This is a genomic window from Stenotrophomonas sp. 21LCFQ19, assembly GCF_056861425.1.
In genome coordinates, this window is record NZ_JBSPUF010000015.1 from 26,479 (window position 1) to 121,217 (window position 94,739).

Sequence of the window (94,739 nt, forward strand, 5' to 3'; positions counted from 1 at the left end):
TGCCGAGCCATGCTCGGCAGAGGCGTTCCCGGTAATGCCTCGTGCCGAGCATGGCTCGGCACTACAAACGGCGCATCAGCGCTCGACGATGGCGACCACGCCCATGCCGCCGGCGGTGCAGATCGACACCAGTGCACGACCGCCGCCGCGGGCAGCCAGCTCCTTGGCCACGGTGCCGATGATGCGGGCGCCGGTGGCGGCGAACGGGTGGCCGGTGGCCAGCGACGAGCCCAGCGGGTTGATCTTGGCCGGGTCGATGCGGCCCAGCGCTGCATCCAGGCCCAGGCGGTTGCGGCAGTAGTCCTCGCTTTCCCAGGCGCTCAGCGTGCACAGCACCTGCGCGGCAAAGGCTTCGTGGATTTCATAGATATCGAAATCCTGCAGGGTCAGGCCATTGCGCTTGAGCATTTCCGGCACGGCGGTGGTCGGCGCCATCAGCAGGCCTTCGCCATGCACGAAGTCCACCGCCGAAACCTGCGAGTCACGCAGGTAGGCCAGCGGCTCGTGGCCGTGTGCACGTGCCCACTCCTCGCTGGCCAGCAGCACCGCCGCGGCGCCATCGGTCAACGGGGTGGAGTTGGCAGCGGTCAGGGTGCCGCGGCCAGAGGCCTTGTCGAAGGCCGGCTTCAAGGTGGCCAGCTTTTCCAGCGAGGTATCCGGGCGCAGGATATTGTCGCGCTCGACGCCGCGGAACGGTGCGATCAGGTCACTGAAGAAACCGCGCTCGTAAGCAGCAGCCAGCTTCTTGTGCGAAGACACCGCCCATTCGTCCTGCGCTTCACGCGAGATGTTCCATTCCTTGGCCATATCCTCGCAGTGGTCGCCCATGCTCTTGCCGGTACGCGGCTCGGCCACGCCCGGGAACTCGGGCTTGAGCTCGGAGAACTTGAAACCCTTGAGCAGGGTGCGGATCTTGTCACCAGTGCTCTTGGCGCGGTTGGCCGCCAGCAGGCGCGCGCGCAGCTTCTTGCCGTAGACGATCGGCACGTCGGAGGTGGTGTCGGAACCACCGCCGATGCCGGATTCGATCTGCCCCAGGGCGATCTTGTTGGCGACGGTGATGATGCTGTCCAGCGAAGTACCACAGGCACGTTGCAGGGTGATGCCCGGGGTCAGCGGCGACAGGCCGGACGACAGCGCGGCCTCGCGGCCGAGGTTCCAGTCGCTGGGATGCTTGATCACCGCGCCCATCGCTACTTCGCCCAACTGCTGGCCGTGCAGGCCGAACCGTTCAACAAGCGCCCCAAGCGTACGGACCGACATGCCAAGGTTGCCAACGTCCGAATAAGCGGTGTTCTGACGGCAGAACGGGATGCGGACACCACCGAGGATGGCGACGGGTCGAGCGCTGGGCATGCGGGTACCTGACATGGGAAAGAGTGTTCAAAGTGGCCTGCACGCGATAGCAGGCATAATGGTGTTGAGTGTAGCTTCGAGGCCGTGATGGGCCAACCGCGAATCATGAGCAATTCAAACCCCGACGTGAACGCCCTTGGCGTAGTGGCATTGGAACTGGCTGGCGGCGAGCAGCCCGGCAAGGCAGCCTTGGGCTCCGAGCAGGCAGGTGAGCTGGCTGCGCTGATCGGCCGTGACCTGACCAAGCTGGTACCGCAGGTCAGCGAACTGGACCTGGTATTCGCCGCCGCGCATTTCGACCCGGCCGAAGTCCTGCGTCCCGGCCTGCCCATTCATCGGCGCCTGGAAGAGCTGCAGATGCGCGCCCCCGGCCGCAATCATGGTGCTCGCCTGCTGGCGTTTGGTGCCGATGCCAATGGCGAGATCCCGCTACCGCTGCAGGCCGATCCCGCACTGACCGGCGGTGCGCTGCGACTGCTGCCGTTCGTGCTGGCTGGCGGTGAAGCGGCCGTGCGCCATGACGTGCGCGATGCGCTGGAAGACGTGCTGCTGGCCAATGGCATGGCACAACCGGACACCGCGCTGCTGGCACAGAACAGCTTTGCCGCACAGATCGAACACGCGCGCTATTTCACCGTCAACGACCTGGCCGCGATGATGGCCATGCAATATGACAACCAGGGCTTGGCCGATTTGTGGCCAATACTGGAGACAGCGATGTTCGCGCCGAACGAAGAACAATGGCTGGAGGCCTCACCCGAGCCGTTGCTGCGTTACGTCGGCGGCGAAGTGCGGATGGCCTTGTTCGATCCGGCCGGCTGGTGCGCGCATTACGCGCAGGACAAGAACGACTGCGATCGCCTGCAGCGCGTGTACGAGCAGTACATGATGCGCCAGCGGCAGATGGCCGCCGTGTTGGAAGCGCATGGCATCGATGTGCTGTATGTGCACGTGAATGCCGGGCAGGATGCGAAGGCCCTGCTGGCGCATTGAGTGCGCTCTGGTGAAAGCTGAAAAGGCCGCGTAAGCGGCCTTTTCTGTTTTGAAGCAGGGCGAAGCAGAGGCAGCAGCAACAGCACCCCTCCCCAACCCTCCCCTTCGCTGCGCGAAAGGGAGGGAGTCAATCACTGCACCTTGGTGATGACCGCGCACGCCAGGCGTGCACCTGCATTACCGGTCGGCTGGGTCTTGTAGTCGTCCGGGTCGGCGTGGACGATCAGGCCGCGGCCGACGATGTCGAAGCCATCGCCAACACCGACGTTGACGTTGCTCGCCACCGGGCCATCGATATGCGCGTTGCCCTGCGCGTCGGCCTTGATGTTGGGCATGTCGCCACCGTGATGCATGGCGGTGCTGATGCTGCCGTGCTCGCTGCTGCCCGGGTTGAAGTGGCCGCCTGCGCTGGTGCCATCCGGTGCACTGCAATCGCCCTTCTCGTGGATGTGGAAGCCGTGCTCGCTGTCCGGCTTCAAGCCGGTGATGTCGCCGCTGGCGCGCAGCTGGCCGTCGACCAGGCTGAAGTTGATGGTGCCGGCGACCGTGCTGTCCTTGGTCGGCTGCAACTGTGCGGTGGCGATCGGCTTGGCCATTTCCGGCGGTGCGGCCGGGTCGGCAACTGGCGTGGTGGCCGCTTCAGCGGCGACGGTCTCAGCCGGTGCGGCATCGGGCTCTGCGCCCTTGTTGCAGGCGGTGAGGGCCAGGGCGCTGGCGAGGAACAGGCTGGTGTGGATCAGTCGCATTGGTTGACTCCCTTGCTGGTCTGGATCGAATCCGGATTGGAATTGCAGGTGGCGCTCAACGCACCACACGAATCACCGCACAGGCGACACGCGCACCTGCATTGCCGGCCGGTTGGCTGCGGTAATCATCGGCTGACGCATGTACCACCAGTGCGCGCCCAGCGACATCGTTTGCAGCACCACCGCCGAGGGTAACGCCGCGAAGATGAACGTCCACGTTCGCCACGCCTTTGGCATCGGCCTGCAGGTTGTCCATGTCGCCGGCATGATGCGCGCCGCCAGCGGCGCGGCCGTGCTGCTGCATGCCCGGGTTGAAGTGGCCGCCGGCGCTGCTGGCATCCACCGCGCTGCAATCGCCTTTCTCATGCACATGGAAGGCGGCCTGCTGGCCGCGCGGCAAGCCACCGATCACACCGGTGATATGCACGCCGCCCGCTTCCGGCACCAGTGCGAGACGGCCACTGACCAGACTGGCCGAGGCCGGTGCGAGATTCGCTTCGGCCATCCTGGCGGTGCTGACCGTTGCCACCGGCGGCGGCGCCTCCGGCTTGGGTGCGGGCGTCGATCCGCAGGCGCTGAGCAGCAGCGCTGCAGCGACGGCGGCGGTAATGGGTAGCAGGATGCGCATCGATATCTCCTTGCAACAGATCAGGCGGGCCGGTGCCATGTTCAACTGCCGCGACGGCGGCCAGGCCCAAGTTTGCGGGTAACGGTGTTACGGCCAAGTCCGAGCCGGGTCGCGGCATCGGCACGGTGGCCATCGGTGAAATCCAGTGCCACTTCCAGCAGCACGTTGTCCAGGCGCTCACGCGCCTCGGCATGCAGGCCACTGGCGCCTTCGGCCAAACGCTGCCTGGCCCATGCCGCCAAGGCCTTGTCCCAGTGCTGCGGCGCCACCGCGGCAGTGCTGCCGTTGGCACGCCCGCCGCGATTCAAGGCGGCCTGTACATCATCGGCCGATACCGTATCGGCGACAGCCAATGCCGCCAGGCGCCAGCAGACGTTCTCCAGCTCGCGGACGTTGCCCGGCCAGTGGTGCTCGCGCAGCGCTTTCACCGCAGCAACCGACAGACGCTTGGGCGGCATGTCGAGTCGCCGCGCGGCATTGGCCAGGAAGTTCTCGGCCAGCTGCGGCACATCGCCCAGACGCTCACGGAGTGGCGGCAGCAGCAACCGCACCATGTCCAGCCGGTGCAGCAGGTCGGCACGGAAGCGCCCTTGTTCGACCAGCGTTTCCAGGTCCTGGTGGGTGGCTGCAACCACGCGTACGTCGACGCGGATCAGCTCGCGGCCACCAACGCGGAAGAACTCGCCTTCGGCCAGCACGCGCAGCAATCGCGTCTGCAGCGCCAGCGGCATGTCGCCGATTTCATCGAGGAACAGGGTGCCGCCGTCGGCCTGCTCGAAGCGGCCGATGTGGCGCTTGGTCGCGCCGGTGAAGGCGCCTGCTTCGTGACCGAACAGTTCGCTTTCCAGCAGCTCGGCCGGGATCGCAGCGGTGTTCAACGCTACGAACGGGCCTTTTGCGCGCGGTGACTCGCGATGCAGGGCGTTGGCCACCAACTCCTTGCCGGTGCCGGTCTCGCCATTGATCAGCACCGACAGCGGTGCCTGCGCGAGACGGCCGATGGCGCGGAACAGCGCGCGCATGGCGGGTGTGTCACCGATCAGCTGCGGTGGGCCTTCTTCCTTCTGCGCTGTCGCAGGCGGCAGTGCCACCGGCTGCGGCAGCTCTTCGGCTTCGGGCAGCGCGCGCCGCGCCAGCTCCACCGCATCGTCCAGGTCGAAGGGCTTGGACAGGAATTCATGCGCACCACCACGGAACGCGCCAGCGGTGCTCGCCACGTCGGTATAGGCCGACATCACGATTACCGGCAGCTGCGGATGCGCCGCCTTGAGCTTGTCCAGCAATACCAGTCCATCGTCACCGGGCATGCGTACATCGGTGAACAGCAGATCCGGCACCGGTTGCCGCGCCATCGCGCCCAATGCGGCGGCAGCACTGTCGAAACCTTCCACCGTGTAGCCGGCATCGCGCAAGGCGGTGGTCAGGACGAAACGCACCGAGCGATCGTCATCGACGACCCAGACGGTCGCGGCCTGCGTGGACTTAGGCATCTGCCACCTCCGGCGCTTCCTCGGCGGCTGGCAATGGCAGCAGCACGGTGAACACGGTGTGGCCGGGACGCGAGCGGTAACTCAAGGTGCCGCGGTGTTCGCGTGCGACCTGCTGGGCCAGTGCCAGTCCGAGACCGGTACCTTCGGCGCGGCCGCTGACCAGCGGCAGGAACAGGTGCTCGGCCAGTTCTTCCGGCACGCCACGGCCGTCATCGGCCACTTCCAGCCGCAGGGCAAGCGCATAGGGCTGCTCGGCGATGCGCAGGCCGTGCTCGACGCGGGTGCGCAGGGTGACGCTGGTGGCGCCAGCCTGGATCGCGTTGCGTACCAGGTTCAACAAAGCCTGGGTGAGGCGGTCGCCATCACCGGGGAACTCGGGAATGCTGGGATCGTAATCACGCAGCAGGCGCACCGACCAGCCAGCTTCGTTCTCGACCAGGCGCAGCACGCGTTCCAGCGCGGCATGGATGTTCAGCGGCGCATGCGGGCGCTGTGGTGCCGGCGACAGCAGTTGCTCCAGCAGGGTATTGAGCCGTTCGATCTCGGCGCCGATCAATTCGATCAGTTCGCGCTCGTCGGCATCGCGCCCGCTCGCACGCCTCGCCAGCAGCTGCGCCGCGCCTTTCAGGCCGGCCAGCGGATTGCGCAGCTCATGGGCCAGGCCCTTCAAGGCCGCACTGAACGCGCCGGGCAAGACCTGCGCCGGGTCCGTACCCTGGAACTCGTCCACCGGGTGCGCTTCCAGCAGCCAACCGCCCTGCTCCACGCCGCTCAGCCAGCCATCGGCGAAACGCGGTGTCTCTCCCGGCAGGGCCAGGGTCAGCCGTGGCAGGCGGCTCATGTCGGTGGTTGGATTGGCCAGGCGCTGTGCCAGCACCTCGCCCTGCGCTTCCAGCGACACCAGCGGCTGGCCCAGAAGGCGCCGCACACTGACCCCCAGCCACCGGCAGAAGGCCGGATTGGCACCCTGGATGCGGCCGTCCGCGCCACACCAGACCAGTGGCGTGGCCAGCAACTCCGGAGTGGGCGAGAAATCGGCGTCGGTCATTGCACCAATATAGTGCAAAGCGAGCCGATCACTGCTTCTGCTGCAGCAGGGAATACAGGATGCGGGCGTCCTCGGCGTCCAGCTCGGCCGGCAGGCTGTCGCTGCCACGGAAACGACGGTGGAAGGCACGCGCAGCGGCAGCGCGGTTGTCCAGCGCGTAACCGAAGGCCTGCATCGCCATCCAGCTGTCAAAACCGGCCGGCGCCGGGCCGTGCTTCGGGTCTGGCCACAGGCCGAAACCGGCTTCGGCCAGCTGCTGCCACGGGAAGTAACGGCTGGGATCGGCCTTGCGGGTCGGGGCCAGGTCGGCGTGGCCGATGATCTGGCTGCGCGGGATGTTGTAGCGCTTGCAGAGGTCGTCGAGCAGGCGCAGCAGGCTGGCGATCTGCGGCTGGGTGAACGGGCTGTCGCCGTTGTTGTCGATCTCGATGCCGATCGACGTCGAGTTGAGGTCGGTGAAGCCGCCCCAGCGGCCACCACCGGCATGCCAGGCGCGTTCGCCATCGGCCACCAGCTGGTAGAGCTCACCATCGCTGCCGACCAGGTAGTGCGAGCTGACCTTGCCGCCGCTGTTGGCGCTGCGCAGCGTGTCCAGGCTCTCCTGCACCGAGTCCTGCTCGGTATGGTGCAGCACGATCAACACCGGCTGGCGATCGTTGTAGTTCGGTGACGGCACCCAGTGCGCGAGCGGATTGCGCTCGGGCGTGGAGGTACAGGCAGTCAGCGTGGCCAACAGGGCGAGCGGCAACAGCAGTTTGGTCTTCATATGGGCCATTGCACGTTGCCGGGCGTTGCTTTGCAAGTGCGCTCGGGCATGGAACGACAACTGGGCCGATGACGGCGGCGATGTGGCTTGCTTGCATTGGAGGGCCTGCTCAGGGAGTTGGGGAGCCGACGTGATGCCGGCATGGAACATGCGTTGCATGTTCAAAACGCTTTCCGCTGGGGATGGCTGGCCGATGTGGCTAGGCTATGCAGATGGATGGTTCGTCGATCTGCTGGAGCGGCAATGCGTGATTCACTGAAACAGAAAATTGTTGCGGTCTGCGATGCAAAGGTTGCGGCGAAGGGGCCGACGGTTGGGTTGTCGTTCTATGCGTTTTTTGCGAATCGGAATGATGATCCGGAACTGCTGATGGAAGCGGCTACGTGGTGGATCAAGATCCATCGCCTGGATCACTTTGAGAAGGCTGAGAAGGTGAAGGCGTTGGTGCTGGCAGAGGGATGACGCACACTGGGTTTCTTCGGTTTGATGCCGGCTGTGCGGTGATGCTGCTTCGCCGCACCCTCTCCCCAACCCCTCTCCCGGAGGGAGAGGGGCTCTCTGTATTGCCGAGCCATGCTCGGCAGGGGCTTTCCCGGTGATGCCTCAAATGCTGCCCTCACCCCAACCCCTCTCCCGCAGGCGGGAGAGGGGCTTTGGTTTTCTGCAGGATCGGGGTTAACGCGGTCAGGCCTCGTAGGCCGATTCGCCGTGGGTGGTGACGTCCAGGCCGGTGCGCTCGGCTTCTTCGCTGACGCGCAGGCCAACCAGGGCACGAACCACCAGCAGGATGACGGCGGTGACCACGGCCGACCACAGCACGGTGAAGCCGACGCTGACCACCTGCACCCAGACCTGATGGGCGATATCCAGATCGACCTTGGTGCCACCCAGCGACTGCGCGCTGAACACGCCGGTGAGGATGGCGCCGACAATGCCGCCCACGCCATGCACGCCGAACACGTCGGCGGTGTCATCGGCCTTCAGCAGGCGCTTCAAGCCGGTAACACCCCAGACGCAGATGATGCCGGTGACAAACCCAATCACGATGGCGCCCATTGGACCAACCGTGCCGCAGGCCGGCGTTACACCGACCAGACCAGCCACCGCGCCCGAGGCTGCGCCAAGCGCCGACGGATGGCCCTTGGTGACGGCTTCGACCAGCGTCCAGCCCAACACGGCGGCGGCGGTTGCCAGCACGGTGTTGATGAAGGCCAGCGAGGCGACGGTGTCGGCAGCGGCGGCCGAGCCGGCGTTGAAGCCGAACCAGCCCACCCACAGCAGCATCGCACCGATCCAGGTCAGCGGCAGGTTGTGCGGCTTCAACGCGGTCTGGCCATAACCCAGGCGCTTGCCGACGAACCATGCGGCAACCAGGCCGGCGACACCGGCATTGATGTGCACCACGGTGCCGCCGGCAAAATCGATTGCGCCCATCTCACCGAGATAGCCGCCGCCCCAGACGATGTGCGCCATCGGGATGTAGCTCAGGGTGAACCACAGCGCCGAGAACAGCAGCACCGCGCGGAACTTGATGCGCTCGGCGAAGGCACCGACGATCAGCGCGGTGGTGATGCCGGCGAAGGTCGACTGGAAGGCCACGAACAGGAAGTCCGGCAGGCCGGCGATCGGCGTATTGCCCACCGAGTCCGGGGTGAAGCCCTTGAGGAAGGCGAACTCGGTGAAGGAACCAAAGAACTGGTTGCCCGCACTGAATACCGCGCTGTAGCCGTAAGCCACCCACAGGATCAGCACCAGCGAGAACACCACCAGCACCTGGCTGAGCACCGACAGCACGTTCTTGGCCCGCACCAGCCCGCCATAGAACAGCGCAAGGCCGGGCACCACCATCATCAGCACCAGCAAGGTGGCGGTGAGCATCCACGCCACGTCGCCCTTGTCGAAGCTGGGTGCAGCTTCTGCTTCAGCAGCAGGTGCGGCTGCAGCCTCTGCCGGCGCGGCCGCCACTTCAGTGGCAGCTGCAGGTGGCGCCTGCGTGTCCTGTGCCCAGGCACTGCTGGTAAACATGCCCAGCAGCATTGCGGTGAGCATGAAAGACAGGCACAGGCCTCCGAGCCGGGCTTTCAACCCGGTGAAAAATTCCGTTCGCATTGTCGACTCCGGTTGTGGGGGTGGAACCTGCCAGCGACCTGTTGTCACCTGGCGGTCGCTGCCGCCGGAGGACGGGTCGGTAGCGGGCTCTTAAAGCGCGTCGGCGCCTGTTTCGCCGGTGCGGATACGCACCACTTGTTCAAGCGCGGTAACGAAGATCTTGCCGTCACCGATCTTGCCGGTGCCAGCTGCGCCCTGCAGGGCTTCGATCACCGCCTCGACGTTGTCGTCGGTGACGGCGGTTTCGATGCGGATCTTGGGGAGGAAATCGACGACGTATTCGGCGCCACGGTACAGCTCGGTGTGGCCTTTCTGCCGTCCAAAGCCCTTGACCTCGGTGACGGTGATGCCGGAAACGCCTGCGGCGCCCAAGGCTTCACGCACTTCGTCGAGCTTGAATGGACGGATGATCGCGGAGATTAATTTCATGCGCATGTCCCGATGTGGAGGAGACCGGCCTGCGGCTGCGGGCCGGCATCGTGTCTTCCACCGGCCGTTGTGCGGCCGCTGGCTGTTGCGCCGAACGCATCATGGGCCTGGCTGTTGCCGCCGGCATCGCTGCCGGCGACCGCAACCACGCGGGAGGGAGGAGTGGCCCATGCCGCGCGCTCGGATTCTCTTGCCCCTGCAGGTGTGTTGCTGGCTGTTGCTTCGCCTGTGTGCTCCCCAGCAACAAAGGCGGCGGCGATGGACGCAGATGGGAGGGGGAGGGTCCACGCCACCGCCGCCTAAAAACAGCTAGTAACTACACCTGGTGTTGCCGGCGGCCAGCGCGATGCGAGGGCCGCCGTTACATCAGTTTGTTGACTCAGCTTGCGTAGTACAGCTGGTATTCGAGCGGGTGGGTCGCTGCGCGGAACGCGGTGACTTCCTTCATCTTCAACGCGATGTAAGCGTCGATGAAGTCGTCGCTCATCACGCCGCCGGCCTTGAGGAACTCGCGGTCCTTGTCCAGCGCCTCCAGTGCCTGGTCCAGCGAGGAACAGACCTGCGGGATCAGCTTCTCTTCTTCCGGCGGCAGGTCGTACAGATCCTTGTCGCTCGGTGCGCCCGGGTCGATCTGGTTCTTGATGCCGTCCAGGCCGGCCATCATCAGCGCGGTGAAGGTCAGGTAGCCGGACTGGATCGGATCCGGGAAACGCATTTCGATGCGGCGTGCCTTCGGGTTGGACACCCACGGAATGCGGCACGACGCCGAACGGTTGCGCGCCGAGTAGGCCAGCATCACCGGTGCCTCGAAGCCCGGGACCAGGCGCTTGTAGCTGTTGGTGCCGGAGTTGGCGAAGGCATTGATGGCACGGGCGTGCTTGAAGATGCCGCCGATGTACCACAGCGCCATCTGGCTCAGGCCGCCGTAACCGTCACCGGAGAACAGGTTGTTGCCACCCTTGGCCAGCGACTGGTGCACGTGCATGCCGCTGCCGTTGTCGCCGACCAGCGGCTTGGGCATGAAGGTGACGGTCTTGCCGTTGCGATGGGCAACGTTCTTGATGACGTGCTTCATGCGCTGCAGTTCGTCGGCCTTGGTCACCAGCGTGTTGAACTTGGCGCCGATCTCGCACTGGCCGGCATTGGCCACTTCGTGGTGGTGCACTTCGACTTCGATGCCGACCTTTTCCAGCACCTTGCACATCTCGGCGCGGATATCGTGCAGCGAATCGGTCGGCGGCACCGGGAAGTAACCGCCCTTCACCGCAGGACGGTAGCCGGTGTTGGTGCCGTCGTAGCTCTTGCCGGTGTTCCAGGAGCCTTCCTCGGAGTTGATCTTGAAGAAGGTGTGGCCCATGTCGTTGGCGAACTGGACCGAATCGAAGATGAAGAATTCCGGTTCCGGGCCGAAGAAGGCCAGGTCGGCGATGCCCGAGGACTTCAGGTACGACTCGGCGCGCTTGGCGATGCCGCGCGGGCAGCGGCCGTAGCCCTGCATGGTGGCCGGGTCGAGCACGTCACAGGTCAGCACCAGGGTCGGGTCGGCGTAGAACGGGTCAACGTAGGCGCTGGCCGGGTCCGGCATCAGCACCATGTCCGACTCGGCGATGCCCTTCCAACCGGCGATCGAGCTGCCATCGAACATCTTGCCTTCTTCAAACAGCGACGGCTCGATGATCGATGCCGGGAAGGTCACGTGCTGCTCGATGCCACGCATGTCGACGAAACGCAGGTCGATGAACTCGATCTGGTTGTCCTTGATCAGCTTCTCAACGTTTTCCAGGGACATCGGGTGAAACCTCGGATGGATGAAGAATGTGTGTATTAAAGCAAACGCCGTGCCAACTTTTGAAACGGCGTAAGTAATTGTTTTAACTAGTCAATGGTTGCACTTGCACCTTTATGGTCGCACCGCATTGGTGCTATGTATACGTCATGCACCGTTCTGGTGCGAAAAGCGCAATGGACTATGCTGTGCCCGACTCCCCTCAATCCGCTTCCATGTCCGACCTGCTCTCCGCCCTGCTCCTTGGCATCCTCGAAGGCCTCACCGAATTCCTCCCGATCTCCAGCACCGGCCACCTGCTGATCGCCCAGCATTGGCTGGGTGAGCGCTCGGATTTCTTCAACATCGTCATCCAGGCCGGCGCCATCATCGCCGTCACCCTGGTGCTCCGGCAGCGGCTGTGGTCGCTGGCCACCGGCTTGAACCAGCGCGAGAACCGCGACTACGTGATGAAGCTGGGCGTGGCCTTCCTGGTCACCGCGCTGGTCGGCCTGCCGGTGCGCCTGGCTGGCTGGGAACTGCCCGAAACCGTTACCCCGGTGGCCTGGGCGCTGGTCATCGGCGGCGTCTGGATGCTGGTCGCCGAGCGTTTTGCCGCACGCATGCCCGACAACGAAACGGTGACCTGGAAGGTAGCCATCGCGGTCGGCCTGGCGCAGGTGGTGGCGGGCGTGTTCCCCGGTACCTCGCGTTCTGCCGCGGCCATATTCCTGGCCATGTTGCTGGGCCTGAGCCGGCGCTCGGCGGCAACCGAGTTCGTCTTCCTGGTCGGCATCCCGACCATGTTCGCCGCCAGCGCCTATGCGTTCCTGGAACTGGCCAAGGACGGCAAGCTTGGCAGCGAGAACTGGACCGATGTCGGCGTGGCCTTCGCCGCCGCCGTGGTCACCGGTTTCATTGTGGTCAAATGGCTGTTGAGCTATATCAAGCGTCATTCCTTCAGCGGCTTCGCCCTGTATCGGATCGCCTTGGGCATCGGCCTGCTGTTGTTTTTGCCTGCTGGAAACTGAATGCGTCACTGCGGAGTTGACCCCGGCGCCCACGCCGGGCCGTTTATCGCCCTGAATCTTTCCACGCTCCCAAGGAGTTCCAAATGAAGCGCATCCTCCTGTTGGCCCTGCCGTTCGCCCTGATGACCGCCTGCAGCAACCCGCCTGCCGCCAAGGACGCCACCGATCCGGCTGCCCCCGCTGCGACCGCAGCTGTCGCGACGCCTGCCGCTGCAACGGCGAACATCGACGCCAGCCAGCTCAGCGCCAACCACTGGCTGCTGGACAACGCCGTGGACGCCAGCGGAAAGCGCATCGACGGTCTGTTCGTGCAGGCTGACAAGCCGCTGACCCTGGACTTCAAGGACAACCGCCTGTCGGTCAGCAACGCCTGCAACAACATCGGCGGCGGTTACACGCTGGAAGCCGGTGCACTGACCGTCGGCAACCTGATGTCCACCAACAAGGCCTGCCAGGGCCCGCTGATGGCGGTTGACGGCCTGATCAGCGAGCGCCTGCAGGGCAAGCTGACCGTGCGCGCACTGGATGCTTCGGCACTGACCTTGGTGACCGCTTCCGGCGATGTGCTGAGCTTCCGCGCCGAGCCGACCGCCGAAACCCGCTACGGTGGCCCGGGCGAGACGGTGTTCATGGAAGTGGAGCCGCAGACCAAGCCCTGCCCGCACCCGCTGATGAAGGACGCCACCTGCCTGCAGGTGCGTGAGGTGAAGTACAACGAGCAGGGCCTGGAGCAGGGCAAGCGCGGTGAGTTCACCAACTTCTACGGCAACATCGAGGGTTACACCCACGAGCCAGGCGTGCGCAACGTACTGCGCCTGAAGCGTTACGAGATCAAGAACCCGCCGGCCGACGCCCCGTCGCAGGCCTATGTGCTGGACATGGTGGTGATGTCGGAAATGGCGAAGTAAGCCCGAAGGGCTTACGCAAACAGCAAGGGCGCCTGACGGCGCCCTTGCTGTTTTGTAGAGCCGAGCCATGCTCGGCTGGGGCATTACCGACAAAGCTTCACCTGTAGAGCCGAGCCATGCTCGGCTGGGGCAGTAACGGGAAAGCCTCTGCCGAGCATGGCTCGGCACTACCGATCTAGGCCAGCGCTTTGTTCAACGTATACGTGCCATGCACCGATGCCTCAGCCAACACATGGCCCTGCATGGCGCGGTACACATCGGCGGCGGTGAATGCACCGTCGACCGGCAGTCGCTCGACGTCCAGCGCGAACAACCGGAAGAAATAGCGGTGCAGGCGTTCGTCATTGAACGGCGGGTACGGGCCATCGTAGCCGTAGTAGGTACCACTCATCTGCGCATTGCCGGCAAACCAGCCGGTGTAATCGTTGATGCCCTGCCGCGCACCGGCCGGGCCAGCCGGCTGCGTCTTGCCGTGCGCGGTGAAGCCATCACTGCAGCTGCCGGCAGCGATTTCGCGCAGGTCCGCGGGAACATCCACCATCACCCAATGCACGAAGTCGGCACGCGGCTGGTCCAACGGAATGCTGACGTCCTCACGGCCAACCAGCTCGGCCACCGTCGGCACATCCGGGTCCACGCAGATCAGCGCGAACGAACGCGTGCCAGACGGCACATCGCTCCACGCCAACTGCGGGTTACGGTTGCCTGCGAAGCCATTGGCATCACCAGCGGCAAACTCGGCCGCAATCGCTTGCCCATTCTTAAAACTCTGACTATCCAGTTTCATCTTTGCTCCTTGATCATGCTTCGGGATAGCCCAGGCGCACGGCGACCGGGGTAAGCGCCGCAAATTCCGATGCCAGTGCCTGTGCGTAATGACGCCAATGGCCGGCGTCGATGGTGCTTGGACCCAGGCTGCGTACCGGCGGGAAACGCAGGCCAAAGGCCTGCTCCAACAATGCACCCATCGCCGCCGGATCATTCACCGCCTCGTCGGTATGAATGATCATGTGGGTATACAGATTCTGCTCATGCAACAACGCAACCTGCGCCAATGCACGCGCCAGCCACTGTGCGGCCTCGCTGGACGAGGTCACCGCCAACGGTGCCGGAGCACCCAATGCCAGCCATTCCACCAGCATGTCGCGCGGATCGCGCAGGGCAATGACCAGACGGCCTTCCGGCAGCTGCGGGCGCAGCGCCCACAGCAGCGCGTTGTCCCACCACAACAGCCAGTCGATCACGTTGCCGTCTTCGATGCCGCGTGCCGGCAGCGCTGCGCGCCACTGCTGCACCAGCTGTTCTGGTGTCAGCGCGTCGGTGGCCAGACGCTGCAGGGTCAGGAAGTTCTGGAACGCGTCATCGGGCGGCGCCGGTCCGAAACGATCATCGCGCAGTACTCGACTACCCGCCGCCATCACCGCTGCCACCCGCTCCACGCCCGAACCCGGTGCGCCCCACAGGAACATCGGTCGCATCGGATTGTCGCCAGCCACCTCACCCATCGGCGGCCACTCGGCCGGTGCACGGGCCTGCTGCGGCAGCGGCAGGCGGTTGGGTGCCAGTTCTTCGTGCAAGCTCAACCAAGTGGCAACTGCACCAGCACGATCACCCGCCCGGTCTTGGACAACGCCCAACCAAGTCTGTACAGAAGCACGCGCCTGCTTCGGCGCGTTGTCCACCAGTCCCTGCACATGCGCGATCGCCGCGCTCGGCTCGCGCTGCAACAGCGCTTCGACAATACGCTGTTCGCCACTGATCCGGCCCGGCTCCAGTGCGATGATGCGTTGGGCCACGGCTTCGGCCTCTTCGGCCTGTCCGTTCATATCGTGCAGGCTCATCCGCGCCTCCAGTGCCGGCAGATGCTCCGGCATCGCTGCCAGCCAACGCTCGACGACGTCTACCGCCTCTTCGCTGCCAACCCGGGCCACGGCCAAGCGTGCCATCCACAGATCATGCAACTGCGGGTGTGCCTGCACGGCCGCTTCCAGTTCGCTGCGGGCCTCTTCCTCGCGGCCCAGACGCTGCCACGCCATCAACAGCATCTGCAGCGTGGGGCGGTCACCCGGCACCTGCTGCAGCAACGGGCGCAGGTGCTCCAGCGCCTGCAATGGTTGTCCCGAGGCCAGCTCCAGTTCACCGGCCAGACGGCGCATGCCCGGGGTGTCACCCTGCGGCGTGGCCAATACTTCGCGCATCATTTCCGCCGCGTTGTCCAGGTGCCCCTGGCGCAGGGCCAGCTGCACCACCAACCCGCGCAGTGCGTGGTTGCCAGGGTTCAGTTCGATCACGCGACGGAACGCCTGTTCGGCGAAGGCGACCATGTCCTTGCCCAGATAGGCAAAGCCCAGCGCGTACAGCACGCGGACGTCGCCCGGCAGCTTGATGCTGGCAGCCGACAGAATCGCCAGCGCGCGATCAGCGTCGCCACGACGCAGGGCGACCATGCCTTCAATCGCGCCCAGCTCAGGGCTGTCCGGGTCAACACGCGCAGCCATGCGACCGAGGCGATCTGCTTCGTCGATATCGTCTCGGCCCAGCGCCAGATGCGCCTGCATCAGATAGGCGGAAAACTCGTTGGGATTCAGCGTGGTGCTGCGTTCCAACGCCTGCCCGGCGGCGTCGATCTGGCGCTGCGCCAACAGCAGGCCGGCGTGCTGCAGATGCAGTGCGGCGTCATCTGGTGCCAGCGCAAGCGCCTGATCCAGGCTGGCCTGGGACGACTCCAGCTGGCCTTGCTGCTGCAGTGCCAACGCCAACCAGCGATGGGCCTTGGCCTGCTGTGGTTCTGCGCCAACCCATGCCTGGGCCAGGCTCACGGCCTCGTCGGTGGCATTACGGCGCAGGGCTTCAATGATCTTGTCTTGCATGGCGGTCCAGCGTTAGCGCAAACCCGCATTGTAGCGGGCGCAGCCGCGCCCGCCGGGTTCAGGCGACGGCGGCGGCCAGATGCTGCGCCACCCAGCGCTCGGAGAAACCATCACCACGCAGGTTCTCGATGAAGCCGCAGTGGCCACCCCAGCGCGCGATCTCCAGATGCGCATCGGCCGGCAGCTGCCAGTGATCGAAGGTGGTGAAGGGGATCACCGGGTCGTCGGCGGCCATCAGGATGTGGGCCGGCACCTGCAACGCGGCCAGCTTGTTGCCGGCAATGGAGTAACCGTCGAAGTACTCCTGCAGCGAGCCGAAATCGGTATGGCGGTCGACCAGCCAACCGGTCAGTGCGCGGATATCCAGCTTCAACACGCTGTCGTCGCAGTCGGCCAGCTCGGGGAACAGCGCGCGCTTGCGGCGCAACGAACCGGTCCATTTGCGGCGGAAATACCAGTCGTACATCACCGGTCCGCGCTCGATGCTGTCCATGGTGATGGCCGGATCCAGCACCGGGCATACCGATGCCACGTGCAGCAGCGGCACGCCGGCGGCAGGCGCGTGCAGGGCCAGCCGCAGCACGAAGTTGCCGCCCAGCGAATAGCCCGCGGCGACCATCGGCAGGCCGGCAAAACGCTGCGCGACATCCGCGGCGGCGTTGACCACTTCGCCGATGCGGCAGGAGTGGAAGATGCCCGGATTGAGATGATGGGTATTGCCGTGGTCGCGGAAGTTCAACCGCACCACGTCAAAACCCTGCTCCAGCAGGCGTGCAGTGGTCATGCGCATGTAGCTGGATTCCGCGCTGCCCTCCCAGCCATGCAGCAGCAACGCCAGCGCCTTGGGCGGAGCGCCCTGGGGACGACTGTGCCAGGCCTGCAGGCGCACCCCTTCACCACCATCCAGGATCAGTTCCTGGGTCTGCGCCCCGCTGGCGGCCAACAGCTGTTGCCCACGTCGCAGCCGCAGCCGGCTCGATGCCAGCATCGACTGCAGGTGCGGATTACGCAGCCAGCGCGGCGGCTGGTAGTTGCAGGCGCTCAGCATGACCGACCCGGTTGGCGTTGACTGCCCAACACAGCGCTGGCCGTGATCCACACCTTACGGTCCTTCCATCACCGCCACGATGCGCGCACGCGAGGTCTCGGCGATACGCCGGCGGCCTTCCAGATCCTGGATGGCGATGGGCTCGAGGAAATGCACCTCGCCACGCCGTGCCGGCTCACCCAGCAGACGCAGGAAGTTGCCGGCGAAGCTCTCGCCCGGCCCGAACGCCACCGTGGTCTGCGCGTCGCCGCGCACGCCGTAACGCAGTGCGATCGGCTGCACCGGCACCCCGGCCTCGACCGCCGCCTGGAAGATACGTGCGTGGAACGGGCCGACTTCGCGGCCGCCGCGGGTGCGCCCTTCCGGGAACACCGCCACCGGCCGTTGTTCCTGCAGCCGCTTGACCATTTCCTCCATCACCCCGCCCAGCGATTCGGTGTTGCCACGCTGGTGGAAGATGGTGTGGCCACGGCTGGCGACCCAGCCAACCACCGGCCAGCTGGCGATCTCGCGCTTGGCGACGAAGCCGACCATCTTCTGGCTGTGGATCACGCAGATATCGACCCAACCCACATGGTTGGCGACGAACAGCACTGCACCGGGCAGGGGTTGGCCGACCCGCTGCAGGCGGAAGCCGAAGATCCACATCAGGCCCCCCGACCACCAGCGCACCACCCGCTCTTCCAGCGGGTTGCTGGCGGGGCCGATACGCCCCAACGGCTGCGTCATCAGCAGCAGGATCAGCGGCAGGAACAGGACAATGTGAACCAGTAGCAGCGGGGCGCGGTACAAGTAGCGGAACACGCGGGCCACACCGCCCTGGCGGGCGGGACGGGGGGAAGTCATCCGCGCACGATACCGGATGCGGTCCAGCTTCCGCCAGCACGGGGACCATGCCCCCTTGGCATTCACACGGACGCCGCCAAAGGGTGCGCCGTGCCACACTATCGACAGGAAGTACCGGTCGGCCCGGGTTTTCAGGGTACGCCGGCAACATTCCCGGCATGAAGTGTGTACAACAACACTATCGTTCAGGGGGACGGCATGATGGACCGGCAGCTGCTGTCATCGACAGAAGACATGCTGCATTTGTTCTCGGCGGCATTGGAGCAGATCGGCAATGGCGTGATTCTGTTCGACGACGCCAACACCATTCTGTATGTCAACCATGCCATGGAAGACATTTCCGGCTGGTCACGCGCTGAACTGCAGGGCAAGAATCTGGGCACACTGGCCCCGGCCAGCATGCGCGAGCGCTACAACACCCGCCTGTATCCGGGTACCAGCAACCGTGTGGAGGAGCTGGTGGCCGACCCGCACGACATCCAGATGATCCGCAAGGACCAGAGCACCTGCTGGATCAGCGTCACCCTGTCGCAGGTTGCCGACGGTGAGCGCAACATCCGCATGGTGCTGGTCAGCGACGTCACTGCGCGCCGCCAGGCACAGGCACGCGAGCGCCTGCTGTCGCTGGGCTTCGATGAAACCCAAAGCGCGGTGCTGATCACCGATGCCGAAGGCCGCATCGTGCATCTGAACAAGGGCTTCCGGCGCCTGTTCGGCTTTCTTGATGCCGAGGCGATGGGACAGTACGTGCCGACACTGCTGGCACTGGACAGCTTTTCGCCCGAGCAGTTGAGCGCCTATACCGCGCGATTGCTGGCAGGACAGCCAATCCGCGCCGACGAGCGGCTTTACCGCAAGAACGGACAGCCCCTGTGGTGTTCGGTCAGCACCAATCCCATCTTCGATGACTACGGCACCCTGGTGAACCTGGTCATCGTGCTGATGGACATCACCCGCACCAAGGTGCACGAAGTCCTGCAGCACAAGATGCTCGATGCGATGGTGCGCGAGGTCCCCACCGCCGAAGTGATGCAGATGATGTGCCTGGAGGTGGAGAAGATCGCCCCGCAGGTACTGTGCTCGGTGCTGCGGGTCGAAGACGGGCGGTTGCGTCACCTGGCCGCCCCCAGCCTGCCCGAGCCCTACATCCGGCTGGTGGACGGCGTGCCGGTGGGCCCCAAGATCGGCGCCTGCGGCACCGCCGCTCACAGCGGCCAGACCGTGGTCAGCCGCGACATCGCCACCGACCCGAACTGGGAAGGCTTTAGACACCTGGCCCTGCAACACGGCCTGGCGGCCTGCTGGTCCACCCCGATCAAGGCCAACGATGGCCGCGTGCTCGGCACCTTCGCCTTCTACTACCGGCAACCACACGACCCTGACAGCTTCCACCATCGCCTGGTCGAGGTGATCGTGCACCTGTGCGCGCTGGCACTGGAGCGCGAGGAGGCGCGCAACCGGATCCGCCGGTTGGCGTTCTACGACGATCTCACCGGCCTGCCCAACCGCAGCTTGCTGCATGCACAGGCCGACCAGGCCATCATCGCCGCCAGCCATCACGGGCAGACAATGGCGGTGATGTTCATCGATCTGGATCGCTTCAAGCAGATCAACGACTCCTTCGGACATCCAGGTGGCGACGAACTGCTGCGTACGGTGGCACGCCGCCTGCAGGAAGAAACCGGACCGATGGACATCGTCGGCCGGCTCTCTGGCGACGAGTTCGTGGTGATCCTCAACCGCTGCGACATACCCACGGCCAGTGAGCGCAGCGAACGCATCCTGCGTACGCTGGGTCTGCCATTGGCGCTGGGCGACCTGGAAATCCGGCCCTCGGCCAGCATCGGCATCAGCATCTTTCCGCACGATGGCAACAACATGGATTCGCTGCTGCACCACGCCGATGTCGCCATGTACCAGGCAAAACACAACGGCCGCAACCGGGTGCGGTTCTACAGCAGCGAGATGGACGAGTGCGCGCAGGAGCGCATGGCGCTGGAAGCGGCCCTGCGCGAAGCGCTTGAACAAGGCCAACTGCAGCTGCACTACCAGCCGCAGATCGAAATCCACAGCGGCCAGCTGCACAGCGTCGAGGCGCTGGCACGCTGGCAGCATCCGCGCCTGGGCAGCGTGCCGCCAATACGCTTCATCCCCTTGGCCGAAGAGGCTGGGCTGATCGGCGACCTCGGCCAATGGGCATTGCGCGAAGCCTGCCGGCAACTGGGCCGCTGGCGTCGGGACGGCCTGGATGTGCCGTCGGTGTCGGTGAACCTGTCGCCCACCAATTTCCACAGCGCGGCCTTGCCGGACTGCATCAGCCAGATCCTGCAGCTGGAATCACTGCATGCCAGCGACCTGATCCTGGAGATCACCGAGGACGTATTGCTTGATGGTGACCCGATCACCCTGCAGACACTGCGACAGGTGCATGCACTTGGCGTGCGGCTGTCGATGGACGACTTCGGCACCGGCTATTCCAGCCTCAGCTACCTGCGCCAGCTGCCGATCAGCGAGCTCAAGCTGGACCGCAGCTTCGTGCGCGGCATCGAGGGCGACAAGGTGGCCAGCGCGCTGACCCAGGCCATCGCCCATATCGGCCAGAGCCTGCAGCTGAAGGTGGTGGCCGAAGGTGTCGAAAGCCTGGAGCAACTGAAGCTGCTGGGGGCGCAGGGTTACGAGGTCGCGCAGGGTTTTCATTTCACCCCGGCCTTGCCGGCCCCCGCATTGGAGGAATGGGTGCGCGAGCATCTGCCGGTGGCGGTGCTGGTTTAGCTGAAGGTTGCTGTGGTGCGGGTGCGGGTGCGGAAGCAACAGCAAGAGCTACCCCTCCCCGGCCCTCCCCTTCGCTACGCGAAAGGGAGGGGGTAACGCTGCGCCCCCTCCCTTTGCCGCAGGCAAGGGGAGGGTTGGGGAGGGGTGCTTTCAAGCTCTTCGCTTGAAGCCCCAACCACCAACCACTCACCCAACCGCCACAACCGCCAACGTCAGCCGCGAAATACACACCGGCTTGCCGGCCCCGTCCTCGATGCGGATCTCCCACACCTGGGTTGTGCGGCCAACATGCAGCGCGCGCGCAGTGCCGGTGACCACGCCGCTGCGGGCAGCACGCAAATGGTTGGCATTGATCTCCAGGCCGACACATACCTGCTGGGTCGGGTCCACGCAGAGGTTGCCGGCGCTGCTGCCCAGCGTCTCCGCCAGCACCACCGAGGCACCGCCATGCAGCAGGCCGTAGGGCTGCTTGGTGCGCGCATCCACCGGCATCGTTGCCTGCAGCCAATCTTCACCGGCGGCAGTGAAGACGATGCCCAGGTGATCAATCAACGTGTTGCGGCTCAGCGCGTTGACCAGCGTCAGGTCAACCGGCGCGCGGAATACTTGGCTCATTGCAGCTACCTGTTGGGGAATGGAAGGCTCAGAGAATGGGGACCAGTCCCGCGCCGAACGCGGTCAGCATGCGCACCAGCACCCACTTGGGGCCGACATTCACTTCCGGGAAGTCGCCCACCGCGGTGTAGCAGCTGTGGAAACGCGGGTCCTGCCGGATCAGCGGCTGCGGGCAGTCCGGGCCCGGCTTGAAGGCGTAGTCGGTGGCATAGCGCCAGGGCCAGAAATCCAGGATCGGCAAGGCTTCGGAGGCCTTGCCAATGCTGTAGTTCAGGCCGGACAGCACCGGCGGCTTCTCGCGCGGCGCCACCACCCAGGAGTTGTCCGGATGCACGTCGCGCAGGATGCTCTGCGCCAGCTGCTCGGCAAAGGCCGAATCTTCGATGATCACCGCGCCTTCGGTGTTGTAGTTCTCACTGCGCGGATCGAAGTTGTGGGTGCCGATCACGCCGATGCGGCGGTCCACCACCAGCGACTTGGCGTGCAAGCCCATGCGCGCACCGCGGCGGGTCACCGGCAGTGGCCGGTTGACCGCACGCGTGCCCAGGAACGATGGTCGGGTTTCGGTACGCAGCACCTCACGCTCGACCTCGCTGCCGCCGGCGTTCAACCGGCGCCCCGAGCCACTACCACGCACATTGCTGCCAGCCGCGCTGCCACCGATCACCCGACTGCGTGCTGGCGCCGGCGCAGGCGGCTCGCCGTCCATCGGCGCCGGCAACAGCTGCGCATAGTCGATCGGCGCATCCAGCGGGAACGGCTTGTATTCGTAGATGTTGAAGCCCAGCTCGCGCATGTTGCGGCGCTTGTACTTGTAGGACAGCGCATAGACGATGGGGTTGTCGGTGGCCGCCAGGCTGTTGGTCGACACCACAATGCGTGGCGGCGCTTCGCGCTTGCGCAGGTTCTTGAACAGCGCCTGCGCGGGCTTGGACAGCACCAGGTAGGGCGTCTGCAACAACACCTCGGTCTGTGCCTGCGAGATCAACGCGTCCAGCCGTGGCTCGGTCACATGCTGACCATTGAGCGGCTGTGCCTCTCGTTCACGACGGTGCTTGCGCGGCAGGTCGGCGACATAGCTGACCGCACTCACCGGCAGCGCGGTGTCAACAAACGCCTGTTCGATGAACTCCGGGTCCGATGCCTCGGCATTCACCCGCGCAATCCGTTCCGGGCGCCGGAATGCAGCCTCCGGCAAGGCTGGCACGCCCTCGTTCAACAAGGTCTTGCCGACGTCGTTCAAGCGCTCGGCCGGGACGCTGCGACGCGCCACCCAGAAGGCCTGGAAATTGGCCGCCATCTCGCGCGCCTCCGGTCCGGCCACCACCACGTCGCGGTCGCGGAAGTTGTACTCGCTGTCCCAGTCGTAATAGTCGTCCTGGTAGTTGCGGCCACCGACCACACCGATCACATCGTCGATCACCAGCAGTTTGTTGTGCATGCGCTGGTTGAAGCGGCGGAAGCAGCACAGCACGCTGCCGGCATAGTCGAAGTAATTGAGCTTGGCCTTGCCGAACGCCGGGTTGTAGACGCGCAGTTCGAAATTGGCGTGCGCACCGGACAAGGCCCCGAGCATCTGCAGGTCGGAGATCGCCGAAAGCTGGTCGATCAGCACCCGTACCTTGACCCCACGGCGGGCAGCGGCCAGCAGCTCGTCGATCACCAGCCGTGCGCTGTCGTCGGTGTCGAAGATGTAAGTCTGCAGGTCCACGCTGCGGGTGGCGCTGCGGATCAGGTTCAGCCGCGCTATCAGCGACAGTTCGCCCTCATCGAGGATGGTGGCGTAGTGGCGGGGTGCCTCCACCGTCGATTCGGCGATGGCTTTGCCGCCAAGCGCACGCAGGGGCGAATCCAGCGCACAGCGGTCGGGCTGGTCGCAGTCCACCACGGTGGAACGCGCGGCCACGGCAATGCCTTCGGCACGCTCACGCTGCTGATTGGACAGCGAAGCACAACCGCTGGCCAGCAGCAGCGCCAGCACCGGCAGGATACGAAGGACAGCTTTCACTTTTTGGGGGCGCCAACCAGGCGTGTACGCAGTACGAATATCACTCGATCACTCAGGGCCATCTGCCAGCTATCCATGCCATATCGGCCGCGCAGGATGGTACCGCGGCTGACGAGGTCGCAATCATAGCCGGGCCGCGCGCATTCAGGCTTTGCCAGGCGCATCACTTCGGGCCGGCTGATGCCACGGATCGACAAGCGCCCCTGCACGTCGCCGCCGGTTTCGGTCAATCGCGGGTCATAGGGATCGGAGTCGAACTCCACCACCGGGTAGCGCGCCGCATCAAAGAAGTCCTCGCCACGCATCCAGCCGGTATAGCGGGGCTTGTCGGGGATCTCCACATATTCGCTGTACATGCGCAGCCGCACCTGGTGGCGGCCATCGGGCAGCACCGTGATCCAGCCCTCGAAGCGCGGAAAGACACCCTCTACCTTCTGCCCGAAGCGGGTGCGTATTTCAAAACCAAACCGGGAGTGCGCCGTGTCGAAATGCAATGGCTCGGCCGCAAGGGCCGAGCCAGCGAGCATCAACAGGATCAGCAGCAGCCCATACCGCGCCACCGCCATGGGCTCAGGGCCACCAGAATTCAGTCAGCCGGGCAATGCCAGGCTCTATCGCCGCCTCCATCGGCAGTGACAGCACCGCCACCGATGCCGGCGGCATGCCACGGTAATCGCCGGACTGGCCGCTGTGCATCAATGCCACCAGCTGCTCCAGCCCCGGGTTGTGGCCGACCACCAGCAGGCGCTCGACTTCCTTGTGTTCGTCCAGCAGGGCCGCGAGGGTGCCGGGTACGGCATCATAGATCCGCTCTTCCAGACGCTGTTCGACGTAGCCGGTACGCTCCAGCACTGCTTCCAGGGTTTCGCGGGTGCGCCGCGCCGGCGAGCACAGCACCCGGTCCGGCACCAGTTTGTGTTCCTGTAACCAACGGCCGGCCGCCTCGGCCTCGGCCAGGCCATGCGGTGAGAGGGGCCGGTCGAGATCGGCTTGGCCATTGGCCGCCGGTTCGGCATGGGCATGTCGCAGCAGGATCAATTCACGCATGGTCGGTTAATACTCCTGATCAGACCTTGTTCAACCACTTGAGCAGCGGCTCCCAGTCCTGCTGGTGCTCGCGTACCTGTGCAGAGTGATAGTCGAACAGGCTGCGCCCAAGCCCGACCATCACCACATAACTCTGGCTGTCGCGCAGCTGCGCGACCACCTCATACGGCCATTCGGCCAGCATCTGCCGGGCCTGTTGCGAGGTCTGCGTCCACGGCTTGGTGCGGTTGAGCACCAGGCCCACCGGCAGCGCCCGCGAATGGATGCGCTTGATCCTGGACAGGCTGTTGAGGAAGCCGACGATGGCCTCGATGTCCAGCGCCGAGGGCAGCACCGGCACCACCACCGCATCGGCGATGTCGATGAAGCGTTCCAGATCCTCGCCATAGGCACCGGCCGGGGCATCGATGATGACCTGCTCGGCGCCATCGGGAATCAGCTTTTCCCAGTTCTTCTTGCGGTGCACGTCCACCGGCAGCACCGCGCTCTCCAGGCTGGAGCGGCGTTGCGCCCAGCGGGTGCTGGAACCCTGCGGGTCGGCATCGGCGATCACCGTTGCCTGGCCGGACAAGGCCGAGTGTGCGGCCAGATGGGTAGCGATGGTGGTCTTGCCGACACCGCCTTTGGAGCCGGCTACCAGAATCGTCTTCATGCACGCCTCGTTTTCGCGGGACTTGCCCGCAGCGTACACCGGCCTGCGTTACCAAAGGTAGTCATCCGGTGAGGACGCCGCCCCGGCAAGGCCTGCGGCTTTGTTATCGTGTCGCCCCCGGCATTGGAACCACCATGAGCGAGCTGCAGGACCTGACCGCACTGATCCGCGCCAACACGCCGCTGATCGTCATCGAAACGCAGGACGAGACCCGCATCGTGGGCCTGTTCCGCGAAGCCTTGATGCACGTGTGGCGGTCCCTGTACCGCTGGTCGATCACCGAGGGCCTGCGCCGCATCGACATGGACCGCGAGGACGAGGCGGTCGGCCCGCCTGATGCCAGCGCGGCCCTGCGCATGATCCAGGAGGCCGACCAGCGCGGCATCTACCTGCTGCTCGATTTCCACCCCTACCTGGGCTACGCCAGCCACCAACGGCTGCTGCGCGACATCATCCAGCGCCGCCACAGCCAGCCCCATGTAGTGGTGCTGGTCGGCGCCAAGGTCGAGCTGCCAGCCGAGCTGGAAGCGCTGGCGACCCGCTTCAACCCACGCCTGCCCGATGCCAACGCACTGCTGAAGATGCTGCGCGAGGAAGCGGCCAGCTATGCCCAGGAGAACGGCGGGCGACGGGTCGAGGTGGACCAGGAGGCGGTGCAGCAGATCCTGCGCAACCTGCGCGGGCTGAGCATGACTGACGCCCGCCGCATCGCCCGCCAGCTGATCTTCGCCGATGGCGCGCTGAAAGCCGATGACCTGCCGCAGCTGGCCAAGCTCAAGTTCGAGCTGCTCAACCGCAGCGGCCACCTGCATTACGAATACGACTCTGCCCGTTTCAGCGACGTGGCCGGCGCGCGCCGGCTCAAGCGCTGGATCGAGCAGCGCCGCGCGGTCTTCGTCTCCGGCAACGCCCCGCCCGGGCTGGACCCGCCCAAGGGCATGCTGCTGCTCGGCGTGCAGGGCTGCGGCAAGTCGATGCTGGCCAAGGCCACCGCCGCCGGCTTCGGCGTACCGCTGCTGCGGCTGGATTTCGGCACGCTGTACAACAAGTATCACGGCGAGACCGAGAAGAACCTGCGTGACGCGCTGGCCTCGGCCGAGCAGCTGGCGCCCTGCGTGCTGTGGATAGACGAGGTTGAGAAGGGGCTAGCCAGCAGTGGCGAAGACGGCGGCGTGTCGCGCCGCGTGCTTGGCTATCTGCTGACCTGGATGGCCGAGCGCAAGGCGCCGGTGTTCATCGTCGCCACCGCCAACCAGGTGCAGGAGCTGCCGGCTGAGCTGCTGCGCAAGGGCCGCTTCGACGAGATCTTCTTCGTCGACCTGCCCTCGCCCGACACCCGCGTCGAACTGCTGCACCTGCATCTGGCACACCGCCAGCTGCAGCCGGACCTGTTCGCCCTGCCCGCCTTGGCCGCAGCCAGCGACGGCTTCTCCGGTGCCGAGATCGAGCAGGCGGTAGTCGCAGGACTGTACGCCGCCCATGCCGAGCAGAAGCCGCTGGACACCGAGCTGCTGATGGCCGAGATCCGCAATACGCGACCGCTGTCGGTGCTGATGGCCGAACAGGTGCAGTCACTGCGCGACTGGGCGCGCGAACGCACTGTGCCGGCGGATTGAAGTCCCCAGAACCCTTCGAGCAAAGCAAGAAGCGCTTGTACTCCAGCAGTTTGGGCAATCGCAGCCGAGAGCAAGCCATCCAGCCGACAGAAACAGTACACCACCGTTCGCTAGCGGTACGCAGGGTGCTTTCAACGCCATGAAGCACGGGCGCGCAACCGGCTCCCGTGGACACTACGCTTGCCCCGGCTACGGAGATGCATGTCCTGCAGAGCCGACTTGTTGGCGGGGTGCGCAGAACATCGTGCTTACTTCAGTCACCGCCGGGACGACTGCCAGTCCGCGGGCGGCTGGGCCGCCACGCCCTGCGCAGCCAACAATCGGCGCATAGCAGGTAGCTCACCGGTTTCGCTTATCCAGCGCAGATAGTCATGTGGGTCCACCGGCGCTGGGGTCGCCTCCTCCCCCTGCAATGCGATCGCGTTCTCGATAACCCAGTCCAGTTGGCGTTTACGTTCCTGCCAGCGCTTCCGCTCCGCCTCTTCCTGCGCATAGCTTTCCATCTTGCTGATGCCCACGCTACTGATCAGTGGTGAAGTGCTGTCCGCCATCAACGCGGCCAGTTGCGCGCAGCCATGCTTCGGTTCGGTGCCCTTCTTTGCCGGACACTCTCTATGGACAGGTACCAGCGAGGGTATCCAGAACGCCGCCAGGCTGTACACCACTGTGAAACGCAAAGTTTCAGAATCCCTCCCTGGCTCCGCCAACTCCAACGGTGGCTGTATGCCACCGGTCATCCTGTCCAGCAATCCTACGACTTCCGCAAACTCGTCCACAACGCGGCTCGACTGTACGACACGCCCCCAAGCAGCCGCGGCAGCACCTGCGTCCTCCCGTGCCACTGCCATCCGCCAAAGCAATAGCTGGGCGACCGCTTCGTCGCCCTCCCGCGTCTGCAAGGTGTTGATCGCGATCGGGATGTCGCACTGCCCAGTAACGATGCAACGGTTCGCCGCCGCACGGGCAATCATCGGCTTGTCGCTCCCGAGGGCGATAGCCTCGGCCAGCCAGGCATCGCTCTGTGTGGGCGCAGCTGGGGAGCGTGCCAATGCCGACAGCTCTGCTGGCAAAGCCAACCGCGAAGCAATGAGCAACTCCAGCGGTTTCCCCGTGGCTGCCAAGTGGTTCGCTCGTCGCAGGAGCGCGGCGGGGAAATCGGCCGCATCCGATTCAACCGTGGGTGTGGTGGCGTCCGTTGCCCTGACCATATCCGGGGCCCACAACAGTGTTCCAAACAACAGAGCGGATATCGTGGTGTTCTTCATCAGCCAACTCCTTCCTGGAAATAGGCGAGGCCAATGCCCCCTTCAATAGCTTGTATCAGGATATCCGGTCCAACACCCACACCCAGGCCGGCAGCGTGATCAACGACAGCACAATGCCATATCCCACCATCGCCGCCGCCAAACGCGGCGCCAACCGATGTGAAATGGCCAGCGCGGCAGCGGTGATCATCGTCGGCATGGCGGTTTCCAGCACATTGACCCGCAGCATTTCGCCTTGCAGGCCGAACGCCCAGGACAACGGCAACGCAACGGCCGGCAGCACGACCAGCTTGAGCAGCAGGCCCACGCCCAAGGGGGCCAGTTCAGCGCGCGACAAGCGCAGCTGGATGGTCAGGCCCACCGCCAGCATCACCAGCGGCAGCATCGCGTCGGATACGTTCTTCAGTGCCCCCGCGATCCAGGCCGGCGGCGCCGCCGGCATCACCAGCAGGGCAAAAACCAGTGCCCACAAGGGCGGAAACCTGGCGATGCGCAGCAGGATCTGGCTGGTGCTGGGCGGGGTATCGCCGCTGTAGCGGGCCAGCACATACAGGCCGAAGGTCGACAGCAGCACGAAGGTACCGAACTGGTCGTAGACCACCGCATACGGCAAGGCGTGGTCACCCAGCAGCGCGCGCACCATCGGATAGCCGATGAAGCTGGAGTTGCACAGCGCCACGCACAGCAGCAGCACCGCATGCACCTGCCGCTCGAAACCGAATACGCGCGTGGCCAGGCTTACCAGGGCCAGCGTCAGCAGCATCAGCAGCCACGGCGTGAGCATGATGCCGATCAACGAGGCATCCAGCTGCAGGCGCGGTACATAAGTGAGCACCGCTGCCGGCAGGCAGATGTACAGCACCACCTTGTTGAGCACGTCGGCGGCGTTGTCCGGGAATACCCGGAAGCGTGCGAATACCATGCCCAGCGCGAGCATGGTCAGGATCAGTGCGAAAGCGTCGAATGCCATGGTGCAAGCATGCGCCGGACTGCCCCGCAGGGGGAATCAGCGCCGGCTCAAAGTCTCCTGTTACGGCATCCGCAGTGGCGCGGAGGCCTCTTACGGGTGCCGCATTACGGCCACGCCGGCGGATTGGCCGCCCACGCCTGCTGTACCTGGGCCAGCTGCGTCCGTTCGGCGTCATTCCAGGACGGCAGCAGCTGCGCATACGCCGCGGTATCGCTCCATTGCCCCGGCTCGGTGCGCACGGCTGCCGCATACCAGGCCACGGCTTCGTCCTTGCGCTCCAGTTTCCATAGCACCAACGCCAGCGTGGTCGGCAGCCACGAGGGGTTGCCACGGGTGCTTTCGGCGGCCTTGCTCCACAGGTTCAGCGCGTCCTGCGCATCGCCGCGGCGGTACAGATCCCAGCCGTGGTTCCAACGCAGGCTGCGTGCCTGCACGGAGGTGTCCGCCACGGCGCCCATGGCCTCGTCATACAGCTTGCCACCCAGCTCGGCACGTCCATCGCGGTAGGCGATGCTGGCCAACTGCGCGGTAGCTTCCACGCCCTTGCGGCCGCGCTCGCGCAGCTTCATCAGCTGATCGACCGCATCTGCCTGTTCAGGCGGCACGACATGGAACGGCTTGGCCGCCACATCGTCATCGAAATAGAACTCGTTGATCTTCGGCAGGCTCTGTGCCTGAACATTTGCAACAAACAAGCCCGCCAGCAGCAGCGCGCCAGCGACCATGCGCTTTGTAACCCCCATGACTGCAATCCCCATCAAACAGTTATCCCCCACCTGACCCCGATCCTAACCGCTCCGGGCGCTACGCGCGACGGGTTACAGGGTGATGAAAGCCCCGCTGCTACAATCCGCGGCTGCCACCGGTCCGTCGGTCGGCACCTGCCAGCCGTTTCCGCAATGGGCCAGCCATGACCAGTACCGCCGAACTTACCTCGCCTGCCTCCGCCAACGATCCGCTGATCGGCGTGCGTGACTCCGATTACACCCTGGATCACAAATACACGCGCACCGATGGCCGCATCTACCTGAGCGGCGTGCAGGCCTTGGTACGCCTGCCCTTGATGCAGCAGCAGCGCGACGCCGCGGCCGGGCTGAATACCGGCGGCTTCGTCAGTGGTTACCGCGGCTCGCCGCTGGGCGGCTTCGACCTGGAGCTGTGGCGCGCGCGCAAGCACCTGGAAGCGGCCAAGGTGAAGTTCGTGCCCGGCTTGAACGAAGATCTGGGCGCGACCATGGTCTGGGGTACGCAGCAGACCAACCTGTTCCCCGGTGCCAAGGTCGATGGCGTGTTCGGCATGTGGTACGGCAAGGGCCCGGGCGTGGACCGCTGCGGTGACGTGTTCAAGCACGCCAACGCAGCCGGCGCCTCGAAGCATGGCGGCGTGCTGGCGCTAGCCGCCGACGACCACGCCTGCCGCAGCTCCACCCTGCCCCACGGCAGTGAGGAGGAATTCGTCAGCGCGATGATGCCGGTACTGAACCCGGCCGGCGTGCAGGACATCCTCGACATGGGCCTGGTCGGCTGGGCGATGAGCCGCTACACCGGTCGCTGGATCGGCTTCAAGACGATTGCCGAGACGGTGGAGTCCTCGGCCTCGGTGGACGTCAACCCGTTCGCCCGCCAGATCATCCTGCCGGAAGATTTCGACATGCCCGCCGCCGGCCTCAACATCCGCTGGCCGGACCCGCCGATGGAGCAGGAAATGCGCCTGCACCGTTATGCGGTCAAGGCAGCGCAAGCCTTCGCCCGCGCCAACGGCATCGACAAGGTGGTGATGGACTCGCCGCAGGCGCGGCTGGGCATCGTCACCACCGGCAAGAGCTACCTGGACGTACTGCAGGCGCTGGAATACCTGGGCCTGGACGAGAAGGCCTGCGCCGACATCGGCATCCGCGTCTACAAGGTCGGCATGACCTGGCCGCTGGAGCCGCAGGGCATCGGTGAGTTCTCCCGCGGCCTGCAAGACATCGTCGTGGTGGAGGAGAAGAAGGCCTTCATCGAGCGGCAGATGAAGGAATACTTCTACAACTGGCCGGCCAACTGGGGCGCGCGCCCGTCCATCGTCGGCAAGTACGACGAACAGGGCGAGTGGATCCTGCCGTCCACCGGCGAGCTGACCCCGGCGACGATTGCCGGCGTGATCGGCCGACGCATCCAACGGTTCTTCAATACCGAGTCGATTGAAGAACGCCTGCGCTGGATGGACGTCAAGGAAGCCGAGATGGCCTTGCCGCGCGCGCAGTTCCCCCGCGTGCCGCATTACTGCTCCGGCTGCCCGCACAACACCTCGACCAAGGTACCGGAAGGCTCGCGTGCACTGGCCGGCATCGGCTGCCACTACATGGTGACGTGGATGGACCGCGACACCGACACCTTCACCCACATGGGCGGCGAAGGTGTCACCTGGGCCGGCCAAGCCGCGTTCACCGACACCGAGCATGTGTTCCAGAACCTCGGCGACGGCACCTATTTCCACAGCGGCTCGCTGGCGATCCGCCAGGCCATCGCCGCTGGCGTCAACATCACCTACAAGATCCTCTACAACGATGCGGTGGCGATGACCGGCGGCCAGCCGGTGGACGGCACCCTGACCGTGCCGCAGATCGCCCACCAGATGCGTTCGGAAGGTGTGCACACCATCGTGCTGCTGTCCGACGACATCCAGAAGTGGAAGTCGCGCCGCCACGAATTCCCCAGCGATGTGGAGTACCACGACCGCGCCGAGCTCGACGCCGTGCAGCAGCAGCTGCGCACGGTGAAGGGCACCAGCATCCTGATCTACGAACAGACCTGCGCCACCGAGAAGCGCCGCCGCCGCAAGCGCGGCAAGATCGTCGACCCGGCCAAGCGCACCATGATCAATTCGCTGGTCTGCGAGGGCTGCGGTGACTGCGGCGAGAAGAGCTTCTGCGTGTCGGTGCTGCCGAAGGAAACCGAATTCGGGCGCAAGCGCGACATCGACCAGTCCAACTGCAACAAGGATTTCACCTGCACGACGGGCTTCTGCCCGAGCTTCGTCACCGTGCACGGCGGCCAGCTGCGCAAGGGCAGCAAGAGCAGCGCGGCCAGCCTGTTCGACAACCTGCCGGCGCCCACCTTCCGCACTGACTTCTCGCAGCCCTGGAACATCCTGATCACCGGCGTCGGTGGCACCGGCGTGGTGACCATCGGCGCACTGCTCGGCATGGCCGGCCATCTCGAAGGCAAGGGCGCCAGCGTGCTCGACCAGACCGGCCTCGCGCAGAAGGGCGGCGCGGTCACCACCCATATCCGCATCGCCAACCGCCCGGCCGACATCCACGCCGTGCGCATCGCCGCCGGTGAGGCCGACCTGGTGCTGGGCTGCGACATGGTGGTGGTCAACGACTACTGGGCACTGTCCAAGGTGCGCGGCGAGCGCTCGCAGGTGGTATTGAACACCTACGAAGCGATGCCCGGTACCTTCACCACGCATCCGGACATGCAGTTCCCAGCCGCCGACATCATTGCCGGGGTGAAGCTGGCGCTCGGCGGTCGCGACCCGATCCTGCTCGACGCCACCCAGCTGGCCACCGCCCTGCTCGGCGACGCGATTGCCTCCAACCTGTTCATCCTCGGCTTCGCCTGGCAGCAGGGCCTGGTGCCACTGTCACTGGAATCGCTGATGCGCGCGGTGGAGCTCAACGGCGCCGCCGTGAGCATGAACCAGACCGCATTCGCCTGGGGCCGCCTGGCCGCGATCGATCCGCAAGCCGTGCAGCAGGCCGCTGGCCTGGTCCGCAACGCGCCGACCGATGCCGAGCGCAAGCCGGCCGCGCTGCGTGAACTGCCGCCGGGCGAATGGGAAGGCAACGAGGCCGGCGCACCGTCGGCACCGCGCAACCCGGGCAACGAGCCGGACGTGCGTGGCCTGCCCGCCGCCAGCCGGACCAGCGGTGAAGCCGCGTTCGCATCGCTGGACGATGCGCATCTATCGCGTTCGCTGGATGAGTTGATCGCCCGCCGCAGCAGCTTCCTCACCGATTACCAGGACGCTGCTTACGCCAATCGCTATCGCACGCTGATCGATGCCGTGCGCAAAGCCGAGCAACAAGCAATCCCCGGCAGCACCGCATTGAGCGAAGCCGCCGCGCGCTACTTCTTCAAGCTGATGGCCTACAAGGACGAATACGAAGTGGCCCGCCTGTACACCAGCGGCGACTTCGCCAAGCGCGTGGCAGAGAAGTTCGAAGGCGACTACCAGGTGCGTTTCCATCTGGCCCCGCCACTGTTCGCCAAGCGCGACGAACAGGGCCAGCTGCAGAAGAAGGAATACGGCCCGTGGATGTTCAAGGCCTTCGGCCTGCTGGCCAGGTTCAAGGGCCTGCGCGGCGGCCGCTTCGACGTATTCGGTTACACCGAGGAGCGTCGCGGCGAGCGTCAGTTGATCAGTGACTACGAGAAGACCCTGCAGGAACTGATCAGCGGCCTGGATGCGCGTCGTCTCGCACTGGCGGTGGATATCGCCAGCATCCCCGAGCACATCCGCGGCTACGGCCACGTCAAGGAAGCGCACCTGCACGAAGCCAAGGCACGCGAAGCGACGCTGCTGGCAACGTGGCGCAACCCGAAGGCGCTGCATATCGTGCAGGCGGCCTGAGCAGGCAACGGATACGTTGCCTATGCGCCATGCAACCTGCGTGTTGCATGGCGCGGCCTGTGCTTCAGCGCCGAGGTTGAAGCTGCAGGTCGTTACCGACTGAGTTTGCGTCAGCGGATCTCGAAGTCCATGGACACAAGCGAGGGCCGCCCTTGCCCGCCAAGCTGTGCCGGCGTCCATTGAACAGAAAGAATCATCTGCTTCTCCTGATCGGTCAGCCCCAATCGGGAGGGATAGGAAACGATGGCGTCCTGCGGCTTGCCCGTTTCGTCCAGGACAACCACGACGCAGGTCAGGCTGCTGCCGGAGCGCATCCAGATACCGCGCGGAAACTGCGGAAGCTTCTCTACCGGCTTCGGCTCCACATCCGCGGTTTCACCGATCACGTGGTCGGGAAGCAGCTTCTGGATTTCTGCCAGAAGCGGCGCTTTTTCGCACGAGCGGATCGGGCGGTCGCGGGCCAGGAGCGGACATGCCCCCGGATGATGCCCGGCTTCAAACCGGAGCGATTCAAAACTCCGTCTACACAAATATCTGCACACGCGTCGTGCTCAATTCCCCTCATCCCCGTGCAGCCTGCTCGCCAAAGGCCAACCGTAGAGCTTCGGTGTCGCCGCTCAGAGCTGCACGCATGCGACCTTCGTCCAACGGGCGCACCACCCAATCGACATCCCATTGGAAGCCATTACGTCTTGAAATCGGAATGGCCAGATACCAACTTGGCCCTGGCCCCACGCAGTACCAGAATGCATCGTCTGAGGCCTGCGCCATCCAGCGCGGCCCCGGTTGTTGCATACCATCGAACCGTCCGTGCACCTGTTTCACCACCTGTACCTGAGCACCGGTGAAGGCAGCACCATCGCGCGACGGAAACCGCAGTCGCTCGAATGTTTCCTGGCGGGCAGCCCGCAAGCGCTGCGGGCCGTTGAGTTGCGCAGCTGCCGCCATCACCACCCCCATTCCCAGCAATATCACCAATACGCTCTTCATTACGCCCTGCCCGTAGTACTACCGAAACCGTCAATGATAACGATCAGCTGCAGCAGGACGCTGCACTACGGCTCCGGCAGGAAAGCGCCGAGTAAGCGACCAGAGCTGGAAAGCTGTAGCTGGATTGACCCCTGCCTTGGCGACTCAACGTGAATCGCCAAGTTCTTCCTAGACAGCGTAGGTCTGCTTTGGGTCAGATGACGCCTTGCGGCCAGGAGTAACCGCTCGCAACAGACACTCAGGTCGGGCCGCAAAGCGACTTCGGCTCAAATGAGTATCTAGGGGGTAGCTTTGGGCCATTTTGAGAGAGCGCCGACAAGCTTGACGCGCTCCAGGAACGTCCCGGCTGGCTTCTTTGGAACGAACACTCGGATGCTGCTGTGAGGGTTTGCGTCAAGGAACAGTTCTGCTTGGTAGTCACGGTCCGAACCCTGCTCATACCACCTTACGGGCTGCCCAAAGGCAATGCCGACTTCCGCTCGGGTCAGGTCCACGCCCACCAGAGGTGGCGTGTTGCCTCGAAAGAGCGTGAATGCAGAAGTGCCATCTGCCTCCACGGCGTGACACACAACCTCATCACCCGGCCCATAGTGGCCCGACCAGTGGACTCGCGCACCTGGCGGCAACTCCGGGCATCGCAGCTCCGCGGCAGCCGTGATCGGGAACAGCGCAATCGCAAAGAGAACAGAGATATTCATGTGCGCCCCCAACGCTTTAACCAAGTCGCGCCGCGAAGCGACGTAGGCTTGAATGAAATGCCAGCGATCAACCCGGCACCAGAATGCCAAAGAGTGCCTGCCAATGTCGACTGAGTCCCAATCAAGGGACTCATGGATTGGGGTCGCCGTTCCGGCGCGAAGACCTTGAGCAGTTGGGGCGTGATGCCGTTGAAGTGCTGCGTCTGCGCTGCCCGGAGCTGGTTGCCGAGCATGAGCGGCGTGGTTGGCCGCTGCCTTCGGTCATTGATCGGGTTTACGACAATGCCGCTATCCGGTGGGCGTTGGGTTGGGAGCCTGCGTTTGGCTTCGGTGAAGTGTTGGCCCGAGTGGATCGGCGTAGTTTGGAGGTGTTGCCTTATACGCGCGGTTTCGTTGATAGGACTGTGGATTGATTCGGTTGCATTAGTTAGTAGGTCTGCAGGGGGTGCTTGCTTCGCGGCTTACGCCGCTCTTACAAAAGAAGGAGCCTCCCGCTGCTGATGCGGATGTGCAGGCAGGGCACCTTCTTCAGCGCCCTGCGTGTTTGCCTTCGCTGTCTGTCCCGGCGGCGCGACTCTTTGCGAACTCCGGGAAGGTCGCTTCCAGGCTGTCCTTGTCCGGCAGGATGTAGAACAGGCCGCCGCGCTCGAATGTCGGACTGACGATCTGCTCGTAGAAGTCCGGCGCGATGTTGATGCAGCCGTGGGTGACACGGTTGTCGTCCGGCGTTGGCGATGCGAGGCGCTCTGCGCGGCGCTCGGCAGGTACGCCGGTAGCGGTGGGATGGATGGAGACTGCGGAATCGTAGTCCACCCACAGCACGCGGCCCGCATCGAGCGAGGGGCCGAAGCCGCCGATGAAACGACCCGCAGGCGTGGTGCGGTCGCGGCCCGGAATCTCGCGCAGCGCAAGTCCGGCGACGCCGGGAGCTACGTGATCGCCGGTTGCCGAGCCAAACAGTCCGGGCGTGGCGCCGCGCAGTCGGCCGTCACCGCTGAACACCAGGATCTGTGCAGCGGCCTTGTCCATGATCGCGAAGGGATAGCCCTGGTTGTCCTTGCTTGCGACAACCCAGCCGGCGAGTTCAATCACCGTGTCGGACACCTTCTGGTCGGGCGGAAGCTGATCGACGGCGCTTGCCGTTTGTTGCACGGTGGCGTCCTTGGCGCTGGCTTCGTCGATGCTTGCGAACGCCAACACGCCAAAGGCGGCGAGGATTACAGGGTAGGTATGCGTACGGATGGGGCGGTTCCTTGCAATGAAGACTGATCGAGGGGAGGAAGCCAGTGGCCGGTCAAGGCCACCGGATCCTGAATTCAGATATTCATCATGAATCGAACGGAGCGATCAGCCGCGCGGTGTGCGGCGTGGTGCTCTTTCGAGTTGCTGGACGCGACCTTCAATTTGATCCAGCCGTTGGTTGGCCTGCTGTGCGGATTGGTTGGCGGACTCGGCGCTCTGTGCTGCGCCCTGCACCCTCGTGTCGAGTTGGTCGAGGCGTGAGTTGATCCCTGCGAACTCTTCTTTATAGGTTGCACAGGACGCCAGGCTCATGACGACGACTGCCACGCCGAGCGTACGCGCCATCACCATTTTCTGCTTGGTCATGAACATTCCACTTCCTCCTACGTTTGGGGGATCTCGAATATAGCTACGTTTTCGCAGAGCAGCGTGATGCACTTTCAGCTGACGTTTGCACAGATAAATGAACTGTGAAGGTGCTTGAATGAGCAGCGTTGCGGCTTGAATTCAGCAAGCTCAAGGAATGCCGTTGAATTTGATGGACCAATGCGTGGTGCTCGCAGTCATCTATGCAGATATGAGGTGAAAATTTGTCGGCAAACAGGTGTTCGCTTCCGCACTGATTGGCATGCAGTGATGTCTTCGACTTGCCAATTCATCGGTATGAATTGGCATCGTGGTCGGCTGCGAGGCGTGCACGAAGTGGGTGTTATCTCTGCATGCAACACGCAGCTGTTGCGTCGCGCGGTGTGGTTGCTTTGAGTCACGCTGTTTATCAGGACGTTCGGCGCAATGATCACGTTCTGCGCGTTTGCTGATCAGTTCGTTCGCTGCCAGCAGGTATCGTTGAATGCACGAACCGTGCAGACGTTTGGTTTTGGTGGCTTCGCGGCTTACGCCGCTCCCACAACCTCCACGACCGCCGCAGCGTCCACAACACTGTGTTGGCTACTTCAGCTGCGAGGGTGATGTGCCGTAGTGGCGCTTGAACGCGGCACTGAAGCTGCTGGTGTGCGCATAGCCGGCGATGGTGGCAGCGACATCCACGGGAACGCGCTGGCGCAGCAGTGCATGGCGGGCGCGTTCCAGCCGTAGCTCGCGCTGGTAGTTGGCAATGCTTTGCCCATGGCAATACTGGAAGCCACGCTGCAGGTCCACCGCATTGGTGCCGAGCTGGCGCGCCATCTGCGCGATGCTCAGTGTGTCGGCCTCTCCACTTTGCAACCACTGCTGCAGGCGAGTGACGCAGCGCTGCAGGCGCGCACCCAAAGGCTTCTCGCTGCCTTCGCTGGCCAGTGTCTGCAGCACGTCCGCCGCCAGTTCCAGGGCAAAGCTCTCCTGCTGCAGGCGGCGCAGCAACGGCAGCGAACCGGTCTTGTTCTCCAGCAGTTGCGTCGCCCGCTGCAACAACGGCGCCGGCGGCCGCCATGCATGGTTGTCGGCATGGCCACTACAAACGCGTGCCAATCGGGCACTGCCACGGGAATCGGCCTGCAACTGCCGCTGCAACCAGTCACCGCTGAGGTGCAGGCTGACCTTGCCTTCCTCTCGTCCAGCCTGCCAATGGCGCTGGAAGCTGTCTTCCTCACGCAGGTGGACCAGCATGGTCGGCATGCGCCGATGATTGCCCTCCAGCCGCAAGCGATGCGTGCCGATGGCAACGTCGGCCTCGCCATCCACCAGAAAGCCGGCAGTGATGCCCGCTGCCAGACGGTTGTGGCTGCAGCCGCCCACCATGTCGCGGCTGCGGCTCAGGTAGAGCGACACGCCATCGTCCAGCGCGTGCACCTGCTGCCAGCCGGCCAACACCGGCGTGGCGTCGGCCATGCCAGCATCGAAATCAACCTGCCCGCCCAGCGCGTGGGCTGCGGTCATCAGTTCGGCGCAGGTGAAAACCTGCATGCAGGGCATCCCGGAATGTGGTCCTGCCTAAATTTTCCTTCGCTGCGCCTAAACTTTCAATGGTATTGATAACTATTCTTATTTGAGGGGTCGCGTATGGACGGCCCTGCCCCGTATTCAGTGAAGGTCAGTGGCAATGGGTTTGACGATCAAGCAGGCGGCCGTGGTCCGCGCCGTCTTCCACGATGAAGTCAGCGCGGACGAGATCCGCCACTGGTTGCAGCGTGTGGAAGCATTGATCATGGCCGCCACGCCGTTCTACTTCATCGCCAGCACCGTACCCGGTGCCAGCTTCAGTGACGATTACCGCGCCATCCAGGCGGTCTGGTACAAGCAGCACAAACCCGCCTTCCGTGTTTACTGCAAGGGCCTGGTGCGCATCGCCAGCAGCGCCGCCGAGCAGCAGCGGCTGGATACGCCGGCCCTGCATGCGGCCTGGGGCGTGCCCTACTACGTCACCACTGACGACGCCGACGGCATGCGCTGGGTCGGCCAACAGCTGGAGCAGGCCGATGCGCACTGAGCATGGCGCTGCCTCGCGTTTCGGCCTGGGCGTGATCGTGGTGCTGTACATGGCCCATGCGCTGCCGCTGTATTTCTACAACGTGGCGGTACCCGCCATCCTGCGCAGCCAGGGCGTGGACCTGCGCTGGATCGGCATGTTGTCGCTGCTGTACCTGCCGTGGGCGTTCAAGTTCATGTGGGCGCCGCTGGTGGACCGCTGGCACCTGCCTGCCCTGGGCCGTCGCCGCAGCTGGTTGTGGCTGACCCAGCTGCTGTTGCTGGTCGGCATCCTGGTGTTGGCCTTCACCGGTCTGGACCATGGCCTGACCGTGTTCGTGCTGGTCGGCATGTGGATCTCCACCATTGCCGCCACCCAGGACATCGCCATCGATGGCTATACGGTGGAAGCATTGGCACCGGCCGAGCACCGCCTCGGCAGCATGGCGCAGAGCGTGGGCGTGGCGCTGGGCAGCATGGTCGGCGGTGCAGGCGTGCTGTGGCTGTACGAAACCCGCGGCTGGAACGCGGCCCTGCTGAGCCTGGCGGCGATGAGTGCCTTGACCCTGTTCGCCGTGCAGCAGATCAACGAGATGCCACGGCCGGCGGCCAGCCAGCGGCCGAGCGTGCTGCGTGCGCTGCGCAGGCCCGAGCTGCGCTGGGCGCTGCTGCTGATCGTCCTGTATCGCATGGTGGAGGCACCGGCGATGGCGATGGTCAATCCGCTGCTGGTCGACCAGAAGTGGAGCCTGACCGAGATCGGCCTGCTGATCTCGGTGGGCGGTGCCGGCGTTGGCATGTTGGCTGCGGTGGGCGCGGCTTGGCTGCTCAAGCAGCGCAGCGCCGAACAGCTGCTGATGCACGCCGGTTGGTGGCGCACGCTGCTGTATGTACTGCTGGCCGCCTTGCTGTACAGCGGTGTGCTTGCCTCCTCGCAGTTTGGGCTGGGCGCGCTGGTGATCGCCCTGCTGGCCCTGCGCTATGTCGCCATGACCAGCCTGTATGCCTTGTTCATGCGGCTCAGCTCGCGCGAGCAGGCCGGCACCGACTTCACCCTGCTGGTGTGCTTCGAACTGCTGATCTATTTCATCGGTGGTGCCTTGTCCGGCTTCCTCGCCAAGGGCCTGGGTTACCCCGCTTATTACGTGGCGCTGGCGATCGTCTCCGCGCTTGGGTTGCTGTTGTGCCGGCCGCTGCTGCGCCGCTTCGCGCCCTCTCCTTCTTCTCCCTGATACGTTCCGAGGACACCATGCGGCATACCGCAGCAACGCTTCCGCTCGCCCTGCTGAGCCTGGCCATCAGTGGCCAGCTGGCAGCACAGGCCAACACCACCAGCGGCACCCGCCAGCTGGATGCCGTCAGCGTCACCGCCGTGCGCGGCGCACGCAGCGTGGCCGAGATCGCCGGCACCGTGTACGCCATCGAGCGCGAGCAGATCGCCCAACAAACCGCTGCCGGTCGCAGCACCGCCGACATCCTCGGCCAGCTGGTGCCGTCGCTGGCACCGGCCAGTGGCACTACCAGCAACTACGGCATGACCATGCGTGGCCGTAGCGTGCAGGTGATGATCGATGGCGTGCCGCTGACTGGCGCACGCGATGGCTCACGCCAGCTCAACAGCATCTCGCCGACGATGATCGAGCGCATCGAGGTGATCTCCGGTGCCACCGCGCTGTACGGCGCCGGTGCCAGCGGCGGCATCATCAACATCATCACCCTGCAGCCGGGCGACGCGCCGGTGCAGCTGGCCAGCCAGCTCGGCCTGCGCACGCCCTCCGATGTATCCAGCGACAACCTGGCCTGGAACGCCGCGCAGACCATGACCGTGCGTGGTGACAGCTTCAGCGGTGCATTTGGTATCGCCTATGGCCGCCAGGGCGCATCGCTGGATGCGCATGGCCGCCGCATCGGCCCGGAGATCGCCCAGACCGACCGCCAGGACACCGAGACCAAGGAACTCAACGCGCGCCTTGAATGGGCGCTTAGCCCGGCCCAGCAGCTCAGCGTGGGCGTGCGTTGGTATGACGACCAGCAGGACAGCGACTACGGCCCGGATTACGGCCCGCGCCTGGCGATGCTGTTCAATCCCGCCTACCAGCCCAGCCACAACGCCGTCGATGGCCTGCAGTTGAACCCACAGCCGCGCACCCGCCACCAGGGCGTCAATGCGCAATACCGCAACCGCGACGTGTTCGGCGGCCAGGAGCTGAGCGTGGAAGCCTATTACCGCAATGAACAGGGCCGCTGGTTCCCGTCGGTATCGACGCTGGTGCATCCGGCGCTGCCGGGCGGCTATGCCTATGTGGCCATGCAGTCCAATACCGACATCGACGTCTGGGGCCTGCGCAGCGCCCTGCACAAGGGCTTCGATATCGGCGGGCGCAGCCTGCAGCTGTCCTATGGCGTGGACCATGAGCGCGAAGAGGACAGCCAGCGCGGGCAGATGTACGACATCAACCGCTTCATCGCCAGCAACGGCCTGAACTACGTGCCGACTGCACAGTACGCGATGGGCCCGGATGTGCGCGTGGACACCACTGGCCTGTTCCTGCAGGCCGACCATGCGCTGAGCGAACGTTTCAGCGTGCAGGCCGGCGTGCGCCACCAGATCCTGCGCAACAACGTGGACGATTCGCTGCCCTACACCGAGGCGATCACCGCCGACGCGGTGGCCGGCTATCAGCCGCAGCTGCTGGCCGGTGGCCGCGTGCGCCATTCGCAGACGCTGTTCAATGCCGGCGTGGTCTACAAGTTCAGCGATGCGCAGCAGTTGTTCGCCAACTTCTCGCAGGGCTTCAGCCTGCCCGATACGCAGCGCATGCTGCGTGACGTGCCAGCCAACTTCGTCATCGACAGCCGCAACATCGGCCCGATCAAGGTCGACAACTACGAGCTGGGCTGGCGCTTGAACAACACGCAGCTGCAGAGTGCGGTGACCGCGTTCTACAACCGCTCGGACAAGACCGTGCAGTTCAACCGCAACTACAGCGTGTCAGTGGCCGATACCGACGAGCGCGTCTACGGCGTGGAGGCCAACCTGCGCTATACGCCTAGCGCGCAGCTGGAACTGGGTGCCAGCGTGGCCAGCACCCGCGGCCAGTACCGTGATGCGGCCGGCCAGTGGCGCGAGCTCAATGCGTTTCGTGTCTCGCCGTTGAAGGCAGGCGTGCATGGTCAGTGGCGCTTTGCCAACGATAGCCTGCTGCGTCTGCAGGGCCAGGCCGTCGGCGGCACTGATGATGCGTGGCGTGACGCGCAGCTGGCTTCGGTCAGCCCGACCATCCGCGCGACGCCGGCGGCGAAGATCCGTGGCTATGCGGTGTTCGACCTGATTGGCGAGCTGCCGCTGGCGGGTGGGCGTTTCAGCGTGGGTGTCTACAACCTGGCTGATCGTGACTACAAGACGGTCTATGGCCAGCAGGCGGAAGCGACCTACGGCAAGATTTCCAGCGTGCCGGCGCAGGGGCGGACGTTTGGGGTTGGGTATCGGATCGAATACTGAGGCTGTTGCTTTCGCTTGAAGCCCCTCTCCTACGGGAGAGGGGTTGGGGTGAGGGTTGGGGCGAAGCCCGCGCGATACTTTTCACGAGGCTTCGCTCTTACCCTCATCCGCCCCGTTGGGGCACCTTCTCCCGTCGGGAGAAGGAGGTGGCTCGTTACCTCCGCGCCGCCAGAATCCGCGTCAACAGGTCCGCAGCCCCATCAATCCGCCGCAGATGCGGATACCGCAGACCTTCGCGATAGTCGATACGCACGGTACGGAAGCTGTCCGCCTGGCGCACGATCAACTCGATCGGTGTGCCGTTCTGCTTGCCATCAATCAGCGCCTGCTTGATCCGGCCGCCGCTGTACGCCAGGCCGTTCACCGCAATAACCGTCACATCCTTGGCCAAGCCCGCATTGAACGCGGGGCTGTCCCAGCCCACGGCCTGCAGCACGCCATCATTGCCGATCTTCAAACCCAAGGAGTACTGCAGGTCGGTAGCGCCATCGGCCTCGCCATCGGCAACCACAAGATTCGGCTGGTCATCGAAGTACAGCTCCCAGCCCGCAGCGCTCAAACCATCCGGCGCCTTGCCATCACGCGCATCCAGGCGGCTACCGATGAAGGTATCCCAGTCGCCGGGCTGCACTGCTTCCAGGCCCTGCATCACGTCAGCGCGATCGTACAGGCGGATCTCGCCCTGCTTGCCGCCCTGGTGGAAGCGCTTGGCGAAGTCGTCCAGCGTGACTTTGCCTTTCGACAAGCTGCGCAGGCGTGCATCCACGCCCAGCCATAGCAGCGTGCTCTCGTTATAGAACTCGAACGCACGCTGCCAGTCGGCCCATGCCTGCGGCTTGGAATTGAAGTCGAGGATGCCCTGGTGCACGGTGTCGTGCAGGTCGCGCCATTGCCGGCCCGGCTGTGTTGCGTAGTTGGCCTGCAGCTGTGCCAGCATCGCCATCGCATAGTCCGGCTTCCACAGCCCTGAACGTGCTGCCAACACCACCGCCCAATACTGGGTCTGGCCCTCGTACATCCACAACTCGTCGTTGTGCATCGGTGCGTTGTAATGCGGTACCCAGGTCGGGCGTGGACGCCAAGCCTTGCCTACCCATGCATGCGCATATTCGTGCGGCAGCAGGTCGTTGTCGAGGAAGGGCCGCTCGCCACGCAGGTAGCCGTCGTGCATGCCGTTCTCGCTGCTCTGCGCATGCTCAAGACCGATGCCACTGAACACGTCCGATACCGCCAGCAGGAAGTTGTAACGCGTGTACGGACGCGAACCGAATACTGCATCGGCCTCGCGCACCAGCGCGCGATGCGCATCCAGCACCTTGGCATCGGCCTGCAGGCCCTGCGGGTTTTCGCCGACTACGTCCAGCCACACCGGTTGTTTGGATGTCCCGTCCAGCGCGAAGCGCTTAAAGTACTGGCCGGCGAATACCGGCGAATCAATCAAAGTCATCAGCGACACCGGCGCGTACTGTTCGTTGCCGCCGCTGCGCTGTGCAACATCCAGCGCGGTGCCGCTCTGCCAGCCGTCGGGCAGGCGCAGGCTGGGTTTGATCTGGATGCCGCGTGCGTCATAGCCGGCCGGGTACAGCAGCACGCGATGCCATTGCAGGTCGAGCATGTTCGGCGTCATCGCCACCCGGCCCTGGTCGCTGGCAGTCGGTGACAGGTACTGGAACTCGATATCCAGCACGCCGACGCCTTCCGGCACCTGCAGCTTGAAGGCATACATGTCGCCGGAATCGCGCGCCCATTGCAGCACCTGGCCGTTGCCGCGGATGACCAGCCCGGCCATTTGGTTGATCGGGCCAGTTGGCGCGTGATTGCCTGGTATCCACTGCGGGTACCACAGGGTCAGCGCACCGGCCGATACCGGAATGCGCTGGTACACACGCTGGATGCGGCGCTGGATGTCGCTGGCATCCACCTCCAGCTCGATCACGCCCGGGTAGCTTGCCTGCACCTGCATCGCCGCTGCCCGCGCATCCAACGGCTGCGCCTGCAGGCCCGCCAGCGGAACAAGGCCCAGCACCATCGCCACCAACCACTTACGTCCCTGCATCACGCCCCGCCCCTTGCCTGAAGTCTTCGCATCCTAGCCCGCCCGGCTTCAAACGCGCATCCGTCGCCATACCAGGCAACGGTTGTTGGCCGGCATCGCCACGTCCTCTTGCAGCTCCAGCTGCTGCGCGCGTGCCAAGGCATCAACCGCCTCGAAATCGCGGATGCCAGAGCGCGGGTCCCGCGCCTTCAGCCAGCCGTCGAAGTTGCGGTTGCTGTCGCTGGTGAAGGCGCCGCTATAGTTGAACGGACCATAGGCGATGAACAACGCATCTGGCGCCATCAGCGACGGCAGCCCGGCAAACAGCGCCTGCATCTGCTCCCAGCCCATGATGTGCAGGGTGTTGGCGCTGAACACGGCGTCGAAGCCGGCCACGCTGTCATGCACCGGCAGCGGCGGCAAGGGCTGCAGGCCTTCGCCAATCACTGCCTGCAGTTCCAGCGGCACAGGCGTATTCGGCACCGCCGCCTCGTCCAGCCATTGGCGTATCCCGGGCAGGTAGTCGCAGTGATCGCTGGCCTGCCAACGCAGCCATGGCATCGCAGCGGCAAAGTGCACGGCATGCTGGCCGGTGCCGCTGCCGATCTCCAGGACAGTGCGGGCCTGGCCCAGATGCTGCTGTAGGACCTGCAGGATGGGTGCGCTGTTGCGCTCGCAGGATTCGGAGTACGGCTTGGTGGTCATCGCGTGGGGCCCGGGGAATGCTGCGCAGATTGTGCCGCAGTGCCTGTTTAACGCCATGCATGACCATGGTCACTTGTGCCTGAACCCCCGCGCCACCGAGATTCAAGGGTCTTGTGCGATGCATTGCATCGCTGGCTCTGGAGTTCCGCCCGTCATGCAACGCCGCCAGTTTCTTTCGCTCTCCGGCCTCGGCCTCGCCGGCTTCATGCTGCCCAATGCACAGCTGATCGCTGCCGAGGAGTTGTTGGCCCCGGCCGATGTCGCCAAGAAGAAGCTGCTGGCCGACACCGTGCTGGCGCTGGCCAAGCAGGGCGGTGCCAGTTACTGCGACGTGCGCATCGGCCGCTACCTCAACCAGGCCATCGTCACCCGCGAAGACAAGGTGCAGAACGTCACCAACAGCGAGTCGGCCGGCGTCGGCATCCGCGTGATCGTCAATGGTGCGTGGGGCTTTGCCGCCAGCAACCAGTCCACTGCACAGGGCGTAGCCGCCGCGGTGGCACAGGCGATTGCAATTGCCCGCGCCAACGCGAAGATCCAGACCAAACCGGTGCAGCTGGCACCCACGCCGGGCGTGGGCGAGGTGCAGTGGAAGACGCCGATCCGCCAGAACGCGATGGCGGTACCGGTCAAGGACAAGGTGGATCTGCTGCTGTCGATCAATGCGGCGGCGATCAATGCCGGTGCCAACTTCATCAACTCACAGCTGTTCCTGGTCAACGAGCAGAAGTACTTCGCCTCCAGCGATGGTTCGTGGATCGACCAGGACGTGCACCGCATCTGGTTGCCGTTCACCGCCACCGCCATCGACAAGGCCAGCGGCAAGTTCCGCACCCGCGCTGGACTGTCGGCACCGGCCGGCATGGGCTGGGAATTCCTCGAGGGCAATGCCGCCGACAAGCATCAGCTGCCGGGCGGCGTGGTGGCCTACGGCCATTCCTATGATCCGGTGGAAGATGCGATTGCCGCTGCCAAACAGGCGCGCGCCAAGCTCACTGCGCCGTCGGTGAAGCCGGGCAAGTACGACCTTGTGCTGGACCCGTCCAACCTGTTCCTGACCATCCACGAGAACGTCGGCCATCCTTTGGAGCTGGACCGTGTGCTGGGCTATGAAGCCAACTACGCGGGCACCAGCTTCGCCACGCTTGACAAGCGCGAGGCCGGCTTCCGCTGGGGCAGCGACATCGTCAACTTCACCGCCGACAAGACCGTGCCTTACAGCCTGGGTGCGGTGGGCTATGACGATGAGGGCGTGAAAACCAGGCAGTGGGATCTGGTCAAGGACGGCATCCTGGTCAACTACCAGGCCACCCGCGACGAAGTGCATATCCTCGGCGAGAACGCCTCGCACGGCTGCAGTTATGCCGACTCGTGGAAGAGCGTGCAGTTCCAGCGCATGGCCAATGTGTCGCTGGCGCCGGGCAAGACGCCGCTGACCCCGGCGCAGATGATCAAGGACGTAGAGAACGGCATCTACATCCACGGCCGTGGTTCGTATTCCATCGACCAGCAGCGCTACAACGCGCAGTTTGGTGGGCAACTCTGCTACCAGATCAAGAACGGTGAGATCGCCGGCATGGTCGAGGATGCGGCCTACCAGATCCGTACGCCTGAGTTCTGGAATGCCTGCAGCGCGATCTGCGATGAGCGCGATTTCCGCATGGGCGGTTCGTTCTTTGATGGCAAGGGTCAGCCGGGGCAGGTATCTGCGGTGTCGCATGGTTCGGCGACCACGCGCTTTGATGGGGTGAACATCATCAATACGGCGCGCAGCCTCGGCTGATGCGGATAGCCCCTCTCCCATCGGGAGAGGGATTGGGGTGAGGGTACGGGCGAAGCCGCGCTGCAGGGCGTTGCTAGCAATAGCGATGGGGGCACCGGTGAATGCTCAAGCACGACGCAACCCGTTTGTCGTCTTTGATCCCCGCCACCGGACTTCGCCCGTACCCTCATCCGCCCCTTCGGGGCATCCCCGCCTTCGCGGGGACAAGCTCTTCTCCCGAAGGGGGAAGGTCAACCGCCTCACCGCGTCGTATATCCACCATTGACCAGAATCGTCTGACCGGTCATCCACCAGCCCTCGGATACCAGGAAACGCACCCACGGCACGATGTCCTCGATGTCGGTCAGCCCGGTCTTGGAGAACGGCGACAACGCCGCTGCAGTCTTGTGATAGGCCACCGCATCCGCACCCTCGGCCGGATAGAAGAACGAGGTGTCCATCGGTCCCGGGCCAATCGCGGTCACTGAAATCCCACGTTCGCCAAATTCCTTGGCCGCCGCACGCGTGTAGTGCTCCACGGGCGCCTTGGTACCGGCATAGCTGGAATAGAACGGGGTGAATGCGCCCAGCAAGGACGTCACCAGCGTGCACACCTTGCCGTTGTCGGCGAGGTTGCGGCCGGCCTCTTTCAGGAAGAAGAACGCGGTCTTGTTGTTGACCGCATCCATGGCATCGAACTCGGCTTCGCTGATCTGCGTCATCGGCTTCTTCAGCACCTTGCCAACCGTGTTGACGGCGATATCGATGCGGCCCATGGCCTGCTTCGCGTCATCGAACAGTTGCTCCATCGCCGCAGCCGAGGTCAGGTCGGCCTGGAACAGATGTGCATTGGCGCCGGCTGCACGCACCGCTTCGGCAGTCGCTTCGGCCTCGGCACGCGCAGCCTCGCTGTTGTAGTGGATGGCCACGCCGCTGGCGCCTTGACTGGCGAAATCCCGGGCCAACAAGCCGCCCAGGTTCTTGCCGCCGCCGGCGATGAGGATGGTCTTGCCGTGGATGCGATGGTCGGTCATTGCGAACTCCTGTGGCTTGGGGGAATGCCAACAGAGCCTATCGACTTGGTTTTCCGGATAAAGCCGGTCATTCTGACTTCACTTGTCGGCCCATCCGGACAATCGCCATGGATCGTATCGAGCTGTACCGCGTCTTCGTGCGGGTAGTGGACTGCGCCGGCTTCACCCGCGCCGCCGACCAGCTCAAGCTGCCGCGCTCCACGGTGTCCGAGGCAGTCCGCACGCTGGAGCAGCGGCTGGGCACGCGCCTGCTCCACCGCACCACCCGCCGGGTCACGCCAACCCAGGATGGGTTGCTGTTCCATGCCCGCTGCCAGCAGTTGATCGCCGATGCGGACGAGGCCGAGCAGCTGTTCCGGCAATCACCGCAGGCCCTGAGTGGGCGGATCAAGGTGGATGTGCCCGGCCGCATCGGTCGCCTGGTCATCGCCCCGGCATTGCCCGGCTTCCTGCAGGCGTTTCCGCAGATCGACGTCGAACTGGGCATGACCGATCGCAGCATCGACCTGATCGAGGACGGCGTGGATTGCGCGTTGCGGGTAGGTCCGTTGCAGGACTCACGGCTGGTGGCACGCAGCATGGGCCAGTTGCCGCTGATCAACGTGGCCAGCCCTGCGTACGTGGAGCGCCATGGCATGCCCATGCACCCTTCGCAGCTCGGCATGCATTGGGGCGTGCTGTATGCCTCGCCCGGCAACGGCCGGGTCGAGTCCTGGGAATGGCGCGAGAACGGCGTCCTGCGCAGCCAGCCCTTGGCGGGGCGGGTCACCGTCAACAGTGCCGAGGCCTATATCGCCTGCTGTATCGCCGGCCTGGGGATGATCCAGATTCCCGCCTACGACGTGCGTGCCGAGCTGGCGGCTGGCAGCTTGCTGGAGGTGATGCCCGGGCATCGCGCCGATCCCATGCCGATGCACCTGCTGTTCCCGCACCGTCGCCATCCTTCGCAACGGCTGCGGGTGTTCGTGGACTGGTTGCAGCAGGTGTTGCTGGAAGTAGTCGGGTGATTGGATGGTTTGTCTACTTGCCGGCACTGCAGAGGCTTACCCCTCCCCCACCCTCCCCTTCGCTATGCGAAAGGGAGGGAGTAAGCCCGCGCCCTTCTGGCAACAGGCGAAGGGATTGGCTGGGGAGAGGGGAGCGCTTCGCAGAAATCCCAAATAAATCGCCAGTCCATGCCTAAAGTCACTACCGCTGCAAACACCTGCCCGCAAGAATCGAACAGTTCGCAGAACACCGCGAAGCCACCGTCATTTGTTGCCGTAGCGCCCGCCTCGCGGGCCTTGCCCCGTGGAGAGCAGCCTTGCAGAGACGTGACTTCCTAGCCCTGACCGGGCTTACCGCTGGCGGCCTGATGGTGCCGTCCTTCTTCGGCAAGGCCATCGCCGCCGAGCACCTGTTGACCGCACTCGATCCGGCCTTGAAGAAGCGCCTGGCCGATGACGCGCTCAATGCCGCGCGTGCTGCCGGCGCTACTTACTGCGATGTGCGCATCGGCCGCTACCTGCGCCAGTTCGTGATCACCCGCGAGGACAAGGTCCAGAACGTGGTGAACACCGAATCCACCGGCACCGGCATCCGCGTCATCGTCAACGGTGCCTGGGGCTTTGCCGCCACCAATGACCTGAGCCCGGCCGGCGTGGTCAAGGCCGCGCAGCAGGCCGCCGCCATCGCCAAGGCCAATGCCAAGGTGCAGACCGCGCCGGTGCAGTTCGCCAAGGCACCCGGTTACGGCGAGGTCAGCTGGCGTACGCCGATCAAGAAGAACGCGATGGAAGTGCCGATCAAGGACAAGGCCGATCTGCTGCTGGGCGTGAATGCCGCAGCCATCGGCGCCGGCGCCAGCTTCGTCAACTCCATGCTGTTCCTGGTCAACGAACAGAAGTACTTCGCTTCCACCGACGGCTCCTACATCGACCAGGACGTGCACCGCATCTGGGCACCGATGACGGTCACCGCCATCGACAAGACCAGCGGCAAGTTCCGCACCCGCGCCGGCCTGTCCTCGCCGATGGGCCTGGGTTACGAATATCTGGATGGCGACGCCTCCGGCAAGACCGTGCTGCCCAATGGCGTCACCGTCTACGGCCAGTCCTATGACATGCGCGAAGACGCCATCGCCGCCGCCAAGCAGACGCAGGAAAAGCTCAAGGCACCGTCGGTCAAGCCGGGCAAGTACGATCTGGTCCTGGACCCGTCGCACACCTGGCTGACCATTCACGAAGCCGTCGGCCATCCGCTGGAACTGGACCGCGTGCTCGGCTACGAAGCCAACTACGCCGGCACCAGCTTCGCCACCCTGGACAAGCGCGAGCAGCGCTTCCAGTACGGCAGCGACAAGGTCAACATCTTCGCCGACAAGACCCAGCCGGGTTCGCTCGGCGCCGTTGCCTACGACGACGAAGGCGTGAAGACCAAGCGCTGGCCGCTGATCAGCGACGGCAAGCTGGTCGACTACCAGACCATCCGTGACCAGGCACATATCCTTGGCAAGACCGAGTCCGATGGCTGCTGCTACGCCGACTCCTGGTCCAGCGTGCAGTTCCAGCGCATGGCCAATGTGTCGCTGGCGCCGGGCAAGACCCCGTTGTCGGTGGCCGACATGATCAAGAACGTCGAGAACGGCATCTACATCATCGGTGACGGTTCGTTCTCCATCGACCAGCAGCGTTACAACGCGCAGTTCGGTGGCCAGCTGTTCTATGAAATCAAGAACGGCCAGATCACCCGCATGCTCGAGGACGTGGCCTACCAGATCCGCACGCCGGAATTCTGGAACGCCTGCAGCGCCATCGCCGACGAACGCGACTACCGCCTGGGCGGCTCGTTCTTCGACGGCAAGGGCCAGCCGGGCCAGGTCTCGGCCGTGTCGCACGGCTCGTCCACCGCCCGTTTCGACGGCATCAACGTCATCAATACCGCGCGCAGCCTCGGCTGATCGTCAAGGAGCTTCTGAACCATGAGCATCTTCACCGAACAGGAAGCCAAGGCCATCCTGGACAAGGTCATCGCGCTGTCCAAGGCCGATGAATGCACCGCCACGCTGGCCGGCTCGGTCGACGGCAACATCCGTTTCGCGCTGAACAACGTCTCCACCAGTGGCATCGTCAGCAACGCCGAACTGGCCGTGCAGGTTGCCTTCGGCAAGCGCGTCGGCACCGCCTCGATCAATGAGTTCGACGACGCTTCGCTGGAGCGTGTGGTCCGCCGCGCCGAGGACCTGGCCAAGCTGGCGCCGGAGAACCCGGAGTTCATGCCGGCCATCGGCAAGCAGCAATACCGCTCAAGCCCGACCTTCAGCGAATCGACCGCGGCCATCACCCCGGAATTCCGCGCCCAGGTGGCCGCCGACTCCATCACCCCCTGCCGTGGCCACGGCCTGATCGCTGCCGGCTTCCTGGAAGACGGCAACGGTTTTGTCGCCATCGCCAACAGCAATGGCAACTTCGGCTACCAGAAGACCACCAACTTCAACTACACCTGCACCGTGCGTACCGAAGACGGCCGCGGCTCGGGTTGGGTTGGCCGCAACCTCGCCAACGCTGCCGATTTCAAGGCCGACCAGGACATCGAGATCGCCAAGCGCAAGGCCACCGAATCGGCCGAAGCCAAGGCACTGGAACCGGGCAAGTACACGGTGATCCTGGAGCCGGCGGCCGCTGCTGGCCTGATCAGCTTCATGATGAACTTCTTCAGCGCACGCTCGGCCGATGAAGGCCGCAGCTTCCTGTCCAAGAAGGGCGGCGGCAACAAGCTGGGCGAGCAGGTCTACGACAGCAAGGTCAACCTGTTCGCAGATCCGTGGCATCCGGATGCAGCGGTGTTGCCGTGGGACGGCGAAGGCATGCCGCGCGAGCGCATCGCCATCATCGAGGACGGCAAGGTCGCCAACCTGGATTACTCGCGCTACTGGGCACAGAAGCAGGGCAAGACGGCCAAGGCCAGCGCCGGCAACCTGCTGATGAGCGGCGGCACCAAGTCGATCGCCGAACTGGTGCGTGGCACCGAAAAGGGCATCCTGGTCACCCGCACCTGGTACATCCGCATGGTCGACCCGCAGACCGTGCTGCTGACCGGCCTGACCCGCGACGGCACCTTCTACATCGAGAACGGCCAGATCAAGCACCCGGTGAAGAATTTCCGCTTCAACGAGTCGCCGGTGATCATGCTCAACAACATCGACGAGCTGGGCAAGCCGGTGCGTGTGGCCGGTGACGAGTCCAGCTTCGTGATGATGATCCCGCCGATGAAGCTGCGTGACTTTACGTTTACCTCCTTGTCGGATGCGGTGTAACTGATGACCCCTTCTCCCTCCGGGAGAAGGTGCCCGAAGGGTGGATGAGGGTTGGGCCTGAAGCGCTTACCCTCACCCCAACCCCTCTCCCGAAGGGAGAGGGGCTTTAACCGAGTCCCCTGCTTTTGTCCCCACCCTGTCTGACGCGAGCGCAATTCCTTCACCTGCTGCTGGGCGGCGCGGTGAGCGCCGCCTTGCCGGGCATCGCAAGCGCGCAGGCCAGCCGCTACGACTTCTGGTTCACCCGCCTGCGCTACGACTCCGGCGACTGGGACGTGGACGCGCGCATGCCGTCCAACCTGATCACCTCATTGGTCGATTACACCACCTTGCGCGTGGACCCCAAGGAACACGTCATCGCGCTGTCTGACCCGAAGATGCTGGCCGCACCCTTCTGCTATCTCGCCGGGCACAAGCTGGTCGAGTTCAATCCGGAAGAGCGCCGCAACTTCGAACGCTATGTGCGCAACGGCGGCTTCGTCTTCGTCGACGACTGCAACCACGACATCGACGGCCTGTTCGCCACCTCCTTCGAAGCACAGATGCGCAGCATCTTCGGCGCCAGCGCAATGAAGAAACTGCCCAACACCCACGCCATCTACAACAGTTTCTTCAAGTTCCCCGAAGGCCCACCAGCCACCGGTTTCGAACTCAACGGCTGGGGTGATGACCTGGTCCACGACTACCTCAAGGGCATCGAGATCGATGGCCGGCTGGGCGTGCTCTACAGCAACAAGGACTACGGTTGCGAATGGGACTACGACTGGCGCAACAAACGCTTCCTGGCCGAAGACAACACCAAATTCGGCGTGAACATCGTGATGTACGCACTGACGCATTGACCCCACAGGTGACCGCATGACTGCCCCCGATCTGGACTCACTACTGCCGCGCTTGAACGAGCTGCGCAGCGCGCTCGCACAGGCCGTGGTCGGCCAGCACGAGGTCGTCGAACAACTGCTGATAGGCCTGCTGGCCGGCGGCCACTGCCTGCTCGAAGGCGCGCCCGGCCTGGGCAAGACCCTGCTGGTGCGCTCGCTCGGGCAAGCGCTTGAGCTGCAGTTCCGGCGCGTGCAGTTCACCCCCGACCTGATGCCCAGCGACATCCTCGGTACCGAACTGCTGGAAGAAGACCATGGCACCGGCAAGCGCGCGTTCCGCTTCCAGCAAGGGCCTATCTTCACCAACCTGCTGCTGGCCGACGAACTCAACCGTACCCCGCCCAAGACCCAGGCCGCGCTGCTGGAAGCGATGCAGGAGCGCACCGTCAGCTACGCCGGCACCACCTACGCCCTGCCCTCACCGTTCTTCGTGCTGGCCACGCAGAACCCGATCGAACAGGCCGGCACCTATCCGCTGCCGGAAGCCCAGCTCGATCGCTTCCTGCTACATGTCCGCGTCGACTACCCAAGCGAAGCCGAAGAACGCGACATCCTCGCCCAGACCACCGGCAGCCACAGCGGCGCCGTGCCCAAGGTGATGGATGCCGATGCGGTGAAGGCGCTGCAGCTGGCAGTGCGCGATGTACATATCAGCCCCGACCTGCTCAGCTGGATCACCCGTCTGGTCCGTGCCAGCCGCCCCGGCGATGGCGCGCCGGCCGAAGTGAACAACTGGATCAAATGGGGCGCCGGCCCACGCGCCGGCCAATCACTGGTACTGGCCGCGAAGGCACGCGCCCTGCTGCAGGGCCGCTTCGCCGCCACCCGCGAGGATGTGCAGGCATTGGCCGCGCCGGTGATGCGTCATCGCCTGCTGCTGTCGTTCGCTGCCGAAGCCGAACACAAGAGTGCCGATGACGTGATCACCGCCCTGCTGCACGCGGTGCCGTTCCCGGCCTGATCGACACGACGTTCCACATGGCCGCTCCCACACCACCGCTGATACCCGCCGATGTGCGCAGCCGCCTGCGCAGCCTGCGGCTGTGGCCGCAGCGGGCAAGCGGCAGCCGTGGCATCGGTGCGCATGCCAGCCGCAGCCGCGGTGCCGGCTTGGAGTTCGCGCAGTACCGTGCCTACGAACCGGGCGACGAGCTGCGCCAGATCGACTGGAAGCTTTATGCACGCTCGGATCGCTTCTTCGTGCGCGAGTCCGAGCGCGAAAGCCCGATCACCGTCTGGCTGCTGCTCGATGCCAGCGCCTCGATGGCACAGGCCGATCAGGCGCGGCCCGACTGGCAGCGCCTGGACGCGGCCAAGGCACTGGTCGCCTGCCTCACCGAGCTGGCGATGCAGCAAGGCGATGCCTTCGGTCTGATTGCACTTGGCGGTGATGGCGTGCAGCTGCTGCCAGCCGGAAACGGCCTGCGCCAACGTGATCGGCTGCACCTGCAACTGCATGCGTTGAAGGCTGCAGGGCAATGGCCGCCACAGCAGAAGCTGTCGCCCTTGTGGGAACGCATCGCCAGCAATGACCTGGTGGTGATGATCGGTGATGGCTTTGATGTCGCAGGTGTTGAACTGGCCGAGCGCCTGGCCAAGGCCGGTCGCGACGTCATCCATCTGCAGCTGCTGACGGTGGAGGAGCGCGATTTTCCGTTCCGCGATGGCCATCGTTTTCGTGACCCGGAAACCGGCGATGAGCTCTTGAGCGATGGCGCAACGGTGCGCGGCGAATACCTCGCCCGCTTCAGGGAAGCACAGCGCGTGCTGGACGCACGGCTGCAGGCCGCCGGCATCCGCCATGACACCGCCTATCTCGATGAAGCCATCGACGCGCCCCTGCAGCGTCTGTTCGGGCGTCGTTCCGGGAGCGGCGCATGAGCCTGCTGTGGCTGTTCCCGGCCGGTTTCCTGGCATTGGCAGCACTGTTGCTGCCGCTGCTGATCCACCTCGCCCGCCGCAGCGAACAGCGCATCATCGACTTCGCCGCGCTGCGCTGGCTGTCGGCCAAGCCACGTCCGCGTCGCCGTATCCGCTTCGACGAATGGCCACTGCTGGTGCTGCGCATGCTGCTGCTTGCCTTGCTGGCAGTGCTGTTGGCACGGCCGGCATTGACCGGTGTGCTTGATACGCAGCCGCGCATCGCCGTATTGCCCGGTGTTGATCTTGCTGTCGCCCAACGCGCTGTTGGCAATGTCGATGCACAGTGGTTGTGGCTGGCGGCGGGCTTCCCGTCCATCGACAAGACCCAAGCACCGCAAGGCCCGCAGCCGGTATCCAGCCTGCTACGCGAGCTGGACGCCAGCCTGCCGGCCGATGCGCCGCTTACCGTGGTTGTTCCATCGGTGCTTGATGGCTTGGACGCGCAACGTCCGCAGCTGTCACGAGCGGTGCGCTGGCAGGTGCTGGAGCAGACCACTGCGACGGAAAAGCAGACGACCATCGCGCCGCCGCAGCTGCAGATCCGGCACGACGAAGCTGGCAAGCCGGGCGTGCGCTATCTCGATGCGGCTGCCAGCGCCTGGCGTAGCGCCCGGCCGCAGGCGGCCGATGACACGGTCGCGTTCAACGGTGACGACACGCTACGCGTTTGGCTGTCGGCCAAGCCGCTGCCCGCCGATACAAGCGCATGGCTGCAACGCGGCGGCCGCCTGCTGGTGGATGCACGCACGCCGGTACCCGCCGATGCCCAACGCACACCGCTATGGCGCGACGCCAATGGCGTGCTGGTCGTTGAGCAGATCGGCACGGCGCAAGGCCACTGGCTGCGCTGGGCAGCGCCGCTCCAACCGGCAAACCTGCCGGTGCTGCTTGATGCGGAGTTCCCAGCTGGACTGCGTTCGGTACTGCAGGCTGCACCCACACCACGCCGTGCGCTGGCAGCGACGATGCAGCCGCAAACCGGCACTACGCCGTATCCACAGCCTGCAACCGAGCTGAGCCGTTGGCTGCTGTTGGCAGTCGCCTTGTTGTCCCTGCTTGAGCGCTGGCTGGCCAGTGCACCGCGCCGACGAGGCCAGGCATGAACGCGCCTGCGCTGCTGCGCGCTGCACGCCGACGCACACTGCTGATTGCGTTGTTCGGCGGCCTGCCCTTGGCCCTGGCTGTCAGCTTGCTGGCAACGCGCGTGCTCGGCTTCGATTCCGGTTACATCATCTTCACGCTTGCCTTGCTTGTGGTCGCAGGTATCGCGGTATGGCGTGCGCGGCGGCTGGATGCGCGCTGGTTGATCGCGCGTCTGAACGATCATCCGCGCTTCGAGGACAGTGCTGACCTGCTGTTCGCCGCAGCGTCCACGCTCAACCCGTTGCAGCAACGCCAGCGCCGCCATATCGAGCAGCGTCTGCAAAGCAATCCGCCGGACCTGCGTCCTCGCTGGCCCTGGCAGCGACTGCTGTTGTGTCTGGTGGCTGCCGCGCTGATCGCAAGTGCTGCGCTGCTGTGGCCACGCGCTACAGCCAACGCTCCGGTTACCGTTGGTGGAAGCGCCACCGAAACTGCCGCGACGGACAGCACACCCGCATTGCGTGGCAGCTGGCTGCAGGTCACACCTCCGGCGTACAGCGGCCAGGCAGCGGTAGCCGGCGACAAGCTCGACGCACGCGCCCTGCAAGGCAGCCGCCTGCAGTGGCGCCTGCAGTTCGCACCGCAGCCGCAGCACGCGTGGCTGCAATTCCACGACGGCCGCCGGCTGGCATTGCAGCGCGATGGCGATTACTGGCGCGCTAGCGAGGTGCTGCAACGTGCAGGCCTGTACCGCATCCAGACCGGACCGGCGATGGCAGCCGCCGGGCGCGCCTATCGCCTCGATGTGGTGGTGGACCGTCCGCCGCAGGTCAAGGTGATCGAGCCAGCGCAGACACTCAACCAGGCAGCACCGCGTCAGCGCTTGTGGCAACTGCGCTTTGAAGCCAGCGATGATTTCGGCGTCAACAGCGCCGCCACGCTGGATATCACCACCGCAAAAGGCAGCGGTGAGAACATCACTTTCCAGCAGCGCCAGCTGACACTGAGCGGCAGCGGCCCGGCGACGGCACGACGCTTCGCCTACAGCGCCGACCTGGCCGCGCTCGGCCTGGAACCCGGCGATGAAGTAGTCGCGCGCCTGAGCGTCCGCGACAACCGCAGCCCGCAGCCGCAGGAGGCGCGCAGCGCCAGCCTGATCCTGCGCCTGCCCAGCGAGCAGCAGGTGCAGGCCAGTGATCTGGAAGGCGCGATCAAGAAGGTGATGCCGGCCTACTTCCGCAGCCAGCGGCAGATCATCATCGACGCCGAAGCTCTGCTCAAGCAGCGCGGCAGCCTCGATGCGGACACCTTCATCAAGCGCTCCGATGCGATCGGCGTCGACCAGCGCATCCTGCGCTTGCGCTACGGCCAGTTCCTCGGCGAAGAAGCCGAGGGTGGTGCGAAGGCACCGCCGACCGGCGACCTGCCCACCAGCGATGCCGCGAGCGCCGAAGGACATGCGGATCACGCCGATCATACGGACGATGATGGACACGGCCACGACCATGGCGGCGCAGCTGAAAGCACACCGGTATTCGGCAGCGCCACCGACGTGCTGTCCGAGTACGGCCATACCCACGACCATGCCGAGGCCGCCACCCTGCTCGATCCGCAGACCCGCGCCATCCTCAAGTCCGCGCTCGACCAGATGTGGCAGTCCGAGGGCCACCTGCGCCAGGGCCACCCGGATCAGGCACTGCCATACGCCTATAAAGCCCTTGCCTTCATCAAGCAGGTGCAGCAGGCCGAGCGTATCTATCTGGCGCGCGTGGGCAGTGAACTACCGCCCATCGACATGGCCCGGCGCATGACCGGCAAGCGCGATGGGCTTGGCAATCGCGCTGTGCAGCTGGCGGCGCGTCCAGCGGGTGATGCCGTCGTCGCCAATGCGTGGCATGCATTGGCATCCACCGACGAGAACATCGATCTTGATGCCTTGTCGCGTTGGCTTGATGCACACCCCAACGCCGTGCCCGATCCGCTGGACGTCGTCGCAGCGATAGACGCGCTGCGTCAGCAGCCCGATTGCCGCACCTGCCGCAACGAACTGCGTGCGCAACTGTGGCCGGCCCTGCGTCGCGCCGACGGGCCGCCCGCGCGCCGCAATGCAGCGGACGCCGCCGGTCGTCGCTACCTTGAAGCACTCTCGGCACCGCAGGAGCCAGCACGATGACGCACTGGCTCCCGCTCGTCCTGATCGCACTGGCCGTCGTGCTGGGCAGCCTGCGCTTCGCGCTGTCGCCACGGCCGCGCACACCGCGTCTTGCCGCCTTGTTGTCGCTGCAGCTTGCTGCCGCTGTGTTGCTGTACTTCACCCTGTATCCACCATCACGCTCCGGTCGCGTGGGGACGCTGGTGGTTGCCACGGCCGGCGCAAGCACGGCGGAGGTTGCGGCGGTACCGGCAGCAACCTATGTGCGCCTGCCGGAAGCGGCGGCACTGACATCTGCGACGGCGGTGCCGGATCTCGCAACCGCACTGCGCCAGCACCCAGGTACACGCGAGCTGGTGATCGTCGGCCAGGGCCTGCCAGCACGTGATCGTGAAATCGCGCTGCCGCCGCTGCGTTTCCTGCCCGGCCCTGCACCACGGGGGCTGGTGGAGTTGCAGGCGCCGCCGTTGCTCGCGCCGGGTGCGGCCTTCACCGTGCACAGCCGCGTGCAGGGCATGCCCGATGTGCGCGTGGAACTGCTGGACCCTGCCGCTCATCGTGTCGATATCAGCGCCACTGATGCAGCAGGCCGGGCGAACCTGCGTGCCAGCGCGCGCGAGCCCGGCGATGTGGTTTTCACGCTGCGCGTGTTGGATGCCGGCGGCAAGGTGCTGGACCAACTTCCGGTGCCCGTGCGTGTACGCGCAGGCACAGCTCCCAGCATCCGCGTTCTCGCCGGTGCCCCTGGCCCTGAACTGAAGTATCTGCAACGTTGGGGCAAGGATATCGGTGCAACGCTGCAGACCAGCATGTTGATCGGTGGCGGCCTGCAGATGGGTGATGCGCCGGCCTCACTCGATGCAGCCAGTCTCGCCCGCCTGGACCTGCTGCTGCTTGATGAGCGCCGGCTTGCGGGCCTGTCATCCGCGCAGCGTGCGGCGATCACCGAGGGGATACGCGGCGGACTGGGTGTACTGGTTCGTACCAGCGGTGCCCTCGACGGCAGCGCTCGCCGCGCGTTGCGGGGATGGGGCCTGGAGACACGCGGCGGTGACCAGACCAAGCCGGTCACGCTGCGCAGCATTATCGATGCCGAGCAGAACAAGACTGTGCTCACGGTCGAGCGCTTCAATCTGGAATTCAGCAGCGCTGATGTAGTGCCCTTGCTGCGCGCCGCGGACGGCAGCGCCATAGGTGGCTGGCGTGCTTTTGGTTTGGGCAGGGTTGGCGTGCTGCCGATCACTGACAGCTATGCGCTGGTGCTCTCGGGCCATGCCGACGCACACGCCGAACTATGGAACGCCGCCTTGGCGAGCATGGCCCGATCGCTTCCGGGGTCATCCACGCTGCCATTGCCCGCCTGGGCTTGGAGTGGCGAACGCATCAGCCTCTGCGGACTGACCGCTCCGGCGCAGATGGTCGCCGAGGACGGCAGCCGTACCGAACTACTGCCCGACCCTTCCGCTGGCAACTGTGCTGCGGCGTGGCCACAGATGCCCGGATGGCACCGCGTTGAAGCAGGCGAACAGCAGCAGAGCATGCTGCTGCTGGATCCGGAGAAAGCAGTCGCATTGCATGCGCAACAGATGCGCGATGCGACGTTTGCATTGAGCGGCAGTGCTGTGCGTACAACCCCACTGCCGATCCCGGGGCCACGCTGGCCCTGGTTGCTGGGGTTCGTGCTGATCGCCTCCTTGCTTTGGTGGCTGGAGCGCAGGCGAACGGGTGGAACGGCACTGCAAGACTGAAGTGATTGATGGCTTGGAAAGAGCAGCATCAACAGCGCCCCCTTCCGCCCCCGCCTTCGCGGGGGAAGGCTCTTCGGGCACCTTCCCCCGGATACGGGGGAAGCCAAGTCAGCAGCAGATAGTGCGTCAGGGCGCATGATGTGCCCCCTCCCTTTGCCTTAGGCAAGGGGAGGGTTGGGGAGGGGTGCCCTTCGCATTGGGTTACGGGCACACCTACAAACAAGCAATCCCACAACTCCTTGAACCCCATCACTGATTGGCCCCGACCTTCACCCACGAAGGAAACCGCTGCGGTAGAACCACACACGCAGGGGGTACCAAGCTTTGGGGGTCCTACCGATGATGCACCGTCATACCGCCGTGCTGCTGTCTGCCGTCATCACCAGTGCCGTGGTTGTTCCCGCACTTGCGCAAACCACGATCAAGCCACCTGTTGCCAACAACGAACAGGTGCTGGACATGCAATTGAAAATGGAAGAAGCACGCATGCTGCCCTTGCGGGCGATGTACGCGCGCTACTTCCAGCAAGCGTATCGCCGCTACCCTGGCATCCCGCGTGGCACGCTTGAGTCGCTGGCGTTCGTGCAGAGCCGCTGGTCGCCACTGCAACCCGATGCACCCGACCAGGATCAGGCGCATCTGCGCATGCCGCCCGCCTGGGGCGTGATGGGTTTGTATGCCGGTGGTGACTTCGAGGACCAGGTTGGTGAAGCCGCCAAGCTGCTTGGCGTCTCCTCAACTGCCGTGCGCAACGATGCGGCAACCAATATCCTCGCGGCCGCTGCGTTGCTGGATGCGCAGATCCGCCTGGACCATCCCGAAGCCGGCGCTGGCAGCGCGCCGGCACCTGAAGCAATCCGTCCCGCGTTGATGCGCTACGCGGGCTATGCGCCTCGCGGCAGCGGCCTGGCCGCACGCAGCGCCGTCGACGACTATGCGCGCACCAGCTTTGCCTACGATGTGCTGTTGGCGCAGGACCGCGGCGTCAATGATCGCGGCATCGTCGTTCCCGAGCGTGCCATCGCCTGGGAACTGGCCTTCGACGCGCCGCAGCTGGTGACATTGCGCGCACCGATGGTGCGCCTGGATGTGAGCAGGGATCGCGTCGAGACCGACGCGTTCCGTATCGACCCGATCAGCGAAACCCTGCAGGCAGGCAGCACTGCGGCCGGAGACACCGCTGCCAGCCCTGCGCTGGATGCCAGCATCCAGAGCACGGACTATGGCCCCGCGATCTGGAGCGCCGCCTCGACCTCCAACTACGCGGCATCGCGTTCGGCAACGATCAGTGCAGTGACCATCCACACCACGCAGGGCAGCTACGCCGGCACCATCTCCTGGTTCAAGAATGCCTCGGCGCAGGTCAGCGCGCACTATGTCATCCGCTCCTCCGACGGCCAGGTTACGCAGATGGTGCGCAATGCCGATACCGCCTGGCATGTCGGCAGCCAGAACAGCTACACCTTGGGCATCGAGCACGAGGGCTACGTCGACAACAGCTCCTGGTACACCAATGCCATGTATGACGCCTCGGCAGCGCTGGTGCGCAGCTTCTGCGCCACGTATAGCGCGATCAGTTGTGCCAGTGCGTATAGCGGCGCATCCAGCAGCGGCATCAACGTACTGGCCACCAGCGTCAAGATCAAGGGCCACCAGCATTACAGCGGGCAGACGCATACCGACCCTGGCATCAACTGGAACTGGTCGAAGTACTACGCGCTGCTGAATCCGGGCAGCGGTGGTGGCACCGGCACGGTCACCTACCTGGATCGCTTCGAGAGCAGCGTCGGCCATTTCGATACCAGCCCCGGTTACTCGGGTAGCACTACCGGTATCAGCACGGCATCCACTGCCACACGGGATTGCACCACGCAGAAGAACGGGAGCTGTTCGTTGCGGGTGCTGCTGAAGGACAACACCACGAGCGCTGCCGACTGGGCGGTGCGTCTGCTGTCGGGAAGTGGTGCGCCTGCAAGCAATACCGCGCTGACCCGCGCCAATGGTGTCGTCGGGTTCTGGGTATGGAGTGGCGGTACCGGAACCACGGTTGGCATCGGCATCGACGACAGTGATGGCACCGAGCGCTCAAGCAGCAAGGCCATCGCTGCCAATACCTGGACCTATGTATCGTGGTCATTGAACGACGCAGCGCAGTGGAATGCGTGGGTGAATGGCAATGGGGCGATCACCGGCAGCAATGTCACGCTGGATGCGATCTGGCTGTATCACGCCAACACCGCGTATGACCTCAATGTGTATATCGATGATGTGCAGATAGCGAATTGATCTGCCCGAGGCCGACGGCCCTGTCTGCAGAGCGCAGCCATGCTGTGCTGTGGCTTTCCTTGCAAGGCCCTGCCGAGCATGGCTCGGCACTACAGCTGCTGGCCGCCTTTGCCTTTGCCTTTGCCTTTGCCTTTGCCTTCGGCTTCGGCTTTAGCTTTAGCTTTAGCCCTTCTCCCGCTCGCGGGAGAAGGGTTGGGATGAGGGGGAGGCTGTTGATCTTGCTGGTAAAGCCCCTGCCGAGCATGGCTCGGCACTACAGGAACTGCTTCGGCTGTAGCCCTTCTCCCGCTTGCGGGAGAAGGGTTGGGATGAGGGGAGGCTGTTGATCTTGCTGGTAAAGCCCCTGCCGAGCATGGCTCGGCACTACAGTCCCCGTTTATTTGCGAGCGGTGAAGATGGGCGTGAGGTAATCAGTGCTGCCCTCGATCCGCTCCAGCGTTGGGTAACGCAGGCCACCGTGGTAGTCGATGCTCAGCGTGCGGTAAACATCCACTTCCTTCACCAGCAGGCGCACCGGTTGCTTGCTGTCCTTGGCCGCACGCACGGCTTCTTCCAGTTCGTCGGCGCTGTACTGCAGGTCGTTCACTGCCAACACCTGCATGCCGGTGCCGACGCCGGCATTGAACGCAGCGCTGTCCCAGCGTACTTCGTTGACGTAACCGGCCGGGCTCAAGGAAACACCCAGCGAGTAGATGAAGTTGGCACCACGGCCCTTCATCGTCGCCTTGAAATAGGCGCTGGGCTTGTCCTTGTAGACCAGCTTCCAGCCAGCCGCTTCGATGCCGCCGACCAGGCCGGTCCTGCGTTCGAGACGATCACGCAGGAACTGCGACCAGTCACCGGTCGGCTGCACTTGCTCCAGGGTCGCGGCGACGTCGTCGTAGGTATAGGTATCCGGGCGCTCCCACTGGCCATCATTCTGGCCAAAGAAGGCCTTGGCGAAATCGTCCAAGCTGCGCTTGCCGCCGCTGAGCGTGCGCAGGCGCACATCGGCTTCCAGCCACAGCATCTGCCCGCCCTGGTAGTAGTCCTCGCTCATCTGGTAGCCGCGATACGGCTTGGGTTTGCGACGGGCGATCACCGGGTCGTTGGTGGTGTCGCCCAGCGAACGCCACTCCAGCCCGGGGCGGTTGTCTGCATAGGTTGCAGCAACCATCGCCAGCGCATCACGCGAGGCGTCCAGTGGTCGGATACCCGCACGCGCGGTCAGCACATTGCCCCAGTACTGGGTCTGCCCCTCGTAGACCCACAGCAGGCTGCCCTGCATCGGCACGTTGTAGTTCAGCGTGGCCAGGTCGGCCGGGCGCCGGTACTTGCCATCCCAGGAATGGGTGTACTCATGGCCAAGCAGATCGCTGCTGCCGACCTTGGCATCCCAACCGCTGAAGTAATCGCGGTCTTCGCTGTTCTCGCTGGAACGCTGGTGTTCCAGGCCGATACCGCCGAGCTGGTTGGTCACCGCGAACAGGAAATCGTAGTGATCGTAGTGCTCGGCACCGAACAGCTTGCGTGCCTGGGTTACCAGCGCGCGGTGCTGCTCGATATGCTCGGGCTTGGCTTCCAGATCCTTTGCGCGGTCGGCAAACACATTCAAACGCACCGGACGCGTACCGGCCGGGGCCAGATCGAACATGCGGTGATAACGGCCGGCGAACACCGGCGAATCCACCAGGATTTCCAGATTGGTCGGTGCGTAGTTGACGGTGTCGCCGTTGCGGCTGGCCACGGTCAGGGCGCTGGCTGCATCCCAGCCCTGCGGGTAACGCGCACTGGCTTGGTAAGTGATGGCATGTGCGGCGTGACCGGCCGGGTACAGCAGCATCGCGTTCCACTGCAGGTTGAGCATGTTCGGCGTCATCACCGTGCGGCCCTGCGCCGAATCGGTGGGGCTGAGGAACTGGAAGTCCATGCGCAGCTCATTGACGCCTTCAGGCACCTGCACGTTGAAGGTGTAGACATCGAGCGGGTCGCGTACCCATTCCAGGCGCTGGCCATTGGCATTGATCACCAGCCCGGCCAGCTTTTCGATCTGGCCGCTGGGCGAATGGCTGCCCGGCAACCACGCCGGGTAATGGAAGCGCTGCAGGCCCGGCTGCACCGGTACGGTCTGCCGCACCTTGAACACGCGCTGGCCCAGGTCGGTGGCGTCCACTTCGAGGCGGATGGTGCCCGGATACGCGGCCTCGCTGATCTTCACCCCGCGTGCGTCCACGTCAGCCACTGCCGGCGCCGCGTTGGCCAAACCCATGGCGGCCATCAGGGCCAACCCCAGTACTGCAGGACGGAACACATGCATCACCAACCTCTCGCTTGTCTGAGAAGACCATGATGCGGCAAGCCCGCGCTGCGTGACACGGGCCGATGGTCATCTGCAGATCACCGTAGTGCCGAGCCATGCTCGGCAGGGGACTCCATGCACCAACCAGAAATCAACAGATTGCCCGGTTTTGTAGGAGCGGCGTCAGCCGCGAAGCCACGAATGCCTGCAAGCTGGGCATTCGTGGCGATTGCTATCGAGCCGGTTGGGATTCTGTTGTCTGCTGCTCCGGTGGGAGCAGTGGCTTCGCGGCTTACGCCGCTCCTACAAACAGCTGTCAGGTTCTTACAAAAATCTCCACACGCCGATTCAGCTGCCTACCGCTTGGGCTGTCCTTGCCATCCACCTCGTTGGGTGCAACCGGCTGCGATTCACCGTAGCCGCGTGCCGCCGCGTCGGTAGCACTGCCACGCTCGCGCAGTGCAGCCAGCACGGCCTGGGCGCGGCGTTCGGACAGGTCCTGGTTGTAGTCGTCACTGCCCTTGGCATCGGTGTGACCTCGGATTTCCATCGCGCTGGATGGCACTTTACCCAGCGCCGTCGCCAGCACATCCAGCACCTTGCCGGCATCAGGACGGATCACATCCTTGTCGAAATCGAACAACACCTTGTCGTTGAGGGTAATCACGTAGCCGCACGGCGCACCGGACGGTTTGAATTTGTCCAGCAGCGGGAACTTCCCGGCGGGTGGCAACGGCGGCAGCGGTGCCATCTTCACTTCGCGCGGCACCGCACCGATCGTGCCGGTGCCGTCGCCGCGATTTTCGACGATACCCTCAGGGCCGCCGATCCACTTGCCCGAGCCGTCGGCGTTGATCTCGATGTTGCCATCGCTGCCCACCCAGCTGCCTGAGCCATCACCGTGGTTCTCGATGCTGCCGAAGCCACCGACCCAGCTGCCTGCACCCTTGCCGTCCAGCTCGATGTTGCCGTGCGCGCCCACATAAGTCCCGGAACCATCAGCATTCACTTCGAACGTGCCAGCGTCGTTGACGACACTGCCGCTGCCATCGGGCTTCACTTCCACCACGCCGTCACCGGTTACCGCCTGGCCGCTACCATCGGCACCGATGTTGAACACGCCGTGGCCACCGACGCGCTCCAGGTTGCCTTGCGCATCGACGTTGGTGAAGCCGCTTTCGTTGACCAGTCCACCATCGGTGGCGCAGTTGGCCGGGCGCACGCTGATACCGGCGACCGGGTCGATCAATGATTGCATCGACAGCTCCAGACGCTTCTGTGCCGGGCCGCTGCCGATGATGCTGGGCACCATGATGGTCGGTATCACCGGAAACTCGATGCTGCCTGCGGTCAGCACTTCCGCGTTGGAGGCCGTTGGCGCAGCGGTCGCTGCAGGCGCAGCTTCCGGCGTTGCAGCAACAGGTTGATCGGCAGGCGCATCGCGCCCGCAGGCGGCGACAAGAACACTGAGACAAGCCAGTGACACGACAGCAACACGCATGCAGCAACTCCGTTTGTGCGAAGCGCTGATTGTTGCCAATGCACCGTTCAATTTCCGTGACCACCGCTTGGCGGTCGATGCCTCGATCAGGATTCATCCAGCGCAGCGAAGGACGCCGCTAGGTGATCAATGAACAAACGCACCGACGGCAACAAGCCGCGACGAGAGGGAAACACCGCGTGGATGATTTCCTTCGGCGGCGCCCAGTCCGGGGCCACGTTGACCAATTGCCCTGCATCCAGCGCATCGCGCACGATCATCGTTGGCAACTGTGCAACGCCGACGCCCGCCAGTGCCGCGGCACGCAACGCCATCATGCCGCGGGTGATCAGGCGCGGCTGATGCGGCACTTCGGCCATCGCGCCATCAGGGCCGATCAGACGCCAGACGTGTTCGCCCTGCGGCACACCAAGCGCGACGCTGGGCAGCAGGTGCAGATCCGCGGGGCCGTGCGAATGCCCGTACGTTTCCAGCAACGACGGCGCGGCCACCAGGCACTGGGTACGTTCGCCCAAGACCTTCAGCACCAGTTCGCTGTCCTCCAACGGCGGCGGGCGCACGCGGATGGCGACATCCACGCCTTCGGCGATGACATCGACGCGGCGGTTGGTCGCGTCCAGGTGCACTTCCACATCCGGGCAGTGCGCCATGAACTCGGCCACCATCGCCGCCACCCGGAAATCCAGCAGCATGGTCGGGCAGCTCACCCGCACCACGCCACGCGGCTGCGAACGGGTCAACTCGATGGATTCGGCCGCGGCTTCGGCCTCCACCAGCATCGCCCGGCAATGGGCATGGAAGGTCTGGCCGACCTCGGTGACCGAGAAGTGGCGGGTGGAACGCTGGATCAGGCGCACCCCCAGCCGTTCCTCCAGCAGGGCGATACGCCGGCTCAGCTTGGATTTGGGCTCGCCCAGCGCGCGCCCGGCCGGGGCAAAGCCGCCGTGCTCGACCACCTTGGCAAAGTAGTACAGGTCGTTCAGGTCGAGCATTGCGGCTCCAGCGTTCACCAAATAGGACTATCAGACCACTATTTGCCGTCTACCGGCGTGATTGTCCCAGATCTAATCTTTGCTCCAACGCCGGCGCACCCCGCGCCGCCCAAGGAGCAGACAGATGAAGAAGATCAGTGGCCTGTACAGCGCGCCCCGCCCGCATTGGGTCGGTGATGGCTTCCCGGTCCGTTCGTTGTTCTCGTACAACACCCACGGCCGCCAGCTCAGCCCCTTCCTGCTGCTGGACCATGCCGGCCCGGCCGAGTTCGAGCCCGCGCCGACCCCGCGCGGCGTCGGCCAGCATCCACACCGTGGTTTCGAGACCGTCACCATCGTCTATGACGGTGAAGTGGCGCACCGCGACTCCACCGGCGCCGGTGGCGAGATCGGCCCGGGTGACGTGCAGTGGATGACCGCTGCCTCGGGCATCCTGCACGAGGAATTCCACTCCGAAGCCTTCACCCAGCGTGGCGGCAAGCTGGAAATGGTGCAGCTGTGGGTCAACCTGCCTGCCAAGGACAAGATGACCGCACCGGGCTACCAGAACATCAGCAACGCCGATATCCCGGTGGTGCCACTGGCCGATGGTGCCGGCACGGTGCGGGTGATTGCCGGTGAGTTCGGCGGTCAGCGCGGTCCGGCCCGCACGCATACGCCGATGGACGTGTGGGACATGCGCCTGTCGCGTGACCAGCACACCACCCTGCAGTTCACGCAGGGCCACACCGTGGCGATGGTGATCCTGCACGGCACCGTGCTGCTCAACGGCAGCCAGGTCGCCCGCGAAGGCCAGCTGGTGCTGTTCGACCGCCAGGCCGGCGAAGTGCAGCTGGAAGCCAACGCCGACGCCACCGTGCTGGTGCTGGCCGGTGAACCGATCGATGAGCCCATCGCCGGCTACGGCCCGTTCGTGATGAACACCCAGGAAGAAATCCGTCAGGCGATGGATGACTTCAACTCTGGCCGCTTCGGCCAGATGGCGGCGTAAAGCCGCTTAAGCCCCTCTCCCGCAAGCGGGGTGAGGGGTTGGGGTGAGGGCAGAACGAAGCCAGCGTTCGTCAGAACCTCCTTCGCCTGAACCGCATCACAAAAGCAACGCGCTTCGCGCGCCCCCCTCTTCCGGCCCTTCGGGCCACCTTCTCCCACAAGGGGAGAAGGGACATAGCACTTCAACCCATCGGAGCTTCACATGAGCAAGCCTTACACCCGCCTCGACAAAGACAACGTTGCCGTATTGCTGGTCGATCACCAGGCCGGCCTGCTGTCGCTGGTCCGCGACATCGATCCGGACAAGTTCAAGAACAACGTGCTGGCATTGGCCGACATCGCCAAGTACTTCAAGCTGCCGACCATCCTCACCACCAGTTTCGAGAACGGCCCCAACGGCCCGCTGGTGCCGGAGCTGAAGGCCTTGTTCCCGGATGCGCCGTATATCGCCCGCCCTGGCCAGATCAATGCCTGGGACAACGAGGACTTCGTCAAGGCGGTCAAGGACACCGGCAAGAAGCAGCTGCTGATTGCAGGCGTGGTCACCGAGGTCTGCGTGGCGTTCCCGGCGTTGTCGGCGCTGGCCGAGGACTTCGAGGTGTTCGTCGTCGCCGATGCCTCGGGCACCTTCAACAGCATGACCCAACAGGCTGCCTGGAGCCGCATGGAGCAGGCCGGCGCACAGCTGATGACCTGGTTCGGCGTGGCCTGCGAACTGCACCGCGACTGGCGCAACGACGTGGAAGGCCTGGGTGCTTTGTTCTCCAACCACATCCCCGACTACCGCAACCTGATCACCAGCTACACCACACTGACTGCCGGCAAGTAAACCGCTGGGTAAGCACGAAGACGCCGCTTCGCAGCAGGCGGTGTCTTCGCATGAATACGCGGGCACTATCCGAAGGTCCAGTTCCGCGCATCATCGCTGCCGCGTTACCGTCCCCGGGTTGCTTCCCCACGGTATCCGCCCCATGCAGCCCACCACCCAAGACACCGCCTCGGCGCGCTTTGCTATCCGCTGTGCGAATTTCGCCGAACGCTGGTTCCCCGACTCCTGGGTGTTCGCCGCCCTCGCCCTGGCCGCCGTCTCATTGGCGGCCTTGTCCATAGGCGCCGCGCCTACCGACACCGCCAAGGCCTTCGGCGATGGCTTCTGGAGCCTGATCCCCTTCACCATGCAGATGGCCTTCGTGGTGATCGGCGGCTATGTGGTGGCCTCGTCGGGTCCGGCCTCGCGCTTGATCGATCGGCTGGCCCGCGTGCCGAAGAACGGACGCAGCGCAGTCGCTCTGGTCGCCATCGTGTCGATGACCGCATCGTTGTTGAACTGGGGCCTGAGCCTGGTATTCGCCGGCCTGCTAGTGCGTGCATTGGCCCGCCGCAGCGAATTGAAGATGGATTACCGCGCTGCTGGCGCGGCGGCGTATCTCGGCCTCGGTGCGGTATGGGCCCTGGGCCTGTCGTCCTCGGCTGCGCAGCTGCAGGCCAACCCGGCCAGCCTGCCGCCGTCGATCCTGTCGATCACCGGCGTCATCCCGTTCACCGAAACCATCTTCCTGTGGCAGTCCGGCGTGCTGCTGGCCGCGCTGGTGGTGGTGTCGCTGATCATTGCCTACGTCACCGCACCGGCCGCCAACTCGGCGCGCGATGCCGCCGACTGCGGCGTCGATGTCACCGCCGATGTCGCCCCGGCCAAGGCCAAGCCGACCCGCCCCGGCGAATGGCTGGAGCACAGCCCGCTGCTGATCCTGCTGCTGGTCGCGCTGGCCGCGGGTTGGTTGATCCATGAGTTCAGCACCAAACCGGCGATCCAGGCGATCTCCGGCCTGAACACCTACAACCTGCTGTTCCTGATGGCTGGCGCGTTGCTGCACTGGCGCCCGCGCAGCTTCCTCGATGCGGTATCGCGCGCCGTGCCCTCAACCACCGGCGTGCTGATCCAGTTCCCGCTGTACGGCTCCATCGCCGCCATCATGACCACGGTCAACGGCAGCGAAGGCCATAGCGTGGCCCACATCATCTCCACCTTCTTCACCCAGATCGCCAGCCATGACACCTACGCGCTGCTGATGGGCAGCTACTCGGCGGTGCTGGGCTTCTTCATCCCGTCCGGCGGCGGCAAGTGGATCATCGAAGCCCCATACGTGATGCAGGTGGCCAATGAACTGCATTACCACCTCGGCTGGTCGGTGCAGATCTACAACGCCGCCGAAGCCCTGCCCAACCTGATCAACCCGTTCTACATGCTGCCGCTGCTCGGCGTACTCGGTCTGAAGGCCCGCGACCTGATCGGCTTCACCTTCGTGCAGTTGCTGGTGCACACCCCGCTGGTACTGCTGCTGTTGTGGGCACTGGGTGCGACGCTGGCGTATACGCCTCCGGTAATGCCTTGATGGCCTGCCGCAACGATTGAAGTCAGAACGCCACGCTTTGCGTGGCGTTTTTTTGTAGTGCCGAGCCATGCTCGGCAGGAGCTTTCCAAGCCAGAATCATCCAACAGCAATATGGCGCCGACAGCACAAGTCAGCTGAAAACCACCTTGGTACCGACGACCTTCACTGTGCCTGCTTTCTTCAGACCGGCGATCAGGACCTCGACTTCTTGACTGTCGATCTTGTTCTGGAAGTGCGCCGCGATATGTTTCTTCAGCGCAGCCAAAGATCCAGGCCTTCCACTTTTTGCCTTTGTCAGCAGCTCTTTCATTCGAGCGAGCTTTTCTGCCGCGGTCATCGCTTTCGCCTGCACTGCTTTCTTGGGCACGGAAACCACGGTTTTCTTCACTGGAGGCGGCGCTGCCTCAACGACAATCGTTACGGCCTTTGCAGTTGTTTTCACCGTGGCTTTCGGCGCAGGTGCGGCCGGAGCATTAGTCGGCACAGGCTTGAACAGCGGCATATCACCAACCGCTGCCGAGCGGCATGCAAGAATCTTCTTCATCTTCAGATGCTGGACCAGAGGATCGAACCCAGTGTCCTTGGAAATGATGTGGAAAAATCCACGTGGATCTACTCCCGCCAACTGACCAATATAGAAGGCGATGTGGAAATCCAAGGCGTTGGAACCATTCCCGGATATCCGGACATAGTCGGCACGCTCGCGCATCGCCTGCATCTGGATTGCCAGTTCCGACGACAGTTTGGTCTGAGCGGCACCAACGAATACCCAAAGACGGACATCCTCCCGATCAAGCAGATTCAGATCGGTCGGCTGGACGTTCTCGTGATCGACCAACACGTAGTTGATGCGCCGGTTCTCTACCGGCACCAGCGTCGCAATAGTTTCAATCTGCATTCCCTGCAATTCCTCGTGCCGCCCCATTTCGAATCTTCGCCCAGCATTGCCCGTTTGCCAAACCACATCATTGAACTGAACGCATTCAGTTCGTCACTTCCGACGCAACGTCAGCAGAGCGGCAAATGACCTCCAGCCCATTGCGACCCCCGCCGCAACTGCCACGATTCCCCAACCACCACCCATCAGGAGCCGGCCATGCTGTCAGCTGCACTACGCGTGTTTGTTGTGGGATTGCTCTGCGTCGCCGGCAGCGCCGCGGCGTCGCCTACGGATGCGGCCACCTTGCAGGCCATCGAGGCCACCGCCTACGACTACATGGACGGCCAGCTCGAAGGCGACGTCGCGCGGGTGACACGGGCGCTGCATCCAGACCTGGCCAAGCGCAACCTCGTTGCCAATCCGAATGAAACCCTGGGGCTGGGCCGGATGAGTTCGGATGAGCTGATCCGCTTCACCCGCGAGGGCGCGCTGAAGACGCCGCGCGAGCAATGGCAGCGCACGGTGACGGTGCTGCAGGTGGACGACGATATCGCCACGGTGCGGCTGGAGAGCCCGTGGTTCATCGACCACCTGCAGATGGGGCGGTTTGACGGGCGCTGGGTGATCGTCAATGCGTTGTGGCATCGGAAGGTGCGGGGCGGTTGAGTTGGGTGGTTTGGCTTTTGGGTATACGTGCCAAGAGCTTCCCCCCACCCCAACCCCCGCTCCGCGCCCCGGCCCTTGCGCTGGCGCAAGTGCGTTCGATGGGCAGCGAACCGATGGTTCGCATGCTGCCCCTCTCACCCCGTAAACGGGAGAGGGGCTCTACTTCGGCGAGTGTTTTTGTAACGGATACTGAACGAAGCCGGAAAACCCCGTTATCGTATGCGGCTTCCAACCGTTGCCCGCCGCGCCAGCCATGAGCCAGACCGAAGTCGTGCATTCCAGTTCCGAACACGGTGCCTGCGAGAACTGCCGCACGCCGTTGCAGGGCCACTACTGCCATGGCTGCGGGCAGTCGGCGCATAACCCGCTGAAGAACTTCGGGCATGCGGTCGAAGAGGTGTTCGAATCGTTCTGGCATCTGGATGGGCGCATTTTCCGCACCCTGCGCGATCTGCTGGTGCCGGGCCGGATCGCCGTCAACTTCCTCAAGGGCCAGCGCGTCGGCTATGTGCAGCCGCTGCGGCTGTTCGTGATCCTCACCCTGTTCACCTTCTTCGTCGGCAAACTGACCCTGCACAGCGACGACTTCGGCACCGGCAGCAACGCCGATCCGGCCTTCGCCAAGGCGCAGACCCTGGCCGAGGTGGAAGCCGTGCGCGCCACCCAGGTGGCGCAGATCGAGCAACAGCAGAAGACGAACCCTGCGGCGGCGCCAGCGCTTGCCATTGCGATGGCAGCGATCAACACCTCAGCTGCGCAGCGCACCGCGGAACTCGAAGCAAACACGCAGCCATCCGCACGCAGCGCTACCGACTCGGCGCTGGCGCGCGCCAACGACGCAGCGGACCGCGTCAGCGCCGAGAAGAAGGCCGTCTTCATCAATGTCCCGGTCAACGGCAAACCCTGGGACGCCGAGACCAACCCCATCGTGCTGGAGGGCTGGCCGAAATTCGTCAGCAACTGGTTGAACCGTCGCCTGGCCAATGGCCAGGCCAACGTCGAGCGCATGGGCAACAAGACCGATCTGTATGTCCAGGCCATCCTGACCTCACTGCCCGGCGCGCTGTTCTTCCTGATGCCGATCTTCGCGCTGGTGTTGCGCGTCGCTTACATCCTGCGGCGGCCGATGGGCTATCTGGAGCATCTGGTGGTGGCGCTGTACAGCCACTGCTGGTTGATGCTGGTGCTGCTGACCACCTTCCTCATCGCCGGTATCAGCGGCGCGATCGGCAATGCGGTGGTCAGCGCGATCTGCGCCTGGCTGTACGTGCTGTTGTGGCTGGCGGTGCCGGTCTACCTGTTCTGGATGCAGCAGCGCGTATACGGCGGCAATCCGATCCTGACCCTGCTGCGCTACAGCTTCATCGGTTTCATCTATTTCTTCCTGGTCACCTTCGTGGTGATGTACGCGGTGCTGGCCGGCGTATCGGCTTGAAGCTGGTTTGAAACCACGCAGCGTTGCAATTGAGCGAAGTGCGATTGGTTCGTGTAGCCCGGGTAAGCGCAGCGCACCCGGGGCTGTTGGCGCGTGCTCGGAAAGACTTCCTGCTCCCCACTTCCCGGGTGCGCTGCGCTTACCCGGGCTACGGCCTGACGGTTCAGGCCTGCGTTGCCTGCATCCAGCCTTTGCGCGCAGCAGCTGAGTGGAAACTCCAGGCAACGAAGCGGCTCTGCTTGTTGCCCTGCGCCATTGCCACTTCACGTACCTCAGCTGCGCCAACCTTGCCCAGCTGCTTGTGGATATCGGCCAGATGCTCGCTCTTGGCCACCAGTGAACTGAACCACAGCACCTGATTCTGGATATCCACGCTCTCGCGAATCATCCGCCGCAGGAATGAAGCCTCGCCACCGGTGCACCACAGCTCGTTGGCCTGGCCACCGAAGTTGAGCGCAGGTGCCTTGCTGGTGCGCGCCTGCGCGCCGCCGAGATTGCGCAGCTTGCGCTGACTGCCTTGCGCGGCCTCCTTGGCTGACGCATGGAACGGCGGGTTGCACAGGGTCAGATGGAAGCGCTCGTCGGCCTGCAGCAGGCCGGCGAACAGGTTGCCGCGTGCATGCTGCTGGCGAAGTTCGATGAGATGACCGAGATCATTGGCCTGCACATTGGCATTGGCGGCCTGCAAGGCATCCGCATCGATATCACTGCCAAGGAAACGCCAACCGTATTCGGCCTGCCCCAGCAGTGGGTAGATGCAGTTGGCGCCGACGCCGACGTCCAGTGCCCGCACGTCAGGCCCGCGTGGAATCACGCCTGCGTTGTCTGCAGCCAGCAGATCCGCCAGGCCATGCAGATAGTCGACCCGGCCCGGCACCGGTGGGCACAGGTAACCCTCCGGGATATCCCACTGCTGGATGCCGTAGTCGCTGGCGAGCAGCGCGCGGTTGAGTTCGCGCACGGCAGCCGAGTTGCTGAAATCGATGCTGTCGGTGCCGGCCGGGGTACGGATCAGGTGCGCACGCAAGGCCGGATTTGCCGCGACCAGGCGCACCAGGTCATAGCGGCCCCGGTGACGGTTGCGGGGGTGCAGCGGCGCTGCCGATGCGGCATTGGGCTTGGCGCGTGTGCGTTGCGGCGAAGAAGTCATGTGCTTGTTGGATGCCAGTAGCGACAAGCCAGAGGCTTGCACTGTTTGTGGGAGCGGCGTGAGCCGCGAAGCACGTACATCATCAGATGGCACACGCTACCTGCGCTTCAACAGCCTCAGCTTCGCGGCTGACGCCGCTCCCACAAGGTGGGATGCGAGCGCTGCCAGCTACGGCTGCTTTCTACAGCTCCAAACCCTGCACGTTCTGCAGCAGCTGCGCACCCGCTTCACCGACGCGCAACGCCAAGGCTGCGGCAATCGCCGCATGCGCATCGCGCAGCACTTCGGCTTCGTTGCGGCTGGCGTCGATGATCTGCTTGTTGGGCAGCTCCAGCTGCTGGAAGATCAGCCGGCAACGCTCCAGGTTCTGCGCGGTTTCGAAGTGGTTGGGCTTGTCGCCACGCGCGCGGATGCGCTCCAGGCCCTGCTCCGGCTGCAGGTCGAGCAACAGCAGCAAATTCGGGCGCGGTGCGAAGTCGTTGGCCTGCAGCATCTCGTCCAGCGGCAGGCCGGCGGCGCCCTGGTAGGCGACCATCGACGGGAAGTAGCGGTCGAGGATGACGATCTCGCCACGGGCCAGGGCCGGCGTGATGACCTCTTCCACATGCTGGCGGCGGTCGTGCAGCAGGTATTCGACCTCCTGCTCCGGGCTCAGCCGGCCGGTGGCGGCGGTGGCGCGCAGGCGGGTGCCCCACGGGCCGTTGGTCGGCTCCTTGCCCAGCACGACCTGTGCCCCTGCAGCGCGCAGGTGCTGGGCCAGGGTGTGAGCGAGCGTGGTCTTGCCAGCGCCATCAATGCCTTCGATGGCAATGAGCAGGCCACCGGGAATCTGTTGGTTATCCATGGGCGCTACTTTAATCGGATCCGGCCGATACCGCGCGGCTTGACGCCGCTGCCGCCATGCCAGGAACAGCCCCCGTATCAGCGTTCTGGCACGATGCAGCCGTTGATCGCGCAGTAGTCGGCCGCCCGCCGCTGCTCGTCCTCGGTCAACTCCGGCGGTGGCCGGGCGATCGCGGACTGGATCTGGTCGGGGCCGCCGGTGAGCTTGTTCAGGCCCTGCGCGGCCTTCATCAGGCCATAGCCGATGCCCATCATCAGATAGCCGCCACTCATGCCGACCTGCTCGGGCGTCGGTGGCTCGCTCCAGTTCTTGCTGAAACGGTTGGGCGCGGCCTGCACCGGGTTCTTGAAGCGGTACAGGTCCAGCGGTTCGTCGTCCTCGGGCTTGATGGCACGCACCTCGCCCAGGGTGGTGACGTTGCCTTGCGCCGGCACCTCCACGACATCACTCGGATCGGATTGCGCGTTGTCGGCATCTTCGGGTTGAACCACCACGGCCCCGGGGGGCGAGGCCGCTGTGCTTGCAGGCACGGCCTGCTGTGCCTGCGCCGTCCCCGCCAGCATCATGCCGGCCAACCATATGCTCCATTTTGCCGGTAATGCCACAGCCACCCACCCTGCCTGTTGCGCGTCGCCTGCAGCATACGCAGGCAGTCCTTCACATTTTGTTGGAACGCCGGCGTCCGTTCAGCATGTCGTAATCCCAATGGGTCTCACGGCGTGAGACACCAATATGCTTCCATATGTTCTTTGATCGGCAGTTGCGTGCATGGCGTTCTCCCTCGCTCCCCGCACCGAAGCCAGCGAACGGGCGCTGGCAACCACCGATGGCCTGCCTTCGCGTGACGGCTCGCTGCTCGGCCAGCGCCTGGCCCGACGCTACAAGGACCGGGTCACCGGCAGCTTCACCATCCCCGGCCGCGAAGGCAGCTATGCGCCGATTCCCGATGACGTGCCCGAGGCGCTGAAAGCCGCATTGAAGGCACGCGGCATCGAGCAGCTGTACTCGCACCAGGCGGAGGCCTGGGACGCCACCCAGCGCGGCGAGCACGTCGCCATCGTCACGCCTACCGCCTCCGGCAAATCACTGTGCTACACCTTGCCGGTGGTCAGCGCGGCGATGCAGGGCAATGCCAAGGCCTTGTACCTGTTCCCGACCAAGGCGCTGGCGCAGGACCAGGTCGCCGAACTGCTGGAGCTCAACCGCGCCGGTGACCTCGGCGTCAAGGCCTTCACCTTCGACGGCGATACGCCCGGCGATGCGCGCCAGGCAATCCGCCTGCATGGCGACATCGTGGTCAGCAACCCGGACATGCTGCACCAGGCCATCCTGCCGCATCACACCAAATGGGCGCAGTTCTTCGAGAACCTGCGCTATGTGGTGATCGACGAGATCCATACCTATCGCGGTGTGTTCGGCAGCCACGTCACCAATGTGATCCGCCGGCTCAAGCGCATCTGCGCGTTCTACGGCGTGCAACCGCAGTTCATCCTGTGCTCGGCGACCATCGGCAACCCGCATGCGCATGCGGAGGCGCTGGTGGAAGAGAAGGTGCATGCAATCACCGAGTCCGGCGCACCGACCGGGCCCAAGCACGTGCTGCTGTGGAACCCGCCAGTCATCAACCCGGACCTTGGCCTGCGCGCCTCGGCGCGTTCGCAGGCCAACCGCATCGCCCGCATCGCGATCAAGAGCGGCCTGAAGACCCTGGTGTTCGCACAGACGCGCTTGATGGTTGAAGTGCTGACCAAGTACCTGAAGGACATCTTCGACAACGACCCGCGCAAGCCGGCGCGCATCCGCGCCTACCGCGGTGGTTACCTGCCGACCGAGCGCCGCGAGGTGGAACGGGCGATGCGCGCCGGCAACATCGACGGCATCGTCAGCACCTCGGCGCTGGAGCTGGGCGTGGATATCGGCGCGCTCGACGTGGTCATCCTCAATGGCTACCCCGGCAGCGTTGCGGCGACGTGGCAACGCTTCGGGCGCGCCGGTCGTCGACAGCAGGCCGCGCTCGGCGTGATGGTGGCCAGCAGCCAGCCGCTGGACCAGTACGTGGTGCGGCATCCGGATTTCTTCGCCAATGCCACGCCCGAGCATGCACGCATCTCCCCGGACCAGCCATTGATCCTGTTCGATCACATCCGCTGTGCGGCGTTCGAGTTGCCCTTCCTGGCCGGCGAGCCGTTCGGGCCGATCGATCCGCTGGTGTTCCTGCAGGCGTTGGCCGAAACCGAAGTAGTGCACCAGGAAGGTGATCGCTGGGAATGGATTGCCGACAGCTATCCCGCCAACGCAGTGAGCCTGCGCGCGGTGGCCGATGGCAACTTCGTGGTGGTGGACCGCAGCGACGGCAAGCAGCAGATCATCGCCGAGGTGGATTACTCCGCCGCCGCGTTGACGCTGTACGAAGGCGCCATCCACATGGTGCAGAGCACGCCGTACCAGGTGGAGCGGCTGGACTGGGACGGCCGCAAGGCCTACGTGACCCGCACGCACGTCGACTACTACACCGACAGCATCGACTACACCAAGCTGAAGGTACTGGACCGCTTTGATGGCAACGGCGCCGGCCGCGGCGATTCACACCACGGCGAAGTGCATGTGGTGCGGCGCGTCGCCGGCTACAAGAAGATCCGCTACTACACGCACGAGAACATCGGCTACGGCCCGGTCAACCTGCCCGACCAGGAACTGCATACCACCGCCGTCTGGTGGCAGCTGCCGCAGGCGACGTTGCTGCGCAGCTTCGCGCAGAAGCAGGATGCGCTGGATGGTTTCCTTGGTGCCGCCTATGCGCTGCACATCGTTGCCACCGTCGCGGTGATGGCCGATGCGCGCGATCTGCAGAAAGCAGTGGGCAATGGCGATGGCGCCTGGTTTGCAATTGCCGACCAGACCGGCCGCGGCCAGCTGCGTGGCAATGAAGCCGGCGAAGCCACGGTGGAACTGATGCAGAGTTTCGTCCCCACGGTCTACCTGTACGACAACTTCCCCGGTGGCGTGGGCTTGAGCGAACCGCTGTGGCAGCGCCAAGGCGAGCTGGTGCAGCGCGCGTTGGAGTTGGTGGAGCGTTGCGACTGCAATGCCGGCTGTCCGGCCTGCGTTGGCCCTGTGCTGGCTGCGCAGGAAGATGACAAGGGACCGACACCACGCTCATTGGCATTGACCGTGTTGTCGCTGTTGTCGGCCGAGCGTTGCGATCAGGTCCCAACCATCGTCATGGACGAGGCCGTCGACCTGCTGCCATGAGCATCAGCCTGGACAAATTGAAGGCCCTGCGTAAACAGGCGGGGCTGGCGACGGCGACGCCTGCGGAGCCCGCAGCGCCCATGGCTGTTGTGGGAGCGGCGTCAGCCGCGAAGCCACAGATGGTGGACCCTGCAGCATTGCCCGTTACCCCGGATGCATCTGGTTCTTCGTCGGCTGCGGAAGCTGTATCGGCTTCGCGGCTGACGCCGCTCCTACAACAGCCGAAGCAGGAATCTTCGGTGTTTGGCTGGGTCGATCAGATCCAGCACAAACCCGCAGCGCCACAGGATGGTGCTGCGTTGCGGCGCTTGTTGGCGACACGCAACCGCGCCATCGCTCCTGCACAACCCGTCGAACGTGGCCCGGTTGATCGCGATCTACCCGGCACCGAAATCGCCCCCGGACTGCATCTGATCGAAGCCTTCATCCCGCAGGCGATTCCAACGCAACCGCTGTCACTGGCTTTCAGCAAGCGCCCTGAAGAAACCGTCCCACCGCAGGACCTGCTGTTCTTCGATACCGAGACCACCGGCCTGGCCGGTGGTACCGGTACCCGCGCCTTCATGATCGGCGCTGCCGATTGGCATCACGATGCAGCGCGCGGCGAAGGCCTGCGCGTGCGCCAGCTGCTGATGTCGACGATGGGCGCGGAGAGCCCGATGCTGGAGTTGTTCGCCAGCTGGCTGTCACCAAGCACCGTGCTTTCCAGTTACAACGGTCGCTGCTATGACGCGCCGTTGTTGAAGACGCGTTACCGGCTGGCACGGCGCGGTGATCCGATTTCCGCTTTGGATCACGTGGACCTGCTGTTCCCGACCCGCCGTCGCTATCGCGGTACCTGGGAGAACTGCCGGCTTGCGACCATCGAGCGGCAGTTGCTGCTGATCGCCCGCGAGGATGACTTGCCGGGTTCGGAAGCGCCTGCAGCGTGGTTGAGTTATCTACGCGGCGGCAGCGCGCGCAACCTGCGCCGTGTTGGCGAACACAACCATCAGGACGTGGTGACCCTAGCGCTGCTGTTCCTGCGCCTGGTGCAGGCGGAAGCGGATGAGCGGGCGGAACTGGCGTTGGAGGCTGAGGGCTGAGTTTCAGTTGTTCGTCAGATTCTGCTTGAAGAGCTTACCCCTCCCCAGCCCTCCCCTTGGCTGCGCCAAAGGGAGGGAGCAGAGCTTGGCCCCCTCCCTTTCGCTGAAAGCGAAGGGGAGGGTTGGGGAGGGGTGCTTCTGCTTGAGCTCTAAAACCAAGCCCCAGCAAACCCTCCCAAAAAATCAACCACCAAGCGGCCGCGCGATTCCGCTGCTGATCGCTTCGCGGATCATCTGCTCGGCATCGCGGTTGGCCTTGGCGCTGGCCGCTGCCTGCTGCCTGCCCAACTCGGCCTGCTGCTTGCCCAATGCCGCCTGCTGTGCGGCCAGGCTCTCCATCTCTGCCCGCATCGCCGGGTTGTCCATTTCCTCGCGCGCTTCATCGATCTTGCGACGTGCTTCAGCGGCTGCGCCGCGCCGCGCATCGGCGCTCCCGTCTGACGTCAGCGCCAGCTGCGCCTGTTCACTCGCCAACGCGCCGATCCGTGCACCAATCTCGCCCATGCGCTCACCGATCTCGCCCTGACGCTCGCCCAGCCTGCCCTGGCGATCACCGAGCTTGCCCTGTGCTTCACCCAGACGCACGGTTTCTGCGTGCAGTTGTTCAAAGCGCGACAGCGTGGCGGCGTCGCGCACTACATAGCGCTTGCCATCACGGCGCAGCAGCAGCACGCCGCTGCCATCGTCCAGTTGCTTGGCTTCGCGCAGGTCCACAACGGAACCATTCATGACGCTATGGTTGCCCTTGATCAGCACATAGCTGTCAGCGTTCTGGTTGCTGGAGAGGTGAATCGTTCCCTGTGTGTGCAGCGGTGCTGCCGGCGCCGCAGGCGGTGCAGGTGGCACGATCAGGGCCGGTGGCGCGGGCGGCGCAGGAGGTGCTGCCGGCACAGCGGTACCCGCCGCAACCAGATGCAGTTTTGCATGGGCAGCAGGTGCTGCCGGCGCAACGGGGGCGACCGGGGCGACGGGCGCTGCCACAGGTGCTGGTGGTGCCGGCGGCGCGGGAGGTACCGGCATCGCCACCAGCCGCAACGGTGCCACACCGACCAGGGCGACGGCGGCAATGATCAAGGCCGCACCGACGCGCGGGAAGGAAGAAGTGTCCTGCAACATGAGCAATCTCCGCTTGAGGCTGAGGAAGGTCGGCGACGCGCTGGCCAAACCAGCGCCCGGCCGGGGAGCAACGCCCAACTGCAACAGCAGGCGTCCGTAGTGTTGGCGGCAGTGCCGGTCACCGGCGACCACCGCGGCATCCACCGCGGCTTCGCGGGCAATGCCGTATTCGCGGGCGGCCAGGTGCACCACCGGGTGGAAGAAGAACAGGTGCTGGGCAACTGCAGGCACCAATCCCAGCCACAGGTCATGGCGTTGCAGATGCACGAGTTCGTGAGTCAGCGCCATGTCCAGCTGGTCGTCACCCATGCGCTGGAGGCCACGCGCAGGCAGCAGCAACACCGGACGCCATGGGCCAATCAGCTGCGGCGAGTCGATCGCAGTGCTGAGCATCAGGCGCGGTGCACGGTGCAGGCCATGCGCATCGGCGGCCAGCGCAAGCGCAGCGTTGAGCTTGTGATCGTGGCAGGGCTGCGCGGCACGCAGCAGGGCACGACTGGCGCGATACGCCAGCGCGGTGCGCAATGCCATCACCAGTACGCCAGCAGCCCACATCGCCATCAGCACCAGGCTCCATGACCAACTGCTGTCCGCCGGCAAGGGCTGCATCACGATGAGCGGCGCGGTAGTCACCGGTGCAGCGGTTACTGCAGCCTGCGCCACCATCGGTGCAGCATCGACGGCAGGTAGCAATGGCAGCTCCAGCGGTGACGCCCAGAACAGGCCAACCACGGCCTGCACCGCCACCAGCCACCACAGCGCGCACTGGGTGCTGGCCGGCAGGCGTCGCACGTAACGGCACAGCAGCCACACCAGCCCGGCCAACAGCGCGGTCTGCACACTGGTCGCCAACAAGCGGCTGCCCAACAACTCAAGCGTCATCGACATGGCTCAATCCTCCCGCCGCTGCGACTGCAGCTTGCTGACCAGCGCTTCCAGTTCGGCCAGTTCGTTGTCGCTGACCTCGGCCTTCTCCGACATCCACGCCACGAACGGCGAGATCGAGCCCTGCAGGGTCTTCTCGACGAAGCTGCCGACCGCGCCGTTGACCACGTCCTGCTGTTCGGCGGTGGAGCTGTAGCGGTACACGCCCTCGTCCTGCTCGCGCTGCAGGTAACCCTTGGTGCGCAGGCGCTCCATCATCGTCAGCACGGTGGAGCGGGCCAGCCCGCGGGCCTCACCGAAGCGCGCGGCAACCTCGCCGACGCTGGTGGGTTCGTTCTCTCCGATGTACTGCAACAGGGCCAGTTCCTGGTCCCCGATGGTCTTGCGGCGCATGGCCGTCTCCGTGACTACATTTGTCGTCACGGTAGATATGCCTACATTTGTAGTCAATAGCCCGAATGGCACCCTGCCCGATAGGAGAATGAACAGTTCAGCAAGCTGGAGGCTGATGAAGCTTGCCCGCTTCCACGCTGAATCAGGCAATCCTCCAACGCAGGATCATGGGATCCTTATCAATGAAGGCGGCAGAGCCGCTTCAGGGAAATCACTGCATGGCTGTCATCAACAGATTCTTTGTTCTGTCGATTGTTGCTTTTGCTCTGACCGCTTGCGCGCAGCATTCAACCAACATCAAACATGGTGTCTCCTTCGATCCAGACAGATGCAAGCCTGGCTCGAGCGACCCCGACATCCTCGCCCTATCGCAGGCGGCGTGCCATGTGGCAGTAGCGGGCCCGGGGCTGCAGTTGTTGGACACCCGGACGCATCGTCGCCTGAGCTTGAGCAGCGATACGACGACACAGGAAAAAACATCGCTCTTCATCTCCCCGGACATCCCTCAAACATTCCTGGGACCACTCGAATTCAGCGCTTTTTACTCTCGTGGCTTGGCTGAACTCAGGGGGAAAACCGGCTGCGTTGGCGTGCTGGAAAGTGGTCACGCAGCCATCGAGCAAGAGCGGGGCCAGCGATCCCTCCGCTACGACCTGACTTTCAGGCTGGTCAGCCCACGGGGCTGGAAGGACGACTGCGCGCCCCTGCATCACGTGGCAGGCTCAACCCGAATCGATCGCTGAGCGTGCGCGATCAGCGCCGTTGGGACCTTTGCTGGATGGCCCGATCAACGGCGCATGTTGCCAACTTACCAGGCAGGTCTTTCTATCACCGAGCCTGCGGTGACACTTCGCTGTCGATCTGCCAGCGCGCGAACTCGCTTTCAAACTCAGCAAGGCTCAATAGGCCGAGACAGGCATGGGCACCGGTCGGCAGCGCCTCACCACGGGCAAAGCGGCGCGCCAGCAGCACGGCGGCGAAGGTGGGAATCTCCGGGCCGTGCAGCATTGGCGCCGTGAGATCCCAATGCACGGTGTGCTGCAGGCCACCGCGCTGACCACGCAAGGTGATTCGCATGCCGCCAAGATCAGTGCCGAAGCGATCGAACCAGCGACCGGTGCGGGCGAATACGCCGGCCAGCGCTTCCATCGGAAATGGCAGGCCAATGCGGCGAAGCCAGGCCATCGCAGCCAGGCAGCGCGACAGGAACGGCAACTCCAGCGCCGCGCGGAAGCGCACCGTCATCACGCCCGGGTAGCGCTGCACCAGCAGCGCGTGGTCCGGCACATCACAGGGCGAAGCCAGGCGCGGACCGATGCGGGCGAAACGTACCGGCTGCGGATCGGCCCAGCCGATCACCGGCTGCCAGCGGCCATCCACCCAGCACTCGAACGGCTTGCCGCAATACGACAGCACCGCGCGCACCGTAGCCATGCCCAGCGGCGTGGCCTGTGCGGGTGCGATCACCATGTCGATGCTATGCAGCTGATCGAACTGCGGGGCGAGTGCATCCACGACCGCACTGGACAGCGCCGGCAAGGTGCTGGCGCCGCTGATCGCACTGCGTTGTGTCTGTTCGGCCAAGGCCTGCAGCTGCTGCGGGAAATCCGCGACGAAATCGCGACCGTCGGCGAGATCGATGTAGTGCATGCCAGCACGTAAACAGGCCTGTGCCACATCGTGGCCTTGGCCTTGGAAAGGACCGGCAGTGTGGATGACCAGTGCCGCTCGCGTTTCCGCCAGCTTTGCTTCGAAATCAGCGGCGGCGGTATCCAATCGACATAGTTCGATTGCCGCCAGATCCACACCGGGTAGATGCGCCGCAGCCTGCGTTGGGTTGCGGCCCGCAGCGATGACCTTGATGCCTGGCGTGATCGCAAGCGCACGCACGATGCGCGCGCCGAAATGACCGTAACCGCCCAACACCAGAACACGACAGCTTTCCTGCTGCGACATCGGATCTTCCTGCGTTGATTACTGGGTGGATTATCAGCGAGGAATGAACTTCGTTGGCCCCTCCCCGTTGGCGCAGCCAAGGGGGAGGGTAGGAGGAGGTGGCTTTGGCCATTGCTTGTGCTCATGGTTCGACGTTCCAGCGAAGAGCACCCCTCCCCAACTCTCCCCTGCGCGTTGCGCAAGGGAGGGAGCAGGTCCGCTGCGCTTGATGCAAGGGAGGGAGGCTTTGCCCCTCCCCTTTGGCGCAGCCAAGGGGGAGGTTGGGAGGGGGTGGCTTTGGCCGTTGCTTGTGCTGGTTGTCTGGCTTTGCTGCGAAGAGCACCCCTCCCCGCCCCCCTTCGCTGCGCGCAAGGGAGGGAGTGGATGCGCTGCGCTCCGTCGGAACCAGGGCTCTTCATCCCGCTCTTACGCAAACAACCGCACCCTGCATGCATACCACCACCTGGAGTCCGCCATGTATCGGATGCTGGTCATCGCCTGTTTCAGCGCCATCGCCGCCACTGCCTGCAGCACTGCCCAGGTCAGCCAGGTGCAACCCATCGATGGCGTCATCTCCGGCCAATGCCATACCGACATGGTGCGCGGTGCGGTCGGCCTTGCCGCCGGGCCGGATACCGTCGAGCGCGCGCGCGTGGACAGCGACAGCCTGCTGGTGCAGGTGGTGCGCGGCAACGACCACCCCGACAGCGCGGCCTCCATCCAGACCCAGGCATCGACGGGTGGTGAGCGACTGACCATCGAAGTCGGCCGGACCAACAACATCACCGCCATCCGCTGCGGCTGAGTCGCGCTCAGCGGGCGCGATGCGCCGCGCGCAGGAAACGCAGTGCCGCAGCCTCCCACTGGCGGGGGCCGCGCAGCGACTGCATCGCGCTGAGCTGGCCGTCACGCCAGCCGTCGAAGACACAGGGGTCGATATAGGCCTTGCGGCACACCGCCGGGGTATTGCCCAGCATCGCCGCCACCGCGGCGATCACCTGGTTCTGCAATGCGCTCAGCGCGCGCTCGCCGCCGGTTTCCGGCACGGGCAACTGGGCCAGTTCACGCAATGCCACCAAGGTGCCGCCCCAAGTGCGGAAATCCTTGGCGCTGAAGTCGGCACCGGTGGCGTTGCGCAGGTACTCGTTGATGTCGCTTGAGCTTACTGGCCGCACCTTGCCGTCATCGTCGCGGTACTGGAACAGCAGCTGCCCCGGCAGTTGCTGGCAGCGACGCACCAACGCCGATAGCTGCCGGTCATCGACAACCATGGCCTGCGCCTGCCCGGACTTGCCGCGGAAACGCAGCCGCGCCTTGCCATCACCGGCACGCTCCAGATGCCGGTTGCGCAGCGTGGTGAGCCCATAGGAATGGTTGTCGCGGGCATAGGCGTCGTTGCCGATGCGGGCCAGCGTGCGGCCCATCACCGCCACCACGATCGCCAACACCTTCTCGCGGGGGAGCCCGGACAAGGCCAGATCACTGCGTACCCGCCGCCGCAGGCCCGGCAATGCCTTGCCGAATGCAACGATGCGATCGAACTTGTGGTTACTGCGCGCGCGTACCCAATCCGGGTGGTAACGGTATTGCTTGCGTCCACGCGCATCGCGACCGCTGGCCTGGAGATGGCCGTTGGCCTGCACGCAGATCCACACCTGCGTATAGGCCGGCGGAATGGCCAGGCGCCGTATGCGCTCGAGCGTGGCCGCTGCACGCATCGCCTTGCCACGCGCATCCACGTAGCGGAAGCCACGCCCGGCGCGCTGGCGGTGAATGCCCGGTTCTCCGTCATGGCTATGACGCAACGCAGACCCTGCCGATGTCGCGGCCATCGCTGCTCCAGCAAATAAACGGTGGCGGAGTATCGCGCAGTGCTTTGCGACGCAGCGTCAACATGGCCGTCACTTGGCGATATGCTTGGGTCGTCCCTCAATAGCTTGGAGTCCTGATGCAATTCCCGTCGACGCCGCGCGCCCTGCGCCGCCCCGCCGCCCTGATTGCCACCGCTGCACTGTTGCTGGCCCTGAGCGCCTGCACAAAGCCGGCCCCGGAAGAACAGGATGAGGCACTGAACCAATCCCAGCAGGCCGCTGAAGCCGCTGCTGCGCCCGCTGAAGCCACGCCGCCGCCGGGCGCCTGCGACGCCAGCCAGGTGCAGGGTCTGGTCGGCCAGACCTATACCGAGGCCATGCAGGCCCAGGCCAAGGAAGACGCCGGTGCCAGCGATGTACGCGTGCTCAAGCCCAACCAGCCGGTCACGATGGAGTTCATCGGCGAGCGCCTGAACATCGAAATCGACGACAAGGGCACCGTCAGCGGCGTCCGCTGCGGCTGAATTGGCAGCGCCAAAGCCTTGCTGGGCAAGGCTTTGGTTGCGCTCGCAACGATGTATTGCGGCGTTGCAACAACTGTGATTTAGTCGAACCATCCGGTGACCTCAAGGTGCGCTCCAGGTTGAGCACATCATGTGCATTGGATGGGCGCGAGGGCGCTTGGGTCAGGCGTAAGACGCCATCGGGGCGTGCGCCGGGTCTTATCCCAACAGCACGTGCGGCAGCACGGCGCGAACCATCTGATAGGCATGACGTGCTCTGCGAGCGGGCAGGAGTGTCGCCGCTCACCTGAATCGCACCGAGGCACAGATGGCAGTCCGCACCCCGCAAGGGCTTTACGACCCGCAAGACGAACGCGACGCCTGTGGTTTCGGCATGGTCGCCCAGCTCGACGACCAGCCATCGCGCCTGTTGGTGGATACCGCCATCGCCGCCTTGTCGCGCATGACCCACCGCGGTGGTGTTGCCGCCGACGGGCTCACCGGCGACGGCTGCGGCCTGCTGCTGCGCAAACCCACCGTGTTCCTGCGCCAGCTGGCTGAAGAAGCCGGCATCGCGCTCGGCCCCAACTTCGCCGCCGGAGTTGTGTTCCTGCCGCACGATGCTGATGCTGCGCAGCGATGTCGTGCCGAACTGGATGCACAGCTGCGTGCCGCCGGCTGCCATCCGCGCGGTTGGCGTGAAGTCCCTACCGATGACAGCGTTTGTGGCCAGCTGGCGCGCGACACGCTGCCGAAGATCGAACAGGTGTTCGTCGATGCCGACATCGAGCAGAGCGCCGAGCAATTCGCACTGGCCCTGTTCATGGCCCGCCGCCGCAGCGAACAGGCCCTGCGCGATGTCGCCGACTACTACGTCACCACGCTCAGCGCCGAAGCCATCAGCTACAAGGGCATGGTGCTGCCGGACAAGCTGAGCACCTTCTACCCGGACCTGCAGCGCCACGAACTGGCATCCAGCGTGGTGGTGTTCCACCAGCGCTTCTCCACCAACACCATGCCGCGCTGGCCGCTGGCGCACCCGTTCCGCATGCTTGCCCACAACGGCGAGATCAACACCATCGAAGGCAATCGCCACTGGGCGCAGGCGCGCAGCAAGGTGTGGAAGACGCCGAAGTTCGACATCGCCGAGCTCGACCCGGTGATCTCGATGCACGGCTCCGATTCGCAGAGCATGGACAACATGCTGGAGCTGATGGTGGCCGGTGGCATGGAGCTGATCCAGGCGCTGCGCATCCTGGTGCCGCCGGCAACCCAGTCGCTGGAATTCAAGGACGCCGACCTCGCTGCGTTCTATGAGTTCTATGGCTTGAACAGCGAGCCGTGGGACGGCCCGGCCGGCATCGTCGCCTGCGACGGCCGCTACGCCGCCTGCACCCTGGACCGCAATGGCCTGCGCCCGGCGCGCTGGATGCTGACTTCCGACCGCCACTTCCTGGTCGCCTCCGAAGCCGGCGTATGGGAAGTGCCGACCGAGCGCGTGGTGCGCAAGGGCAAGCTTGGTCCGGGCCAGATGATGGCCATCGACCTCAAGCGTGGTGACCTGCTCGATTCCGAAGCGATCGACCGCATCAACCGTGCACGTGCGCCGTACAAGCAATGGCTGCACCAGGGCGTGACCTACCTGCAGACCGAGCTGATCGATCCCTCGCTGGCCGAGGAACCGTTCGACGAAGCGACGCTGCGCAGCTACCACAAGCTGTTCCAGCTCACGACCGAGGAACTGGAGCAGGTGCTGCGGCCGCTGGCCGAAACCGGACAGGAAGCCACTGGCTCGATGGGCGATGACACGCCGATCGCCGTGCTCAGCCGCCACACCCGTCCACTGTACGACTACTTCCGCCAGGCCTTCGCGCAGGTCACCAACCCGCCGATCGATCCGCTGCGCGAAGAGTGCGCGATGTCGCTGACCACCCAGCTCGGCAAGGAGACCAACATCTTCCATGCCGGTGCGGAGACGGTGAACCACGTCATCCTCAACTCGCCGGTACTGAGCCAGCGCAAGCTGCGCCAGTTGCTGAAGATGGAGCAGTACGTCGAGCGCAATCGCTTGATCGACCTGTCCTACAGCGTCGAAGAAGGCCTGAAGGCCGGCATCGAACGTATCTGCGCCGAGTGCGAACAGGCTGCACGCGATGGCGTGGTGATGCTGTTGCTGTCCGACCGTTACCCGGTTGCTGATCGGCCGATGGTGCATGCACTACTGGCCACCAGCGCCGTGCATCACCATCTGTCCAAGGTTGGCCTGCGCTGCGACGTCAATCTGATCCTTGAAACCGGCACCGCGCGCGATGCGCACCATATGGCTTGTTTGCTGGGCTTTGGTGCGACCGCGGTGTATCCGTACCTGGCCTACCAGACGCTGTTCGACCTGGGCCGGCGCGGCATCCTGCAGTTGAAGAAGGGCGGTGAGGTCTCGCAGATCGGCCGCAGCTACCGCAAGGGCATCTACAAGGGCCTGAGCAAGATCATCTCCAAGATGGGCATCTGCACCATTGCCAGCTATCGTGGCGCGCAGTTGTTCGAAATCGTCGGCCTCGATCCGGACGTGGTTGCACTGTGCTTCCCGGATACCGCTGCCCGCATTGGCGGCGTGGGCCTTGCACGCCTGGATACCGAAGCACGCGAGCTCACCGTGCGTGCCTGGAACGATCTGGCGCAGCCGGAAGTAGGCGGCCTGCTCAAGTACGTGCACGGCGGCGAATACCATATGTACAACCCGGATGTGGTGATGACGCTGCAGCGCGCATCACGCACCGGCGATGCCGAAGACTGGCGCAAGTACATGGACGCGGTGCATTCGCGCCCGACCTCGGCGCTGCGCGATCTGCTGCAGCTCAAGCCGGCAGCAACACCGGTGCCGTTGGATGAAGTGGAACCGGCCGAAGCACTGTTCAAGCGTTTCGACACTGCTGCCATTTCCTTGGGCGCACTGTCGCCGGAAGCGCATGAGGCGCTGGCGATTGCGATGAACCGCCTCGGCGGCCGCTCCAACTCCGGCGAAGGCGGCGAAGATCCCGCCCGCTATGGCACCGAGAAGCGTTCCAAGATCAAGCAGGTGGCCTCCGGTCGCTTTGGCGTCACCGCCGAATACCTGGTCAATGCTGAGGTGCTGCAGATCAAGGTCGCGCAGGGCGCCAAGCCCGGCGAAGGTGGCCAGCTGCCCGGCCACAAGGTCAACGAACTGATCGCACGCCTGCGCTACGCCAAGCCCGGCATCGGCCTGATCTCACCGCCGCCGCACCACGACATCTATTCGATCGAAGATCTGGCGCAGCTCATCTACGACCTGAAGCAGGTCAATCCGGATGCGCTGGTGTCGGTGAAGCTGGTCTCGCATGCCGGCGTCGGCACCATTGCCGCTGGCGTGGTGAAAGCCGGTGCCGACCTCATCACCGTGTCCGGCCACGATGGCGGCACCGGCGCCTCGCCGATCAGTTCGATCCGCTATGCCGGCGTGCCGTGGGAGCTGGGCGTGGCCGAGTCGCACCAGGCACTGGTCGGCAACGACCTGCGCAGCCGCACCATCCTGCAGACCGACGGTGGCCTGAAGACCGGCCTGGATGTGGTCAAGGCTGCACTGCTGGGCGCCGACAGCTTCGGCTTCGGCACCGGGCCGATGATCGTGCTCGGCTGCAAGTACCTGCGCATCTGCCACCTCAACAACTGTGCCACCGGCGTCGCCACCCAGGACGAGCGCCTGCGCGCGGGTTACTTCACCGGCCTGCCGGAGCGCGTGGAGAACTTCTTCCGCCTTCTGGCCGAGGAAGTGCGCGAGTGGCTGTCGTACCTGGGCGTGCGTTCGCTGGATGAAATCGTCGGCCGCACCGATCTGCTGCAGCAGCTGGAAGTGTCGCCGCGCGAAGGCGTCAAGGTCGATCTGTCGCGCCTGCTCGCGCCTGCGCATTACGACGGCGCGCATTGCGCCGCGCAGCGCCTGTACCAGTCGCCGGACAGCCTGGCCACGCAGATGGACAACCTGCTCGCCGCTGCCATCGCCAACAAGCAGGGCGGCGAGCACCGCTTCCTGATCCACAACACCGACCGCTCGGTCGGCACGCGTCTGTCCGGCACCATCGCCCGCGCGCATGGCAACCACGGCATGAGCGAAACACCGTTGAACCTGCGCTTCCGCGGCACTGCCGGGCAGAGCTTCGGCGCATTCAACGTCGGCGGGCTGAACCTGGAAGTGGAAGGCGAAGCCAACGACTACGTCGGCAAGGGCATGGCTGGCGGCCGCCTGGTGGTACGTCCGCCGCGCGGCGCCCGCTTCGAGGCGCGGAACACTGCCATCATCGGCAACACCTGCCTGTACGGCGCGACCGGCGGCGAGCTGTTTGCCGCTGGACGCGCAGGTGAGCGCTTCGGCGTGCGCAACTCCGGCGCACTGGCAGTGATTGAAGGTGCTGGTGACCACTGCTGCGAGTACATGACCGACGGCGTGGTCGCGGTGCTTGGCAAGGTCGGCCTGAACTTCGGTGCCGGCTTCACCGGTGGCCTGGCCTATGTGCTCGACGTCGACCGTGATTTCGTCGATCGCTACAACCATGAGCTGATCGACATCCACCGCATCTCGACCGAAGGTTTCGAGAACCATCGCCAGCACCTGCACACCTTGATCGGCCGCCACCGCGAGTTGACCGGCAGCATCTGGGCGCAGCAGATCCTCGACGAGTTCCGCGACTACGTCGGCAAGTTCTGGCTGGTCAAACCCAAGGCCGCCAGCATCGAGTCGCTGGCCGAATCCCTGCGCCGCGCCGCCTGACGCATTGTCTCCCTCTCCCGCCTGCGGGAGAGGGCCGGGGTGAGGGCAGCTTTAAAGCCCCCTCATCCGCCCCTTCGGGGCACCTTCTCCCGCACGCGGGAGAAGGGCTCCTCCAGACGTAACGAGTTCCCATGAGCCGCAAGCAAGCCTTCCAGTTCCTCGATCTGCCCCGCACCATGCCGCAGCGCATTCCGGTGGAATTGCGCACGTCCGGCGATTGGGGCGAGCTCTACGGCAAATTCGACAAGGGCGATGCGCAGTACCAGGCCGGCCGCTGCCTGGATTGCGGCAACCCGTATTGCAGCTGGAAGTGCCCGGTGCACAATGCCATCCCGCAGTGGCTGCAGCTGGTGCAGGAAGACCGCATCCACGAGGCGGCGACGCTCTGCCATTCGACCAACCCGCTGCCGGAAGTCTGCGGCCGCGTCTGTCCGCAGGATCGCCTGTGCGAAGGCAGCTGCACGCTGGAAGAGTTCGGCGCGGTCACCATCGGCGCGGTCGAGAAGTACATCGTCGATACCGCGTTGGCCACTGGCTGGAAACCTGATCTGCATGCCGTTGAGAGCACCGGCAAGCGCGTGGCCGTCGTTGGTGCAGGCCCCGCGGGTTTGGCCTGTGCCGATCGCCTGGCGCGTGCCGGTGTGCAGGCCGTGGTGTTCGATCGCTACGAACAGATTGGTGGCCTGCTGCAGTTCGGCATTCCCAGCTTCAAGCTGGACAAGAGCGTGATCGACCGCCGCCGCGAGATCCTCGAAGGCATGGGCGTGCAGTTCCGCCTGGGCGTGGAGATCGGCCGCGACATCAGCATCGAGCAGTTGCAGGCCGACTACGACGCGGTGTTCCTCGGCACCGGTGCCTACCGTTACACCGACGGTGGCCTGATCGGGCAGGACCTGAAGAACGTGCTGCCGGCACTGCCCTTCCTGGTACAGAACAGCCGCATTGTCAGTGGCAACGACCCGAAGGGCCGGCCGATTGCCGGCTGGGAAGACCAGATCGCCCTGCCCGACCTCAACGGCAAGCGCGTGGTGGTGCTGGGTGGCGGTGACACCGGCATGGACTGCGTGCGCAGCGCGATCCGCCTGGGCGCGGCCAAGGTGACCTGCGCGTATCGTCGTGATGAAGCCAACATGCCGGGCTCGGCGCGCGAAGTAGCCAATGCCCGTGAAGAAGGCGTGCGCTTCCTGTTCAACCGCCAGCCGCTGGCGATTGAGGCCGGCGCAGATGATGAAGTGATCGGCGTGACCGTGGTCGAGACCGAGTTGAGCGCACCGGACGCCAATGGTCGTCGCAATGCGGTGGCCATTGATGGCAGCGAATCGCTGCTGGAAGCCGATGTGGTGATCATCGCTTTTGGCTTCTCGCCGACATTGCCGGAATGGCTTTCGTCGCAGGGCGTGGAGGCCAGCAGTAACGGTCGCATCATTGCCGGTGGTGCTACGCGTCTGCCGTTCCAGACCCATAACGCCAAGCTGTTTGCCGGTGGTGATGCGGTTCGCGGTGCGGACCTGGTGGTGACGGCGGTTGCTGAAGGCCGTGATGCTGCTGAGAGCATTGTGGCGTTGTTGAAGCGGTAGAGCTCAGCAAGCGCGAATAATCGTTAGAAGCGAAAAGCGCCCTCACCCCTACCCCTCTCCCGTTGATACGGGAGAGGGGACTACTTCGGTATTGTTTGTCTGACGACTGCCGAGTTCACTGCTTCGGCTCTTGGCTTCGGCTGTGGCTGTGGCTCTGAACTACCAGTTCGCGTAGTAACGACCTGCTCCCTTCTCCCGCTTGCGGGAGAAGGTGCCCGAATGGGCGGATGAGGGGAGCTCTTGCTCTGGCATGGCTTTGGCTCCAAGGCCACCAACTAACCGACACGCAGCTGCCCTACACTCAAGAACTCCGCACAAAGAGAAATCGCAATGCGCATCGGCCTGGCAGCAAACCGTCTCCATCACGAAAGCGCCGACGCTGCGTTGTTCCGCTGGCTGCGCGCCAGCGAAACCGGGATACGCGAACTGGGAGTGGAGTTGCATGCCGTTGGCCGCACCTACGACGCCATCGCCAGCACCCATCCCCTGCAGGATTACCCCGGACTTCAGCGCTATCCCAACGGCCGCGAAGGTGGCCTGATGAAGCTGGTGGCCGAAGTCGTAGGCATGGGTACCCCGGAGCGCACACTCGATGGCGCGATCTACTTCATTGACCCGGTCGATCCCTCATCGGTGTTCCCGGAAGCCATCGCGCTCAAGCGCCAGTGCGTCATCCACGGAAAACCCTTCATCTCCACGGTGGCCACCGCACGTGACTGGATTGAAATGGAGCGCATCCACGCCGGCCTCGCACCGGACCCGGGCGCCGACGATCTACATGACTTCAGCAAGCAGACGCTGGCACTGATCGCCCACGACGCGCGCAAGCCACAGATGCTCGCCTTCGCATCGGAGCACTTCGACGTGTTGTCGCAGTTCGAACATCGCATCGGTACCGGCACCACCGGTCAACGCTTGAACGAGATGGCCTGGAGCCGCGGCTGGCCACGCGACCAGGAATGGATCCACCGCTTCCAGAGCGGCCCGCTAGGCGGAGACGCGCAGATTGCAGATCGCGTACTTGAGCACCGCTGCCAACGCGCGATCTTCTTTGAAGACCCGCATGTGGCGCGCCAGCATGAAGCGGATATCCAGTTGTTGGAGCGCGCGGTTACCACGGTCACCGATGAGGCCGTGTGCATCACCGCACCGAACATCGCAGCCCGCTGGGCAACTGCCGCGCAGATACGCCAGAAAGCCTGACCGTAGTGCCGAACCATGTTCGGCAGGTGCATTCCAAGCAGCGCCTACAGAACCCCAAGGCGTCTGCTTTGGCTTTGGCTTTGGCTTTGGCTTTGGCTTTGGCTTCAGCTTTAGCCTTTGCTGTTGCTGTTGCTTTAGCCCTTCTCCCGCTTGCGGGAGAAGGGTTGGGATGAGGGGAGCTTTTGGCTTTTGGCTTTTGGCTTTTGGCTTCTGGCTTCTGGCCTTTGGCTTCGCTCAAGCCTTTCCGCATCGTTGTTTCTATGAGCTTCGCGGCTTACGCCGCTCCTACAGGTACGCGTGCGCCTTTGTTTCGCACAAAGAAAAACCCCGCTGCTTCTGGCAGCGGGGTTTTTGGTTTAAATCCTGACGATGACCTACTCTCGCACAGCTTAGGCTGCACTACCATCGGCGCAGCTACGTTTCACTTCCGAGTTCGGGATGGGATCGGGTGGTTCCATAGCGCTAATTTCATCAGGAAGGCGGTTTGAGCAGCGCGTTGCGCCAGCTCCAATGCGTTTCCTTGCGGAACTGAAACCAGGCTTTAAAACCCCTGGCTTACATAAAAAGACGAACCCCGCTGCGTGAGCAGCGGGGTTCTAGGTAAAAACCCTGACGATGACCTACTCTCGCACAGCTTAGGCTGCACTACCATCGGCGCGGCTACGTTTCACTTCCGAGTTCGGGATGGGATCGGGTGGTTCCATAGCGCTAATTTCATCAGGGAGACGGT

Annotated in this window: 75 protein-coding genes, 2 rRNA genes and 1 pseudogene; 35 read left to right on the top strand and 43 right to left on the bottom strand. The window is 64.6% G+C overall.

Annotated features, from left to right (window positions below; genetic code table 11):
• Window positions 1-75: 75 nt before the first annotated feature.
• Complete coding sequence (locus AC13FW_RS16045; RefSeq protein ID WP_282269672.1) at window positions 76-1,371, bottom strand: acetyl-CoA C-acetyltransferase; 1,296 nt, start codon at window positions 1,369-1,371, stop codon at window positions 76-78.
• Window positions 1,372-1,461: 90 nt separating this feature from the next.
• Here AC13FW_RS16045 and AC13FW_RS16050 point away from each other — a divergent pair, with 90 nt between their 5' ends.
• On the top strand, window positions 1,462-2,349 hold the full coding sequence (locus tag AC13FW_RS16050) for a hypothetical protein (protein WP_282269675.1): 888 nt from the start codon (window positions 1,462-1,464) through the stop codon (window positions 2,347-2,349).
• 131 nt (window positions 2,350-2,480) lie between these two features.
• Here AC13FW_RS16050 and AC13FW_RS16055 read toward each other — a convergent pair whose 3' ends face one another.
• From AC13FW_RS16055 to AC13FW_RS16075, 5 genes are read right to left on the bottom strand one after another with little or no spacing between them, the layout of a single operon-like run.
• Window positions 2,481-3,095, bottom strand: coding sequence for a superoxide dismutase family protein (locus tag AC13FW_RS16055; RefSeq protein ID WP_282269676.1), 615 nt, complete (start codon window positions 3,093-3,095; stop codon window positions 2,481-2,483).
• A gap of 55 nt (window positions 3,096-3,150) precedes the next feature.
• On the bottom strand, window positions 3,151-3,723 hold the full coding sequence (locus AC13FW_RS16060; RefSeq protein WP_481533920.1) for a superoxide dismutase family protein: 573 nt from the start codon (window positions 3,721-3,723) through the stop codon (window positions 3,151-3,153).
• A 41-nt stretch (window positions 3,724-3,764) separates the two neighbouring features.
• Window positions 3,765-5,213, bottom strand: a complete 1,449-nt coding sequence (ntrC, locus tag AC13FW_RS16065; RefSeq protein WP_296248486.1) for a nitrogen regulation protein NR(I) — start codon at window positions 5,211-5,213, stop codon at window positions 3,765-3,767.
• On the bottom strand, window positions 5,206-6,261 hold the full coding sequence (locus tag AC13FW_RS16070) for a two-component system sensor histidine kinase NtrB (RefSeq protein WP_482989723.1): 1,056 nt from the start codon (window positions 6,259-6,261) through the stop codon (window positions 5,206-5,208). Before AC13FW_RS16070 ends, ntrC begins: the two co-directional genes overlap by 8 nt.
• A gap of 28 nt (window positions 6,262-6,289) precedes the next feature.
• On the bottom strand, window positions 6,290-7,027 hold the full coding sequence (locus AC13FW_RS16075) for an N-acetylmuramoyl-L-alanine amidase (RefSeq protein WP_482989724.1): 738 nt from the start codon (window positions 7,025-7,027) through the stop codon (window positions 6,290-6,292).
• Between the two features lie 243 nt (window positions 7,028-7,270).
• On the opposite strand from AC13FW_RS16075, the gene AC13FW_RS16080 reads away from it, so the two are divergent.
• Entirely contained in the window at window positions 7,271-7,489 is a 219-nt protein-coding gene (locus AC13FW_RS16080; RefSeq protein ID WP_282269685.1) for a DUF6500 family protein, read from the top strand.
• Window positions 7,490-7,711: 222 nt separating this feature from the next.
• Here AC13FW_RS16080 and AC13FW_RS16085 read toward each other — a convergent pair whose 3' ends face one another.
• The 3 genes from AC13FW_RS16085 to glnA all read right to left on the bottom strand — a co-directional run bounded on the left by AC13FW_RS16085 (window position 7,712) and on the right by glnA (window position 11,354).
• On the bottom strand, window positions 7,712-9,136 hold the full coding sequence (locus tag AC13FW_RS16085) for an ammonium transporter (RefSeq protein WP_482989725.1): 1,425 nt from the start codon (window positions 9,134-9,136) through the stop codon (window positions 7,712-7,714).
• Between the two features lie 90 nt (window positions 9,137-9,226).
• Entirely contained in the window at window positions 9,227-9,565 is a 339-nt protein-coding gene (locus tag AC13FW_RS16090) for a P-II family nitrogen regulator (protein ID WP_057627937.1), read from the bottom strand.
• 379 nt (window positions 9,566-9,944) lie between these two features.
• On the bottom strand, window positions 9,945-11,354 hold the full coding sequence (gene glnA / locus AC13FW_RS16095) for a type I glutamate--ammonia ligase (RefSeq protein WP_481533925.1): 1,410 nt from the start codon (window positions 11,352-11,354) through the stop codon (window positions 9,945-9,947).
• Between the two features lie 212 nt (window positions 11,355-11,566).
• Between glnA and AC13FW_RS16100 the strand changes: the two genes are divergently transcribed.
• Together AC13FW_RS16100 and AC13FW_RS16105 are read left to right on the top strand one after the other, a co-directional pair.
• Window positions 11,567-12,361 (top strand): undecaprenyl-diphosphate phosphatase, encoded by a 795-nt coding sequence (locus AC13FW_RS16100; RefSeq protein ID WP_296252737.1) that lies wholly within the window; start codon window positions 11,567-11,569, stop codon window positions 12,359-12,361.
• 83 nt (window positions 12,362-12,444) lie between these two features.
• A complete protein-coding gene (locus AC13FW_RS16105) occupies window positions 12,445-13,269 on the top strand; it encodes a DUF4377 domain-containing protein (protein WP_482989726.1) in 825 nt (274 codons plus the stop codon).
• 175 nt (window positions 13,270-13,444) lie between these two features.
• On the opposite strand, the gene AC13FW_RS16110 is transcribed toward AC13FW_RS16105, so the two are convergent.
• Genes AC13FW_RS16110 through AC13FW_RS16125 form a run of 4 tightly spaced genes read right to left on the bottom strand, consistent with a single transcriptional unit; the run spans window position 13,445 to window position 18,033 of the window.
• Window positions 13,445-14,056 carry a YbhB/YbcL family Raf kinase inhibitor-like protein gene (locus tag AC13FW_RS16110; RefSeq protein ID WP_482989727.1) on the bottom strand — a complete coding sequence of 204 codons (612 nt, stop codon included), beginning with the start codon at window positions 14,054-14,056 and terminating at the stop codon, window positions 13,445-13,447.
• Window positions 14,057-14,069: 13 nt separating this feature from the next.
• Complete coding sequence (locus AC13FW_RS16115) at window positions 14,070-16,139, bottom strand: tetratricopeptide repeat protein (protein WP_296252743.1); 2,070 nt, start codon at window positions 16,137-16,139, stop codon at window positions 14,070-14,072.
• A gap of 58 nt (window positions 16,140-16,197) precedes the next feature.
• Complete coding sequence (locus AC13FW_RS16120; RefSeq protein ID WP_481615515.1) at window positions 16,198-17,184, bottom strand: YheT family hydrolase; 987 nt, start codon at window positions 17,182-17,184, stop codon at window positions 16,198-16,200.
• Window positions 17,185-17,241: 57 nt separating this feature from the next.
• Complete coding sequence (locus AC13FW_RS16125) at window positions 17,242-18,033, bottom strand: lysophospholipid acyltransferase family protein (protein WP_296252745.1); 792 nt, start codon at window positions 18,031-18,033, stop codon at window positions 17,242-17,244.
• Window positions 18,034-18,231: 198 nt separating this feature from the next.
• Between AC13FW_RS16125 and AC13FW_RS16130 the strand changes: the two genes are divergently transcribed.
• Entirely contained in the window at window positions 18,232-20,805 is a 2,574-nt protein-coding gene (locus tag AC13FW_RS16130) for an EAL domain-containing protein (protein WP_482989728.1), read from the top strand.
• A 186-nt stretch (window positions 20,806-20,991) separates the two neighbouring features.
• Here the strand turns inward: AC13FW_RS16130 and AC13FW_RS16135 are convergent, their stop codons facing one another.
• Genes AC13FW_RS16135 through AC13FW_RS16155 form a run of 5 tightly spaced genes read right to left on the bottom strand, consistent with a single transcriptional unit; the run spans window position 20,992 to window position 25,127 of the window.
• Window positions 20,992-21,420 (bottom strand): hotdog fold thioesterase, encoded by a 429-nt coding sequence (locus AC13FW_RS16135; protein WP_482989729.1) that lies wholly within the window; start codon window positions 21,418-21,420, stop codon window positions 20,992-20,994.
• Window positions 21,421-21,448: 28 nt separating this feature from the next.
• Entirely contained in the window at window positions 21,449-23,428 is a 1,980-nt protein-coding gene (locus AC13FW_RS16140) for a phospholipase D family protein (RefSeq protein ID WP_482989730.1), read from the bottom strand.
• A complete protein-coding gene (locus AC13FW_RS16145) occupies window positions 23,425-23,994 on the bottom strand; it encodes a YceI family protein (protein ID WP_282269586.1) in 570 nt (189 codons plus the stop codon). The genes AC13FW_RS16140 and AC13FW_RS16145 overlap by 4 nt, the downstream gene beginning before the upstream one ends.
• Window positions 23,995-23,998: 4 nt before the next feature.
• Window positions 23,999-24,475 carry a SixA phosphatase family protein gene (locus AC13FW_RS16150; protein ID WP_282269588.1) on the bottom strand — a complete coding sequence of 159 codons (477 nt, stop codon included), beginning with the start codon at window positions 24,473-24,475 and terminating at the stop codon, window positions 23,999-24,001.
• Window positions 24,476-24,494: 19 nt separating this feature from the next.
• Window positions 24,495-25,127 carry a ParA family protein gene (locus AC13FW_RS16155; RefSeq protein WP_282269590.1) on the bottom strand — a complete coding sequence of 211 codons (633 nt, stop codon included), beginning with the start codon at window positions 25,125-25,127 and terminating at the stop codon, window positions 24,495-24,497.
• A gap of 134 nt (window positions 25,128-25,261) precedes the next feature.
• Here AC13FW_RS16155 and AC13FW_RS16160 point away from each other — a divergent pair, with 134 nt between their 5' ends.
• Window positions 25,262-26,743, top strand: a complete 1,482-nt coding sequence (locus AC13FW_RS16160; RefSeq protein ID WP_482989731.1) for an AAA family ATPase — start codon at window positions 25,262-25,264, stop codon at window positions 26,741-26,743.
• Window positions 26,744-27,000: 257 nt separating this feature from the next.
• Here AC13FW_RS16160 and AC13FW_RS16165 read toward each other — a convergent pair whose 3' ends face one another.
• From AC13FW_RS16165 to AC13FW_RS16175, 3 genes are all read right to left on the bottom strand, one after another.
• Window positions 27,001-28,008, bottom strand: coding sequence for a hypothetical protein (locus AC13FW_RS16165; protein ID WP_482989732.1), 1,008 nt, complete (start codon window positions 28,006-28,008; stop codon window positions 27,001-27,003).
• Window positions 28,009-28,063: 55 nt separating this feature from the next.
• A complete protein-coding gene (locus tag AC13FW_RS16170) occupies window positions 28,064-28,978 on the bottom strand; it encodes an AEC family transporter (protein ID WP_482989733.1) in 915 nt (304 codons plus the stop codon).
• A 104-nt stretch (window positions 28,979-29,082) separates the two neighbouring features.
• On the bottom strand, window positions 29,083-29,721 hold the full coding sequence (locus AC13FW_RS16175) for a tetratricopeptide repeat protein (protein ID WP_482989734.1): 639 nt from the start codon (window positions 29,719-29,721) through the stop codon (window positions 29,083-29,085).
• A 167-nt stretch (window positions 29,722-29,888) separates the two neighbouring features.
• Between AC13FW_RS16175 and AC13FW_RS16180 the strand changes: the two genes are divergently transcribed.
• Window positions 29,889-33,599: an indolepyruvate ferredoxin oxidoreductase family protein gene (locus AC13FW_RS16180; RefSeq protein WP_482989735.1), complete on the top strand. Its 3,711-nt coding sequence runs from the start codon at window positions 29,889-29,891 to the stop codon at window positions 33,597-33,599.
• Window positions 33,600-33,709: 110 nt separating this feature from the next.
• Here AC13FW_RS16180 and AC13FW_RS16185 read toward each other — a convergent pair whose 3' ends face one another.
• From AC13FW_RS16185 to AC13FW_RS16195, 3 genes are all read right to left on the bottom strand, one after another.
• On the bottom strand, window positions 33,710-34,141 hold the full coding sequence (locus AC13FW_RS16185) for a hypothetical protein (RefSeq protein WP_482989736.1): 432 nt from the start codon (window positions 34,139-34,141) through the stop codon (window positions 33,710-33,712).
• Window positions 34,142-34,160: 19 nt separating this feature from the next.
• The gene (locus AC13FW_RS16190; RefSeq protein ID WP_482989737.1) at window positions 34,161-34,589 is read right to left on the bottom strand and encodes a hypothetical protein; all 429 of its coding nucleotides are present in this window, start codon (window positions 34,587-34,589) and stop codon (window positions 34,161-34,163) included.
• Window positions 34,590-34,867: 278 nt separating this feature from the next.
• The gene (locus AC13FW_RS16195; RefSeq protein WP_482989738.1) at window positions 34,868-35,287 is read right to left on the bottom strand and encodes a hypothetical protein; all 420 of its coding nucleotides are present in this window, start codon (window positions 35,285-35,287) and stop codon (window positions 34,868-34,870) included.
• A 137-nt stretch (window positions 35,288-35,424) separates the two neighbouring features.
• Between AC13FW_RS16195 and AC13FW_RS16200 the strand changes: the two genes are divergently transcribed.
• Window positions 35,425-35,700, top strand: a complete 276-nt coding sequence (locus tag AC13FW_RS16200) for a hypothetical protein (protein WP_482989739.1) — start codon at window positions 35,425-35,427, stop codon at window positions 35,698-35,700.
• Window positions 35,701-35,815: 115 nt separating this feature from the next.
• Here the strand turns inward: AC13FW_RS16200 and AC13FW_RS16205 are convergent, their stop codons facing one another.
• The 3 genes from AC13FW_RS16205 to AC13FW_RS16215 all read right to left on the bottom strand — a co-directional run bounded on the left by AC13FW_RS16205 (window position 35,816) and on the right by AC13FW_RS16215 (window position 38,431).
• Window positions 35,816-36,487, bottom strand: coding sequence for a hypothetical protein (locus AC13FW_RS16205; protein ID WP_482989740.1), 672 nt, complete (start codon window positions 36,485-36,487; stop codon window positions 35,816-35,818).
• A gap of 147 nt (window positions 36,488-36,634) precedes the next feature.
• The gene (locus AC13FW_RS16210) at window positions 36,635-36,901 is read right to left on the bottom strand and encodes a hypothetical protein (protein WP_296249044.1); all 267 of its coding nucleotides are present in this window, start codon (window positions 36,899-36,901) and stop codon (window positions 36,635-36,637) included.
• 576 nt (window positions 36,902-37,477) lie between these two features.
• Window positions 37,478-38,431 carry a helix-turn-helix domain-containing protein gene (locus AC13FW_RS16215; protein ID WP_482989741.1) on the bottom strand — a complete coding sequence of 318 codons (954 nt, stop codon included), beginning with the start codon at window positions 38,429-38,431 and terminating at the stop codon, window positions 37,478-37,480.
• Window positions 38,432-38,567: 136 nt separating this feature from the next.
• Between AC13FW_RS16215 and AC13FW_RS16220 the strand changes: the two genes are divergently transcribed.
• From AC13FW_RS16220 to AC13FW_RS16230, 3 genes are read left to right on the top strand one after another with little or no spacing between them, the layout of a single operon-like run.
• Window positions 38,568-38,954, top strand: a complete 387-nt coding sequence (locus AC13FW_RS16220; RefSeq protein WP_482989742.1) for a hypothetical protein — start codon at window positions 38,568-38,570, stop codon at window positions 38,952-38,954.
• Complete coding sequence (locus tag AC13FW_RS16225; protein WP_482989743.1) at window positions 38,944-40,164, top strand: MFS transporter; 1,221 nt, start codon at window positions 38,944-38,946, stop codon at window positions 40,162-40,164. The genes AC13FW_RS16220 and AC13FW_RS16225 overlap by 11 nt, the downstream gene beginning before the upstream one ends.
• A 17-nt stretch (window positions 40,165-40,181) precedes the next feature.
• The gene (locus AC13FW_RS16230; RefSeq protein WP_482989744.1) at window positions 40,182-42,434 is read left to right on the top strand and encodes a TonB-dependent receptor; all 2,253 of its coding nucleotides are present in this window, start codon (window positions 40,182-40,184) and stop codon (window positions 42,432-42,434) included.
• A gap of 154 nt (window positions 42,435-42,588) precedes the next feature.
• On the opposite strand, the gene AC13FW_RS16235 is transcribed toward AC13FW_RS16230, so the two are convergent.
• Window positions 42,589-44,490: a M61 family metallopeptidase gene (locus AC13FW_RS16235; RefSeq protein ID WP_482989745.1), complete on the bottom strand. Its 1,902-nt coding sequence runs from the start codon at window positions 44,488-44,490 to the stop codon at window positions 42,589-42,591.
• A gap of 48 nt (window positions 44,491-44,538) precedes the next feature.
• Complete coding sequence (locus AC13FW_RS16240) at window positions 44,539-45,174, bottom strand: DUF938 domain-containing protein (RefSeq protein ID WP_482989746.1); 636 nt, start codon at window positions 45,172-45,174, stop codon at window positions 44,539-44,541.
• A gap of 154 nt (window positions 45,175-45,328) precedes the next feature.
• Between AC13FW_RS16240 and AC13FW_RS16245 the strand changes: the two genes are divergently transcribed.
• Complete coding sequence (locus AC13FW_RS16245) at window positions 45,329-46,957, top strand: TldD/PmbA family protein (RefSeq protein ID WP_482989747.1); 1,629 nt, start codon at window positions 45,329-45,331, stop codon at window positions 46,955-46,957.
• A 239-nt stretch (window positions 46,958-47,196) separates the two neighbouring features.
• Here the strand turns inward: AC13FW_RS16245 and AC13FW_RS16250 are convergent, their stop codons facing one another.
• On the bottom strand, window positions 47,197-47,970 hold the full coding sequence (locus AC13FW_RS16250; RefSeq protein ID WP_482989748.1) for an SDR family oxidoreductase: 774 nt from the start codon (window positions 47,968-47,970) through the stop codon (window positions 47,197-47,199).
• A gap of 107 nt (window positions 47,971-48,077) precedes the next feature.
• Between AC13FW_RS16250 and AC13FW_RS16255 the strand changes: the two genes are divergently transcribed.
• From AC13FW_RS16255 to AC13FW_RS16300, 10 genes are all read left to right on the top strand, one after another.
• Complete coding sequence (locus AC13FW_RS16255; RefSeq protein ID WP_482989749.1) at window positions 48,078-48,977, top strand: LysR family transcriptional regulator; 900 nt, start codon at window positions 48,078-48,080, stop codon at window positions 48,975-48,977.
• Window positions 48,978-49,273: 296 nt separating this feature from the next.
• Window positions 49,274-50,908 (top strand): TldD/PmbA family protein, encoded by a 1,635-nt coding sequence (locus AC13FW_RS16260; RefSeq protein WP_296249067.1) that lies wholly within the window; start codon window positions 49,274-49,276, stop codon window positions 50,906-50,908.
• Between the two features lie 21 nt (window positions 50,909-50,929).
• A complete protein-coding gene (locus tag AC13FW_RS16265) occupies window positions 50,930-52,264 on the top strand; it encodes a TldD/PmbA family protein (RefSeq protein WP_296249069.1) in 1,335 nt (444 codons plus the stop codon).
• 140 nt (window positions 52,265-52,404) lie between these two features.
• Window positions 52,405-53,106: a DUF4159 domain-containing protein gene (locus AC13FW_RS16270; protein WP_282266203.1), complete on the top strand. Its 702-nt coding sequence runs from the start codon at window positions 52,405-52,407 to the stop codon at window positions 53,104-53,106.
• Between the two features lie 16 nt (window positions 53,107-53,122).
• Window positions 53,123-54,106, top strand: a complete 984-nt coding sequence (locus AC13FW_RS16275; protein ID WP_482989750.1) for an AAA family ATPase — start codon at window positions 53,123-53,125, stop codon at window positions 54,104-54,106.
• 17 nt (window positions 54,107-54,123) lie between these two features.
• The gene (locus tag AC13FW_RS16280) at window positions 54,124-55,026 is read left to right on the top strand and encodes a DUF58 domain-containing protein (RefSeq protein WP_482989751.1); all 903 of its coding nucleotides are present in this window, start codon (window positions 54,124-54,126) and stop codon (window positions 55,024-55,026) included.
• A complete protein-coding gene (locus tag AC13FW_RS16285) occupies window positions 55,023-56,171 on the top strand; it encodes a BatA domain-containing protein (protein WP_482989752.1) in 1,149 nt (382 codons plus the stop codon). Before AC13FW_RS16280 ends, AC13FW_RS16285 begins: the two co-directional genes overlap by 4 nt.
• The gene (locus tag AC13FW_RS16290) at window positions 56,168-58,324 is read left to right on the top strand and encodes a hypothetical protein (RefSeq protein WP_482989753.1); all 2,157 of its coding nucleotides are present in this window, start codon (window positions 56,168-56,170) and stop codon (window positions 58,322-58,324) included. Before AC13FW_RS16285 ends, AC13FW_RS16290 begins: the two co-directional genes overlap by 4 nt.
• Window positions 58,321-60,051, top strand: a complete 1,731-nt coding sequence (locus tag AC13FW_RS16295; protein WP_482989754.1) for a carboxypeptidase regulatory-like domain-containing protein — start codon at window positions 58,321-58,323, stop codon at window positions 60,049-60,051. Before AC13FW_RS16290 ends, AC13FW_RS16295 begins: the two co-directional genes overlap by 4 nt.
• A 339-nt stretch (window positions 60,052-60,390) precedes the next feature.
• Window positions 60,391-62,337: an N-acetylmuramoyl-L-alanine amidase gene (locus AC13FW_RS16300; protein WP_482989755.1), complete on the top strand. Its 1,947-nt coding sequence runs from the start codon at window positions 60,391-60,393 to the stop codon at window positions 62,335-62,337.
• 376 nt (window positions 62,338-62,713) lie between these two features.
• On the opposite strand, the gene AC13FW_RS16305 is transcribed toward AC13FW_RS16300, so the two are convergent.
• The 3 genes from AC13FW_RS16305 to AC13FW_RS16315 all read right to left on the bottom strand — a co-directional run bounded on the left by AC13FW_RS16305 (window position 62,714) and on the right by AC13FW_RS16315 (window position 67,108).
• The gene (locus tag AC13FW_RS16305) at window positions 62,714-64,633 is read right to left on the bottom strand and encodes a M61 family metallopeptidase (protein WP_482985980.1); all 1,920 of its coding nucleotides are present in this window, start codon (window positions 64,631-64,633) and stop codon (window positions 62,714-62,716) included.
• A gap of 298 nt (window positions 64,634-64,931) precedes the next feature.
• Window positions 64,932-66,116 carry an OmpA family protein gene (locus AC13FW_RS16310; RefSeq protein ID WP_482989756.1) on the bottom strand — a complete coding sequence of 395 codons (1,185 nt, stop codon included), beginning with the start codon at window positions 66,114-66,116 and terminating at the stop codon, window positions 64,932-64,934.
• Window positions 66,117-66,202: 86 nt separating this feature from the next.
• On the bottom strand, window positions 66,203-67,108 hold the full coding sequence (locus AC13FW_RS16315) for a LysR family transcriptional regulator (protein ID WP_482989757.1): 906 nt from the start codon (window positions 67,106-67,108) through the stop codon (window positions 66,203-66,205).
• Window positions 67,109-67,232: 124 nt separating this feature from the next.
• Here AC13FW_RS16315 and AC13FW_RS16320 point away from each other — a divergent pair, with 124 nt between their 5' ends.
• The 3 genes from AC13FW_RS16320 (at window position 67,233) to AC13FW_RS16330 (ending at window position 70,491) form a co-directional block, all read left to right on the top strand.
• Window positions 67,233-68,099 carry a pirin family protein gene (locus AC13FW_RS16320; RefSeq protein ID WP_482989758.1) on the top strand — a complete coding sequence of 289 codons (867 nt, stop codon included), beginning with the start codon at window positions 67,233-67,235 and terminating at the stop codon, window positions 68,097-68,099.
• A 201-nt stretch (window positions 68,100-68,300) separates the two neighbouring features.
• Window positions 68,301-68,927 carry an isochorismate family cysteine hydrolase YcaC gene (gene ycaC / locus AC13FW_RS16325; protein WP_482989759.1) on the top strand — a complete coding sequence of 209 codons (627 nt, stop codon included), beginning with the start codon at window positions 68,301-68,303 and terminating at the stop codon, window positions 68,925-68,927.
• Between the two features lie 142 nt (window positions 68,928-69,069).
• Window positions 69,070-70,491: a short-chain fatty acid transporter gene (locus tag AC13FW_RS16330; RefSeq protein ID WP_482989760.1), complete on the top strand. Its 1,422-nt coding sequence runs from the start codon at window positions 69,070-69,072 to the stop codon at window positions 70,489-70,491.
• A gap of 130 nt (window positions 70,492-70,621) precedes the next feature.
• Here the strand turns inward: AC13FW_RS16330 and AC13FW_RS16335 are convergent, their stop codons facing one another.
• Window positions 70,622-71,389, bottom strand: coding sequence for a PIN domain-containing protein (locus AC13FW_RS16335; protein WP_482989761.1), 768 nt, complete (start codon window positions 71,387-71,389; stop codon window positions 70,622-70,624).
• A 198-nt stretch (window positions 71,390-71,587) separates the two neighbouring features.
• On the opposite strand from AC13FW_RS16335, the gene AC13FW_RS16340 reads away from it, so the two are divergent.
• Both AC13FW_RS16340 and AC13FW_RS16345 read left to right on the top strand, forming a co-directional pair.
• Complete coding sequence (locus AC13FW_RS16340) at window positions 71,588-72,037, top strand: nuclear transport factor 2 family protein (RefSeq protein ID WP_482989762.1); 450 nt, start codon at window positions 71,588-71,590, stop codon at window positions 72,035-72,037.
• A gap of 253 nt (window positions 72,038-72,290) precedes the next feature.
• Entirely contained in the window at window positions 72,291-73,472 is a 1,182-nt protein-coding gene (locus AC13FW_RS16345; RefSeq protein ID WP_482989763.1) for a DUF3667 domain-containing protein, read from the top strand.
• 163 nt (window positions 73,473-73,635) lie between these two features.
• On the opposite strand, the gene rlmF is transcribed toward AC13FW_RS16345, so the two are convergent.
• The 3 genes from rlmF to AC13FW_RS16360 all read right to left on the bottom strand — a co-directional run bounded on the left by rlmF (window position 73,636) and on the right by AC13FW_RS16360 (window position 76,032).
• On the bottom strand, window positions 73,636-74,622 hold the full coding sequence (gene rlmF, locus AC13FW_RS16350; RefSeq protein ID WP_482989764.1) for a 23S rRNA (adenine(1618)-N(6))-methyltransferase RlmF: 987 nt from the start codon (window positions 74,620-74,622) through the stop codon (window positions 73,636-73,638).
• A 181-nt stretch (window positions 74,623-74,803) separates the two neighbouring features.
• Window positions 74,804-75,466 (bottom strand): dTMP kinase, encoded by a 663-nt coding sequence (tmk, locus tag AC13FW_RS16355; RefSeq protein WP_481615304.1) that lies wholly within the window; start codon window positions 75,464-75,466, stop codon window positions 74,804-74,806.
• A gap of 77 nt (window positions 75,467-75,543) precedes the next feature.
• Window positions 75,544-76,032 (bottom strand): hypothetical protein, encoded by a 489-nt coding sequence (locus AC13FW_RS16360; RefSeq protein WP_482989765.1) that lies wholly within the window; start codon window positions 76,030-76,032, stop codon window positions 75,544-75,546.
• Between the two features lie 202 nt (window positions 76,033-76,234).
• Between AC13FW_RS16360 and AC13FW_RS16365 the strand changes: the two genes are divergently transcribed.
• Complete coding sequence (locus AC13FW_RS16365) at window positions 76,235-78,718, top strand: DEAD/DEAH box helicase (RefSeq protein WP_482989766.1); 2,484 nt, start codon at window positions 76,235-76,237, stop codon at window positions 78,716-78,718.
• Window positions 78,694-79,803 (top strand): annotated as a pseudogene (locus tag AC13FW_RS16370) (ribonuclease H-like domain-containing protein); the annotation flags it as partial. The gene AC13FW_RS16365 and the pseudogene AC13FW_RS16370, both read left to right, overlap by 25 nt.
• Before the next feature lie 183 nt (window positions 79,804-79,986).
• Here the strand turns inward: AC13FW_RS16370 and AC13FW_RS16375 are convergent.
• Together AC13FW_RS16375 and AC13FW_RS16380 are read right to left on the bottom strand one after the other, a co-directional pair.
• Window positions 79,987-81,807, bottom strand: a complete 1,821-nt coding sequence (locus AC13FW_RS16375) for a M56 family metallopeptidase (RefSeq protein WP_482989767.1) — start codon at window positions 81,805-81,807, stop codon at window positions 79,987-79,989.
• 3 nt (window positions 81,808-81,810) lie between these two features.
• A complete protein-coding gene (locus AC13FW_RS16380) occupies window positions 81,811-82,197 on the bottom strand; it encodes a BlaI/MecI/CopY family transcriptional regulator (RefSeq protein WP_282266187.1) in 387 nt (128 codons plus the stop codon).
• Between the two features lie 218 nt (window positions 82,198-82,415).
• Between AC13FW_RS16380 and AC13FW_RS16385 the strand changes: the two genes are divergently transcribed.
• The gene (locus tag AC13FW_RS16385; protein WP_482989768.1) at window positions 82,416-82,940 is read left to right on the top strand and encodes a hypothetical protein; all 525 of its coding nucleotides are present in this window, start codon (window positions 82,416-82,418) and stop codon (window positions 82,938-82,940) included.
• Window positions 82,941-83,025: 85 nt separating this feature from the next.
• On the opposite strand, the gene AC13FW_RS16390 is transcribed toward AC13FW_RS16385, so the two are convergent.
• On the bottom strand, window positions 83,026-84,153 hold the full coding sequence (locus AC13FW_RS16390) for a saccharopine dehydrogenase family protein (protein WP_482989769.1): 1,128 nt from the start codon (window positions 84,151-84,153) through the stop codon (window positions 83,026-83,028).
• 454 nt (window positions 84,154-84,607) lie between these two features.
• On the opposite strand from AC13FW_RS16390, the gene AC13FW_RS16395 reads away from it, so the two are divergent.
• Entirely contained in the window at window positions 84,608-84,937 is a 330-nt protein-coding gene (locus tag AC13FW_RS16395; RefSeq protein WP_482989770.1) for a hypothetical protein, read from the top strand.
• 7 nt (window positions 84,938-84,944) lie between these two features.
• Here the strand turns inward: AC13FW_RS16395 and AC13FW_RS16400 are convergent, their stop codons facing one another.
• A complete protein-coding gene (locus AC13FW_RS16400; protein ID WP_482989771.1) occupies window positions 84,945-85,964 on the bottom strand; it encodes a DNA topoisomerase IB in 1,020 nt (339 codons plus the stop codon).
• A 116-nt stretch (window positions 85,965-86,080) separates the two neighbouring features.
• Between AC13FW_RS16400 and AC13FW_RS16405 the strand changes: the two genes are divergently transcribed.
• The 4 genes from AC13FW_RS16405 to AC13FW_RS16420 all read left to right on the top strand — a co-directional run bounded on the left by AC13FW_RS16405 (window position 86,081) and on the right by AC13FW_RS16420 (window position 94,009).
• Entirely contained in the window at window positions 86,081-86,467 is a 387-nt protein-coding gene (locus AC13FW_RS16405) for an I78 family peptidase inhibitor (RefSeq protein WP_482989772.1), read from the top strand.
• 307 nt (window positions 86,468-86,774) lie between these two features.
• A complete protein-coding gene (gltB, locus tag AC13FW_RS16410; RefSeq protein WP_482989773.1) occupies window positions 86,775-91,229 on the top strand; it encodes a glutamate synthase large subunit in 4,455 nt (1,484 codons plus the stop codon).
• A 131-nt stretch (window positions 91,230-91,360) separates the two neighbouring features.
• Window positions 91,361-92,806 (top strand): FAD-dependent oxidoreductase, encoded by a 1,446-nt coding sequence (locus AC13FW_RS16415; RefSeq protein WP_482989774.1) that lies wholly within the window; start codon window positions 91,361-91,363, stop codon window positions 92,804-92,806.
• A gap of 330 nt (window positions 92,807-93,136) precedes the next feature.
• Window positions 93,137-94,009: a methylglyoxal synthase gene (locus AC13FW_RS16420; RefSeq protein WP_482989775.1), complete on the top strand. Its 873-nt coding sequence runs from the start codon at window positions 93,137-93,139 to the stop codon at window positions 94,007-94,009.
• A 361-nt stretch (window positions 94,010-94,370) separates the two neighbouring features.
• Here the strand turns inward: AC13FW_RS16420 and rrf (AC13FW_RS16425) are convergent.
• Together rrf (AC13FW_RS16425) and rrf (AC13FW_RS16430) are read right to left on the bottom strand one after the other, a co-directional pair.
• A 5S ribosomal RNA gene (gene rrf / locus AC13FW_RS16425) occupies window positions 94,371-94,485 on the bottom strand.
• A gap of 131 nt (window positions 94,486-94,616) precedes the next feature.
• Window positions 94,617-94,731: ribosomal RNA gene (gene rrf, locus AC13FW_RS16430) — 5S ribosomal RNA — on the bottom strand.
• Window positions 94,732-94,739 lie beyond the last annotated feature (8 nt).

What these genes read in the sequence shown, in the direction of transcription:
- AC13FW_RS16045 (WP_282269672.1), bottom strand. Translation starts at nt 1,371, where the DNA reads ATGTCAGGTACCCGCATGCCCAGCGCTCGACCCGTCGCCATCCTCGGT.
- AC13FW_RS16050 (WP_282269675.1), top strand. Translation starts at nt 1,462, where the DNA reads ATGAGCAATTCAAACCCCGACGTGAACGCCCTTGGCGTAGTGGCATTG.
- AC13FW_RS16055 (WP_282269676.1), bottom strand. Translation starts at nt 3,095, where the DNA reads ATGCGACTGATCCACACCAGCCTGTTCCTCGCCAGCGCCCTGGCCCTC.
- AC13FW_RS16060 (WP_481533920.1), bottom strand. Translation starts at nt 3,723, where the DNA reads ATGCGCATCCTGCTACCCATTACCGCCGCCGTCGCTGCAGCGCTGCTG.
- ntrC (WP_296248486.1), bottom strand. Translation starts at nt 5,213, where the DNA reads ATGCCTAAGTCCACGCAGGCCGCGACCGTCTGGGTCGTCGATGACGAT.
- AC13FW_RS16070 (WP_482989723.1), bottom strand. Translation starts at nt 6,261, where the DNA reads ATGACCGACGCCGATTTCTCGCCCACTCCGGAGTTGCTGGCCACGCCA.
- AC13FW_RS16075 (WP_482989724.1), bottom strand. Translation starts at nt 7,027, where the DNA reads ATGAAGACCAAACTGCTGTTGCCGCTCGCCCTGTTGGCCACGCTGACT.
- AC13FW_RS16080 (WP_282269685.1), top strand. Translation starts at nt 7,271, where the DNA reads ATGCGTGATTCACTGAAACAGAAAATTGTTGCGGTCTGCGATGCAAAG.
- AC13FW_RS16085 (WP_482989725.1), bottom strand. Translation starts at nt 9,136, where the DNA reads ATGCGAACGGAATTTTTCACCGGGTTGAAAGCCCGGCTCGGAGGCCTG.
- AC13FW_RS16090 (WP_057627937.1), bottom strand. Translation starts at nt 9,565, where the DNA reads ATGAAATTAATCTCCGCGATCATCCGTCCATTCAAGCTCGACGAAGTG.
- glnA (WP_481533925.1), bottom strand. Translation starts at nt 11,354, where the DNA reads ATGTCCCTGGAAAACGTTGAGAAGCTGATCAAGGACAACCAGATCGAG.
- AC13FW_RS16100 (WP_296252737.1), top strand. Translation starts at nt 11,567, where the DNA reads ATGTCCGACCTGCTCTCCGCCCTGCTCCTTGGCATCCTCGAAGGCCTC.
- AC13FW_RS16105 (WP_482989726.1), top strand. Translation starts at nt 12,445, where the DNA reads ATGAAGCGCATCCTCCTGTTGGCCCTGCCGTTCGCCCTGATGACCGCC.
- AC13FW_RS16110 (WP_482989727.1), bottom strand. Translation starts at nt 14,056, where the DNA reads ATGAAACTGGATAGTCAGAGTTTTAAGAATGGGCAAGCGATTGCGGCC.
- AC13FW_RS16115 (WP_296252743.1), bottom strand. Translation starts at nt 16,139, where the DNA reads ATGCAAGACAAGATCATTGAAGCCCTGCGCCGTAATGCCACCGACGAG.
- AC13FW_RS16125 (WP_296252745.1), bottom strand. Translation starts at nt 18,033, where the DNA reads ATGACTTCCCCCCGTCCCGCCCGCCAGGGCGGTGTGGCCCGCGTGTTC.
- AC13FW_RS16130 (WP_482989728.1), top strand. Translation starts at nt 18,232, where the DNA reads ATGATGGACCGGCAGCTGCTGTCATCGACAGAAGACATGCTGCATTTG.
- AC13FW_RS16135 (WP_482989729.1), bottom strand. Translation starts at nt 21,420, where the DNA reads ATGAGCCAAGTATTCCGCGCGCCGGTTGACCTGACGCTGGTCAACGCG.
- AC13FW_RS16145 (WP_282269586.1), bottom strand. Translation starts at nt 23,994, where the DNA reads ATGGCGGTGGCGCGGTATGGGCTGCTGCTGATCCTGTTGATGCTCGCT.
- AC13FW_RS16150 (WP_282269588.1), bottom strand. Translation starts at nt 24,475, where the DNA reads ATGCGTGAATTGATCCTGCTGCGACATGCCCATGCCGAACCGGCGGCC.
- AC13FW_RS16155 (WP_282269590.1), bottom strand. Translation starts at nt 25,127, where the DNA reads ATGAAGACGATTCTGGTAGCCGGCTCCAAAGGCGGTGTCGGCAAGACC.
- AC13FW_RS16160 (WP_482989731.1), top strand. Translation starts at nt 25,262, where the DNA reads ATGAGCGAGCTGCAGGACCTGACCGCACTGATCCGCGCCAACACGCCG.
- AC13FW_RS16165 (WP_482989732.1), bottom strand. Translation starts at nt 28,008, where the DNA reads ATGAAGAACACCACGATATCCGCTCTGTTGTTTGGAACACTGTTGTGG.
- AC13FW_RS16170 (WP_482989733.1), bottom strand. Translation starts at nt 28,978, where the DNA reads ATGGCATTCGACGCTTTCGCACTGATCCTGACCATGCTCGCGCTGGGC.
- AC13FW_RS16175 (WP_482989734.1), bottom strand. Translation starts at nt 29,721, where the DNA reads ATGGGGGTTACAAAGCGCATGGTCGCTGGCGCGCTGCTGCTGGCGGGC.
- AC13FW_RS16180 (WP_482989735.1), top strand. Translation starts at nt 29,889, where the DNA reads ATGACCAGTACCGCCGAACTTACCTCGCCTGCCTCCGCCAACGATCCG.
- AC13FW_RS16190 (WP_482989737.1), bottom strand. Translation starts at nt 34,589, where the DNA reads ATGAAGAGCGTATTGGTGATATTGCTGGGAATGGGGGTGGTGATGGCG.
- AC13FW_RS16195 (WP_482989738.1), bottom strand. Translation starts at nt 35,287, where the DNA reads ATGAATATCTCTGTTCTCTTTGCGATTGCGCTGTTCCCGATCACGGCT.
- AC13FW_RS16210 (WP_296249044.1), bottom strand. Translation starts at nt 36,901, where the DNA reads ATGTTCATGACCAAGCAGAAAATGGTGATGGCGCGTACGCTCGGCGTG.
- AC13FW_RS16215 (WP_482989741.1), bottom strand. Translation starts at nt 38,431, where the DNA reads ATGCAGGTTTTCACCTGCGCCGAACTGATGACCGCAGCCCACGCGCTG.
- AC13FW_RS16220 (WP_482989742.1), top strand. Translation starts at nt 38,568, where the DNA reads ATGGGTTTGACGATCAAGCAGGCGGCCGTGGTCCGCGCCGTCTTCCAC.
- AC13FW_RS16225 (WP_482989743.1), top strand. Translation starts at nt 38,944, where the DNA reads ATGCGCACTGAGCATGGCGCTGCCTCGCGTTTCGGCCTGGGCGTGATC.
- AC13FW_RS16230 (WP_482989744.1), top strand. Translation starts at nt 40,182, where the DNA reads ATGCGGCATACCGCAGCAACGCTTCCGCTCGCCCTGCTGAGCCTGGCC.
- AC13FW_RS16235 (WP_482989745.1), bottom strand. Translation starts at nt 44,490, where the DNA reads ATGCAGGGACGTAAGTGGTTGGTGGCGATGGTGCTGGGCCTTGTTCCG.
- AC13FW_RS16240 (WP_482989746.1), bottom strand. Translation starts at nt 45,174, where the DNA reads ATGACCACCAAGCCGTACTCCGAATCCTGCGAGCGCAACAGCGCACCC.
- AC13FW_RS16245 (WP_482989747.1), top strand. Translation starts at nt 45,329, where the DNA reads ATGCAACGCCGCCAGTTTCTTTCGCTCTCCGGCCTCGGCCTCGCCGGC.
- AC13FW_RS16250 (WP_482989748.1), bottom strand. Translation starts at nt 47,970, where the DNA reads ATGACCGACCATCGCATCCACGGCAAGACCATCCTCATCGCCGGCGGC.
- AC13FW_RS16255 (WP_482989749.1), top strand. Translation starts at nt 48,078, where the DNA reads ATGGATCGTATCGAGCTGTACCGCGTCTTCGTGCGGGTAGTGGACTGC.
- AC13FW_RS16265 (WP_296249069.1), top strand. Translation starts at nt 50,930, where the DNA reads ATGAGCATCTTCACCGAACAGGAAGCCAAGGCCATCCTGGACAAGGTC.
- AC13FW_RS16275 (WP_482989750.1), top strand. Translation starts at nt 53,123, where the DNA reads ATGACTGCCCCCGATCTGGACTCACTACTGCCGCGCTTGAACGAGCTG.
- AC13FW_RS16280 (WP_482989751.1), top strand. Translation starts at nt 54,124, where the DNA reads ATGGCCGCTCCCACACCACCGCTGATACCCGCCGATGTGCGCAGCCGC.
- AC13FW_RS16285 (WP_482989752.1), top strand. Translation starts at nt 55,023, where the DNA reads ATGAGCCTGCTGTGGCTGTTCCCGGCCGGTTTCCTGGCATTGGCAGCA.
- AC13FW_RS16290 (WP_482989753.1), top strand. Translation starts at nt 56,168, where the DNA reads ATGAACGCGCCTGCGCTGCTGCGCGCTGCACGCCGACGCACACTGCTG.
- AC13FW_RS16295 (WP_482989754.1), top strand. Translation starts at nt 58,321, where the DNA reads ATGACGCACTGGCTCCCGCTCGTCCTGATCGCACTGGCCGTCGTGCTG.
- AC13FW_RS16300 (WP_482989755.1), top strand. Translation starts at nt 60,391, where the DNA reads ATGATGCACCGTCATACCGCCGTGCTGCTGTCTGCCGTCATCACCAGT.
- AC13FW_RS16305 (WP_482985980.1), bottom strand. Translation starts at nt 64,633, where the DNA reads ATGCATGTGTTCCGTCCTGCAGTACTGGGGTTGGCCCTGATGGCCGCC.
- AC13FW_RS16310 (WP_482989756.1), bottom strand. Translation starts at nt 66,116, where the DNA reads ATGCGTGTTGCTGTCGTGTCACTGGCTTGTCTCAGTGTTCTTGTCGCC.
- AC13FW_RS16315 (WP_482989757.1), bottom strand. Translation starts at nt 67,108, where the DNA reads ATGCTCGACCTGAACGACCTGTACTACTTTGCCAAGGTGGTCGAGCAC.
- AC13FW_RS16320 (WP_482989758.1), top strand. Translation starts at nt 67,233, where the DNA reads ATGAAGAAGATCAGTGGCCTGTACAGCGCGCCCCGCCCGCATTGGGTC.
- ycaC (WP_482989759.1), top strand. Translation starts at nt 68,301, where the DNA reads ATGAGCAAGCCTTACACCCGCCTCGACAAAGACAACGTTGCCGTATTG.
- AC13FW_RS16330 (WP_482989760.1), top strand. Translation starts at nt 69,070, where the DNA reads ATGCAGCCCACCACCCAAGACACCGCCTCGGCGCGCTTTGCTATCCGC.
- AC13FW_RS16335 (WP_482989761.1), bottom strand. Translation starts at nt 71,389, where the DNA reads ATGCAGATTGAAACTATTGCGACGCTGGTGCCGGTAGAGAACCGGCGC.
- AC13FW_RS16340 (WP_482989762.1), top strand. Translation starts at nt 71,588, where the DNA reads ATGCTGTCAGCTGCACTACGCGTGTTTGTTGTGGGATTGCTCTGCGTC.
- AC13FW_RS16345 (WP_482989763.1), top strand. Translation starts at nt 72,291, where the DNA reads ATGAGCCAGACCGAAGTCGTGCATTCCAGTTCCGAACACGGTGCCTGC.
- rlmF (WP_482989764.1), bottom strand. Translation starts at nt 74,622, where the DNA reads ATGACTTCTTCGCCGCAACGCACACGCGCCAAGCCCAATGCCGCATCG.
- tmk (WP_481615304.1), bottom strand. Translation starts at nt 75,466, where the DNA reads ATGGATAACCAACAGATTCCCGGTGGCCTGCTCATTGCCATCGAAGGC.
- AC13FW_RS16360 (WP_482989765.1), bottom strand. Translation starts at nt 76,032, where the DNA reads ATGATGCTGGCGGGGACGGCGCAGGCACAGCAGGCCGTGCCTGCAAGC.
- AC13FW_RS16365 (WP_482989766.1), top strand. Translation starts at nt 76,235, where the DNA reads ATGGCGTTCTCCCTCGCTCCCCGCACCGAAGCCAGCGAACGGGCGCTG.
- AC13FW_RS16375 (WP_482989767.1), bottom strand. Translation starts at nt 81,807, where the DNA reads ATGTCGATGACGCTTGAGTTGTTGGGCAGCCGCTTGTTGGCGACCAGT.
- AC13FW_RS16380 (WP_282266187.1), bottom strand. Translation starts at nt 82,197, where the DNA reads ATGCGCCGCAAGACCATCGGGGACCAGGAACTGGCCCTGTTGCAGTAC.
- AC13FW_RS16385 (WP_482989768.1), top strand. Translation starts at nt 82,416, where the DNA reads ATGGCTGTCATCAACAGATTCTTTGTTCTGTCGATTGTTGCTTTTGCT.
- AC13FW_RS16390 (WP_482989769.1), bottom strand. Translation starts at nt 84,153, where the DNA reads ATGTCGCAGCAGGAAAGCTGTCGTGTTCTGGTGTTGGGCGGTTACGGT.
- AC13FW_RS16395 (WP_482989770.1), top strand. Translation starts at nt 84,608, where the DNA reads ATGTATCGGATGCTGGTCATCGCCTGTTTCAGCGCCATCGCCGCCACT.
- AC13FW_RS16400 (WP_482989771.1), bottom strand. Translation starts at nt 85,964, where the DNA reads ATGGCCGCGACATCGGCAGGGTCTGCGTTGCGTCATAGCCATGACGGA.
- AC13FW_RS16405 (WP_482989772.1), top strand. Translation starts at nt 86,081, where the DNA reads ATGCAATTCCCGTCGACGCCGCGCGCCCTGCGCCGCCCCGCCGCCCTG.
- gltB (WP_482989773.1), top strand. Translation starts at nt 86,775, where the DNA reads ATGGCAGTCCGCACCCCGCAAGGGCTTTACGACCCGCAAGACGAACGC.
- AC13FW_RS16415 (WP_482989774.1), top strand. Translation starts at nt 91,361, where the DNA reads ATGAGCCGCAAGCAAGCCTTCCAGTTCCTCGATCTGCCCCGCACCATG.
- AC13FW_RS16420 (WP_482989775.1), top strand. Translation starts at nt 93,137, where the DNA reads ATGCGCATCGGCCTGGCAGCAAACCGTCTCCATCACGAAAGCGCCGAC.